Origin of the sequence: Arboricoccus pini, from assembly GCF_900187945.1 — a bacterium.
In the GTDB taxonomy this organism is placed as follows: Bacteria; Pseudomonadota; Alphaproteobacteria; order Geminicoccales; family Geminicoccaceae; genus Arboricoccus; species Arboricoccus pini.
Map to the genome: position 1 here is coordinate 57,672 of NZ_FYEH01000010.1, position 94,170 is coordinate 151,841.

The following is a 94,170-nucleotide window of genomic DNA, read 5'->3' on the forward strand; positions in this document are numbered from 1 at the left end:
CGCTCCTCGGTGGAGACGCCGTGAAGGGACAGGCCAAAGGTAACGTTCTGCCAGACCGACAGCCAGGGGAGGAGGGCGGCCTCCTGGAAGATAAGGCTGCGCTCCGGTGCCGGGCCGTTCACCGTCTGGCCATGCGCCAGGATCGCGCCGGAGGTCAGTTTCTCGAGACCGGCGATCAGATAGAGCAGCGTGCTCTTGCCGCAGCCCGACGGTCCCAGCAGGCAGACGAACTCGCCCGGCGCCACGTCGAGGTCAACACCGCGCAGCGCCTCGTGCGCCCGTGGCGAGCCTGCGGCCCAGGTCTTGCCGACGTCCCGGCAGGAAACGGCGGACGAAGTCATTGCAATACCCATTTCAGCCGCCCCCCATGCTGGCCTGCCCCTTGGGCACCCAATAAAGGACGCGTGCCTGAACGGCGCGCAGAGTGAAATCGAACACCGAGCCAATGACCCCGATAATGACGATGGTGAAAAAGACCAGACCCGGATTGAAGGTGTTGCGCGCCATCATGATGACTTGGCCCAGGCCGTAGCCGACTCCGGTTGCCTCGGCGATCAGGACAACCATCCAGGCGCCGAACAGGTTTAGCCGAAGGACGACGAGGAGCCCCGGCAAGATTGCCGGCAGAATCACCCGCAGGAAGATCTGCCGGCGTGTGGCACCCATGATGCGGCCCACATTGATGTAATTGCGATTGACCGAATCGATCTGGCTGATCGTCGCCAGCACCATGGTGAAAAAGAGGGCAACGAACACCATAAACACGGCCGGCTTGTTGCCGATGCCGAATAGGAAGATGGCAACGGGCAGCCACGCCACCGGCGAGACCGGTGCCAGGAGGGTGACCGTCGGCAGAACCAGCTTTTCCACCGGCGCCCAGTAGCGAATGGCGATGCCCAGCATCAAGCTCGCCACCGTCGCCAGCAGGAGGCCAGCTAGGACGCGCAGGATCGTGGCCATGATCGTCAAGAGCACCGCCATGGTCGGCGACGGCCCAGCACTGGCATCGACGCCAATGGTCCATCGCTCGGCTGTGTTGAAGAACTGAGCCTGCTCGGCAAAGTTTCCGAGAAAGATGTGTGGTGGCGGCAGAAGTCTGGGGTCAGCCCAGCCAATATACCACAAGAATTCCCATATTCCGGCAAAGAATGCAATCGACAGGCATGTCCAGAACAATTTTGGCAATGCCCCGAGGATCGCGGCCCATAGCCGAAACATGCGCGACGGCGCATGTTTCGGCGCATTCGTTCGGCCAGCGCGCGGAGACGCCGTCGCCGTCGTGCCCATACGTTGTTTCCTCAGGCCGATTTGTATTTCAGTTTACCATAGACCTCCGACGATTCCTTGATCGCCGCTTCCAGAAGGCTCCAATCGATCGCGTCCTTCCCGGGCTTCTTCTTCAGATATCCCATCTCCATCACCGATTCGACGCGGGTCAAGATGAAGTCTTCCTGAGCGCGCTGATCGACCTTGGGTGGCTGCTTGCTGGCGCCGATCCGGGCATTCTCGAGCGAGAGCTTGTAGTAAGGCCCGACCAGTTGCTTGAGCGTCTCCTCGCGCTCGCTCTCGAAGAGATACTGTCCTTGCAGCATGCCTTTGATCAGGGCCTTGATGCCGTCGGGGTTCTTCTCAATCACCTCCGTGCGGGCGGCCAGCACACAGTCGGAATATTCGGGGCCGTATACGTCGATGCCATCGGACAGCAGCACGGCTCCCTTGACATCCTGCAAAAGAGCGGAGGCGTAGGGCTCGATGACACCGGCAATGTCGATGGCGCCCGCCTTGAAGGCCTCGACTTGCTCCGGTGTCGAGCCCAGATAGCGGACATTGATGTCAGAAAAGGACAGGCCGTTCTTCTTCAGCCAGTCGTAGGGCAACACTTCCAGCGTATCGAGCTGGAAGGTGCCGAGGGTCTTGCCCTTGAGCTTGGCAGGCGTGTCGAGGCCGGGCTGGGCGACGACCGAGCATCCTTGAATGCCGCCGCCGCCGACGATCCGCACCGGCGCGCCGCCATCATAGAGTGCCAAGAAGCTCGTATAGGGCAGCACGCTCACATCGACCTGGCCAGTGGCGAAGAAGGTCACCTGATCGGCGTTGGTCGGCGTGTTGACGAACTGCAGGGTAACGCCTTCCTGCTTTGCCAGCTGGCGCGCATGGGTCATGAAAAAGGCGCTGTTGCAAAAGCCGGTGCCATGGGTGCCCTTGAACACCGTATCCTCCGCCGCCTGGGCCGAAGGAACGAAAGGCAGCCCAATGGTCAGCGCCCCGGCTGCGGTGGTCTTGAGGAAAGACCGCCGGCCGAGACGCATATGGCTCGGATTCGGAAATCCGCGATCGCAGAATTGGCACATGACGCGCGTCTCCTTCGTCTCGATTGAATGTTTCGGGCTGCGACCCCGCGGCCGCCGTCGAGACAGCGGCCATAAAGCAATCCGCATGCCATTATTTAAAGTGCAGGTTTTACAGGTAGTTAGATGCTTTCGATCAAAATATTGTAGACAATTTTTGCAGATTGGCGACAAAAAGCACATATTGTATGCAATCTAGCCAGTTGCCGGCCGATTCATAGGCTGATGGCTGGGCATCAAGCGTGGGGCCTGCTATCCGACAGGCATCAAAACATTCTAATCATGGGGAATTATAGCGTTGCGGCCAGGTGCTCAGCGCAAACGCACCGGCCGGAAGGGAGCCTGCCAATTGCCTCCGAGCCGGCTGGCAAGCAACGAGACCGGGTTTTGGGCAGCGGCCCAGAACGACCCGATCGTCCGAGCTATCGTCGATGCCATTTCCGCCGGACGGCTACGCGCGGGGACCAAGCTCGGCGAGGAGGAACTGGGCGCCTTGTTTGGCCTCGGGCGGACGCGTGTGCGCCAAGCCCTGCGTGCGCTCAGCTTCGCCGGGCTTGTCCGGCTGGAACCCAATCGCGGTGCCTTCGTCACCTCCCCTTCGTTTGAGGAGGCCGAGGCGGTCTATGCGGCCAGACGCCTGATCGAGAGCGAGACGGTGCGCGAGGCAACGCGGCACTGCACGGCCAACGATATCCGCCGCCTGCGCACCCATTGCCAGGCCCAGGAGGCGGCGAGGGCGGACCAGCCACGCTACATCCGGCTCCTGGCCGAATTTCATCTCCTCATCGCCGAAATCGGCGGCAACGTCGTCCTTAGTGAATTGCTGGCTCAACTCCTCCCGCGTACCGCCCTTATGCAGGCGCTCTATCAGCCGGCGGGCGAGGGCGGCGGCGCCTGCCCGACGGACCACCACATGGAGATTGTCGGGCTGATGGCACAGGGCGACGAGGTCGGCGCTGCCTCCAGCATGACCACGCATCTGACGCGCAACCTGCGCGCCCTGGCTATCACGGAGGAGCCATCGCCGCCATCGGATCTGACGAGCGCCCTTCTCCTCTAGCGACCGCGCGCGCCGAGCCTGTCCAACCACCCTGGTCAATGCCTCTAGCCGGATGGATCACGACGTTCGCACAGGCCATACCCTGCGCCGAGACCCCGGCCAAGGCCGGCTTGGCATAGGCGAACTCTACGCGAATTTGCCCGGAAAGCTCGTCGAGAATGTTGATTTTGTTGACGCCTGGACCATGCAGGAGATCCTGGCGGATCACCCTGGCCTGTCGTGCCGGCCAGTGCTTCGGCAATCCCTTGGCCGCCACGCATAAGGACCAAAACTTACATCGGAATATTCGCCGTCGACGAGCGGTTTAAGGACACCCGGCGGCTGATTCCGCGCCTCGTCTCCAAGCTTCTTGCGCCCCGATCAATTCTTCTTCAACGAGCGATAGAGGGTGCTGTCCTTCAACTTCACCGTCAGAAAGGCGTAGCCGGAGCACGAGGTCATCGCTACACGGTCGCACCGTCTTAGTTGCTGAAACCGCTTCTCAACCAGCTCGTCCACAAGGCCATGCATCGCACGCCCGGCGCCTTCCCCGCGATGCCGGGCGGCGAAAAAGATCAATCTGGTCGGCGGTCCATCAAAGGATTGGTCTAGGCGCGCAGCCTCCGCTTCTCGCTCATCAAGTCCCGCGGGGTGACGCCGCCGAAATACCGCTTGCGGCGTCGTGGACAGCCCGTCCCTGGGAGGACCCGGCTTTCTTGTGATGTTCTTTCTGCTCGGCCAGCAACCGCCTTGCCCCGGCTTTCCCGTGGTCACGCCCGCCGTCTTAGCGGCGAGGATAGCTCGCTGCCGCTATACTTCGCCTGAACCGTGTAGTAGGTCGCGCACGACATTCCATGCTGATGTCAGCCCTTGTCGCCAACACACTCGTTTTGCCTTTGGCATGACACGTTCTTTTGAAACTTGATCGCGGCTTCGTCACCCCTCGTTTTAATGGATCTGATCCCGGCTCCGAGCAGACAGAAATCCAACGACGTCATGGGCAACGGGATCGACGCTTCAATAGACAATTTTCAGCGCCGCCTGAAGAACAGGACTTATATCTTTGCGCGATGGACTATCGAAAACCATGCGTCGGCACAGGTGTTCCGCTTGGGAGGTGTTTGTTGAGGAGGGTGGATGTCAAGCGCGGCCAAGCACTTGGGCGATCTGTTCTGTCGCCTGCCCCGGAGCAACGGGTCCGACTGGCCCGTCGACCCTGACCATCCGGCCGGTCATTGGCGCGCTCCCCGTCGAGGTAGCACTCGATGAATGACCACGACATGGCGGTGAAGCTCAGAGGCAAGCACCCGATCGAGGATGTCATCTATGAGCGGCTTGTCGACGCCATCATCGACAAGCATCTACGCGCCGGTGCGCATCTGAATGAGGTCAGGCTGGCGGAAGCCTACCAAGTACCACGCTCGCGCGTGCGTCGCGTCCTGGAGCGGCTGCGTGATGAGGATGTTGTCGTTTTCGAGCTCCACCGCGGAGCATTCATCAGCCGACCGACGATCGAAGATGCGTACCAAGTATACGAAGCGCGCCGGGAGCTCGAGTGCGTCGCCGTAAGGCTGGCATGCCAGCGAGCCACATCTGAGGATATAGCCCGACTGAGCGAGCATCTAGATATAGAGCACGCCGCCTTCGACAAGCAGGATCCCAGCGTCAACCGTGTTGCGAGCAACTTCCATACATTGATCGCCGATATTGCCGGCAACCCCGTCCTGTCCCGAATGCTTTCAGGTCTCATCCGGCGCTGCGTGCTCATTCAATCGGTCTATGAGCGTAAGAGCGGCATTCTATGCTTAACGCACGAGCATAAGGCACTTGTCGCGCATATCGCCGCTAATCGCCCGGACGATGCGGCGCGCGAGATGGCAGATCATTTCAACAATATTCTCTCGAGCCTCGACCTGACCGAAGCCCGACGTCAGGAAGCCGACGTCTACGAGTTCCTCCGAAGCTAGCCAACAATCAAACTCTTGAAGAGGCAGAAAGATTTTCGGCACGTCTTTTGCTTGATGTGGTTGCACGCAATCGTGCATACATTTTTGCCGGAAATCTGCATGCCGCCTTCTCCGCACCTGCGACCCGAGCGCAATCTCGTCGGCTACGGCAGACAGACACCGACCGGCGCCTGGCCGAACGGCGCTCGGCTGGCGATCAACGTCGTAGTCAATTATGAGGAAGGCTCGGAGCGCTCTTTCGCCATGGGCGATGCAGATCAGGAGCCGATGACCGAATGGGGGAGCTATGCCTTCCCCAAGGACATCCGCAATCTGGCCATGGAGTCCATGTATGAGTATGGCTCGCGCGTCGGCGTGTGGCGTATTCTCGATTCGCTGGCCGATGCACGAATCCCAGCGACCTTCTTCGCCTGTGCCGTGGCATTCGAGCAGAATCCGGCCGTGGCACAAGAAGTCGTGGCGGCCGGCCACGAAGTCTGCAGCCACGGTTATCGTTGGGAGGAAGTGTTCCGTCTCTCCGAGGAAGAGGAGCGCGAGCATATTCGGCTGGCCGTAAGCTCCTTTGAAAAGACGTGCGGCAAGCGACCTGTCGGCTGGTATTGCCGCTATGGGCCTAGCATCCGCACGCGGCGACTGGTTACCGAAGAGGGGGGATTTCTCTACGATTCCGACGCCTATAACGACGACGTGCCCTATTTCGTCACGGTGGACGGCGTACGCCGCCTCGTTGTGCCCTACACGTGCGACGTCAACGACATACGCTTCTGGAATTCACCAGGCCTCTCCCAAGCCGACGATTTTTTCCGCTACATGCGCGAGACGTTCGACGTGCTTTACGCCGAGGCCGCGCGTGGCCCGCGCATGATGTCGATCGGGCTCCATCCGCGAATGATCGGCAGGCCCGGACGCATTGGCGCCCTGAAGCGCTTCTTCGACTATGCCCGCGGGTTCGGCAATGTCTGGTTTGCGACGCGCGAAGACATTGCGCGGAGTTGGCTCGCCCGCGAGGATGACAATGACTAAAATCGCCGCGCGCGCCATCACCGCCCAGGCCTTTGCACCTTTTGGCACGTTGTTGGACGGGCCAGGTGCGACCGCCTGCCCTTATAGCGGACGCCCGGAGGCTCTACCGATCTTCGAACTGGTCGCAGCGCCAGGGCCATCGGGCGCGGACGCGCATGTCGTGAAGGTGATGGAGCGACACCCCCATTCCACTCAAGCCTTCTTCTCGCTGGATGCAACCGATTATCTCGTCGTCGTGGCTCCCGATGCAGAAGACGGCGGTCCTGCCCTCGACCGCGTAAACGCCTTCGTCGTCCCCGGCGGCAGTGCCATCCAGTATCGCGTCGCCGTCTGGCATACGCCGATGACCTCACTCCGTCCGCCCGGACGCTTTGTTCTTCACGTCCACAAGGACGGCTCGAGCGCAGACTGCGAGTTCGTTGACGTGTCCCCGATCTGCGTACGGCTGGAAGAAAAGCAGCCTCGCTGAACAAACTCTGCCCGCCAAAGCCCTTATCGAACAAGTTACGCCTAGAGGAATTGTTGCAATGCGGATGACATGGGGGCTTCCGAAAGCCTCACTCCTTGCGCTCGCTCTCGTAATCGCCGGCGGCCCAGCCTTTGCACAGAGTGCCAGCGAGACGCTGCTCGTCGCCGGGCCGCGCACGCCTGAATCGCTCGACCAGGAATATCCGCCGACGGAAGCCGGCCATGAGGCGCGGCGCAACATTTTCGAGCGGCTGCTCGTCTATGCTATGAAGACGGATCCGAATGGTGCGAGGGTCGAGGACTTCACCAAGATCGAAGGCGGACTTGCGGAAAGCTACGAGATAGCCCCCGATAACAAGTCGATCACCTTCCACCTGCGCCACGGCGTCAAGAGCGCCGCTGGCAACGAGATGACAGCGGACGACGTCATGTGGACCTTCCAGCGCGGCTGGAACATGAAGGCCACATTTCACTGGTACATGACGCAGATCCTAAAGATCGAGAGCTTCGATGCCTTCCAGCGGATCGATGATTATACGGTCAAGGTGTCCGTTCCGAACCCTTCATTGCTGCTCGCTCGACTTTGGGTCAATAACGACCTGGGTATCATCGACTCGGTCGAGGCCAAGAAACATATTACCGTCGACGATCCCTGGGCCACGCGCTTTCTCTCGACCGGGTCCGCATCGTTCGCGCCCTATTACATCTCCAAGTTCTCGCCGGGCCAGGAAGTCATCTACGATGCCAATCCTTATTATTATCGCGGCCCGGCAAAGCTGAAGAAGATCATCTTCCGCGAGATGCCGACCTCCTCCAATCGTCTGGCTGCCTTGCAGGCCGGCTCGATCGATGTGGCTGAATGGCTGACACCACGTGAAATCGCCCTCGCCAAGCAGATTCCCACCATCAAGGTCTGGGAAGTCTTCGGCAACTACACGCACCGGCTCGAAATGAACAACAACATGGCGCCTTTCGACAAGGTCGAAGTACGTCAGGCCCTGAACTATCTCGTGCCGCGGCCGCAGATCGCGCAGAGCGTTTACATGAACACGGCGCGTCCGACAAAGAGTCCTGTGTCCGAGATCTATCCGGCTTATACCGACGATAGCTTTCCTTATAAGGAAGATGTCGCCAAGGCCAAGGAACTGCTGGCGAAGGCCGGTTACAAGGACGGCTTTAAGACCGAGTTGGGCTATCGGACGGGCGAGCCTCTCGAAGAGCAGATGGCGGTGATCCTCAAGACGGCGTTTGCTCGTGCCGGCGTTACCGTCGATCTCGTGCAACTGCCGGCATCCAGCCTCGTGGAGCGCTACACCAAGGGCACGATGCCGATGTTCTTCATCCGCGACATGGCGATCGTGCCCGATGCCGCCTATGTCGCCAACCTTTTCATCAACAGCCAGTCGATGGTCAATTTCTCGCACTATAAGAACGCGGAAGTCGATGCGCTTATCAACAAGGCGCTCATCTCGACGGATGAAAAAGAGCGCGAGGAAGACATGAAGAAGGTCCAGCGCGTCGTCGTTGACGAGGCACCTTGGGTGTTCCTCTTCAATCCTGGATACCAGCTGGCAACCAGCGCTAAAGTAAAGGGATTCTCCTGGTACACACCCAACAGCAATAGCTGGTACGATTTCAGCAAGTAAGCGCTCGAGATCGGCTTTGTTCTAACGACCTCTTTTACCAGGATTGCCGTTGGCCCGGTCGCCCAGGCGGCCGGGCCCGAGCTTATCGCCGGACTAGAGAGACTCTCGCATCTCACAAGATGGACGCGCGTATGCTTACCGGATTGCGACGGTTCCAGCAGATGCTCCCACGCAGCCTGCAGATCATCCTTCCACGCCTCTTGCTGCTCGCTCCGCAGATGTTCGGCGTGCTGTTCGTCACATTCTTTCTCATAAGGTTGCTGCCGGGAGATCCGGCCGTACTGCTGCTCGGCAACATGGCGACACCGGAGGCGGTCGCTCAACTGCGAGAACGACTGGGCCTCAACGACAGCATATGGGTGCAATTCATTGCCTATTGCCGGAACGTGCTGCACGGCGACCTCGGAATCTCCATCTTTACTTCTCACCCTGTGCTTACCGATCTGATGGAGCGCGCGCCGGCAACATTAGAGCTCATTTTTTACGCGATGATCCTTACCGTCGCCATCGGCTTGTTGCTCGCGGTGGTCTCGGTCGTCCGCCCGGGGGGCTTCACCGACGTCGCAACGCGCATCTATGGTCTGGCCGCCGGCGCCATTCCCGATTTCTGGATCGGCCTGATCCTCATCTTCGTCTTTTTCTCGAAGCTGGGCTGGGCCGCCGCTCCTTTTGGGCGCATCGATGCCATGCTCTCAGAACCACCCTACGTTACCGGCTTTTATACGATTGACGCGCTCGTGGCTGGCGACTTCGGTGTCCTGCATTCCGCAGCCGGACGTCTGCTGCTTCCCGTGATCACGCTGGCTGTCGTCAATGCCGGTGCCCTGATGAAAATGACGCAAAGCGTCTTCGGCAAGGTATGGGCCAGCCCGTTCGTCCGTCATGCACGGGCCTCAGGCGTGCCCGAGCGCGTCATCATACGGGCAGCACTGCGTAACAGCCTGCCGCCAATCATAACCATCGTCGGCTTCCTCGTCGGCTTCCTCCTGGGCGCTGCAGTCTTGGTGGAGACGATATTTTCATGGGGAGGGCTTGGTCAGTACGCCGTACAGGCCGTCATGAACAGCGACTATCCCGCATTGCAAGGCTTCATCCTGGTCGCGGCCGCGTTCATCCTCGTAGTCTATCTGATCGTCGACATTCTCTACGAACTTGTCGATCCAAGGATCCGGGTATGAGCCGCATTCCACACAGTTTGCGGAGCCCGGCAGCCGTGATCGGTTTCGCCCTTCTGTTCCTGCAGATCCTGCTGATCCTGTTTGCCCCGCTACTCAGCCCCTACAGCCCGGTGGAGGCCGACGCCTTGGCCTCCCTCCAGCCCCCTTCTGCCGCCCATTGGTTCGGCACCGACATTACCGGCATGGATGTTTTCTCGCGGGTGATCTACGCAACGCGCATCAATCTGCTCATCAGTGTCGTCTCGGTCGCGGTGGCGTTTTTGATTGGTGTGCCTCTCGGCCTGTTCATCGGTTACTATAAAGGCATCGTATCCAGCCTGGTCATGCGCCTATTCGATTTCATCCAGGCCTTTCCGATCTTCGTCTTGGGCATGGCACTCGTTGCCGTCATGGGGCAGGAGATCTGGAACGTGGCGATCGTCCTTGCCATTCTGTTCACGCCGGTCTTCGCCCGCCTCATCCGTGCCGAGGTTCTCTCGCTGCGGGAGCGCCCCTTCGTGGCCGCCGCCAGGTGCAGCGGTGCCAGCGACCTGCACATCATGTTCGGCCATCTGCTGCTCAACGCGCTGTTGCCCGCCATGGTGCAGGTGTCGATCTCCATCGGCATGGCGATCCTTTTGACAGCCGGCCTCTCCTTCATCGGGGCGGGCGTGCGTATGCCTGTGCCTGAGTGGGGATTGATGGTCTCATCGGGTGCCCAGCAGATGATCCTCGGGGTGTGGTGGGTCTCCCTTTTTCCGGGCCTTGCCATCGTCTTTTCCGTTCTGTGCTTTGCGCTCTTGGGAGACGTGATCCGCGATCTGCTCGATCCGACCAAGACGCGCCGAGCGGTCAGCACGAGCACCGACATCATACCCGGCATCGGAGGTCCGCTTTGATGCAAGAAGTGCCTTCCGTGCCGCTCCTAAGGATCGACTCCCTGCGCGTCGAATCGATCACCCCTACAAGTGCGCCGCCGTTCCTACAGGGCATCAACCTTCGTCTCATGCCCAACGAGATTCTGGGCGTGGTCGGCGAGACCGGAGCCGGAAAGTCGCTGCTGGCAAGAGCCATCCTCGATCTTTTGCCTGAAGACCTCCGCGTGACCGAGGGCGAGATCTTCTCGCGCGAAAGGCCTCTAAGCCGTCTCAGCCCAGCCGAGCGACGGGCGTTTCGCGGTGGCGAGGTCGCGCTCATTGGCACCAATGCCAAGGAATTGCTCGACCCCGTGGTGACGGTCGGCAGCCAACTGGTGCGCGTTTTGCGCAGCCACCATCGTGTCTCGCGGCGGGAAGCGTGGGCGCGGGCCGTCAGCCTCCTTGCCGAAGTCGGGATCGTCAACGCCAAGGAGAGGGCGCACGCCTACCCGCACGAGCTTTCGGGCGGGATGGCGCAGCGCGTCGTGATCGCGATGTCGCTGATCAGCGAGCCCAAAGTGGTGCTGGCCGACGATGCCACTCTCGGCCTCGATGCCACCGTCTCGGTGCAAGTGCTGGACATGCTCGTCGAGCGGACCCGCAAGATGGGCGTCTCGGTGATCCTCATCACCCACGATCTCGGCATCGTCGCGCATTACTGTAATCGGGTGGCGGTCATGCGCAGCGGCCGAATCGAAGAGATCCGTGACACGGTAGACTTTCTGGCACGTCCCGACCATCGCTACAGTCAAGATCTCCTGGAGGCGGCCAAGGCCCGGCCGATCCCCTGGGTGCGGTCGATAGGCAAGGCCGACACACCGCTCCTCGAAGTCTCCAACCTCGTTAAAATCTTTCCCGGCAAGCGGCCCGGCGAGGAGGTGAGGGCTGTGGATGGCGTGTCCTTCCTCATCCCGCCAAGCGAAACCCTGGCTTTGGTTGGCGAGAGCGGTTCGGGCAAGACGACGATCGGGCAATGCCTCGTCCGTCTGTTGCAAAGCGATTCCGGCCGGGTGCTCTTCGACGGCCAGGAGATCACGACGTTGTCCGAGGCGCGATTTCGGCCTTTGCGTCGACGGATCCAGATGGTCTTTCAAGAGCCCTACGTCGCATTGAACCCGCGTTGGCGCGTGCGCCACCTTGTGGATGAGCCACTCCGCATGCTCGACAAGCTCACCTCGGCCGAGCGGCTGAAGAGGGTGCACGGCATGCTGGAGTTAGTACGGCTGCCCGCGCGATACGCCGAGCTCTATCCCTACGAGTTGACGGCCGGCGAGCAAAAGCGCGTCGGCATGGCCCGTGCTCTGATCTCTCGGCCGGATTTCGTCATCTTCGACGAACCAACGACAGCACTCGACATTCGCGTGCGCGCCCAGATCATCGACCTCGTGCGGCAGTTGCAGAGCGACATGCAGCTTTCCGCCCTGTTCATTACCCATGACCTGAATTCGGTGCGCTCGCTTGCGCACAATGTGGCTGTGATGAACCGCGGGCGCATCGTCGAGATGGGTTCCATGGAAGAGGTCTTCGCGCGCCCGAAAGATCCCTACACGCAAAAGCTTCTGGCGGCCGAGCTCGGGATCGAAGGCATCCACGGCCCGCAAGGCAGTGCCGCGGCGAAGAAGAAGGGAACAGTCGATTGAGCAACGACACGACGCTCATCACCGGCGCCTCCGGGCTTATCGGCCAGGCCGTGCTCGCCCGTCTTCTCAAGGAGGGCCGCAAGGCGGTCGGTATCGATCTTCGTCTAAAGCCGGGGCAGCTTCCCGTCCAGATCGTCGATCTTGGCGACATCCACCAGTTGCACGCCTTGGCCGAGCGCGAGGCCGTCGGTTCAATCATCCATTGCGGCGCGGTCTCGGGTCCGATGGTGATGGTGGACAATCCCTACGGCATCATCCAGACGAACGTCGTCGGCACCGCCAACATGCTGGAGCTGGCGCGCCTCCGACGCATGCGCAGGCTGGTCTTCTGTTCCTCGACAAGCGCTTACGGGCCGACGGAACCGCCGGCGTCAGACTCCAAGGGGATTCCCGAGAAAGCCCTGCTGGCGCCAGACAGTGTGTATGCTTCGACCAAAGTGGCCTGCGAGGCATTGCTCGCCGGCTACCGCCAGCAGCACGGTCTCGATGCCGTCTCGGTGCGACTTTGCTGGGTATACGGGCCCGGGCGCACGACGGAATGCGTCATCCGCACCATGATCGAGAGTGCGCTTTCAGGGAAGAAGGCTCTTATTCCATATGGCGCGGACTTCCCGCGCCAGTTCATCTATGTGGACGATGCCGTGGAGGCCCTCTTGCGGGCCCGCGACGCATCGACATGCCCGCAGCCGGTCTATACGGCCACGGGCGGAAGCTTCCTCACCATCGGGGAAGTACGCGACCTGGTCGTCGAAATCTGGCCCAAGGCCCAGATCGAGGTGGCACCTGGGGCGGATCCACATGATTCCTACCAGCATCGCTTCGATAGCACCGCCATCGCCCGGGACCTCGGCTTCGAACCGCGGATGACCCTGGAGCAGGGAATTAAGGCCTACGCCACCTGGCTTTCTTGTCACTGAGTCGAATGATTGGAGACGCTTTTGGATCTCTTTAGCCTTGCGGGCCGGACCGCTCTCGTTACCGGCGGGAGCCGGGGTATCGGTGCTGCCATCGTTGGATTATTCGCCGAGCATGGTGCCAAGGTCGGCTATTGCCAAGTTGACGACCAAGACAATGCAGAAGCCCTGGCTTCGCGATTGAAGGAAAAGGGCTATACCGTTCATCATACCGTCTGCGACGTCGCGAAGGTGGATGACGTCGACGCACTGGCCGCATGGAGCGCCTCCACGCTCGGCCACGTCGATATCCTGGTGAACTGTGCCGGGATCGGCGGCGATCTTCGCTTCGAGGACATCACCGTCGAAGCGTTCGACAGGATGATCGGCGTGCATCTCCGCGGCACTTTTCTGGTGACACGGAAATTCTATCCGGCCATGGCCGAACGTGGCTGGGGCCGCATCATCAACGTCTCCTCACAACTGGCTTACAAGGGCGCCCCCGGTCTGGCGCACTACTGTGCTGCCAAGAGCGGCATTGTCGGCTTCACGCGTGCACTTGCCTACGAGGCGGCGCCGCGCGGCGTGACCGTCAATTCCGTGGCGCCCGGCGCCACCGAAACCCACATGCTGATGGGCCTGACCGACGATTGGCGTGCGATGAAACAGGCGGAAATCCCGCTCGGCCGCTTCGGCAATCCGCAGGAGATCGCACCCACGGCCCTCATGCTCGCCTCGGATGCGGGCTCATTCTACGTCGGCCAGACGCTCTCGCCCAATGGCGGCGATATTCTCCTTTAACTGAATTTTGCCCTACAGGTCTCCGCCTCATGTTCGATCTTGTGATCCGCAACGGCACCGTCGCTACGGCCGCCGACGTTTTCAAAGCCGATATCGGCATCCGCGCCGGACGCATCGTTCAGCTCGGTGAAGGGCTGGAAAAAGGCGTTGAGGAGATCGACGCCACAGGCCGCTTCGTGTTGCCGGGTGGCATCGACAGCCACGTGCATCTCTCGCAGCCCTCGGGCGACAATATCGCCATGGCCGACGACTTTGCCAGCGGAACACTCTCGGCCTTGTTCGGCGGTAATACGTGCGTCTTGCCCTTCTGCCTGCAACAAAAGGGCCAGTCGCTTCGGAAGGCGGTCCAGCTTTACCACGAAGAGGCCGCGGGCAAATGCTACACGGACGTGTCATTCCACCTGATCATTTCCGATCCGACACCATCCGTGCTTGGTCAGGAGTTGCCGGCACTCGTCGCCGATGGCTATACGTCGTTCAAGATCTTCATGACTTATGAAAATCTCCGCCTGAATGACGCGGAGATCCTGGCCACGATGGACGCCGCACGCCGGACTGGCGCTCTCGTCATGGTCCATTGCGAAAACGAAGACGCCATCCGCTATCTCATCGGCCGTCACGAGGAGGCCGGGGATGTCAAGCCAAAGGCGCACGCAATGACCCGCCCGGTCGCTGTTGAGCGTGAGGCTACCCACCGCGCCCTTTCCTTGGCCGAGATCGTCGACGTGCCAGTCGTCATCGTCCATGTGTCCAACGGTCAGGCCATCAACGAGATAAGGGCTGCACGGATGCGCGGCCAGCGTGTGGTCGGCGAGACCTGCCCGCAATATCTGATGCTGACCGCCGATGACCTGGACGGCATGAACTGGGAGGGGGCAAAATTCGTCTGCTCGCCTCCACCGCGCGACAAGGACGAGCAGGCTGCGTGCTGGCTAGGGCTGCAGGAAGGCGTGTTCGACCTATACTCCTCCGACCATTGCCCATTTCGCTACAATGACCCCAAAGGCAAACTCAACCCGCGCGGGCGGTCCAGCTTTCGTCACATACCCAACGGCATTCCCGGGGTGGAAACGCGGCTACCCATCCTGTTTTCGGAGGGGGTCATGAAAGGACGGATAACGCTGCCGCGTTTCGTGGCGCTGACCGCCACCAACCATGCCCGCACCTATGGATTGGAGCGCAAGGGTGGGATCGCCATTGGCATGGACGCCGACCTTGCGATCTGGGATCCAGAAGAACGCCGCACGATCCGCCATGCCGATCTCCACGACGGCGCCGACTACAGCCCCTATGAGGGTCTCGAGGTCCAAGGATGGCCTACGACGGTCATTCTTGGCGGCCACACGATGGTGAACGAAGGGCAGTTGGTCGGCACGCCGGGAACAGGCCGTCACGTCGCGCGTACGCGCTCACAAGTTCTGCCTTGACCCATATAACCGCGCCTAGGCGACGCTATCCTGGTTGTTCCTGCTCCATTATGCGTCGATCTATCTGTTGCGGGACAGGGCGTTCCTCGCGATCCGGAAGATTGTACAGGCCATGGCCCCCGTCTTCTCGGCGGGCCTGATCCTATGCGCCTTCGCGCTCTTCCGCGGCGAGGATTGGCCGACCAAGCGAAAGACCGAAATTCTTTCCGTCATAGGGGGCTGATCGTCGGTATCAACTATCCTTGAATATATTGGACGGAAGGGCGCCTCGTCTCGAGCGTGGCGGCGATTATGACCGCAACCGTTCAGAACTGGATATGTCTGGCCGAGGCGCTTGTCCTGAAGACGTGGCGGCTTAGCTCGACGAGCGTCGGTACGGTGTTACTGGCGCTGGCCGTGGTAGCACTGATCACGGGTGCAAGCGGATATGGGGAAGGGATGATGATCGGAACCGCGGTCCCTGCTCGCCGGAAGCGTATCCTTCGCGGTCGGAACCTTGCCCAGTCGCAAGCTGCCGCCTCCCAAGGATCAAGCCATGTGGCCGGGTTCGCAACTTAATTTCAGCGGCGCGATCATCTTCGCTGCGCCGGCATTCTTCTCATCGTCGCTGGGTTTATTTCATTCCGCGCATCAAGCGCAAACTCGCGCTGCATGCCGATCTCGGTCCCGACTGATCCATGGAGCGCAGGGCAGGCGTGGACGTCGGACTGACAGAACGGATTGAACTCGATAAGCAGCCGATGAGAACATCATACGCGCTTGGCGCATCCTCGGATGCGGCTAGCCTGTCGACCACCGCCATCCAGCAGTCCTCATTCGAGCCGACCGAGTCCCTTTCGTTGGACACAAAGACAGCTAGCCAAGCGGCACTTACGCCTTAGCGGCAACGATGGAGCCGACTTGGAGAGCTAAAGGCACAAAAGCCAACCATGAAGGCTGGCTTTTGTTTGACTTGCGTACGCCCACCTTAAGCGCGTCCGGTCCGACCATTTGGGCTAACCGTTAGCTCGGCGGTCTTCGAGGATCAGATCGGCTGCCTTCTCAGCGATGGCAATCGTCGAGATGTTCGTGTTGGCCGCGACGATCGACGGCATGATCGATGCATCCACGACGCGAAGACCTTGCATCCCGCGCACGCGACAACGCTCGTCGAGGACGGCCATCGGGTCGCCCCCCGAACCCATCTTGCAAGTGCCTGAGACATGCCAGCCCGACCAGACGGTGTCCTTGACCCACTCGGCGATGACCTCGTCATCCTTGCTCATTTCCTGCGCCCGACCATAGGGTGGGAACTTCATGCGCGTGACGAGATTGCGCGTGAGAGGCGACAGATCGAGCATGAAGGCAGCTGCCGCCGTCTTCACCCAGGTCGAGAAACGCGGCACGCTCAATGCACGCACTTCATCTGTGTAGCCTGCAAGAAACCAGGTGTTGACGAACGGCTTGACCTCGGGGCTGTCCATGAGGCGGACCATGCGTTTGAACCCGTCAACCAGACGGGCAAGGTCGCGATAGTCCGAGGCCAAATTGAGATCGACGATCGGCTCGACTCCAGGATCGGAACTAGCCAGCCGCACCGTGCCTTGTGAATAAGACTTGTTCACACAGACATTAAGGGCACCCATCGTCATGCCCAAGCGATGCCAGCCAGCCCGATTGACCGGCATCAGGAGCATGTCACCGCGATGGCAGTCAGCAACGCCGGAGGAGTAGCGAACACCCATATAGATGTGGCGCCGCTGGGTTCTTCCAATCCGCGCATTGGGCTTGAGATGGGCGCCGAACGCCAGATGGGGATGGTCGGTCAGGTTCTCGCCTACACCCGGCAGATCGTTGACCACTTCGATGCCGCGTTCGCGGAGATGGGCAGCTGGACCGATGCCGGCTCGAAGCAGGATGGCCGGCGAGTGCAGAGCACCCGAGGAGACGATGACCTCCTTTCCCTGGACCTTCTGCAGTTTACCCTCGAGGCGCACCTCGATCCCAGTCACCCGCAGGCCATCTAAGATCAGCTGCTTGACCTCGGCATTTGCAAAGATTCTAAGATTGCCGCGCGAGCGTGTCGTACGGTCCAGATAGCCGAGCGCTGTCGAGACCCGCTTGTCGTTCTCATTTGAGAGCGGCATCGGATAGGCCGCATCCTCGAAGGAGCCGTTATAGTCGTAGCCGTAGCCGTAGCCCTGAGCGTTGGTTGCGGCCAACATGGCCTGGGTGAAGGGAGCCCAGTCCTTTGGAAAGACGCGACGGATCGGAATCCGCCCGTCTTGTCCGTGCAATTCCCCGCTAAAATCCTGGTCCCGCTCGAGCTTGCGGAAATAGGGCAGCATGCCCTCCCAGCCCCACCCCTTGAGGCCCATGGCCTCCCAATCGTCGTAGTCCGCGGGAAGACCGCGTACGGCAAATTGGCCATTGATGCTGGAGCCGCCACCCATCACCCGGGCCTGCTCCAGCTTGGAGGGCTTGGCTCGACCGTCGTTCCATTTGGGCGAGCGGGTGTAGACCCGCAGATTGGTCCAGTGGAAACGAGGATCAAAGTAAGATCGGCCCGGATAGCTGTCCTGGATGACGTCTGGGACGTCCTCCGGTGGCGTGTCGGGGCCGGCCTCAAACAGCGCCACAGTAGCGCTGCCTGCTGAAAGCCGGTTGGCAAGAACGGCGCCAGCCGACCCACCGCCCACAATTACATAATCATAAGTCATCGGATGCGCCAAAGCTCTAGGGTCAGGCCGCGTAATTGATCCAGACAGCCTTTTGGCGCGTGTATGTCTCGATGCCGACTCGACCCATGTCCTTGCCGAAACCCGACCCCTTGAAACCGCCAGCCGGGAAGGTGAATTCAGGTCCGCGGCCATTCTGATTGACCCAGACCATCCCGGATTCGATCTGCTCGGCCGCAAGGAGCGCCTTTTTGATATCGGTCGTGAAGATGCTGGCGGCGAGCCCATAGGTTGGATGGTCCGCCATCGCGATACCTTCCTCCACCTCGTCGAAGCGGTGAATGGAGGCAATCGGGCCGAAGAACTCCTCCTGATAACCCGTCATCTCTGGCGTCACGCCCTCAAGGAGCGTCGGAGCGTAGAAGCTGCCCTCGTTGCGGGTCTCGAGCCGCGAGCCACCGACACGTGCGGTTGCGCCTTCGGCCAGAGTCTTTTGCACGAGACTGTCAATCCGAGCCAATTGCTTCTCATTGATGATCGGGGGGAAATCGCTTGCCTCTCTCCAGGTCGGGCCAGGAGTGATGGCCCGGCAGCGTGCCTCGATTTTCTCCACCAACTCGTCCGCGATTTTCCGCTGGATGATGAGCCTGGAGCCGGCCGTGCAGACCTGACCGCCATTGCCCATGAAGCCTGCGGCAACCTTGGCGGCCAGGGCATCCAGGTCCTCGTTGTCTGCGAAGATCAATTGCGGGCTCTTGCCACCCAGCTCCAGCGTCACCGGCTTGGTGCCGTGACTGGCCGCCAAGGTCATGATGGCGACGCCAGTGGCGGTCGATCCTGTGAAGGAGATTTTGCCGATCGACCGATGTCGAACGAGAGCGGCACCCGTCGTCTGGCCATAACCATTGACGACGTTAAAAAGCCCCTTAGGCAGACCCGCCTCAGTCGCGATCTCAGCCAAGAGGAGGAGTGTGTAGGGCGTGAGTTCCGAGGTTTTTATCAAGATGGCATTGCCTGCCGCCAGGGCCGGAGCAAATTTCCAGGCAGCCGTGATCATCGGAAAATTCCAGGGCACGATCGCCGCAACGATGCCATAGGGCTCGGGGCGAACCATGCTGAGAATGCCCGACTGGGTCTGGGTCGTCTGACCCTCCAGCTTGTCGCAATATTCAGCAAAGAAACGGATCGTACCTGCCGTACGCGCGGCATCGCGAACAGTGGTCTCGGCGATCAGCCTCGTCGAATTAGCGGCCTCCAGCCTGGCAAGATCGAGACTGCGTTGCTCGACCAGTTCAGCGAACCGCGTGAGCACCCGGGCCCGCTCGATCGGTGCGATCTTGGACCAATTGCTGGCTTTCAGGGCCTGGCGTGCCGCTTGCACGGCTGCTTCGACTGCTTCTTCGCCACCATCTTCGAGCGTACCCATCACCTGAAGGTCCGAGGGACGGCGAACTTCGATCGGCTCACCACCGAAATCGATGTAGCGACCGCCAATATGGTGGCCCTTGGGGATGCTGAGCGAAGAGGGGTCGAAATCCAGAGACATTATCGGCAGTCCTTAAATCATGCGTCCGCAATGCGGCCATGCGGTCGGCGAGCCGACGCCTGGGCCGGCCACTTGTCGAAAAGGGGACGGTCAGCGTGCGTCCAGGAAGGGCCGGAGCATTTCGGCACTTTCGTGGAAGCGGGTGACAAACCCCTTGAGGCGAGGATGTTCGGGATGCAGCAGGACCTCGGCCGGTGGGCCGTCGGCAATGATGCGTCCCGCGTCGAGGAAAACGACCCGGTCTGCGATCTCGAAAGCGAACCCCAGTTCGTGGGTCACGACAACCATGGTCATGCCGCTTTTGGCTAACGCCACCATCGCCTTCAGCACTTCACCCACTAGCTCGGGGTCGAGTGCCGAAGTCGGCTCATCGAACAGCATGACTTTTGGATTCATGGCCATGCCGCGAGCTATGGCGACACGCTGTTGTTGACCACCAGAGAGCTGGGCTGGCCGTTTGTCTACATGCTGCTCCAGGCCCATGCTGGCCAGGAGTTCCATTGCCCGGGCACGTGCCTCGGCTTTGGACTTCATCTGGACGATCACTGGCCCTTCCATGACATTCTCAAGAGCCGTCATGTGGGGAAAAAGGTTGAACTGCTGGAAGACCATACCGGTATGCGAGCGGATCTTGTTGATCTCACGCATCGGCAGACGGATTCGATCGCGACCGTGATTGTCGTGATCGAAGATTCGTTCGCCGTCGATATCGATCCGCCCTGCATAGGGCTGGTTCAGCAGGTTGATGCAGCGGAGCAGGGAGGTCTTACCCGAGCCGCTCGCGCCGATCAGGACGACGACTTGGCCGGCCTCAACTTTAAGATCGACGCCTTTGAGGACTTCGTGATTGCCAAACCGGAGCCTGATGCCGGCTAGATCAAGGATTTGTGCGGATGACCGTGGGCTGCTGGCTGCCATCTCAGTGGCCTCCGACATGGCCGCGTTCGACCTTGCGTAGAATCAAGGTGAGCGGAACCAGGATGATGAGGAAGATGGCGCCGATGGCCGTGTAAATCTCCATCGGCTTGTAGGTGAAACTGCTGATATAGCTGCCCTGGTAGAGCAGATCGGGAACCGTGATCGCCGAAAGCAGCGTCGTATTTTTCATCTGGATAATCGATTGGCCGGCTAGGGGCGGGATCATCCGCCGGATTGCCTGGGGCAGGATGATCCGGCGCATCCTTTGGACATAGGACATGCCGAGCGCCACTGAGGCATCAGTCTGGCCGCGGTCCACAGATTGCACACCGCCTCGAAGGATCTCGGCGTAGAACGAGCCAATATAGAGGCTTAGACCTGCAAAACCCGCCCATCCCTTAGTAATGTTAACGCCCAAGAAAATCGGGAGCGCGTAATAGATCCAAAGAAGAGTGACAAGAAGCGGAATGTTTCTAAAGAATTCGACATAAATACGACCGATATAGGTCAGAATTTTGAATGGGCTGAGCTGAATCAGGCCCATGACAAGGCCAATGGCCAGCCCAACAGCGATGCTACCGACCGTGTAATAGAGCGTGACCCACAAGCCCTGGAGAATAAGCTGCCAGTTACTCGTGATCACCGTATAGTCAAACATAGCTGACCTCGGCGTTGGACAAAACGGAAATGGGCCGGTTCTTGCCGGCCCCTAACACTTAGAAGCTGAAGTTCGGCGGCAGGATGGAGAGATCGAAGCCGTGCGCTTCAAACGACCGCGCCAGGCGGCCTTGGGCGATGCCCAGCGAACGCTCTTGAAGTATCCAGTTGGTCAGGAAGTTGATGAAGCCCTCGTTCCCAGGCTTGCGGGCAACGGCCAGCGTGGCTGGATTGCGCAGCATAGGTTCAGGAACGGAGAGTTCGCCAATGCCTTGCTTGGACACCTGGAGCGCGTCGAAAACAGCCAGGATCACCGCGTCGGCCCGGTTCGAGCGGAGCTCGAGTAGCGCGAGATTACGGTCTTCGACCGTCGTGATCTTGGCCTTGGGCAAAAGCTGCTCTGCCACGACCTGCATCGTGCTGCCTTTTTGGACAACGATCCGCTTGGACGGGTCGTTAAGCTCCGCCCAGGTCTTGACCGGCTTGCCAGGCGGAGTGGCCACGGCCCAGGCATCGGTGAATAGGGGTTCCCAGAGATAATCGACGACGAGCCCTCGTTTTGGGTTGGGGTTCACACCGATCGCCACATCGATCTTGTTCGACTGGAAATCGGCAGCAAGATTGCCCCACGTCGTCTCGACAGGCTGCAGCTTGACGCCCAGGTCGTCAGCGATCTCTTTGAGGAAATCGACGTAGAACCCACTCCACTCGCCGGTCTTCGGATCCTTGATGTAGCCGGGCTCCTCGCCAATCATGACCGGCGCGCGCAGCTCGCCGCTAGACTGGATCTGCTTAAGGACGGCGGATGGGTCGTCATCGGCGCGAGCAGGCGCCGGCGCCGTCAGGAGGAGGCCTATAAAGAGCGCTGCGGTGCCAGCGAAAAATTGGCGTTTGGTTGTAGACATCGATGGGTATCCCGGCGGAATTGATGCATTGATTGGTTCTATCCCGAGGCCGCGGTGCTCAACGGCAGAGAAACCCCCCATGCAAGGGGTCATTCTTTTCTTTGAAAATCGTGCCCATCGTCGTGATGAAAGCTTGGCCGCTGATCTCCGCGATGACGGCTGGCTTGTCCCCTATGCAGGTGCGCTCGGCTATCTTGGCCTCGAACGGCACGCCCAGCACGTTGAGCGCTCGATAAGACTGGCCATCACCAATCCGACCCTGGTGGACCAGTTGAGCCAGCCTCGCTGACGTTCCGGTCCCGCAGGGACTGCGGTCGAACTTATTGGCTTCGAGAACGAGGATGTGACGAGCGCTCAGGGTTTCGCTCTGGCGAGCCTCATCCGCATAAAAAAGAACGCTGGCTGACGCATCCGTACCGACCGCAGCGCTATGCGCGCGTAGAGCATCCTTGATGCTGGCTTTGATGGCCGCTCCCTTGGCCAGCGCCTGACCGACTGTTCCGTCGTGCAGGTCGAGACCCAAGGCTCGCGCATCGACGAGCGCATACCACATCCCGCCATAGACGATATCGGCCTTGACCGTGCCGATGTCGGGAACTTCGACGATCAACCCGTCGATAGCCACGTATGAGGGAACATTCTTCACCCGGACACTGGCGAGCGTGCCGTCGTCACTCCAGTCCAGCCCGACCGTGACGATGCCAGCCGGGGTTTCGAGCGTGAAAGAAGAGCCGTCGGCTGCCGTGATCTGGCCGTTGGCAGCCAGCGTCTTTGCGTAGCCGATCGTTCCATGGCCACACATGTCGAGATAGACATAACTGGAGATGAAGAAGGCCCCGTAATCGGCGACGCGGCTTGGAACCGGAATAAGGCCTACCATGGCCGCGTGACCGGCCGGCTCGTGCAGGAGTGCAGGACGGAGATGGTCAAAACGCGCCTTGAAGTCGTCACGCATCGCCAGGACGCTCTCGCCACGCAAGGGCGATATGCCGCTTAGAATGACACGCGTTGGATGGCCTGCCGTGTGCGAATCGATAAATGCGTAGCTCGCCGAGCTTGCCAGCATCGTTCAAGCCTCTCCGTAGCGTTCGGCGATGACGTCGCGCATGATCTGCCAGATGTGGTGGATCAGTTCCTCGGTCAGGGCCTTGGAACGGGCGACATCGCCTTGGACGATGTGGCGCCAGATCACCTGCGTCCCGGGCGCGGTAATGGCCAGGATGCGCGGTTCGCGGACATAGGCGAAATAGCGGTAGCGCAGTGCCTGTTTGCCAAGGCTGTTGATCAGCCGGGTCAATGTCTGGTTGGCGGCCAGGCTGTAGATGAGCCTTGAGCCTTTCACGTCGCCTTGGAAGAAGGCCTGGGCGTCATTGTCGTTAAAGGCCCGCTCCAGTTCGGGAAGCAGAGACAAAAGCTGGGCCTTTTCAGGACCGTCGTTGCCGGCAGCGGCCCCAGCAGCCAGCCCTTCGAGCGGAATGCGGCAGGAATAGATCTCGTCGAAATCCTTGAGCGAGAGCGGCGCGACCCAGATGCCGCGTCGGGCCGCGCGGTTGACCAGGCCGTCGCGCTCGAGGAGCCGCAAGGCTTCACGCACCGGCGAGCGGCTGACTCCATAATGGGCGGCCACTTCTTCCTCTGTCAGGCGGGCGCGGGGCTCAAGTCGGCCAAAGATGATATCATCTTCCAGACGGCTCGCGAGAGCCTCTGGAATGGCCTGGGTGAGATCCCCTGTTCCTTCATACTGCATGTATCCTGTATACAATATCCAAAATGCAATTCAAGCAATCTGAAGCCTTCAGGGCGAAGAAAGAATGGCGCGCATGGACCCTATGACGTGATCCCACGATCAGGCGATTGGGGATCGCCCTGAAGACCTAGCCTACCTTACAAGCTTGCTTTGTCTCGTCGTTAAGCGAAGCGGTTCAAGCGGGCCTAGAACGGCTCGTTTGGTCTGCGATACCCTACGACCGCCGACGCTAGGCCCTTGGAGCAACAGCAGCTGCCGCACTGATCGTCCGAGCGTGACGCGGCGAGGACCCGCGCCGGTCCTTTCGGCCTGCAGGCAAAGCAGCCTCAATTCCGCTCACGGCCCGTAGGGCACGCCTCAATAGGTGGCGTGGAATTGTTGGATGGCGATCGCTTCAATCGAAGCGAGTTTGCCGCATAGGCCTTATACTAGTCATAACTCACATTATGGATTTTACCAGGCGACATCCTGGTCTCACACATCGTCAACCACGCCACGCTGTCGCAGCGTTTTCTAGACGTCGTCGCCGACTCAATCATCGAACGTTTTGATAACGAAAAAGGTCACGAGCGGCGCCGGGCTGTATCAAGGCCGAGCGGAGATCGAGTGGAGCCGCACAAAGGTCGGCCACGACTGGACCCGCAAAGCCACGGCGAACCTGAGTGGAAAGATTTCCCGCCTCTCGCACCTGTCATGGTCGGTCCGCGCGGCCATCGGGCAAATCACAGTTGAACAACGTCATAAGCTCCCGCCGGGCAGCGTCGCTGTCCGATACACCGACGAAGGCAACCATTTGCGACGTCTGTTTTGGCCGTGGCGTCGCTAGCTCTCTCCCGCCCACACGATGCCCCCGCATTGATGCGGGCATAGGGACCGACCCGATGGCGTATTACCGCCTCGTTCTCGCTCTGGTTTCGCTTGACGTGCCTACCGATCGCCTGGAAGGGTCGTGTTTCCACAAACTATGTTGTGGTTCCCGGGTAAAGGCGTCCAATGACGGGCGCCTTTACTCGTTGATGGCGGCTGGCGCCGCGCTAAGCACTGAGCCGCGCGGTGTCGCGGACGGCCCATTGCGATAAGCATGTCCGCATGCCGGATCAAAGCTGCCACCAAGTGCGACCGATGTTTTTTAGCCGACCTCGTCGACGAGGATACTTGCGCCAACGAGGTCGGGCGACGATCAGACCCGATCGAAATTCGTCGGCAGCACGAGCATGTCGCGGATTGTCACATTGCGCGGACGGGTAAGGATATAAAGAACGGCATCGGCCACGACGCTGGGCTCGATCAGGCTACCCGACTCCTTTGCCTTGCGGAGGTTTTCCTCAGGCCAGTCCGCCAGAAGCGCCGAGACGACCGGGCCGGGCGAGACCTGAGAAACCCGTATCCCATGCGGGATCAGCTGCCGGCGCATGGTTTGAACAAAGCAGGTGACCGCCCATTTCGACCCGGCATAGACTGGCTCCCAATAGGTCGGGAAATGGCCGGCGATCGACGATGTCACAACGATGTCTCCGGATCCGCGCTCAGACATATGCGGGATCACGTCGTGCACGTTCTTCATCACCGCATTGACGTTGAGTGTCAGCATCCGATCGATCGTGGCATTATCCGTCTGGATGAGATCACCGCCGATATAGGTACCGGCGTTGCAATAAAGAATATCGATGTGATCGACCTTGCCCAGGATCTCGGGCACCATCTTTCCACAGCTGTCAGCGTCGATCAGATTGGTGACCTGGGGGATGGCCCGGTCACCCAGCCGCGTCGCCAGTTTGCTCAGCTCTGCCTCGTTCCAGTCCACCATGACGACGAGAGCACCCGCCGCGAGCAGAGCCTCGGTCGTCGCCAAGCCTATGCCTGAAGCGGCACCCGTGATGACGGCGATCTTGCCAGCCAGTGATATGCCCATCTTCCTGCTCCCTATTTAACTTATCGTTTTGTGCCGCGTTAGCGCCAAACAGCGGATATCGATCACTCTACTTCCGGCTTGCAAGGCAGGATAGCTCAGCCGATCAATTCTGGCCTCACCCCGTCACCATGGCCAGTGTCCGCATCCTTGATGGCATGAGGTGCGCGGCATGGGCGATGCTAGCTTGACAGGATCGCTTCAAATCACCGGACGCGCGCGTTCCCCTGGTCAAGGTCAGACAGGCCAACTGGGTTTGCGTTATGCTTGTCACTTTTGACCAAAGATCAGGCCTACAAAGACGTTCCAGGCATGTGAATCGAGTGAATTTACAGACAAAAATAGTATTATATATCGCGATAATAGTTTTCTATTATAATAGCCGGTTTTTTATGAACAGCACAATACAAACTACCAATAATTATACAGGACTATAGATTTATAGCCGATTTAATTGGTCAATAGCGATATCATGCGTCACGCTACCTTCACGCCGACCATGAGCCGCCGATATTACTTACGCCACTGCCGTTATACGGCATTATTACTCGTTAATATTAATTACAATAACTTGGTCTACGTCAGTATTTATTAGGACTTACCTTTGTGTATTGCATTTACACAGACTAGGTCATGCTCTTGATTAACCGAAGAAAGTGAGTCTCCGGTCCATACGACGTCGATCCCACCCAGGCATCGGAGGCAAGGACATTTATCACTTCGATGACGACGATCCGCATTCACGGCTTTACGACGTTCGGTGCCTCCTGGTTCTCCTGAAAGACCGCCAGCCCTCTTTCGCCAGATCGTGCCATTGACAAGGAAAGACGAAGACGGATGGCGCTGCTTGGCAAAGCGGCGCCATCCGTCGGCCTTCGCGAGGCAGGGCTCCGCTATCGGTTCACGATCCGGGGTTGAAATCAACGGGGCGACGATCGCGGCTTTGGCGCTCGATCATCCAGCCCGGATATTCGGGCGGCAGTGCGCTGACCGCGTTCAAGCGTGATAGTTCGGCCTCGCTCAACCGCAGGCGCGTGGCCGCCAGATTGTCGTCGAGCTGCTCCACCGACTTGGCGCCGATGATGACCGTGGTTACCTGCTCTTGATGGAGGAGCCAGCTTAGCGCCACTTGGGCAATCGAGACGCCATGCGCCTCGGCAATCGGACGCATGGCGTCGATGCACTCGAAGGCGCGAGGGCGGTCGACGGGCGGGAAGTCGAAGTCGAGCCGCCGGGCACCTGTCGGGCCTTGCCCATCGCGATCATATTTGCCCGTGAGCAGGCCACCGGCCAGCGGACTCCATACCATCAACCCGACCTTCTGGTCGGCCAGGAGCAGCACGAGTTCGCGCTCAAGGTCGCGACCGGCGATGGTATAATAAGCCTGGAGTGACTGGAAACGCGACCAACCAAAGCGCTCGGCGATACCCAGCGCCTTCATAATCTGCCATGCTGGCCAGTTCGAGCAACCGACATAGCGGACCAGCCCCGCCCGGGTCAGATCCTCCAGCGCGCGCACGATCTCGTCCACGGGCGTGACCTTGTCCAACCCGTGGATCTGATAGAGGTCGATATAGTCGGTGCCGAGACGCTTCAAGCTGGCCTTGACGCCGTCCATGATGTGACCGCGCGAGGCGCCCCGGCCGTTGGGCCCTGGCCCGACCTTGCCATAGACCTTGGTCGCCAGCACGACCTGCGAGCGCTCGATGCCGAGATTGCGCAGGGCACGGCCCGTGATCTCTTCCGAGAGCCCCTCGGAATAGACGTCAGCCGTATCAACGAAGTTGATGCCGGCGTCGACGGCACGCCTAACCAAGCTATCGGCGACCCCCTGGTCGAGCTGGCCAATCGCGGTCCAATAGCCCCTGCCGCCAAATGTCATCGTCCCCAAGCAAAGCTCCGAGACGAACAGCCCCGTGCGTCCAAGCTCAAGATATCGCATCACACGCGTCCTTCGGCTAATCCTCGCGTCACGCAGCCGGTTTTTCACCAACGACCGTGCGACCACTCTCGCATTCGCGATATACAGTTTTATATAGCGAAATGGGCCCGTTTCGGACCCGGCTTTCCGCCGTCGCGTTAGTGTGGCGACGTCCACACTCGGCCGACGCCGGCGGTTATGCCTCCAATTTCAGTCATTCTCTTTGTGATCAAGGAACATGCCCATGTTCTCCTGCGTCGGCTACGGCACAAAGGCGAGCGAGCAGCCACTCGGACCGTTCTCGTTCGAACGGCGCGACTGCGGACCGCGCGACGTGCAGATAGATATACTCTATTGTGGCGTTTGCCATTCAGATTTGCATCAGGCCCGCAACGAGTGGGGCAATACCATCTATCCTTGCGTGCCCGGACACGAAATCGTCGGCCGGGTGGCCAGAGTCGGGGCGGAGGTTACCCGCTTTAAGGAAGGCGACCTTGCCGGCGTCGGCTGCATGGTCGATTCCTGCCGGACATGCGCGGCTTGCAAGGAAGGCCTGGAGCAGTATTGCGAGCAGGGCTTCACCCCAACCTATAACGGCAACGATCCCTCGGGCGGTCCGACCTTCGGCGGATACGCCAAGGCCGTCGTCGTGGACCAGGACTTCGTCTTGAAGGTACCGGCCAATCTCGATCTGGCCGGCGTGGCCCCCCTGCTCTGTGCCGGGATCACAACCTACTCGCCTTTGCGCCATTGGCAGGTGGGACCAGGCCAGAAAGTCGGCATCGTCGGACTGGGCGGCCTTGGTCACATGGGGGTCAAACTGGCCCACGCCATGGGTGCCAGCGTCGTACTGTTCACGACCTCACCCGGCAAGTCGGAGGATGCCAGACGCCTGGGCGCGGACGAGGTCGTCATCTCGAAGGACGAGGCACAGATGGCGGCGCATGCCAACAGCTTCGATCTCATCGTCGACACCGTTGCAGCGCCCCATGACATCAACAGCTATCTGGCGCTTCTCAAGCGCGACAAGACGCTGGTTCAGGTCGGGGCACCCGGTGAGCCTTTGGCCGTGCAGGTATTCAATCTGATCATGAAGCGCCGCAGCTTTGCGGGCTCTCTCATCGGCGGCATCGCCGAGACCCAGGAGATGCTCGATTTTTGCGCCGAGCATGGCATTACCGCGGACATCGAGATGATCGCCATTCAGGACATCGAGGCCGCTTACAGCCGCATGCTCAAGAGCGATGTGAAGTATCGCTTCGTCATCGACATGCAGACTCTGCAATAGAGCGTCGCATCCCGGGCAGCCACGGCTGCCCGGGATGAAGCCCGTTCGAGCTATTTCTTGACGCTATAGGAATGAGCGCCGGTACCGGCAAGCTTGCCGCTGTCGACGATGAGATACTCATCGCGGATCGGCTTGCCGGCGAAATAATCCTCGAGGATCTCGCGTGTGCCAGCCGCGTATCGCGCCTGGGCCGAGAGGGTCGTCCCCGAGATATGCGGCGTCATGCCCTGATGCGGCATGGTGCGCCAGGGATGGTCGGCCGGCGCTGGCTGTGGAAACCAGACATCGCCCGCATAACCGGCAAGTTGGCCGCTTTCCAGCGCCCGGACGATGGCATCACGATCGCAGATTTTAGCCCGCGCTGTGTTCACCAGATAGGCGCCGCGCTTCATCTTGCCGAGCAGCGCGTCGTTGAACAGACCTTCCGTTTCCGGATGCAGTGGGGCGTTGATCGTCACGACGTCGCAATGCGGCGCCATGTCGGCCGCCGTTGGGTGGAAAGTGAGGTTCAGCTCCTTCTCCACTTCTGCCGGCAGACGGTGACGATCGGTGTAATGCAGGTGCACGTCGAAAGGCTTGAGACGACGCAGGACCGCAAGGCCGATACGTCCGGCCGCGACCGTGCCCACATGCATTGCCTCGAGATCGTAGGCGCGCGCCACGCAATCGGCGATGTTCCAGCCGCCTTTCCTCACCCACTCATGCGACGGCAGATAATTGCGCACGAGTCCCAGGATCATCATGACCACATGTTCGGCCACGCTGATGCTGTTGCAGTAGGTGACCTCGGCGACGGTCACCTTGTGCTTGATGGCCGCGTCGAGATCGACATGGTCCGAACCGATGCCAGCTGTCAGTGCCAGCTTCAGCTTCTTGGCCTTGGCGATTCGCTCGGCCGTCAGGTAGGCCGGCCAGAACGGTTGCGAGATCACGACCTCCGCGTCGACGAGTTCCTTCTCGAAGACCGAATTCGGGCCTTCCTTGTCGGAGGTGACGACGAGCTCATGGCCTGCTTTCTCGAGGAAGCTGCGCAGGCCTAGCTCACCTGAGACGCTTCCGAGCAGCGCGCCGGGCTGAAAGTCGATTGCCTTCGGGGTCGGCAGCGTCTGGCCGCCGGGGTAGTGATCGATCTTAGGCAAATCGTCGCGCGCATAGGTCTTTGGTTGACCATCGACAGGATCAGCATAAAGGACACATAGTACTTTTGCCATGTCCAGCCTCCTTTTTATTTAAAAGAAAATTGCAGACGCACATGACGTTCTCTTTAGAGAACTCCGCGTCTGACCCCTTCTTCTAGGGCTTCAGCAAAATGATCTGATCGCTATCTTATTCAAATAAAAGTTTTGGATCACCTCATTCAAATTTATGATGACCGTTCAAGATGACGTGACGCGTGGATGCGGCGAGACGGTCGGCCATGACATGGCCGAGCTGTTCCTGATCGATCGCCTTGAGGAAGGCCTGGACGGCCGTCGATGGCATCCGGTCGGTAAAGACGACGCCGATCGTGAATCCGACCGCCTCGTCATGCAGTTCCAGGGCCGCTATGCCCTCGGGCAGGTCGAAGGTCAAAAGGAAGCTCTCGGGCACGATGGTGGAGAGCCAGCCGACCCTTAGATGGCCGGCAAGAGCCGTTAGGGAATCGACTTCGATCCGCGGGCGCACCGCCACGCCCGCTTTGTCGAGATTGAGATCGATGATGCGACGGTTCTGCATCCTCTGCGTCAGCAGGCAAAGCGGCAACTGGCCAAGATCGGCCCAGTGAACCGGACCTTGCAGCCCACCAGCCTGCAAGGCCGGCGTCAGCAACAAATAGCGTTCGCGATAAAGGGGCACATGCTGGACATGGGCGATCGGCTCGTTGTCGATATAGGTGATGCCCGCGTCGAGATCGAAGGTTCTAAGGTCGCGCTCGATCTCCAGCGAGGATGCTGAGACCAGGTTCACGCGCGCGTGCGGATGGGCGGCGCAGAACGGTCCCGTCAGCCAAGGCAGGATCGGCATCGCCACCGGGATGGCCCCCAGCCGTAACGCGCCGGTGAAGCCATCCGCCTGCTTCAGGTCGTCTCGCATCGCCTGGTAGTCGTTCAAGATGCCGCGCGCCCACCGCAGCACGCGCTCGCCCTCAGGCGTGAAGCCGCGAAAACGCTGCCCCCGCTCGACGATCAGGACCCCCAGTTGCTCCTCGAGCTGCTTGATGCCGGTCGACAAGGTAGGTTGCGCCACATGGCACGATGCTGCCGCGCGGGCGAAATGCCGTTCACTGGCAAGAGCGATAAGATAGCCAAGCTGGCGGATGAACATGATCTAAGCTTGTTGATACCAGCCGCATGAAGGGGTCGGCCTGCCGGCCTGCACGTACCGTGTCGCTCGCTATATACGACTGAATATATCGTGATGAAAAGCTCACCCCCGGGCTCGATCAGCGCGGCGCGCCGCGGCGAAGCCCTCTTCTTTCACCCGGCATCGGAACCGCCGTCACGCCCGACCCTGGTGCGATCGCCGCCGGCATCGGATCGACAGCCGCGATGGCCGAGCTGACGTGCATCGGTCTTGCCATCTTGATGCAAGGCCCAGCCTGGCCGGGGGCCCATGAGCGTCGCCAGCCACGCTTGCGACCTGGCAGGCGGTTTGCTCGAGTGCATGCCGCGCCTGCGATCGCAAGGATGGGGAAGAAGCGGCAGGCTGACTTGACGACGATAAATGAATTCGCCGGCATGCGCGAATAAACGTGTTGGAATCCTTGTCTCTCATCCATGAACCATGGGAGGCTCAAGCGTGCCGGACTCTCGTAAGATGACCTCGTCTTCGAGGCGGGGGCTGCTTAGATGCATGGCATGGGCCGGCTGCGGCGTCCGCTGGACCGTGATAGGCGGCGTGCCCACGGCTCGCATGCTGGATGGGGACGCCGCCATGGCGACTAAACCTGCTGGCCTGAGCTTCATGCAGATCAGCGACAGCCATATCGGCTTTGCCAGCCAGCCAAACATGGATGCGAGCCAGACCCTAGCCGAGGCAATGGCACTGGTGCGGGCGCAAAAGGCCGACGCCGCCTTCATGATCCATACCGGGGACGTCAGCCAGCTCTCGAAGCCGGAGCAGTTCGACAAGGCAGCGGCACTGGTCGAGGCAGCCGGCCTCGAGACGCACTATGTGCCGGGCGAACATGATGTCTTGGTGGATGACGGCAAGGCGTTCTTCGCCCGTTTCACGCCCGCGGGCTCGCGTGGATGGTATGCCTTCGATCAGGCGGGCGTGCATTTCATCGCCCTTAACAATGTCCAGGACCTCAAGCCAGGAGGCCTTGGCAATCTCGGCGCCGCGCAACTGGCCTGGCTCAAGGACGATCTGAGCAGGCGAGCCGACAGCCAGCCCATCGTTGTCTGCGCGCACGTGCCGCTCTGGACCGTCAGCCAGGAATGGGGCTGGGGGACCGACGATGGCCTGCAGGCGCTGGCACTCCTGCGGCGCTTCGGCTCGGTCACGGTCCTGAACGGGCATATTCATCAGGTCATGCAAAAGGTCGAGGGCAATGTCGCCTTCCATACCGCCCGCTCGACCGCCTTTCCGCAGCCCGCTCCCGGCACCGCCGCATACCCTGGTCCGATCAAGGATCTGCCGCCCGGGCGGCTCAGATCGACACTTGGCATCACGCGCATCCAGGCGGTTCGGACGTCGAGTCCGTTGGCAATCATCGATACGCCGCTTGGCGCCTGAATCCTCCGACCTGGAGACGAATTTGCGACATTCCTATCCCGTGATCGCGTCAACCTGCCTTTTTCTCGTCGTCATGGCGCTGCCAGCTCATGCCGACGACGTAGCTGTCGACATTAAACATTTTACATTTTATCCAGCCTCGATCACGGTGCCTGCCGGCACCCGCGTGGTCTGGACCAACCATGACGATACTCCGCACACCGTTGTCGACGCCGCCGAGCCCAAGGTCATCCGATCGCCGCCGCTCGACACCGGCGATTCCTATGCTCGCCTGTTCGCGGCACCCGGGATCTATGACTATTTCTGTTCCTTGCATCCCCACATGCAAGGCACGATCGTCGTCGAATAGAAAGTGGCTCATGATCGTGAGCGAAGGTCTCGATGAGGCGCGCGCGTGAAATGGCCATTCGGTGTCCGGACCAGCCCCGCGACCGAAACTTCGGAGCGAAGTTTTCGCGATGTCGTCATGCCGCACCTGGACAGCGCCTATGCACTCGCTCGCTGGCTGGTCCGCGATCCGCATCTAGCAGAAGACGTCGTGCAGGACGCGATTTTACGCGGGCTTAGCTACTTCGCCTCTTTTCGTGGCGGCGACGAACGCGCTTGGCTGATGCGTATCGTGCGTAATACCGCGTATTCGGCTCTTGCCGCCCGAGCCCGCTCCAAGGGCCGGCCGGTCTCGTCTTATGAATCCCTGGACGACGCGGCGGCATTGGAGGTGGTGGATCCCGGCGACGATCCCGAGCTGGCTCTTATCCGCCAGGCCGAGCGGGCAGCACTCGAACAGGCTATCCTGGCCCTCCCCGTCGAGCTGCGCGAATGCCTGGTGCTCAAGGAATTCGAGGAATTGTCCTATAAGGAGATCGCCACGATTACGGGCGTGCCGATCGGTACCGTCATGTCGCGCCTCTGGCGCGCCCGCCGTACACTGCAAGACCGGATGTTGGAAGGCGCGTCCCATGACGCCTGAACAGTGCAGCGAACTGGCGCTTTTGATCCAGGCCGACATCGATGGCGAACTGCCGGCCGCCGAAGCTGCGAACGTAGCCAAGCATGTCGAGGCTTGCCCATCTTGCGCCACCTTACAACAAGATCTGCTTGAACTCTCAGGGCGCATCCGCGAAATCCGCTCGCCAACGGCGCCGCCCGCCCTGAAGGCCGCCATTGCCGAGAGGCTGGGCGCCCCAGCGCCGAGACGACCGGCTGCGGGACGACGCGCATGGTTCGCGGGCGGCCTCTCGCTTGGGGTGGCTCTGGCAGCCAGCCTTCTCGTCTTCGCTTGGCTGCCTAAGGCTGACATGGCACCGGACGTGGTCGTGGCCGCCCATATCCGCGCCCTCCAGCCCAGCCATCTCATGGACGTCGTTTCGACAGACCAGCATACGGTCAAGCCCTGGTTTGCCGGTCGCCTCCCCTTCTCGCCACCGGTCAAGGACCTGACCGCCCAGGATTTCAAGCTGGTCGGCGGCCGCCTCGACTATCTGCCCGGCCAGACCGCGGCCACGCTCATCTATCAACGTCGCCAGCATCTGATCGACCTCTTCGTCTGGCCCACGCCACCGACGCCGGACAAGGCCCCGGCCAATGGCAGCCGCGAGGGCTACAATTTTTTTCGCTGGCAGGCGGGCGGCATGACCTTCTGGGCGGTCTCCGATCTGAACAGTCAGGAACTCGCCCAGTTCGCCAACGCCTGGCGCTAGCGGCTCGCAAGCTGCCGGCAGGGGGCGGTCGGCGTCTCAAGACACTGTTCTTGAAGTGCGATCGCAATGGCGCCGCCGCTCGCGGGCCAGGGGTAAGCGATCGTTCGCCTTGCTAGAAAATCATGGTCACTATAGGGCCTGAGCTTGATGAGGGAGAGGCCCGCGAGCTCTCAGGGCGCGCCAGCGCCGAGCGCGCTCGGCCCGACGACGCTCATCTTGGCGCCATTGCCAGATGCAAAAGATGTGAAGCCCGCAGAGCATGAGGCCGGACGACTGAGCCCGGGTCACGGCACTTCCTCCGCCGGCCCGGGGCGATCCACGTCCAGCCCGGCCGGGCACCCTTGTGCGCGGAAATATGCGCGAGCCTGCCTCAGACCGGCCAATGCGGCCAACGCACAGCTGCCCCAGAAACGTGCAGCGGTCCGGCGCTCGTACCAGATCGTCATACTCCTTGGAGATGTCCTGGTTGGTGAAGCCCTCAGGGTTCTTTTTAATTACTGTGGCGAGGGGCGCCGTTCCACGCGCCGCTCCTCGACGAGCCAACGGAACGTCGGGTTCTCGTGGATGCCAAGGCGGATAAAGAGAACGATGCTGCGCAGGAAGGGAATGCGCCAGCTCTAAACCAGGAACTGAACGCCGCAGACGGAGCCACAGGCCAGCAGGGCTAGGTTGGCCATGAAGAGGTCGGTCGGGACGCCTAGTTGCGGCCAGGCGGCGACGAAGTCTCGATTATCGTCGCTCTTGGTCCATTCCAGGGCGAGGAGGACCGATCCGCCCTACTCGCCACCTACGCCTTGAACGAAGCGCAGCAAGGTTAAGAATACGGCGCCTGAGATGCCGATGGGCATAGATGGGCAGGAGCGCCACGAGAGAGGTCGCGATGGCCAGGAGAGTCAAAGTGGCGATCAGCGCCGCCTTGCGGCCGATGCGATTGCCATAATGGCCCAAAAAACGGCACCGATATGTCTTGCGACAAAGTCTAGCACATAGACAAGAAAAGCCCGCAGCGTTCCGACCAGCGGTCAACCCGGGGGAAATAGAGTAGAGCGAAGACGAGACCAGTCACCGTGCTGTAGAGGAAGAAATCATACCATTCAATCGGTCGTGGCGGCAATGACGGCGCGACGTCGCTGGAGGCGCACTTCGGGGTGGCGACCGCCGGATCCTCGCCCACAGGCGCTCTGATTGCCGATATTCTTGTTGTTCCCTGATCATTGTTTTTCTGTCAGCTCGATCGCGACCGCTTGCGATGGAGCCTTTTGCTACAGTCAACGTGAACATCATGGCCGAGTGTCCGTGGCATTCAACATATGCGTCCACGCAGGCAGACTCCGCATGGTGCAACAAGAGATGCGGCTGGATCCGGCAACAGGAAGGCTTGACCTAGGCGGCAATGCGCTCTCGCATGCGCGAAGCCGTTCGGTCGCTCCGCCATTTTAGCGCGAGGCTCTGCCGAGCCACGGCTGATCGCGGCCAGTGGATGGTCTCGGGCAAGCGCATGAATGCACTACGTTCCCTCGTGCCGAAAATAGTCGATGAAGGCCCGTAAGGCCGGCCGCATTTGATGCCGAGAGGGATAGTAAAGGTGAAAGCCACTAAAGGAAGGCGACCAATCCTCCATCGCTGTGCTCAAACGCCCCGCGCTAATATCTTCGGCTACCGTCGCCTCGAAGAGCAAGGCCAGACCCAGACCGTCCAAGGCTGCCTGCCTTATCAGTTCCTGCTGCGGCAGGACGAGATTGCCCTTGACCTCGACGCTGATGGCGTGCCCGTCGCGCTCTAATTCCCAACGGTAGATGCGTCCGCTTTCAAACCGGCGCCGGATGCAGTTATGCGCGCTGAGATCGCGGGGATGCAGGGGTGCTGGATATTTCTCGAAATAACTGGGTGCGGCGACGACGAGAGCGCGCCGCGAGCCCTCCACGGGCACGGCGATCATGTCGGCCTGCAGGCTTTCGCCCAGCCTGATCCCGGCGTCGCAACCGCTCTGGACGATATCCTCGAAAATGTCCGAAGCGCGGATATCGAGCTCGATCGCCGGATAGAGCGCGGCGAAGCCCGGCAAGCGCGGCATGATAAGTTCCTCGGCGGCGAGGAAGGGCATGGTAACCTTCAAGGGGCCACGGGGCGTGGCCCCGCCCTCCACCGCATCCGTCAGGCCCATCTCGATCTCGGCAAGCGGGCCGACGACCCGCGCGAGCAGCCGCGCCCCCTCCTCCGTCGGACGTGTGAAGCGCGTGGTCCGCGCCAGAAGCCGAAGCCCAAGACTACGCTCCAAGGCCGAGACGGCATGACTGACCGCCGAGGGAGCGATCCCGAGCTGATCGGCCGCAGCGCGAAAACCACCCGCCCTGACGACAGTGGCGAAGATAGCGAGTTGCGAAAGCTGCCTTCGATCCATTGATCGACTAATTAGATCAGCCTGATCTGGATTGCACGGATAATCATCTCTATCCGCTGAACCTATGCTCCTGGGGGTCGCCAAGCCCATCACGCAAGGAGCATCCAATGCAGCGTCGCAAACTCGGTAAAGAAAAGGTCTCGGCCATAGGGTTGGGCTGCATGGGCCTGAGCCAGGCCTACGGGTTCCAGGACGAGGCCGCCTCGACCCATTCGCTGCACCGGGCGGTGGATCTTGGCGTGACCTTCTTCGACACGGCCGAGGTCTATGGCCCGTATCGCAACGAAATTCTCCTGGGCAACGCGCTCAAGCCCTATCGCCAGCGGGTCGTCATCGCGACGAAGTTCGGCTTTATCTATAATCGCAAGCGAACCGATTTTGGCGAGATCACCGGGACCGATGGTCGACCCGAGAATGCCAGAGCCGTGGCGGAGGCCTCACTGAAGCGCTTACAGACCGACGTGATCGATTTGTATTATCTACACCGGGCGGACCCGGCGGTGCCGATCGAGGATAGTGTCGGTGCGATGGCCGATCTGGTAGCCGAAGGCAAAGTCCGCATGATCGGCCTTTCGGAGGTTTCGGCCGCGACGCTGCGTCGGGCGCATGCCGTTCATCCTATCGCCGCCCTGCAGAGCGAATATTCGCTTTGGACCCGCGATGTTGAAACAAACGGCGTTCTTGCGACATGTCGGGAGCTTAAGATCACCGTCGTCCCGTTCAGCCCCCTGGGGCGCGGATTCCTGACGGGAAAGGTTCGAGATACAACCGAGCTCGAAGCTGGCGATTTTCGCCGCAACCTGCCCCGTTTCCAGGCGGGAAACATCGAGGCGAACCGCCAACTGGTGTCGGTCATCGAGAAAATCGCATCGGCCAGAGGCGTCGCCGCTGCTCAAATCGCTCTGGCATGGGTGCTGGCCCAGGGCGATGACGTCGTGCCAATCCCAGGAGCAAAAAAACTCGCGCATCTGGAACAGAATGTCACTGCCACCGACATCGTCCTGAGCCTGGAAGAGTGCCGCGAATTGGAAGTAACGTTCACGGCTGACAACGTCTCAGGCGGGCGCTACCCCGCCCTCTTCGCGGCGATGGCAGAACGATAACCCGGTTTTTCGAGACACCGGATTTAGTGCATGTGCCGGCTTGCCGTTCCGCCGCCGCATGCCGGAGGAGAGAAGGGATGACGCGCAGGCTGCCACCGAGTCCCACGGTCAAGGCCTTCTACGACGAACGCACCTCGAGCTTGCAATATGTCGTGAGCGATCCCGCCACGAATGTCTGCGCTATCATCGACCCGGTTCTCGATTTCGACGAAAAATCCGGCTCCATTGCCACGCGGAGCGCCGATGCGATCCTGGCCCACGTGACCGACAGCAGGCTTAAGGTCGCGTGGATCTTGGACACGCATCCACATGCCGATCATCTCTCCGCCACCCATTATCTCAAGGAGCGGACCGGGGCACTGACGGGTATCGGAGCGCGGGTCGTCGACGTCCAAAAGCTCTGGCAGGTAATCTATGGCTGGCCAGAACTCGCCACCGATGGCTCGCAGTGGGATCGACTTTTCGCACCCGGTAACCACTTCCTGATCGGCTCTATCGAGGCAAGCGTGATGTTCTCGCCCGGCCATACGCTGGCCTCGGTAACCTATCGCGTGGGCGACGCCGCCTTCATCCACGACACGCTCTTCATGCCGGACGGCGGCACAGCACGGGCCGATTTTCCCGGCGGCAGCGCCAAGGCCCTGTGGGCCTCGATCCAGGCCATTTTGGCCCTGCCGGACGAGACCAGGCTGTTCACGGGCCACGACTATCAGCCGGGCGGTCGCGAGGTCCGATGGGAGAGTAGCGTCAGCCTGCAAAAACGAACGAATGCGCATGTAACGGGCAAGGACGAGGCCGCCTTCATCGCCGCGCGGGAAGCCCGCGACCGCCTTTTGCCGATGCCCAAGCTCATCTTGCACGCCCTGCAGGTCAATCTGCAGGCCGGTCGCCTCCCGGCACCGGCGGCAAATGGCCGTCGCTATCTGCGCTTCCCGCTTAACGCGCTGCCGGACGCCGCGTGGTAGAAATCTTTGGTGTCTTCCGCAGATGAATTGTCGAGTTACTGCGAATAAATCGCCCACGGGGCTTGTTCATCCTTCGAACCAGACAGGATGAACAGGCAAGGGCGGATGCTTGCGTGGCAGTGGATGACATCGATCCCGACGACCTGTCCCGGCTGATCGGGCAGATTTACGATACGGTCGCCAATCCCGAGACCTGGCCCGTGGTCCTGGAGCGCTGCGCTGAGTTCGTGGGCGGCGTAATGCCCAGTATCTTTTGGCAGGACGCCATCGTCAGATGGGCGTCGGTTTTCTATTTTCACGGTGAAGATCCCCACTGTCGCGATCGCTATTTTCAGACCTACGCCGGCACGAACCCGCTATTTCCGGCCAGGTCGTTTGTCGAGTCCGGCATCGTCATGGGCGGCGGCGACGTCGTTCCGCACGCGGAATTTCGCGAAACGCGCTTCTTCAAGGAGTGGGTTCAGTCCGAAGGGATCTTCGACGCCGTCGGCGCCAATCTGCAGTGTCATCCGACCAGTTCCGCCTGCCTCGCCGTTCAGCGGAGCGTCGAACAGCGCGTGGTCGACCAAAGCTCCCGCGCACGGATGGACATGATCGTGCCCCATCTCCGGCGGGCCGTCCTGACCGGCCGCGAGCTCGATCATCAAAAGGCACGGTCGGACGGGCTTGAAAAGGCGCTGGGGAGCCTTTCTACGGGTATCTTTCTGGTCGACAAGGAAGGCAGGCTAAGCCTTGCCAATGAGAAGGGCCGCCAACTCCTCGAGGAGGGTAGCTTCCTTCGCCTGCGCGGCGAGACGCTATCGGTGGCTCATCCCAAGATCGATCACGCCCTGCGTTGCGCGCTCCGTTCTGCCGCCACCGGCAAGCCCGCCATAGACGGTGAGGCAGCGCTGGCCCTTACGCCGGTGACGGTCAAACCGCGATGGCTGGCAACGTTTCTTCCGCTCTCTACCGGGGCCCGGCTGAAGGCCAGACTTGGCTTTAATGCCGACGTCGCGATCATCGTGCGCAGGGCCGAGATCCATGTCGCCTCCGGGATCGAGACGATCGCCAGGATCTACGGCCTCACGGCTGCCGAGATGCGCGTTCTGCGCTCGGTGGCAGTATATGCTAGCGTCGAGGATATAGCGCGGGCACTGGGCATCTCGGCCGGCACGGTCAAGACCCATCTGACAGCGCTGTTCGGCAAGACCGGCACTCATCGGCGCGCCGATCTCGTGCGCGAGATCGCCGCTCATGGCAATCCCCTGACATGACCGGCCAGCACTGAAAGGGAGCTCATCCGAGCGGCCGATTCGACGCCACCATGTTCTTGAGGGCTTGCCATGTCGACTATCGGCAGATCGAGCGCGACCAGCGCAGCCGGGACGTTTGCGACACGACGCCAGCAGCAACATGACCTGGGTAGCGATGGCGGGATTATACTTGGGGGCGCACACCAGCAATCCTTTCCCCGACGGCATCGCCGCCGGCTCCAGGGACTACGATCGGGCCGATTGCCCTGCGACACCTCCGGAACCAACGCTGGCCGCCTCTTTTTCGACAAGAATGGCAAGGAGATAGCCACCGCTACCCATTTCGCCGACCTCGACAATACGGTTCATCTTGCAACCAGGAATTTTCACCTCATCGAATGATGCTGAGCCGACATCTCTTGTGAGGAACGGAGGGAGGCCTATCTCAGGATGGCGACAGCGAGCGATTCGCCTTGCTATCGCCGATAGGCCCGCCTTGCCCGTTCCTCGTGCGAACCCTGGAAAGGCAGCCGGGCTACCCTCCAAAACGAGACAATCAGCGCATGCCAACCATCAACGCGAGCCTGTCTGGACAGTTCAAGATTGGTGGCGACCTCGAGGTTAACCGCCTCGGGTTCGGCGCCATGCGAATTACCGGTCCTGGCATCTGGGGCGAGCCCGCCGACGAGGCCGAGGCTATCCGGACCTTGCAGCGCCTCCCGGAACTCGGGATCAATTTCATCGACACGGCCGATTCCTATGGCCCCGATGTATCGGAGCGCCTGATCAAACAGGCCCTTCATCCCTACAAGGGCATAACCGTCGCGACCAAAGGTGGTCTCGTACGAACCGGCCCCAATCTCTGGCACCCGGTCGGGCGCCCGGAGTATCTGCTCCAGGAAGTTCATATGAGCCTCCGGCTGCTCGGCGTCGAGCAGATCGATCTGTGGCAACTCCACCGCATCGATCCAGCGGTGCCGCGCGACGAGCAATTCGGCGCTATTGCCTCCATGCTGGACGCCGGCCTGATACGTCATGCGGGCCTCAGCGAGGTCACGGCCGAGGAAATCGAGGCGGCCAAGCGGTTCTTCCCCGTGGCCACCGTGCAAAATCGCTTCAACCTGATCGACCGCGCCCATGAGGACGTGCTGAACTATGCCGAACAGCAGGGCATCGGCTTCATCCCCTGGTTCCCGCTGGCCGCAGGCGACCTGGCGCGGCCGGGGACAGTACTGGACAAGATTGCCAAGCAAAAGAATGCCAGTCCCTCACAGGTAGCGCTGGCCTGGGTCTTGAAGCGCAGCCCCGTCATGCTGCCCATTCCCGGCACGTCCAAGGTGGCGCATCTGGAAGACAATGTCCGGGCCGTTGCCATCGAGCTGAGTGACGACGAGTTCGCGGCCCTGGACAAAGAAGGACATGACGCCTTTGCCGCGAGCGGTCCCCGGCTACCGCCTAGCGACTGAGGTACCGGTATCGAGGATGGTTATGGCATCCCCATGACCATCCGCCGACCGGAAGCACGCTGAGATTAAACGGCCAGATGCGAACATCGCCTGGTCGCTGAACGCGAAGAAGCGTCCCTCCCCGTCCTCGCGCGGCATTATGAGGAGCGTCTTCCCGCCCCGCCTTGAATGTCGGCATGCCAGACGCCCCTTTGGCGGCGCAAACGATCAGCGCTGCGGCTCAGTCATGGGCCCGCCACATGTCGCCGAGCGTGAAACCCGTCGGGAACGGGTCGCTTGGGTCCAGGACATATTGATGGAACGCCGTGATCCAGGCGGTTCCCGTGATGGCGGGGCGGATCGCCGGCAGACCACCGACCTCGGTTTTCCCCAGCACCTCGCCGATGAATTCCGTGCCGATAATCGATTCATGGACGAAGCGCTCGCCGACATCGAGGAGGCCGCGTGCGTGCATGACCGCCAGCCTCGCGCAGGTGCCCGTGCCACAGGGCGAGCGGTCCAGGCGTCCCGGCGAGACAATGACGCCGTTGCGGGCGCGCTTTTGCCCGCCTTCATCGCGCAACGGCCCGGCAAAGAGCGTCTGATTGATGGTGTGGATGTCGCGGTTCTCGGGATGGACGACCGGGAGCTGTTGTGCCGCGGCAGCCTTGATGCGCTCGCCCATCTCGACCATGTGGGCGGCCTCGTCCGGCGTGACCGCAAAACCGGCGTCCGCCGCCTGCACGAGAACGTAGATCATCCCGCCATAAGCGACATCGACCTTGAGGCTGCCCAACCCCTCGACCTCGATCATCTGGTCGAGGGCGAAGACGAAGGCCGGAAGATTCTCGAAAGTGACGCTCTTGACCTTGCCGCCCTCGCAGATCGCCCTGATCCGCACCAGTCCGGCCGGTGCTTCAAGGAGGAATTCGCTGACCGGCTCCTGCATCGCAATCATCCCGGTCTCGAGGAGCACGGTCGCGGTGCAGATCGTGTTTGAGCCCGACATGGGAACGTAATATTCCGATTCCATGATGACAAAGCCGGCCTTGGCCTCGGGCAATGTCGGCGGCAGAATCAGGTTGACGCATTGCGACACCCGGCCACGCGGCTCATGCAGGAGAAACTGGCGCAGGTCGTCCGCATGCCGCTCAAGATGCTGCATCTTGGCGAACATGGTGGCGCCCGGCACGTCGAGGACGCCGCCGGTGATCACCTCGTTGAGCTCGCCGGCGGCGTGTGCGCCCACGACGTTGACCATCCGGCTAAAGCGCATGGACCGTATCTCCTTTGAGAGCCTGAAGGGACAATCGCTCAGCGCAGCTGAACGCCATGGCAGAGAGTGCAAAACCTTCGCCCGGCACCAGATTGCCAGCATTGATCGCGACCGCCTCGCCGACGATCATCTCGCCACCGCACCGGATGATGTCCAGCCACAGGCCGTGGACGAGTTGCTTGGGATCGTCGAAATGCGACGATGTCGGGATCCTGACGTGGCGTGTCGAGGAGCCCGGGGCGGGCTCGACCTGCCGTGCCGCATCACCGCTAATTGTCTGAACGGCCACACCATGCCGACGCTCCAACACCCGGCTGGTCTGCTCGCGCGCCAGGCCGGAATCAGTCTCGTGAACGGTCAGGGCACCCGATGAAGGGCCTATTCGAGGTCGAGCCTGGCGAGCAGCGGGAGATGGTCGTCTGTCGCACGCTCGACCAGGGCTGCCGGGGCCACGGTGATAGGATGGATCTCGGCCGTCCGACCGGCCCGCGGGAAGCGGGCGGGCCAGGCAGCATGGCCGGAAAATGAGCGGGCCCGAGCGAGACCGGGCCAGTGGATCCGGCAGCCAGCCCGGGATGCGCCAGAAGAGGCCAGGCGAGGACGCCGGTGCGATCTCGGAAGCGCCACGGCCGCTCGCTTTGCCAAAGAAAACCTTCTCGCCCACAGGATCGCAATCGACGATGGTGACCGTCCAGCCGTCGGCCAGCAGCGCGTCGGCGCAGGCCAGCCCCGCGATGCAGGCACCGAAGATGAAAACATGGCGCCCCCATGCAGAGGGCCTAGACGGGGCTAGCGGCGCGAAGCAGCGCCGGCCGCTGGCGGCCCGGCTGGAACCGGCGACGACCAAGATTTTTGGATTGTGCGGGTTGCCTCGGTTGCCAATGCGTCGAAAGGCATCGCCCGCAGCGCACGTCAACCCGATCTCGGGCGTGTTCAGGCTGACGGCCGGATCCGCCCCCATGCGGGTCTTCCCCATGCCAGCCGCGAGCACCACCGTAAGGTTGATGTTCAGATTCCTGAGGTAGCACACCGCTGCCTCCATCGCCCCGCATTCACCCCATAGGACGATGGGCGGCTTATTGAAGGTATAGAGAACGCACGCAGCGGCAAGGCCGCTGACTACTGCCGGGTAATCGAAACCGCCGAACCCGGGCGCTTCCATCTGGCCGTCGATCGGCAGATCGTCCTAGCCGCCGATGTAGACGAGAACTCGCCACGCTCACAAAGACGCGCAGCGTCGAGCGCTCGCCGCGCTGCGTCGCCAATCGGCTTGCGCTGATCGAGACTGGCAGGCTCATCGTCCACGGCCGGACTTGATTTGCGCCGTAAATTATGTCCGCTCCTTGGCGCATGTCCGCTCCCATCAGTAATGAGGAAAGAATGACGAGCGTTGGCGCCTTCGAGTTCATATTGCTGCTCGTCGTCCTGGTCATGGCGCTCGAACTGGCGGCACGACGGCTGCGTCTGCCACCGGCAGCCGCCCTTATCATCGGCGGACTCGCGATCGCCCTCGTACCTGGACTGCCAGTGATTGATCTCGACCCCGACCTTATCCTCGTGGCCTTTCTTCCGCCGCTGCTGCTGGCCGGCGCCTATACGACCTCCTGGCGGGCCTTTAGAGCTAATCTTCTGCCCATCCTTTCCCTGGCTGTGGGTGCCGTCTTTTTTACCACGCTCCTGGTAGGCCTCGTGGTCCATTGGATCGTGCCGGGCCTACCGCTTGCCGCCTGCTTTGCGATCGGCGCCATCGTGGCGCCGCCCGATGCGGTGGCGGCCAAGGCGGTCCTCGACAGCACACCACTGCCAGAACGGATCAAGGTGCTGCTCGAGGGCGAGAGCCTCCTTAACGATGCAGCCAGTCTGGTTCTGGTGCGCTTCGCGGTTGCGGCAGCGCTCACCACCAGCTTCGATGCCAAGGAAGCCGCCCTCGACTTCGCGATGCTGGCCATAGGCGGAGTCATCGTCGGCGCCGCCCTCGGCTGGCTTTGCCTCCAGCTCCTCAAGCGCCTACACGGCCGGCTCCTGGTGATCACCACGACCCTCCTTCTTCCCTGGGCGGCGTATATCGGCGGCGAGCGGCTCGATGTCTCTGGCGTCATCGCCACGGTCGTGGCGGGGCTCGTCCTCGGCTGGCATCAGCACGTGATCTTCACCTCCGACATCAGGCTGCGCGCCGAGGCAGTCTGGGAGGTCATGGTCTTCTTGATGGAGTCGCTGATCTTTGTCCTGATCGGCCTGTCGCTCAAAGGCGTCATCGAGCATGTGGGCTATGGTGCGCTGGATGGCCCGCTCTTCCTTCTGCCTACACTGGCCATCGTCGCGGCGACGCTCCTGTCGCGCTTCATCTGGGTCTTTTGCATCGATGGTCCGCTCACCAATCTGCTGGTCCGGCGCCGGCCCACTTTCGTCAGCTATCTTAAGACATCCGTCGTCCTCAGCTGGGCCGGCATGCGGGGCGTCGTCAGCTTGGCTATCGCCTTGTCACTGCCGGCCGACTTGCCGGGGCGCGATCTGGCCCTGGTCGCCACCTTCGCTGTCATCCTGGTGACCGTGCTCGGTCAGGGAACGACCATGGGCATGATCATTCGCTGGACCGGCCTGACGAACGGCGATGCCCATGACGGTCGACATCTTAGCCTCTCCAGCGCCAGGGCCCGCATGGCGGCAGCCCAACTCCATCTCGTGCAGGAGCGCGCCTTCGATGCCGCGGGCAAGCTTGTCCATCCGCGGCTCTTGGACCAGGCCAAGTACCGTGCCGAGGCGGCCGCGCGTTTCGAGGCGGCACCGGAACGCTTCAGCGCCGACCGCCAGGCGCACTACAAGATCGTGCGTGATTCGATCGCGGCCGGGCGCGACGAACTTTTGCGGTTGCACCGAAACGATCGGATCGACGATGACGTGCTGGCCAGTCTTGAGCGCGAGCTCGACCATCAGGAAATGGCCGCGCAAGGCCGCGACTGATACGCGCGCCGCGCGATGCGCGTCTCCTGGCGGAACCGGGGTCATCATCTCCCTCGCGAGGTCGCGAGGAATTTTGCCGTTCGGGCAAGAAGTTGGGCCCATGACCGTGCGGCGTGAGCCATGCCGCCGCCAGGCTCTCGAAGTCGGCAGAGCGCACGCCTCGTCGATCCCGACGCAGGGCTGACCTCGCTGAGCCGAGCAAGTCCAGGACACCTGCGGATAAATTGCAATCCTTGCTTTGCGCACCTGATCCCGGCGGCCAGCTCGGCGTCTTCCCGGAGCGCCATCCCTGGCCTCCATGCCCTGATCGTCCGGAACCGCCTGGGCGGGAGGGCCGCCCAGGCGGTTCGATGGGGCCATCCGTTTCGGCGAGCCGGAAGCCCACGACCTCGTAGCCCAGCAAGCTACAGGAACCCCGCATCCGCCTGTCCCGAGCCCTCCTGCACCAACCGGCTGGTCGGACTCTTTTCACATTCGGACAAGGAGCGTACTCCCCATCTGTCGCTCCCGCCATCGGCCGCCGGTCCTGGGGCGTAGCTTCATCGACTTCGTGCGCGAAACCACGTGCCATGAGCGGGATGTCGACGGTTCCGAGGCGGCCATTGCCAGCCTGGTTTAATCCTGCCTACCCGTTCCGGCATCCCTCGCCGGGAAGTAAGACCTATACGCGACGCCGGGAGGAGTTCGCCGTCCTCCCTCGATACGCGGCGGGGTGACAGGGACATCTCCCTCGGCCATCGCCAAGCGCGGGCCCGCTATGTGGCAGCACGGTCCGGGAGCCAGGCCCTGCACGAGTAGACGCTGGCGGTCATGCAGGGCGGCCTCTTCTTCCTCGACATGCTCGAGACCGGCATCTACCTCGCAAGGCGTGGCATGGTGGCGCTCAGCCTGCCAGTCGACGCAGCCGACATTGAGCGCTTCACGGGCGCGGTTGCGGAGTTCGCGCTGGCAAGGGCGCCCTTGCTCCGTCAGACCGGTCGCTGAATGCCAACTGGCGGGTGCCGAATTCTCCAGCGCGACATCTTGACCTTACCATGATGGTAATCCCCACATCCGAAATCGAAGCTTGATGACGAACAGCGACGAGGGAGCAGTCATGGGTGACGATCACGCGCCTCACGGCCATGCGCCTAAGAGCCACCATGATTGTTGTCATGCCGCCCCGCAGAACGCCTTGACGGTGAAGGATCCGGTCTGCGGCATGAGCGTCGATGCGCGGACCGCCAAGCATCGCTCGACACATGCCGGCCAGGATTATTTCTTCTGCTGCGCCGGCTGCAAGGCGAAGTTCGAAGCCGATCCCGAGCACTATCTTGCGCCGGCTCCGCCTCCCCCGCCGGCACATGCCGGCGCGATCTACACCTGCCCGATGCATCCGGAGGTTCGCAAGGAGGGGCCTGGCAGCTGTCCGATCTGCGGCATGGCGCTGGAGCCCCTGCACGTGACGGCCGACGCCGTTCCCAACGAAGAACTTGCGTCCATGACGCGGCGCTTTTGGGCAGGCCTCCTCCTGGTACTCCCGGTCTTCGTCCTGGAGATGGGCGGTCATATTGTCCCCTCGCTCCACGAGATCGTTCATCCGAACCTCTCGGCCTGGATCCAGCTCGTCCTCGCAACGCCGGTCGTCCTTTGGGCCGGCTGGCCTTTCCTCGTGCGCGGCTTCCAGTCGCTCCAGACGCGACACCTCAACATGTTCACCCTGATCGCGATGGGCACGAGCGTCGCTTGGATTTACAGCCTGGTGGCGACCCTGGCCCCTGCCCTGTTTCCAATCTCCCTTCGGGCGGCCGACGGTACAGTACCTGTCTATTTCGAGGCCGCCGCCGTCATCACCGTTCTGGCTCTCCTGGGCCAGGTCCTGGAGCTGCGCGCGCGCGAGGAGACGTCTGGCGCGATCAGGGCGCTCATCGACCTCGCACCACGAACGGCACGGCGCCTGACAGCGGACGGCAAGGATGAGGAGATCGCACTCGACGCCATCGGTGCTGGCGATAGACTGCGCGTGCGGCCGGGCGAGAAGGTGCCCGTCGACGGCGTGCTGATCGAGGGTCGCTCAACGCTGGACGAGGCGATAGTCACTGGCGAATCGATGCCGGTGACGCGCGGCGTTGACGACAAGGTGATCGGCGGCACGCTGAACCAGACCGGCAGCTTCGTCATGCGGGCCGAGAAGGTCGGCAACGAGACAATGCTGGCCCGAATCGTACAAATGGTGGCCGACGCGCAGCGCTCGCGCGCGCCGATCCAGAAATTGGCAGACCGGGTAGCTGGCTGGTTCGTGCCGGCCGTGATCGCCGTGGCCATCCTTGCCTTTGCCGGCTGGGCACTGTTCGGGCCGGAACCGCGGCTGACGCACGGCCTCGTCACCATGGTCGCCGTCCTCATCATCGCCTGCCCCTGCGCCCTTGGGTTGGCCACACCCATGTCGATCATGGTGGGCGTCGGCAAGGGCGCTCATTCAGGTGTGCTCATCAAGAACGCCGAGGCGCTCGAACGGCTGGCCAAGGTCGACACGATCGTCCTCGACAAGACCGGCACCCTGACGGAAGGCCGGCCGGCACTCAAGGAAATCCGCCCGGTCGGCAGCCTGACCGAAGACGAGATCCTGCGGCTTTCGGCCTCACTTGAGCGGGGCTCTGCCCATCCCTTGGCGCGAGCCATCGTCGCTGCGGCGGAAGCAAGGGGAGTCGAGCTGGCGGCGGTCGCGGATTTCGACGAGCCCGCCGGCAAAGGCGTGGTCGGCCGGGTGGACGGTCGCGCGATCCAGCTCGGCAACGCCGCCTTCATGCGCGATAACGGCGTGAGGCTGGGCCAGGCCGAGGCGGTGGCGGAAGGGCTGCGCGAGAATGGCGCCACGGCGATCTTCGTGGCGGCCGATGCGCGGCCGGTCGGCATCCTGGCAATCGCCGATCCGATCAAAGAAAATGCCAAGGCCGCCCTCGAGGCGCTGCATGGCCAGGGGATCCGCATCGCCATGCTGACCGGCGACAACCGGACGACCGCCGAGGCCGTGGCGCGCGCCCTCGGCATCGACACGCTGGAGGCGGACGTCCTGCCAGAGAAGAAGAGCGCCTTTGTCATGAGGTTGCGCGCGGAGGGCCGCGTGGTCGCCATGGCGGGTGATGGCGTGAACGACGCGCCGGCCCTGGCCGCGGCCGATGTCGGCATCGCCATGGGCGGGGGAACCGATGTCGCGATCGAGAGCGCCGGCATCACCCTCCTCAAAGGAGACCTCATGGGCATCGTGCGCGCGCGGCGCCTCGCCAGGGTGACGATGGCCAATATCCGCCAGAATCTGCTCTTTGCCTTCGTCTATAACGCGGCCGGCATCCCCATCGCGGCCGGGTTGCTCTACCCTCTCTTCGGCATCCTTCTCTCGCCCGTCATCGCCGCCGCCGCCATGGCTCTCTCCTCAGTGAGCGTCATCGCCAACGCGTTGCGGCTGCGCGCGCTCCAGCTCTAGCCGGCATGCCGCGCCCTAGACCGTGGGCCATGCCAACTCGGGCACGATGCGATAGGGATAGTCGGGCTGCTGGTACCCGTTCGGATCCTGACGCCTGGGGAGCTTGACCTTTTCCCGGGGCAGCTCCTCGTAGGGTATATGGCGCAGCAGATGGGAGATGACGTTCAGCCGCGTCTTGCGCTTGTCGTCGGAGAAGGCCACGAACCAGGGTGCCCATGACGTATCGGTGGCCATGAACATCTCGTCGCGGGCGCGGGAATAATCGTACCAGCGATTATAGGATTTGAGGTCCATCGGCGAAAGTTTCCAGATCTTGCGGCCATCGTCGATCCGCGCCTTGAGCCGGCGAGTCTGCTCCTCCTGGCTCACTTCCAGCCAGTATTTGAGCAGGATGATGCCGGAGTCCGTCATCGCGCGCTCATTGTCGGGCGTGGCGATGAGGAACTTCTTGACGTCCTCTTCGCTGCAAAAGCCCATGACCCGCTCGACGCCGGCGCGATTGTACCAGCTGCGATCGAAGATGACGATTTCGCCGGCCGCCGGCAGATGCGGAATGTAGCGCTGGAAATAGAGCTGCGATTTCTCCCGCTCGGTTGGTGCCGGAAGGGCCACGACCTTGAAGACGCGAGGACTAACCCGATCGGTGATCGCCTTGATGGTCCCTCCCTTGCCGGCGCCGTCGCGGCCCTCGAAAACCAGGCAGACCTTAAGGCCCTTGGCCACGACCCAGAGCTGAAGCTTGACCAACTCGACCTGCAGCCTTGCCAGCTCGCGCTCATAGGCCTTGCGCCCGAGTTTGTTTTTGCCCTCTGCCAGCGCCTCCTTGGCCAGGTCAATTTCTTCCTGCTGCTTCTCTTTTTTCGCCATGCCGTTTGCGCTCCAGAATTCCGGGATTGCGGATCCAAACCTGATGCGGATCGTGGGCGACGGCAAGGCACAGGTGCCTATCCTCCCTCGACGGCGGCGCCTGAGATGGCCTAAGAGCGCGAAGCACCCTCGACGCCGCTCCTTATGATCGCAAGGCTGTTGCATGTCCGATCCAGCGCCACGACGCCTTCGCCTGGCTCTCCATCAGCGGCCATTGGGCATGCTGCCGCCCGTAGCGTTCCTCACAGCCTTGCGGGCTCAGGCCCAGCAAGCGGCGCGGCTGGGTGCAGACCTCTTGATGCTGCCGGAAATGGTCGTCTCGGGCTATAATATCGGCGCGGAGGCCATCGAGCGTGCTGCCTTCCCGGTCGACGGCGAACTAATGGCCGAGGTCGCCACGATCGCCAGGACCGCGAATCTGGGATTGCTGTTGGGCTACCCGGAGCGGGCGGCAGACGGCATCTATAGCACGGCCGTGCTCATCGACCGCGCGGGCCAGATCCGGCTGAATTACCGCAAGCAGCATCTCTTCGGCGATGTCGACCGGGCGGTATTCGCTGCCGGCGACAAGCCGTCGATCGCCCTCCTGGATGGCATCAAGGTTGGTCTGCTGATCTGCTATGACGTCGAATTTCCCGAGGCGGTCCGAGCCCTGGCTCTGGCCGGAGCGGAATTAATCCTCGTGCCAACCGCCTTGATGCGACCCTTCGAGATCGTGCCGCGAGCGATGATCTCGTGTCGCGCCTACGAGAACGGCGTCTTCATGGCCTATTGCAACTGCACAGGGGCCGAGGGTGACTTCGTCTATCTGGGCGAGAGTTGCATCGTCGGCCCCGATGGCCGCTTCCTCGCCAAGGCCGACGCGCTGCCGACGATGATCATGGCCGAGCTCGAGATCGACGCCGCCATCGCCCGTGCCCGCAGCGTCTCGCCCTATCTGCAAGACCGGCGCCCGGAACTCTATCGTAACCTCGTCGCGTGAGCCTCCTCCACCAGGACCACCCAGCGCCGGTCACGGCATTCGCCCCCGACTTCCCGTTCGCCTTCGATCGCTGGATTGCCCACCCGGCAGGGTTGGGCCGGCTTCCGAGTTCGGCACCGAAGTAGCCGTGGTCGCTGCCGGCATGGCCGGGATGGTGGCCGCCTATGAGCGGATGCTTCCGGGATCAGCGTCAGCATATCCTCGCGTTGCTCTCGAATCCGCAAGGCATTCCGCTCGCGGTTCGTCCGGTCCGCCCACAGCTTCTCATGCGAACTCGGCGGCCCCAGAGCCAGCGTTTTGTTCTTCAGCTTGATATCCGACCAGGCCCCCCAGACCTAGTCGGCCGACCTTGTGTGGCGTCAGCTGAAGATGTGCATGGTGGTTAAGGGAATCCGTATTCCCGTCGGACTGTAAACTGCCACATCCACCATCACACCATACGCCCCGGCCAGGCCTTGAACGAAGGACAGTACCGGGGCCTGGCCGAATCTCATGCGGCAGGCCACTCAGATCTCCCGGGCAACCCGTGCGTCCTCACGGCTCTCCGCGGCTTCCGCCACGTTCCGCAACGTTGATCAGTCAAGATCCTGGCCACGCCGGTGGCATCCGGCAGCACGATTCCCGTCATGCAGCAGTCGATCACGTTCATTCTGCAGGTTTTCGCCGGCCAGATTGGCCACGGCTGCAACAGCACTGCGGCCAGATGACCGCGCCAATGGCTTCATACTGAGATGATAGACCGCCATATCGCAAAGTCATATGAGGCACGGCGTTGCATCTCTACTCGTAAGTGCGCCATGAAAAATTCACCAGGTCTCTGTCTTGTCCGGTATTGATTGATAGACGAGCGGGCTCTCCATCGCAATTCATCTATAATTATTTCGAGAATCCGGTGGCGGCCGGGTTGACCTCCATCTTGATCAGCTGGTTGGGCTCGGCACCAATACTGCCCCGCGAGTAGGTCGGCTGGCCCTCACCCTTATCAAAAGCCTCCGTGCGATACGAATCTCCACCGAAGGAGAACGGGATGAAGGCCTTGCCGGTCACATAACCAGTCTCGTCATCGGGCTGCCCGATCAGGCTGTCGACCTGCCGGCGGCTCATGTTGAGCTGGATCTTCGAAAATTTGCTGCCGGGCAAAGCGGACAATGAAACGCACCCTCCATTTAGGCGGACGATGAGGTCACGGACCAGTCGACGCTGCCGAAAGCGGGCAACGTCGGATGTGTTGAGGGAAATGGTTCCTTGCGTCAGGCGAACATGACCAATCTGTCAGGCCACCTGTTCCGGGAGCCTAAATACCCTAATTGATTTATCCGGGACATCAGGCTTCGGGGGGAGGCGACATGGCGATCGACACTAGGAAAGGATCGGTGCTCGTCATCCTGACGGGTATCATCGTAGCCCTGCTCGGCGTGGCGGTGGGCGGCCTAGGCGCCTGGCTCTACGAGCTGGGCGGCTCACCCTATTATCTCGTGACCGGCATCCTCATGCTTCTCAGCGGACTTTTGGTGGTCCGCGGCTACCGGGCCGGAGCCTGGCTCTATGGCCTGATCCTCCTTGGCACACTGATCTGGGCCGTGCGCGAGGTGGGGCTTGATGGCTGGGCGCTCATTCCACGTCTGGTCGCCCCTGCAGTCCTGGGCCTTCTGGTCTTCGCCCCCTTCGTGTCCGGCCGGTTGGGCCGCGGCGGCCGCGGGCTTGCCTATGGCGGCATGGCCTTCTGCCTCGCCTGCCTGATATTCGTCTTTGCCTCTGGCTACGCCACGACCGCGGCGCGCTTCATCCACCCTAACGAGCCCACACGCTGGGACGCCGCGACGACGGAGCCCGCCGATCAACCGGCTGATGACGGCGACTGGCGTTTTTACGGACATACGCCTTCAGGCGACCGCTTCTCCTCGCTCGGACAAATCACCCCCGCGAATGTCGGCCAACTCCAGGAAGCCTGGTCCTTCTCCACCGGCGACCTGCCGAGACCGGGTGAAAATAGCGACGGCCGCGAATTCAGCTTCGAGGCGACCCCGATCAAGGTCGGCGATTCGCTCTATTTCTGCACACCGCATCGCGACGTCGTGGCACTCGATGCCACGACCGGGCAGCAGCGCTGGCGCTTCTCGCCGGGCGGCGACATGAGCCAAAATGTCTATCAAGCCTGTCGCGGCGTGGCCTATGCGGAGGCGCCGGCCGGAGCTCCCTGCCCGCACCGCATCATCTCGACCGCATCGGATCTGCCGCGCCTCTTCGCACTCGACGCCGATACCGGCAAGCTCTGTCCTTCGTTTGGCGACAACGGGATGGTCGACCTCAGGCAGGACATGGGGATTGTCCCCCCGGGTTTTCACTTCATCTCCTCGCCGCCGCTCGTCCTCGACAACAAGATCATGCTGAGCGGATGGGTCTACGACAACCAGACGGAGGGCGAACCCTCGGGCGTCATCCGTGCCTTCGATGCCACGACGGGGACGCTCGCCTGGTCCTGGGACATCGGCCGAGCTAATCCCAATTCCAAGCCCGCCGCCGGCGAGACGTTTACCAGGGGCACGCCCAATGGCTGGGGCGTCTATACAGCCGATCCCGAGCTGGGCCTGGTCTACGTGCCACTGGGCAATCCGACGCCCGATTATTTCGGTGGTGAAAGGCGTCCCTTCGACGAGACCTACAGCTCGGCACTGGTCGCCCTCGACATCGCCACGGGCAAGGAGCGCTGGCATTTCCAGGCGGTCCATCACGACCTTTGGGACTTCGACCTGCCGATCGGGCCATCCCTGGTCGACCTCCCGGGGCCGGATGGCAAGAGCATTCCGGGCCTAGTGCAGACCAACAAGCAGGGTGAGCTTTTCGTGCTCGACCGACGCGATGGTCATCCACTGGCCGATGTGGAGGAGCGGCCCGTGCCGGCCGGCAACGTGCCGGGCGAGCATTACGCGCCGACCCAGCCATTCTCGGTCGGGATGCCGAATCTGCGCCAGCCGGATCTGACGGAAACCGACATGTGGGGTGCCACGCCGGTCGATCAGCTTCTTTGCCGGATCGCCTTCAAGCGGATGAAGGGCGGGCTCTATGTGCCGCCCTCGCTCGACTACAAGACCATCGGCTTTCCAGCTTTCGACGGGGTCATGGATTGGTATGGCGGGACGATCGATCCGGAACGCAAGATCCTCTACACCAACACGACCTATATCCCGTTCATCTTCGAGTTGATGCCGCATCAGGAGGCGCTGGATCGAGGGCTCATTCAGCCCTGGCAGGGCTGGTCGCAGCCTTACCCGCAACCATCCTTCGACAATAATCCGCAATATGGCACACCCTATGCCATTCGCGTCACGGCTTGGCTGAACGCGCTGGGCATTCCCTGCAACCAGCCGCCCTGGGGCCAGATGTCGGCGATCGACCTCGTCAGTCGCACGGTGATCTGGCAGCGGCCGATCGGCACGACCCGCGACATGGGTCCCTATGGCTTGCGCATGCCCTTCGGCCTGCCGGTCGGCGCCTTCGGCATGGGTGGCAGCGTGGCGACGCGCAGCGGCCTCATGTTCATCGCCGCCACCTCGGATCAGGCCTTCCGGGCGATCGATGGTCGCACCGGCAATATCCTCTGGGAGACGCATCTGCCAGCCGGCGGCAATGCCACGCCGCTTACCTATATGGGCAAAGACGGCCGGCAATACGTGGTGCTGGCGGCTGGCGGCCATGGCGGACTGCAGACCAGGAATGGCGATCAGGTCATAGCCTACGCACTGCCTCGCTCTTAAAGCCAGGAATTCGCGGCAAACGGCGCCGCAGTGCGCGCCCCCGTCCTTGTCTTATTCAGGTGTGGCCATAAGCCATCCCTGGCTGCCGCGGCCCGCCGCCTGGACCATATTCCACGGCGCTGGATCAGATGACGTGTAAAAGGGCGATGTTAATCCGGCATGCGTCCTTCCCCACGGTTGCGTCCTCCAGCGGCTAACCCGGACCGCTACGATGACGCCCTTGGGCACGCTCGACGCCATTATTGCTGCACGACTGTGCTTCCGGTCACCCGCCATCAACGACAAGCTTGCAGGCAGCCAGATGGCAGGCGCCATCTTGTTCGCGACTACGCGGTCTATGTCTGAACGCGGCACAGACGAGGCAAAGGGTCTCGAATAAAACCGATAATAGGCGAGCTTTGAAGGCGTCGCCAAGGAGACTCGTGTCTTTCCTCGCGGCAGACGGGACGACCGGTCAGAGCGGATCGTCGAACATACGGTCCTCCGTCGTTCAGCAATGCGCCGTCTTCTCGGTCGGCTTCGACAGCAAACCGGCCTTTGTCGCTAAGTCCCTGCTCCATGATTGCAGATCGACGGCGCAAGGCTAGGCAGCTACCAGAACTAGCTTCAGGCCCTCGACCAACAGCTCCATCCAGGGCCATCAGGCGCCGGTCAGCGCAGCCAACTAAGACCTCCGCCAGCCTCGATCTGGCCTGCCGGTACGCGTTGGACGGTCACGCGCTTGTTCGGCTTGTTCGGCTTGTTCGGCTTGTTCGGCTTGTTCGGCTTGTTCGGCTATGATGTCGGCGGCTTGGCCAGCGTCAACTATCCGCGAACACTTATCCCCGACCGCTAAACAGGCGCCAGTCTGCAATACTTTGTGCGAACGACGCCTGTCCGCGCACGCGGGAACGCTCCGGCCGACGTGGGCGTTCCATCATGCCTGCCCTGCCCTGCCCTGCCCTGCCCTGCCCTGCCCTGCCCTGCCCTGCCCTGCCCTGCCCTGCCCTGCCAAATGTCTGTCGGACGAGACCGCTGGCGCCAAACGGTTTCATGGAACGGCCGCAGATCTGGATTGGCTGTAGCTGGTTGGCGCATGAGGTGATGCTCGCCATGCCTACCTGGTTCATACCAATCGCCCCAGCACCGTTCAGGTCACAGAACCCCGGGCGCCTTGTGGCGCCCATGACGTCGGCGTCGGCATGCCTGCTTTCACGAGTTACAGCGTGTTCCTGATCCTCTGCGCGACAGAATAAGGCGAGATTTGCATTGCCGGTTGCTTCGGCGGGCTTTCCCGACCTCTCACCTCCAGCCGGATCGCCATTTCCAGGGCAAACTCGGGTGATGGGTGACTTGAAGCGTCGTTAACTCAGCGCCCCTGGCCCCGTCCTTGTTGGCTCTGTCTCTCGGTCAAAAATTATTCGTCTGTTTATCCGGTTTCTGTATTCATTCGGTCTGTATGATGATCCGGTTATGATACGCCGTGTCACGATGACCCATGGTGGCGCTGTAAGCCTCTGAGTTCCGTTGAGGATCCCACCGCCGACCACTCTGGTGAGAGACCTCGAATAAAGCCGCGCTCACCAAGCCTATATATTATCCGGTTTGTCTTATTATCCGGTCTTATGCCGACCGAACGAGCGATATCATGCTATCTTTATCTGGTTTTCGTTATTATCGTATAATACGCCTAACCCAGTTATCAGGTTGCGATGGGAATACTGGTGAGCATCCTTCAAGCAGACATGCGACATGCCCTGCTCTGCGGAGGGCGTGGATTTGACCACAGAGACAACTGTCACCAGATCAGACGACACCGATTCATTATCTGATATTCCACATTATCCGGTCAAACCGGATAATTGGGGTAATCCGATAATGATATAGAGCCAATGAAAAAATGAATGAGTACACACGCGAGGTGTGCAGGCGGCCCTATCCGACTCAAGCATCTCGAAATTCCAGGCGGATTTCTTCCAGGGCCGATCGGACCGCGTACACAGGGGTTTCTCGCCACAACCGCTTTATGACCGGATGATTAGGAAAATCCGGTTATAGAAATAAATTGCAACTCTAGATAAGCGATGATATCCGGTTATCCGTATGACCAGGTAAGAGAAAAGTAGAGAATGCCCGTGATCGTGGTGGCCTCGCCCAAGGGCGGGGCAGGGAAGTCGACAACGGCGGTCGTCCTAGGCACCGAAATGGCGCATGCTGGGGCGGAGGTCGTGCTGCTCGACTGCGACCCAAACCGTTCCATTTCACTTTGGGCCGAGAGACGGCCGCCGCCCCCTCGAATCACGGTCCAGTCCGATGTCAGCGAAGCCGAGATCGTGCGCACGATCAAGCGCTACGACGCCGATGGACGGGTGGTGATCGTCGATCTCGAGGGCGTCGCCTCGCGGCTGGTCTCGCGCGCCATCTCGCAGGCCGATCTCGTCCTCACGCCGATGCGGGCAACGACTCTCGATGCCACGATCGGAATCCGGGCACTCTCGCTGGTAGCGGAAGAGGAGGAGGCGCTGGGCCGACCCATTCGCCAAGCGGTGGTCTTCACCATGACGCGTGCCGTCAAATCCAAGCAGCATACCGCCATCGAGGCGTCGTTGCTGGGGCAGGGGGTCGACGTCGTCCAGCCACCCTTGATGGAGCGCTCCGCCTTCTCAGCGCTGTTCGAATTCGGCGGCGACCTGCGCAGCATCCCCGCCCAAGGGCGCATGGAAGCGGCGATCGGTAATGCCGCCTTGTTTGCCGCTGAAATCTACAAGCGACTGGTCGAGAAAGCCGCATGAGCAACGAAGACAAACCCTTCACGATCGATCTGCGGCAACTCAAGAGCCGCAACAAAGACGGCTCGCCGCAAGTGGTGCAGCGCGTCGACGCCGCCGGCGAGGGTTTGGGTTTCGTCGATCGCAGCGCCAAGAAGCAGCGCGGTCGTCGGCCGAGCCCGCGCACCGGCCAGGTGCATGCCAAGGTCCTCCCGCACGTGGCCGAGGAGATCGGCAACGAGGCCCGTCGCCGCGGCGTCCAACAGGGCGTCGTCATCGAGGACGCCTGGGCGCTCTACGTCAAAGCCAACAACCCGGACTAATCGCTCCCGGGCCCGCTGCCGCAGACCCGCCGGTGCGCGACGAGGCGAGGGTCGACATCGAACTCACCTGGACCGGTGTTATCCGCAACCCTCGAACGGCAGTGCCACGCGCGTACCGGTGAGGACGCTCACACCGTTCCGCCCATCATCCATCGCCAAACGGGATGAAGTCGGGCTTTTCGGCTGTCCTATCTCGCTGTCTTACGCACCGCGCGGTGCGTAAGACAGCGAGATAGGACGCCTCCGCCAGCAGAACCGCGGGCAGGGGGGTCAGGCGGCGGTGATCATGCCCGACGTGCGCTTGGCTACGGCCGGAGCCGACGGCCAGAGCCTGGCGCCATTGTCATCAAGCTCCACGCGCGCATCCGGATAGACCTGCAGTGCCAGTTCCAGATCGCGACGGAAGCGCGGCTTGAAATGATAGAGCTCCTTGGTGGCCGCCCCGAACTGCGCATGCAGAGCCTGCCAGGAGACCATCGTCGGCCGTTTTAACGCGTGCAGCCGGTAGGCCAGCCAGAGATAGATGTCGAGCGGCATGCAGGTATCCGCCAGATGTCGGATCGCTGCTTCGGCGACCGGCACTGGATGCTCGTTCAGCGCCCGGTAGAAACCCTCGCTAAGTTCCACGCTGCCATCGCCCTCATAAGGGTCGAATGAGCCGCGAATGATCGAATCCTGCCACCGGCCATTGCCGTCCTCGGTCGCATAGGAAAAGCGGATCAAACAATTCTCGATCCGCCGTGCCTGCTCCAGCACCGTCTTGTAGTTCGGCCCGCAAAGCGCCACGCCCATGGCCTGCAGCCAGCCGCGCATGCTCTTGCCCAGGCTCACCTGCCGCGATCCCGTCTTGATCGCCTCGGCCTGTAGGTAGAGAAGGATCAGGCGCGCCTTTGGTCCGTAAGGTACGCCCATGTAGCTGCCATCCTTCTGGCGCACGGGCACCACCTCGAGAGAGGCGAACGATCCCTGGCGGCTCCAGATCTCGTCCTGCGGCGTCGCCCGGTGCGGCAGAGTCGTCAGACACATGGAAGGATGAACGAACCCGGCATCCAGATTTTCATCCGCCAGGAAGTTCATGGCCAGCTGCAGCGCCTTCTTCTCGGCTTTGCTGCTGGCACTAGCTAGCACCGCGCGACCGTGCAAGCGCACTTTCTCGTGTAGATCGCTCATTATGTTCTCCACCCAACAGGAGAACCGATAACCGATCGGATGGGAATTTGAAACGTGTAGCTTAGCGAGGCTTTCTCCTAGTTGCAGATTATTAGATTCTATTAGATTCCTTAGTAGGGCACGCCAACTTACACGCTGGCCTCGCCAAGCTACGCATCCACCTCGCCAAGTTACAGCGGACAACGCATTCATCCACAGCTTTGCCGCTCGCTAAGTTACAGACCTCGACTCTCACGCGAGTAAGATCCTTCAACTCACTGATCAACAAACGCTATATCCCTTTTCGTCGCGAATCCATGCTTCACGCTTTCTCCGAGCCTCGCTAACTTACACACCTCTGTCAGCGCCTGATCTCGCTAACCTACATGCCGTCAGCGCCTGATTTTTTCCCGTCGCCCTTAACGTCAGCTCCCCGGACGACACGCGACCACACCCGCCCATCTCCCGACAATGCGTAACTTAGCGAGCCACCCCGCAAATCATGTAGCTTAGCGAGACCCGCCAAGGAGAATGTCAGAGGAAACGGCCTCCGCCGGCCCCCGGCGATCTGATGATCGCCGCCTCGCTGCGAGAAAGCAGGGATGCCTCCGGCGGCCAGGGGGCACCGCCCCCTGGACCCGGGTTGGGGTGGGGTTGCCAGTGCGGGTGAGGATCGAGTCTTCCCCGGCCAGGATCACGAGGGCGGGCCGGTCCCGTAGCGGCCGATCCTGCGGGCACCCTGCAAGCGTATCGCCGCCTGCATGCTCTCCGCCGGCCGCTCGTGCCAGTACCGCGCCACACCTCGCGCCACCGCCTCAAGGCGCAACGCCGGCAAGGCGTTCGGCCCGAGACCCGTACCCATCCGCTCGGCCTCGGACGCCAGCTTGTCCGCCAGCCGGTTCAGCTCAGCCCGGTTGTCCCGCGCCACCCGGCGCAGATCGGCCAGGGCCAGCGCTTCCGCCTCCTCCTGGTGCTCGGGTATCGCCGCGCAATGGCTCCAGTCGCCCGGCGGCTGGCGCGGCCCGGCCGGCGGTGCGGCCTCGCGACGCTCGGGCCTGGGCTGCGTCTCCCGTGCGGCGGCCTCGGCCCGGGCGACGAAGCGCTGGGCCATGCTCCGGGCCGGATCGCGGCCCCGGTTCTGCTCATGGAGGACGAACATGGCGACCCGCATGTCGCCCGTCTCCAGACCCATCTCCAGGATGGAGAGCGCCAGGGGTGCCAGCCGGGCGATGCGCTCCTCATAAGGGAGCGATGCCACCGCGCTGTAATGCCGAAGCAGCTCCTGGAACTCCTCGTCCCGCAGCAGCTTCTCGACTTCCATGACCGGGACGCGATTGACGAGCGCCATCTCCTGGGCGCTACGTCCGGCCGCCATGGCCTGGGCCGTGCGCCTGCGGTCGCGTCTTGCCCAGAAGGGGTAGCGGCGCCGTGGCGGCTTGGGGGCGAGGCGATCGGTCCAGTCCATGGGGCCTACCGTACAAGGAATATAGTCCTTATAAAATAGATCTCATACGCCACCCGCTGTCCGACCCACCCATCGCCCCCCAGGTCCAGGAGGCGGTGCCTCCTGGTCGCCGAAGGCTTCCTCCGCTCATTTATCCTATTCTATTTCATGTATTCTTCGTACGTTTACATACTGCGAACGGATAGGCCGAGGGCGCCATGGGTTTCGATGATTTGCGGGTTTGGGTGTTGGCGGGGCTGATCCTGCTCGCGGGTTTGTCCGGGGCCGGGGCGCAGGAGAAGTCGACGGCGGAGCAGACCGTCGATGTGATGAACAAGCTTTGGGGGTCGCATGCGGGGATGCGGGCCAACCATGCGAAGGGGCTGGTGACGGAGGGGGAGTTCACGCCGTCCGAGGTCGGCAAGAGCTTGTCGATGGCTGGGATTTTCGCCGGCGGGACCATTCCGGTGACGGTGAGGTTTTCGAATTCAACGGGGCTACCTACCTTGCCCGACGGCGATCGGAACGCCAATCCGCATGGGATGGCCATTCGCTTTCACCAGGCGGACGGGACGGATGTGGATGCGGTTACCAATTCGTTGCCGTTCTTTCCGGTGAAGAATGGAGATGAGTTTCGCGATCTGCTGACGGCCGTATCGCAGAGCGGGCCGGATGCGCCGCATCCGACACCGCTCGAGACGTTCATCGCCGGGCATCCGAGGGTGGCCGCGGCGGGGGCCGGGGTAAGCACGCCCTCCAGCTTTGCGCGCGAGACATATAATGGGGTGGATGCGTTCATTTTCGTCGACGCGGCGGGCAAGCGGCAGCCTTTCCGTTTCAAGATCGAGCCCTTTGAGGGCGACGATCATCTGTCCCCCGACGCGGCCAAGGTGAAGTCGCCGAATTTCCTCAGCGAGGAGCTGCGCGCGCGGCTGGCCAAGGCCCCGGCCTCGTTCCATCTGCGCGCCCAGCTGGCCAATCCGGGCGACCAGACGGCCGATCCCACGCAACCCTGGCCGGCGGACCGCAAGGTCGTGGACCTTGGCACGATCACGATCACGAAAGTGGTGACGAACAGCGCGGCGGCGGAGAAGGAGCTTATGTATCTGCCGGCGAACCTGGAAGAGGGCATCGAGCAGTCGGACGATCCGCTGATCGACGCCCGGAATGATGCTTATGCGGTGTCGTTCGGGCGGCGGCAGTAGGAGCGAGCCCCGTAGTGGAAGGGCCCAAATTCGTCTGACCGGAAAGCGTAATTCAAGGAGAATCCTACCTTCACGCGCTGGAATGACGGGCAAGATCGACGTGTGCGGTCCAAGGACATGACCCGCTGGTACAAATACCGATATGCCTAGGCGGTGCGGACCGATCGACTTGAATGGCAATTTTTCAATAGTTAAGCAGAATCCCGCTCATCTCATCGGTATCCGACTGGATGGAAGGTAGGGATCGATGTCGACGTCTCGGCAGCGGGCACGGAGGGGCAACACGCGGAGGCGCTAGGACGCTCGCGTGGTGGGTTCAAGACCAAGATACACGCAAAGGCGAACAGTTCCGGCGATATGATTGCTCTCGATCGCACCGGCGGCTGAGCCTCGGGCTCGCTCGTTTTGCGACCTTGCTAGACATCGAACCTGACATAGCGCCGCGTGCCGCCCTCAAGGATAAGGGACAGGCCAGTAAATCCAAATGCGTCGCCGCCGGGGCTAGGAGCATTGCTTCCGTGATCCCCAACAAGGCCAACGAGAAAATACACCGACCTATTCACGAAGATATTCTATAAAGCGCGCGCCCGCATCGAGCAGCGCTTTGGACGGCTCAAGCGAGTCAAATGAGTCGCCCTTCAACGCGAGAAATCAGCGCGAAACGTTCGCTTCGTCGTCAGCTTCGCCGCAGGGCTACGCTTGACCAAATTCGTCTACGCGGCTTAGAGGTAAGCAACCGCAATCCCCGCAAAGGATTCTGGCATTCGCACATGTAAGAACAGTACAACAATTACGCATCGCAAAAAACCCACATGTAAATAACAGAATAAATATACATATAAATATTATAAGGAAAAAATGTCTATGAACTTTCTATATACTTTTGGATCTAATGTTCTTTTTAATAACTTTGCTATGCGCCAAATCGAAGCATTCCATGCATTTATTGATTCCAATAAAGTTCCAGTTAACAAGATAGATGATCTTTATAAGCAAACCATCGCTCTTGATAGGCTTGCCGGAACCGGAGGATTCGAGCGTTGCTTTCGCAGATATTCAATAACGAGAAAAATACTAATCATTCTGGCAATTGTTATTATCATTCCCGCCTTGAGTATTTTTCTTATATCTAAGATCCAATCATTAGAAGCAATTACAAATAGCTTAAAAGAATTTATGATATCTAACTTTATGGAAGTTGCCTATACTTTAGGTATAGGCGGAGCGTTGCTTCTGGCGTTTTTGATCGGAGGATATTTTTATGCGCAATCTCAATTAGATAGGCTCGTCGGGCCGGAGCTTGGTCAAGTATGGCATTCAATCATTGAGAAATGGGCTCCTGAAATTAAAGAACAAACCGAGCTTACTGATGATCCAAGCGAAATCGCCGATCTGATCGTTGGGAAATAGCGTTTTCCGATCACGTACGGTCGCCGGCCGGTTTGGGCGATGCAAAACAGGCCGGTGGCGGGGCTAATCCGGATCGCTTAGGTCGCGCGGATTGAGGTGCAGAGGGTGCTGCGAGGCTGAGTCCGGAAGGTCGCAGCGATCGGTCTGCGCCGTCTGGGGACCGCATGCGGTAAGATTCGTACGAGCAAGCCGTGTGGACCAATTTGGGGTTGAGCAGGTTGGCCGGTTCCTAGGTTCAATCTGTTCGGATTCATCGGCTTTTGCCTGTCATGAGGGCTATTCCAGCAAGGCCAACCAGGCTGCCGCAAGGGCGCGGGGCGTTGCCCCGGTCGAGTCCGCAGGAGGCCGGCGAAAGGAACGACCACGCCTTCTTCGCCCGGACGCTCGTCAGGGCGAAGAAGGCGTATCGCGCAAGGCTTCGTCCGCGCCTAACGTCTCAAGCGCGTCGCCCTGGGATGTGAGAAAATCGCCAAAAATTAAAGGCCGATCGTGAGCATCGCAGGCAGTCTATGCTTGGTGAAATTCGTCCATACGGCCTAGGACAGCGCTTCATGAAACAAGGCGTCGAATGTTTCCTTCAGGTTCGGGTCCATTGGCGCCATATGCCCCCAGGTCGATTCCACCGTTGCGCAGCGACCATTGGGAATGTGCGAGGCCGCGAATTCCGCATCCTCAGGCGGAAAATAGCGATCCTTGTCGATGGGCACCGTGATCAGCTTTGCCGTTATCGCAGCCAGTGCCTTGGTATAGTCGCCGTCATAGGCCGGGCTGTCGGAAATATCGCCGAGTTCCCAGGTCTTTAGCTGGGTGAGCAGATTATTGGCGTCGTGCCCGAGGTAGAAGGGCTCCCAGAAATATTCGAGGAATTCCGCGTGGTTCTTGGCGCCGAATCGCTCATAATGCCCAAGGCGGAAGAATGGCTCGGAGGTGCCCCAACCGGCATAGATCGCGGCAAACGCCTTCAGGCCGCGGATAGGCGGGCTTGCATAAAAGCCGTCCGCATAGACCGGATCGAGGGTCAAGGCGCGCCGTAGCGCCAGGAGGAAGATCTTGTTGTAGGAGGCGGTCCTGGCCGAGCCCGCGATGGGCACGGCGGATCGCACCATGCCTGGATATTGCGCCGCCCATTGATAGGCCTGACAGGCCCCCATCGACCAGCCCGTCACCAGGCGAAGGTGCTCTACGCCCAATCGTTGCGTCAGGAGGGCGTGCTGCAATCGCACATTGTCGTAATATGTGACGGTCGGAAAGCGGCCTTGCTCGCTGGGCGCGGGGGAATTGGATGGCGAGGATGAACGTCCGCCGCCCAGAAGGTTGGTGAAGATGAGAAAATATTTTTCCGGGTCCAGTGCCCGGCCTGTGCCTGTCAGGTAGGTCTCGCTGGCCTCGTCATTGCCGGAAAACCAGGATGGGATGAGGACCGCATTGTCGCCGGTGGGCGACAAGGTCCCGGAGGTTCGATAGGCCAGGCGGGCAACAGGTAACGAGCCGCCCTTCTGCAAGAAGAAGTTATGTGCCTCGAAGTATTCGACAGCCATCCGGCGGGTCCCTTGTCCTACAGGTCGATGTTTCTGCAAAGCAACATCCATGCCAGATACATGATCCATACTAGGACTTGAACGATTGCGCCCTGGAGGTGACGACGTCGACGGCTGAGGGCAAGCGCGTGGCTAAGACGCCGGCCCCGTTCTATCCGCGCGCCCGGCTAGCCAATCCCTGCGACCAGACCCTGGCCCGCAGACCGCAAGTCGTGGAGTTCGGCGCAATCGGGAGCAAGCCCGTGATGGGGAACAGCGCTGGCGCGGCGAAGGAGGAAGTTGGATGCGCCGCTGATCGATGCGCGGCGTGATGCTTCCGCGGTCTCGTTCTGCCGGCGGCAAAACTGATCTGAGCCGCTTTGAGGATTACGGACGGAGCCAGCTTGGATGGGACGAGCGGCGACATGGTAACGATGGGATCTGCACCAGCGGGAGGAGTGGCGCGGCGAAGCCGCCAATTTAGGATGCCGAACGCCAGTTCATAATGAATCTTGCGCTCCACAATGATTTGTTGCGGCGCCCGACCCGGTTCGCCGCAATGCTCCCCCTGAGTCCAGGGAAGGCATCTCCTGGCAGCCGGAGACTTTTCCTGTCTCGCGCGTCCAACCCAAGTATTGAGGCGATCTCATTTCGTTCTTCGATGGAATGAGATGGTATTCGTTGGACGAATATCGGATTTCGTGTTTTGCATTATCATTGAGGGACGAGGCCTATTAACTAGGATCCGGTCATTCGCTGCGCTTTTCAGTTCGTCAACCGAGCGTCCGCAGTCGATCCGGGATGGCGATTGGCTTTTCTTTTCACGCGCTATCGGATGCGGCGACCGAGGAGTTTTCACCATGTCCGAGCAGAGCCCGCGACCGCCCGCTGGACTTGACGAAGGTCCGGCTGTGATAGCCGCGATGAGCGATGCCGCCTTGCCGCCGGCCGTCCTGGAGCCTGAGGTTGATCCGGGCGATGTCGAGGACGGGCGGGGAGGCCTGCCCGCGGGGTTCGCGGCCTGGCTGGCACAGGTCAACGGCATCGATGCCGCTTTGCTGAGCGCCTATATGCGCGATCCGCGCGGTCTGATCGAGCGAGCAAGGGCGGAAGCGGCGGCGGCGATCGTGCCGCCGGATCGGCCCGCCAGCCGGGCGGGCCGCTTCTGGCAAGGGACGACGCTTTATACGGATCTGATCGCGTCCAAGGATTTTCGCGCGCAGCTGCAGCGCCTCGAGATCGATCTGGGAACGGCGGAGAATCCGGAACCGCGCAATCTCCTCGCCACCATGAGGGATGCCTTGCAGCAATTGCAGGACCTAGTGACGGGCGTCTTGGAGAGCGACGATCCGGATGTGCTCTTTGCCAAGGAGCAGATAAAGGCGCAGGCCCAGCAGACGATCAGCGACCTTGGCAGCATCGCCTATGACCGGCCGCTCAAGGAGCGGGTTTTGCCGATCATGGGCAACGTTGCGAGCCTCGCCACCGCCGCCATGCCCTTTGCCTATGCGAGCTACACAAAGCCCGCCAGCTGGTTCTACACAGGTGCCTTGGCGGGCGCGTATGCGCGGACCCTGGCGCAAATGGGCGGCCTCGTCTTCAACCCGGCCTTGAGCATACGGCTGGTGAAGAACAATTTCCGCGATCGTCATCTGATCTGGTTCCTGCCGGCCGTCTTTTACGCCGCGCAGACCTTCCTCAAGGCGGCCTCGGACGACCGGCCGGACAATGCGCCGCTGCAGGGTCATGCCGACCAGGCCATCGCGGTCAATGAAAGCGTCTGGTGGCCGGCCGTTGTCGGCGTCGCCGAGTTCGGCCTCTTCCTCTACGCCAATTTTCCCGATGAATACCAGAAATTCAAGGATTGGACGGCGCTTAAGTTCGCCGGGGCGACTGGCAGAAGCGATCCGGCGACTCTGGGCGACATTCGTCGCTGGCTGACGGAGAAAGCCATCCGGCGGGACAGGCTACATGGTGGCACTGTTCAACTGCCGGACGGGCAAGTCGATGACGGGCGGCAGCGGTATGATCTGGCCGAGCTCATCCAAAACGACTTCAAGCTCGCAAGCGGGCTTTGGAGCGTCGTCAGGGCGGCACGCGAGACTTATGAAATGGGCGGGCGGATCGGCGATGCGGAGAGCCAGCTTCTGGACGAGGTCGGCAGCGGCCTGCAGCGGATGGGCCAGATGTTGGAACCCCTGGTCGAAAACATACTGGGCCATGTCAAGCTCATCGATGACGACGAGAAGCGGGTCAAGAAGATAACAGGGATCGGCCTGCTCGTGACGTCGGCCACGGTGGGCGCGGTCAATTCGCTGGGGGCCATCCGGATTCCCGCGCTACTGTCCGACTATATTCCCTATTACCTAACCGCGTTCCTCGTCATCCTCGGCAAGCTGCACGACAATTCGCAAGGTGTCGATTCCGTCATCCGCACCTTCGGCCTCTATAATGGCGGCTCTTTGCTGGGCGTGCCGCCGTCCGTGGTCAATCTCGCCTTCGAGTTCGCCTTCAACGAGGGAGCCTTCGATCTGGTGGCGAGCGAGCTGCCGGTGGGCCTGCCGGCCAATGCGACGCATACGACGACGGTGCCCAGCCGCCAGATCACGCGGCATCCGGAGCTGCATCCAGGCGACGGGGCGGTGGGTTTCGGACTGCTTGCCGCCTATCAGATACTAACGGTGATGCTGGCTAGCGGTCGGATGGGCGAGGTCGTGGCGCTGAGCACGACCAGGTTGCTGCATCTCCTGGGCAAAAATCCGAGGGCCCTGACAGCGGCGCCCGGCAACGAGGCCGAGGATGGCGCAGCGCCGCTCTCGCCCCAGGACATCGCGCGGCTGGAGGCGGCGTTGATCCGTTTCAAGCAGGCCTTCGACGGCAGGCTGGCCGAGGAGCGTCCCGGTGCCGGCATCGAGGAATTGCCTGCCGACGTGGAGGAGCAGGACCTGGCGGCGCCGGACCCTACCCAATCACTTGGGCTGCGGCCGGTGGGCCACCCCGTCGAGGAAGCCCAGGGTCTGTCGGTGGCGGAGGACGAGCCGGCAATGGCGCCGCGGCCTTCGCCGGCCTGAGAGCTACGGCTAGAGCGGGGTTTGCACTCATGTTGCAATTGTTCTTAGGTGCCCCCTGCCGGTGACGGAGCGCGCCGGACTGAGCGAGGGAGGTGCGAAGAATGACGGGCAAGCCAAGTGGCCTCAGCCATGGGCTCACCAATTATGGCGATCCGGATTTCTCGCTTTATCTCAGGCGGTCCTTCGCCCGCTCGATGGGGCTGTCGGTCGATCTGTTGAAGCGACCGGTGGTGGGCATCACCAACACGGCGAGCGGCTTCAATAATTGCCATCGGCATTTTCCCGAGCTGCTGGAGGCCGTGAAGCGGGGTGTGCTGGCGGCGGGCGGATTGCCGCTCGACTTCCCCACGACATCGCTGGGGGAGGGGTTTCTCTCGCCCACCAGCCTGCGCTTCAGGAATCTCATGGCGATGGACACGGAGGAGTTGATCCGCGCCCAGCCCATGGATTCGGTGGTGCTGATGGGCGGTTGCGACAAGACGGTGCCAGCCCAGCTGATGGGCGCCCTCTCGGCCGACCGGCCGGCCGTGCAGTTGATCGGCGGGCCGATGATGACCGGCCGCTACAAAGGCGAGCGGCTGGGTGCCTGCACCGATTGCCGGCGCTTTTGGGCGCGTTATCGGGCGGGCGAGATCGACCAGCCCGAGATCGAGGCGATCGAGGGCAATCTTGCCACCACGGCTGGGACCTGCGCCGTGATGGGGACGGCCTCGACCATGGCCTGTCTGGCCGAGGCGCTGGGCATGATCCTGCCGGGCACCGCCGCCATTCCGGCCGTCCATGCCGACCGGCTGCGGGCGGCCGAGGCCACCGGGCGCCTCGCAGTGGCGCTCATAGGCAGCGGCCGTACCCCAAGGCGGATCATCACGGCAAAGTCGGTCGAGAACGCGCTGCGCGTGCTTCTGGCGCTCGGCGGCTCGACGAATGCCATCATCCATCTGACGGCGATCGCAGGCCGTGCCGGGATCGAGGTGACGCTGGATCGGCTGAACGAGCTCAGCGACACAACCCCCGTGCTCGTCAATCTGAAGCCGGTCGGCCGGCATTACATGGAGGATTTCCACGCCGGCGGCGGCATGGGGGCGGTCCTGCGCGAGCTGCGCCCGCTCCTCCATCTGGACTGCCTGACGGTGACGGGCGAGACGCTGGGCGAGCGGCTGGACGCCGAGGGTGCGCCCTGGGTCGACCGCGAGATCATTGCCAGTGCGGCGGCGCCCTTGGAGCCGGTGGGCGGGCTCGTGGCGCTGTTCGGCTCGCTGGCGCCGGCCGGAGCGATCCTGAAGCGCTCGGCTGCCGACAGCAGCCTCTTCGAGCGGGAGGGCAGGGCGGTGGTCTTCACCTCGCTTGCGGACCTCTCCGCCCGGATCGACGATCCGGCGCTTGACGTCAGGGCGGAGGATTTCCTCGTCCTGCAGCAGGCGGGACCGCACAGCCAGTCCGGCATGCCGGAGGCAGGCTACCTGCCGATCCCCAAAAAGCTGGCGGCCAAAGGGGTCAAGGACATGGTGCGGATCTCGGACGCGCGCATGAGCGGCACGGCGTTCGGCACGATCGTCCTGCACGTCACGCCGGATGCGGCCTCGGGCGGGCCTTTGGCCCTGGTGCGAGATGGCGACCGGATCCGCCTCTCCGTTGCCGCCCGGCGGATCGACCTTCTCGTCGAGCCGGACGAGATGGCGAAGCGGCGGGCGGCCGTGACCGTGCCGCCGTCCCCTCGGCGGCGCGGCTATGACCGACTCTATGCCGATCATGTCACCGGCGCCGATCAGGGTTGCGACTTCGACTTCATGCGTGATGTCCAGGGCTAGGCGCCGCGCAGCTCCGGCTCAACCGCCAGCACAGATCGCCGGGCGGCGGTTCGTCCACGGGCGGGCCGCCTCGATCTGGGCCGCGAGGTTCAAGAGGGTCGCCTCGTCGCCAAAACGGCCGACGAACTGGGTGCCGATCGGGATATCGTCGTCGGTCCAGGCGGTCGGCACGGAGACCGCCGGCAAGCCTGAGATGTTGAAGGCGAACATATAGGCCGCATCGGTCCAAAGGGCATTGTAGCGCTCGTAATCGGCGATCTTCATGTCCCAATAGCCGACCGGGCGCGGCAATTGCGTCAAGGTCGGCGTGAGGAACGCGTCGAAGGGATCAAGATCCATGGCGATCACCTTGGCGGTGTCGCGCATCACGTGCACGCTGGTCGCATAGTGCAGCGCGTCCAGGGAGCGGCCGCGCTCGAGCTGCGCCCAGTTATAGGGCAGGAGGTCGTCCTGCCTGACCGGCCGTCCCACCTCCTTGGCCAGTTCCTCAAAGCCCAGCACCGTCTCGACGGCGATGACATCGTTATAATGCGACCAGGCACCCTCGAGGTCGCCCGCCATGTCGTGGGGTACGAGCTCGTGACCGAGCTCCTTTAAGAGCGTTATCATCGCTTCCATGGCGGCCATCACCTCGGGTGCCAATGGCGGGCCCCAGGGTGCCTTTGTGGTGTAGCCGATGCGTAGTCTCTTCTTGGGCGTGGCGATGCTGGCCAGCCAGGTGCCGTCGGGCACGGGGGGCGTATAGGGATCGCCCGGCAGGTTGATCGCCGTGGCATCGAGGAAGGCCGCCGTGTCGCGCACGCTGCGTGTCACCGCCAGGGAATAGACGCTGCCATGCCAGAAATCGGCATAAGGTGCGTAGCTGATCCGCCCCCGCGAGGGCTTCAGTCCCAGAATGCCGCAGCAGGATGCCGGCACGCGGATCGAGCCGCCGCCGTCGGTGGCCTCGCCCAGCGGTACCAGGCGGGCAGCCACCGCCGCCGCCGAGCCGCCGCTCGACCCGCCCGGCGTCACGGCCGGGTTCCAGGGATTGAGAGTCGGGCCGTAGGCTGGCGGCTCGGTGGCGATGCACCAGCCATTCTCCGGCACGTTGCTGCGCCCGAGCGGCACCAGCCCCGCCTCCTTCATCCGCGTCACCATCGCCGTATCGATCTGGCAGACATAGTCGCGCCGATAGGCCAGGCCGGCCGTGAGCGGTGTGCCCTTCCAGAGCGAGCCTATGTCCTTCAAGAGAAAGGGTACGCCCGCGAACAAGCCATCGCCCGGAGCCACTGCCCGCTCGCGGGCGAGCTCGAAGAGCTTGAGCGGCACGGCGTTCAGTTGGGGGTCGATCGCCTCGATCAGGCCGATCGCCACCTCGGCGAGTTCGGTTGCCTTGACCTCTTTGCGCTTGACCTTCTCCGCCAGCCCCAGGGCGTCGCTCGCGGTGTAGAGCCCGATCAGGTCGGCGGTCATGCATCTTCCTCCAGTGCATAGGGGCCGCGGGCAGCGTTTCACAGCTTCCGGTAAGCCACAAGCCTGCCAGCGGCGAATGCCGCATCCAATCGCAAAGGACGATCATATAATTCGAAACGTTTCATTGGATCGATGAGATGCGCGGGAGCATTTTCCACTTCGTCAAGCTTGGAAGGGGACCATGGCAAGCCGCGCCATACATGTGCGGAGCAGCATTCAGGGCCGAGCGCTCGGACGGCAGGGCGCCCGAGTGCTTCGTCGCTTTGTCCCGGGCATGCTGCTTTGCCTCGTCGTCGCCGCCGTCGCCTGGCTGGCGGCCCTGGGTGAGTCGGCCCTTCTTGGCCGGGCGTGGCTCGAATGGCTGGTGCTGGCCATCATTCTGGGCGCTGGCCTGCGCACGGCCTGGCGGCCGCCTCGCGCCTTCGATCCGGGGATCGCCTTCGCCGCCAAGCGGCTCCTGGAGATTGCCGTGGTCCTTTTGGGCGCCTCCTTGGACGCGGCGAGCCTGAGGCAAAGCGGACTCGCTCTGCTGCTCGGCATCGCGCTGGTCGTCTTCCTGGCGCTGGCCCTGGGCTACGGCCTGGGCCGGCTCCTAGGCCTGCCGCATCGACTGGCGGTACTGGTGGCCGCCGGCAATGCCATCTGCGGCAACTCGGCGATTGCCGCCATCGCGCCCGTGCTGGGCGCCGACGGCGAGGAGGTGACGGCCTCGATTGCGTTCACGGCCGTCCTGGGCGTGCTCGTCGTCCTCGTCCTGCCGCCCTTGATGGCGCTCCTTCAGCTGAGCCAGCTGCAATATGGCGTTCTGGCCGGGTTGACCGTCTATGCCGTGCCGCAGGTCCTGGCGGCGACCGCACCCATCTCGGCCCTGAGCGTCCAGATCGGCACTCTCGTCAAGCTCGTCCGCGTCCTCATGCTGGGACCGGTCATACTGATGATCGCCTGCCTGGCCGGGTCAGGGAAGGGTATGGGCGCCGCCCGACGGCGGCCCGCCGGTGCCAAGCTCCTCCCCTGGTTCATCCTGGGCTTTCTTGGCATGGCGGCGCTGCGCTCGCTGGGGCTCCTTCCCGAGCTCGCGCGATCGGGCATGGCGCTGACCGCCACCTTCTTGACCATCCTCTCGATGGCGGCCCTGGGCCTGGGCGTCGATATGCGCACGGTGGTGCGCTCCAGCCCCCGCGTGTGCCTGGCGGCCGGCGGTTCGCTCCTGCTCCTAGGCGCGATCAGCCTCGGGCTCATCGCCGCGCTCGGCCTTGCCTGAGATGCCGTCGGCGCCCATGCGCAGGATGGCAAGGAAGTTTTCGCCTGCCCGGCTCCGATAGCGCTCCTTGTGCCAGAGGCAGTCGAAGCGGCGGCGCGGCAGCGGAAAAGGGAGGCGCTGCAACCGGCCAGCCGCGATACCGCCCGCCGCCGCCAGCTCGGAGATGGCGGCGGCCCCGAGGCCCGCTTCGACCGCGCCCAGGACCCCCTCGTTGGAGGGCATCTCCAAAACAATGCGCAGGGCTTGCGGATCCAGGCCGGCCATGGCGATCGCCAGCTCGAACTCGGTACGCGTGCCGGACCCGCGCTCGCGCGAGACCCAGGGCAGCTCGAGCAGCCGCTGCCGGGTGTCAATCCTCTGGCCGCCCGGCAGGCCATCCCGGCCAAGGACGACGACCAGCCGGTCGGCGCCGACCGGCTCCGCCTGCAGGGCGGTCTCGTCGACGCCGCCCTCGACGAGGCCGATCTCGGCCGTCCCCTCGAGGACCGCCGAGGCGACCTTGGCCGTGTTGCCGATCGCGACCTCGAGACCAACGCCCGGATGCCGTGCCCGGAAAGTCGCCAGGCGTGCCGGCAGCCAGTAGCTGGCGATCGTCTGGCTGGCCGCGACCCGCAGCGTGCCGCCTTCCGTCAGCGCAAAATCCTGGAGCAGGCATCTTGCGGCCTCCGCGCGCGCGAGCACTGCCGCCGCCTCGGGAACGAACGCACGCCCGGCCTCGGTCAACTCGATCCGCCGGCCGATGCGATTGAAGAGATGAGTGTCGTAGCGCGTCTCGAGTGCCTTGATGGCGGCGCTGACCGTCGACTGGGTGAGATTGAGTGCTGCCGCCGCCAGCGTCACGTGCTGCCGCTCGGCTACCGCCAGGAAGATGCGCAACTGGTCGAGCGTCATGATCCTGGCGCCAAGCACGGTTCCATCGACGCCGCGGAGGAGAATGAGCGGATGGTCATGGCGTGATCCGCCGCGACGTCGACATCAGATCAGGCGGATCGGGGCTGGATACGCCGCCAGCCGCGAATCCGCGGTCAAAAGCGTGATCCCCTCGACCATGGTCTGGGCGACAAGGATGCGATCAAAGGGGTCCTTATGGATGGGCGGCAGGCTCTCTATCGCCACCGCATGCTCGCCCGTGATGGGCAGTTCGCGATAGCCATGGTCGAGCAGGCCACGCCGCAGCAGCCGCGCATCGACCTGGAAATCCGCCCGACCGAGGCTGTGCTTGATGGCGATCTCCCAAAGGCTGGCCGAGCTGAAGAGCAGCGTGTTCGCCAGATCGTCCATGAGTCCCTGGGCCGCCGGGGAGAGCCGTTCCGGCCGGCCCGCAGCCCAGAGAAGGACATGCGTGTCGAGAAGGAGCTTCATGCCTCCTCGTCAAAAAGCGCCTCGATGGCGGCCTCGCCCAGGCGATCGAAATCGTCCGGCACCCGGATGCCTGGCATGAACCCCAGCCGTCCAGCGGCATCGGCGACCGGCGGGTCGACCGGCGTGACCTTGACCAGCGGTCGCCCGGCCCGGGCGATGACGAAGGGCTGGCCGTTCACCGCCTGCTCGATCAGCTTCGAGAGATGGGTCTTGGCTTCGTGAATATTGACCGTCAGCATAAGGCCGTTCCATATGAACTAAGTCTACTTAGTTTAGTCTTTCCCAGTTGTCTATCAAGTCCGCCGACCGTTGTATCGTCACCATTTCCGCATGCTGGAACGCTATCGGGGCCGCTGGCATGGCAATGCGTGGCACCTTGGTCGAAAACTTTCTGCACCTCGGTCGGGTGGGCCGGCCGAATCGCTTGGAGATGATGATGACGACGCGAGCCAGCCGAAAACTCACCCATTCGGCCGTTGCGACCATGCTGGCGGCGGCAGTGGCCAAGGCCGAGTCGATGGGCGTGCCGCAGAATGTCTGGATCGTCGACGATGGCGGTAATCCCCTCGGCTTCACGCGCATGGACGGGGCCAAGCTGCTCTCCATCGAGACCTCCAAATCGAAGGCGATCACCGCCGCCTCGCATCGCCAGCCGACCGGTCGCCTCGACCCGGCTGTGGAGGTGAAGTTCGCCCTCGCTTCCGGCGGCAGGCTGACCAATCTCGAGGGCGGCCTGCCGATCCTGATCGAGGATGAGTATGTGGGCGGCATCGGCGTCGGGTCAGGCAAGGGTGCCGAGGACGTCGAGGTGGCAAAGGCGGCCTTGGCGGCGATCGGCGCGCGCGTCGACTTCTAGCTCGGCGTCCGCCGGGCATGCCAACCACCGCCGCGCGGCGCTCGCGAGGCGTTCCAATCGCGGGCCGGCGCACGACGTCGGTCCGGCAAAGGGGCGCGAGAGCGGCGGTGCCAACGTTATCCGCAGGCGTCCGCGCCCGTTCCGGTCGCGAGCTAGGATGTGCGTTTTGCCAACTGTGGGCAACGGCCCCTGTATGCGGCGGGCCCGTCGGTTTGGCGTGCCAAGCAGGGTAAGCGGGGCCCGTTCCTCTTCATCGCCCCCTTCGTGGGCGCGCATCTCCAGGCCTGGCCGCAGATACCGCCGTCGCGCAAACGCCGATGCAGAGTCGAGTTTTATCATCATCCGTCGCACGAATGTCTGAGCGGCGAGGTGGATGGCTACCAGACGCTGTTGCACTGGCATCATTCCGCGTGCTGCATGAGATCGCCCATGGCGTTCTTCCCTGTGGTGGAGGAGGCGGGGCCGATCGTCGCCGGGCCTTGCCCTACATGAGTCCGCAGGGCCATCTGCCGCTGCCGGGCGAATCGTCTTTGGCATCGGTCCGGCCAAGCCACTCAACGCGATCCCTTTCGATAAAAGGACCTCAGGCCATGACGCAGCTTCGCATCCTCGGTATCAACGGCAGTCTGCGAAAACCGTCGCGCACCGGCGCTCTCACCCGTCGTGCCGTCGATGCCTTGGCGCTCGCGCTGAACGGCGAGGGCCGCGTCCTCGAAATCGCCGAAGTCTGGAGCTCGCTTGCCGCCGCCACCGAGCGCGAGGAACTCCATGGCCCGGGCAAGGACGCCGTCCAGGCCGTCGAAACAGCCGACTTTCTCGTCGTCGCCTCGCCCGTCTATCGCGCCTCCTATCGCGGCTCCCTCAAGCACCTCTTCGATCTCGTCCATCGTCCGGCCCTCTCCGAGCGACCCGTCCTCCTGCTTGCCACCGGCGGCAGCCCCGGCCACGGCCTCGTCCTCGAACACCAACTCCGACCCCTCATGGCCTTCTTCAACGCCCTCACTTTGCCAACCGCCATCTACGCCACCGAAACCGACTTCGCCGGCACCGAAATCACCAACCCCGCCATCGCCGAACGCCTGGAACGTGCCGTCGCGGAAGCGAAACGCATCGTCGGTCCGCGAAACTGATCCGATGCCCACGTTAGCGAGAAAGCAGGGATGCCTCCGGCGGCCAGGGGGCACCGCCCCCTGGACCCGGGTTGGGGTGGGGTTGTCGGTCGCGGGTGAGGATTGAGTCTTAGCCTCCCACCATCACGAGGGCGGGCCGGTTCCGTAGCGGCCGATCTTCCTCGCACCCTGCAAGCGTATCGCCGCCTGCATGCTCTCCGCCGGCCGCTCGTGCCAGTACCGCGCCACACCACGCGCCACCGCCTCCAGGCGAAGCGAGGGCAGCGCGCTGGGCCCAAGGCCCGTACCCATCCGCTCGGCCTCGGACGCCAGCTTGTCCGCCAGCCGGTTCAACTCAGCCCGGTTGTCCCGCTCAACCCGGCGCAGATCGGCCAGGGCCAGCGCTTCCGCCTCCTCCTGGTGCTCGGGTATCGCCGCGCAATGGCTCCAGTCGCCCGGCGGCTGGCGCGGTTCGGCCGGCGGTGCGGCCTCGCGACGCTCGGGCCTGGGCTGCGTCTCACGCGCGGCGGCCTCGGCCCGGGCGACGAAGCGCTCGGCCATGCTCCGGGCCGGATCGCGGCCCCGGTGCTGCTCATGGAGGACGAACATGGCGACCCGCATGTCGCCCGTCTCCAGACCCATCTCCAGGATGGAGAGCGCCAGGGGTGCCAGCCGGGCGATGCGCTCCTCATAAGGGAGCGATGCCACCGCGCTGTAATGCCGAAGCAGCTCCTGGAACTCCTCATCCCGCAGCAGCTTCTCGACTTCCATGACGGGAACGCGGTTGACGAGCGCCATCTCCTGGGCGGTACGTCCGGCCGCCATGGCCTGGGCCGTGCGCCTGCGGTCGCGCCTGGCCCAGAAGGGGTAGCGGCGCCGTGGCGGCTTGGGGGCGAGGCTATCGGTCCAGTCCATGGGGCCCACTGTATAAGGAATATAGTCCTTATACAATAGATCTCATGCGCCACCCGCTGTCCGCCCCACCCATCGTCCCCAGGTCCAGGAGGCGGTGCCTCCTGGTCGCCGAAGGCTTCTTCCTCGTCCAGGCTTGGCGCGATCGGCCTAGCTGTTCTTGCCCGTTTCGGGCCCGATGATGGCAGCGACTTCGGTAATCTTGTCCGCTGGCAGGCCGCAGGTGGTGGCATGGCGACGGATCGTCTCGGCATCCTTGGCTTCGTGGACGCAATAGACCGTGTCGCCGGCCACGTAGCTGGTAATCCAGGTATAGGGCTCGCCCAGGCCGGCCACGACCTCGTTGGACCTGGCCGAGACGTCACGAAGCTCGTCGCTCGTGAGCTTGGCGGCTCCTGGAATGTGACGCTCGATAATGAAGACTGGCATGGGTCATCTCCCTTGTTGAACCACGAGGCCTTGTTGCCTGGCATCGCCTCAATGCGATGCGCCGCCTCTTGGGCAGGGGGCCATTATGCGTTCAACGGGGCGCCTTGAGGTAGCCCTTGCCCGTATTTACGCTCTGCCGGCTCCTGGGAAAGGTCATGGCAGGCCATGGTGAGCATCGGCCGGTCCATGAGCGAGAAGGCGGCAGACACCTTCCGGCAGGGGTGGCGTCGGGTGGCATGGTGGCCGGGAAGGAGGGAAGGGCGGCCCGGGTCTCAATTCAGCAGCTTGCGACGCAGGAGAGCCTCCAGCCAGTCGGCGAAGACCCGCAGCCGCTGCGAGAGATGGCGACGATGCAGATAGAGCAGGGTCATTTCCAGGGGCCTGGCCCGGTAGGCGGGCATGATCTCGACGAGATGGCCGGTTTGCAGGTGTTCGGCCACGTCATAGGTCGGGATCTGGATCAGTCCCAGGCCGGACAGGCAGCAGGCGATGTAGGCTTCAGCGCTATTGACGGTGACACGCCCACGGACAGGTATCGTGCATGGCCTGCCGTTCTCGACCCATTCCCAGTCCTCGACGCGACCACTGGAGGGAGAGGCGTATCGCACCGCGAAGTGGCTTTTAAGGTCGGCCGGATTTTCTGGGCTGCCATGCCTGGCGAGGTAGGCGGGGCTGGCGACGTTGACGAGCGACAACTCACCCAGCCGGTGCGCGATGAGGCTGGAGTCGTTGAGAGGGCCGACGCGGAGCGCGCAATCGACGCGATCCTCGACCAGATCGACAACCCGGTCGGTGACGCCGAGGTCGATCGTGAGATGCGGGTATTGATCCAGGAATTCGGGCAGGGCCGGGGCTATGACGAGCCGTCCAATGCGGGCGGGAACATTGACGCGGAGCTCGCCGACTGGGCCAGCATCGTCGCGACGGAACAGGCGCTCGGTTTCCTCGACATCGGCCAGCAGCCGCAGGCAGCGCTCATAGAAGGCCTGGCCGTCCTGGGTAGGTGAGACCTTCCGTGTCGTTCGATTGAGGAGGCGCGCCCCCAGGCGTCCCTCAAGATTGAGGACGCCGGCGGAGACCGTTGATCTTGGCAGTCCCAGGGAATCTGCGGCGCGGGTGAAGCTGGCGCATTCCACGACTCGCGCGAACATGCGGAAGAGATCGATGCGGTCCAAGGAAGCTTTCCCGCCGATTGTCCGTCAATCCTGACAAGTGATGTCAGAATGACCATCTTTGCCCGAAAATTCCAGACGGTAAGCTCGTGCCAATGAAAAGAGTCGTCATTGATGGCTCGGCCGGGACTGAGGAGAGAAGCATGAGCGATCACGGCATCAAGGGCAAAACCGCGATCATCGCCGGAGGGGCGAAAAATCTGGGTGGATTGCTGGCGCGTGATCTGGCGGCGCAGGGGGCACGCGCCGTGGCCATCCACTATAACAGCGCCGCGACGAAAGGCGCTGCGGAGGAGACGCTGGCAGCCGTTAGGGCGATGGGTGCCGAGGCCCTGGCCTTCCAGGCCGATCTGACGACGGCCGATGCCATGGCGAAGCTCTTTGCCGATGCCGTTGCCGCTTTTGGCAAGCCGGACATCGCCATCAACACGGTTGGCAAGGTCTTAAAAAAGCCGCTGACCCAGATCAGCGAAGCCGAATTCGACGAGATGAGTGCCGTCAACTCCAAGACGGCCTTCTTCTTCATCCAGGAGGCCGGACGTCAACTCAATGACAGCGGCAAGATCTGCACTCTGGTGACATCGCTGCTGGGCGCGTTCACGCCCTTCTATGCCGCCTATGCCGGCACCAAGGCGCCGGTCGAGCATTATACCCGCGCGGCGTCCAAGGAACTGGGTGAGCGCGGCATTTCGGTAACGGCGATCGGGCCCGGTCCGATGGACACCCCCTTCTTCTATCCTGCGGAGGGGGCCGACGCGGTCGCCTATCACCAGACAGCGGCAGCGCTGTCGCCATTCTCCAAGACCGGCCTTACCGACATCGAGGACATCGTGCCCTGGATCAGGTTCCTCGTCTCGGACGGCTGGTGGATGACCGGCCAGACCATCTTGGTGAATGGCGGCTACACAACGAAATAGCAGGTGGCTCGCGCTACGGTTTGGCGATCGCAAGGGGCGTCGCCGAGCCGATCTCGCCGGGCCGTGAACGCCCAGGGAGATGACGGCTGAAAAGAACCATGCCCGGCCTTTGCGGTATCGGAATGCAGGTGCCCAGCGAACAAGGCAGCAATGGCCGTTCGATATAGGAAACTTAGTCAGTATTCAGCATGAGCGTTCGCTCTTACATGGCTTCGACATGCGATTTACATTATCTAGAATAAAATAAGCTGGAATGGTTATTTTGCTTAGCGTCCGGCATCCGAAGAATGCGGCGCCGTTCGCGGCAAAGCTTTCTTTGGCGCCGGAGGCTCGGGGGGTGAGAACGAACGGGGCTGCTCCCTTCCGGCTGGGGTGCGATGAAGCGCGCCGCTGGATCGCCGTTTTTGCTCGACATGCGGCGGCGAGCGGCTTTGCCCCGTCGGGATCGAACCGGCAGGGTCGTGGTACTCCGGCGACGGAACAGGGCCTGAGGCCGAGCCGTGGGTCTAGCTGCGCAGCGCGATCAGGAGAGGGCGGGCGATGCGGCGAAAGCCCAGTCTGGCATAAAGCCTCTCCACATGACCACCCGGCAGGCATTGAAGGAAGAGCGTGGCGCAACCGAGGCTGACGGCGGTGGCGATCGCAGCCCGGGTGACGGCCTGCCCGAGGCCACGCCGTTGCAGGTCGGCCGCGACGCCCACGTTGTAGAGGCCGGCAACGCCGTCGGCCGCGTGCACCGAGGCGCAGGCCGCCGGTCGCCCGTCCGCGCGCAGCAGCAGATGGCGGACGGCGACGCCGGGCCCGCTCGTCGCCGCGGCCAGCGTCGGACCATAGGCATCGGCGGTCGCCCGGTTGAGCGCCTCGTTGTCGGAGAGCTGCCGCATCACCGCGAGAAAATCCGCCCCGGGTGCGGGCTCCCTGCTGGTCTCGACCGACGCTGACCCCAGGTCGGCATCGACCTGCTCGACAGAGCGGACCATCCACGCCACGGCGGCGGTCGGCGCCCCATCGAACCGCAGGCACAGATCGCGCGCCTCGGCCATGTCGGCGGCCAGGAGGACGGGTGCCCGATTGCGTCGGGCCGCCGCCTCGCGGACCCAGGCCGCATCGCTGGCGCCAAGCACGTAGTTCAGGCCGAAATCGGCGATTGTCTCGGACCAGACCAAACGGGATCCGTCCGGGCCAGGATCGACGCCGGAGACGTAGCAGCCGCTTTGCAGACGTACGTGGATATCGATCCACGCAGCCATCCTCTGGTCGGCCGGGGTATCGCGCAGCATGGCGGTGCCTCTTTATTATATCAAATATAGAATACCTATAATATAATAGTTATCGTAACCGTAAAACTATTACATTTCCTATTTCGTGCGGTCTTATTGTAACTCCGTAATGCATTTGCTACGGCGCTTTCCTGAATTGATTCGTATTGCCCAGTCATCACTATTGATGGCGTGAAGTCCAGCAAGATTAAGTTCTGGTGAGAGCGGATCTTTTTCTTGTTGGTCGTCGCGCGGGGGCGAGGGGAGTTCCATGCGGGAACGATTGGACGACACGAGGCGACGCGAACTTCTCGAGGTGTTCCTGGTCAGTCGGGGTCAACTCGTTGCGACCGCCCGTTCGGTGCTTCGCTGCGCCGTCCGCGCCGACGACATCGTGCAGGATGTCGTAATCAAGATCTGCCAGAACGAAATTGGCACCGATGTCCGTGATCCGCGCATCTATCTGAAGCGCATGGTTCGCAATCTCGCGGTGGATTTCCTGCGGCGATCTCAGCGCGAGTACCGCCAAACGGCGCCGGAAGCCGACGCTTACGAATTGGCCGCGCCGGCGACCGACCCGCAGGACCGACTGGAGGCGCGCGAGGCGCTGAGGACGGTCGTGACGACGCTGCGCTCGGCTCCTGAGCGGACCCGTAACGTGTTTATCGCCAACCGCCTGCGGGGCGTGCCGCAAAAGGTGATCGCGGCCCAGGCGGGTGTCTCGCCTACTCTGGTCAACTTCATCATCCGTGACGCGACCGCCCTTTGCCGCAAGGCGGTGGAGCCCTCCGGCACGCTCGAGGTCAAGCGCTACCCGAAACCTCATTCGGGGATCGCTGCCAATGATCGTTGCCGCCTGACCTCGACGACGGCGCCGTTTTCGAGCTTCACGCATCGGTCGGCGACGTCGAAATAGCGGTCATCGTGCGAGATCGCGAGCACTGCCTTGCCGCGCGACCTGAGCTCGGGCAGGAGGCTGTTATAGAAGATCTCGCGAAAAGCCGGGTCCTGGTCGGCCGCCCACTCGTCGAAGAGATAAAACGGCCGGTCCTCCAGATAGGCCACCACCAGGGCCAGCCTCTTGCGCTGTCCCTGCGACAGCTCCCGCGTTGAGAGCACGCCCTCCCTGACGGTGACCTTACGGGACAATTGCAGCTTCTCGATCAACGCATTGGCGCGCGCATCGAGCTGCTCGCTGCTGGCGGCAACGCCCGCCAGTGTGGGGAACAGATAGAAATCGGAGAACACCGCTGAGAACAACGACCGCTGGCGGTCGCGATCGCCGTCGCCGACCTCACGTCCGTCGATCGAGATCGAGCCCGCTTCCGGCGGGTAGAGACCGGTGATGATCTTGGCCAGCGTCGTCTTGCCGCTGCCATTACCGCCGATCAACATCACGATCTCGCCGGGCCGCAAGACGAGGTCGATCGGACCAAGCTCGAAGGTGCCCTCCTCGGAGTCACGGTAATAGCGATGACGCACGCCTTTAAGGACCAGCTCGCTGAAGCCCTTGGCTGGGGCGGCGCTGGCGCGCGGCTCGGATGAGGTCGAGGCCTCGAGGACGAAATCGATCCGGCCCATCGAGAGCCGTGCCTGCTGGGCATTGGGCAGGTTGTTGAGGAGAGCCTCCAGGGGCATCATCAGATAAAGAAAGATGATGGTCGAGCCGGCGGCGGCCGTGCCGGTCCAGAAGGTGAGCACGCCGATCAGCGCATAGACCAGGAACAACGCGCTGCTGCTGGAGAGCACGTAGATCCGCAGCCCGCGCAGCCGATGCACGCGCGTCTCGCTCACGCTCTGCTCGAGCGAGAGGGCAAGAAAGGCCTCCGCCCGCGCCCGGTTCAGCTTCAGTTCCTTGGCTCCGGCAAAGAGGCCGTCGAAATGGCCGAACAGCTCGTCTTGCGCCTGCCCGGCTCGTTTTAGGTTACCGATCGCGCGCGCGTTGCCTAACAGAAATATGGCCGATCCCATGAGCGTCACGACGATCGAGAGGAGAAAGGCCTGGAGCGAGAACCAGGCCAGATAGCCAAGACAGCCAACGACGATCGCGGCGTTCATCACGATGTTGGGAAACGCCATGAGGAAATCGGAGACGCGCCTTGCATCGTCCGTCATGACGGACTGGACCTTGGCAGCACCAAGGCGCTCGACGCTGCGAAACTCGGCGGCGGCGATCCGCCGCGCGATCAGGCGCCTAAGATCGAGCAGCGCGCCCTCGCCCAACTGCGCGAACAGCATGCCGCTGGCGATCCTGGCGCCGATCGCTACGATGGCGCAGGTGGTGAAGGCCAGGGCCAATAGCTGCAGATGCTGGCCACTCTGCAGCGCCTGGTTGACCGCGGCCACCATCCCGACCGCGCCCGTGGCGCCAAGCAGGCTGGCGGCTAGCGCGATGCCCAGTCGCCGTCGCGGGCATTGCGCCAGAATGCGCAAGAGGGGGCGCCGCCTGGCCCTCAGGGTTTGCTCATCGCTCATCTTGAATAGGCCCCCTTCGCCTGTCCCTAAAAGGACGCTCGAAAGACGCATCGATTTAGTCGAATGCGCGATTTGCCCGGGCGAGCGGCAGATCGCGGCCAGACGTCGCCTAAATTTCGGACAGGCTCGGACGTCTCGTTGATGAGTAGCGCCTTTGCGCCGCATCAAGGAAAACGAGGTCCGTCCTATGAGCAGCTTGCAGCAAGACTGTGTTGCCGATCGTGATGCTCTTGGGATGGGTTGTGTTTGGTCATCGGGCTTATTTGTTGGCTTGGCGGATCGTGTTTCGTCCGTGGCGTCGGCGTTTCCGTCGCGGGTAGCGATCGACGATGGCGGTGTTGAGGTTAGCTATGGCGCGCTGGAGTCGCGTTCGGACGCTCTGGCGCATCGCCTGAGGCTGCTGGGTGTTGGTCCCGATCGGGTCGTGGGCGTGGTTTTGCGCCGTCGGCCGGAGATGGTGGCGGTCTTGCTGGCGATCTGGAAGGCGGGTGGTGCCTATGCGCCGCTCGATCCGGAAGCGCCGGCGGAGCGTCTGGCCGGGATGGTGGCGGATTGCGGCGCGGTGCTCGTGGTGAGCGAGCGGGAGCTTGCGTCGCGGTTGCCGGCGGATGTCGATCTTCTGCTGATCGACGGCGGGGAGGACGTGTTCGCGGCCCCGGTGCAGGCGGCGCGGCCGGCCCCGGGGCCGGTGCACGCGGACCAGCTGGCCTATGTGATCTTCACCTCTGGCACGACGGGCCGGCCCAAGGGTGTGGGTGTGACGCATGGCGCGCTGTCGATGCATATCGAGGCGATCGGCGCGCTCTACGGCATGGGTGAGGCGGACCGGGTGCTGCATGTGATCGCCTGGTCGTTCGACGGGGCGACGGAGTGCTGGGCGGCGGCGCTGGCGCATGGCGGCCGGCTGGTTCTGGGCGATCCGAAGGCGTGGACGGCTGAGGACGCGCTGGCGGAGATCCGCCGTTCGGGGACGACGATCGTCGGCATGTCGCCGGCGCTGCTGGAGACGCTGGCGGAGGCGCATTCGCGCTCGGGTTCGGGTCCCTTGCCGGTGCGCTCATGGACGGCCGGCGGCGAGGCGTTCGGGATCGAGGCATTCGCGCGGGTGCGGCAGGCATTCTGGCCGGCGCGTATCATCAACGGCTACGGGCCGACGGAGACGGTGATCACGCCGCTCCTGCTGGCGGTGACGTCCTCGACGCCGGCCTCGGCGTGGGAAGGTGCCTCGTGGCTGCCGATCGGCCGGCCGGTGGGCGCGCGGACGGCTCATGTCCTGGACGAATCGCTTGGCGAGGTCGGGATCGGGGTCGAGGGCGAACTCCATATTGGCGGCCTGGGCCTGGCGCGGGGCTATGTGGGCCTGCCTGGACTGACGGCGGAGCGCTTCGTCCCTGACCCGTTCGGTCCGCCTGGCGGCAGGCTCTACCGGACGGGCGACCGGGTTCGGCGCCGCGCGGACGGGTCGCTCGACTATCTGGGCCGGCTCGACCAGCAGCTGAAGATCCGGGGCTTTCGGATCGAGGCCGGCGAGGTGGAGGCGCATCTTCTGGCGCATCCGCGCTGCCGGGAGGCGGCCGTGGTGGCGGCCTCGCGCGAGGGCCAGGCGCATCTGGTGGCCTATGTGGCGGGCGAGGCCAAGCCTGAGGAGCTCTCGGCACATCTGGCGGGCCGGCTGCCCGAGCCCATGCGCCCTTCCTTGATCGTCCAGCTGCCGTCCCTGCCGCGGCTGGCCAGCGGCAAGCTCGACCGGCGCGCCCTGCCGGCCCCGACCTGGACGGCCAGGGCCTACGCGGCGCCCGAGACAAAGACCGAGCAGAGGCTGGCAGCCCTCATGGGCGAACTCCTGGGCCATGCCAGGGTCGGCCGCCATGACGGCTTCTTCCAACTGGGCGGCCACTCCCTCCTCGCCGCCAAACTCGTCGCCCAGATCCGCAAAGAATGGGGATCGCCCATAGGGCTGGCGGAACTTTATAGCGTGGCGACGCTGGCCGAGCTTGGCGCCTTGATCGACCGCCACGACGAGAGCGGTACCACCGCCGACATTGATGCACTTCTTGCGCAGTGGGAAGAGTCATGAGCGCCGCCCGGTCGATCCGCGAGCCGAACAGCGACTGGCAGCGGCTGGCCCAGCGTTTCGTCGCCCTGTCGCCTGAGCAGCGGCCAGCTTTCCTCGCAGCTCTCGAAGAGCGTGGCATCCCCTTCGACCGACTGCCGATAACGCCTTTTGCCGATGGCGCGCCGGACCGGCTGGCCCCCGCACAGCGCCGCTTGTGGTTCCTCTGGCGGCTGGACCCCGAGAGCCATGCCTATAACCTGGGGGGCGCCCTGCGCCTGGAGGGCACGCTCGACGAGGCCGCGCTCGAGCGCGCCCTGACCTGGCTGATCGCCCGCCACGACACGCTCAGGACCAGCTTCGCGTCCACGGACGATGGCGGCGCCCGACCGGTCGTGCATCCGCCTTCTCCGGTCTTCCTCCAACGGGCCGACATCGCCGACCGCGATCCGACCCTGGCGGCGACCGCCGCCCGCGAGCTGGCGGAAGAAGGCATCCGTCGGCCCTTCGACCTCGTGGCGGGGCCGCTCGTACGTGTCGGGCTGGTCCGCGTCGGCACGACACGACATCTCCTCTGGCTGGCCCTTCATCATATCGTCGCCGATGGCTGGTCGATGGAGATCCTCATCGACGAGTTGCTGAGTGCCTACGGCGCCTTCCGCTCGGGCCAGACACCCTCCATCCCGGCACCGCCGATCCGTTATGCCGACTATGCGGCCTGGCAGCAGGTCCGCATGGAAGCGGGCGAATTGCAGCGTCAACTGGCCTGGTGGACGGCCGAGCTCGGCTCAGACCATGCGCCGCTGGCCTTGCCGACAGATCGCCCGCGGCCATCGGCGCAGAGCTTTCGTGGCGCGCGGCTCGACTTTTCGCTCGACGACGAAACGAGCCGAGCCTTGCGGGCCCTTGCCCGCGCCGAGGGCGCTACCTTGTTCATGGTCCTCCTGGCGGCATTGCACGCGTTTCTTGGCCGGCTGACGGGTCAGGACGACATTCGGATTGGCGTGTCGAGCGCCAATCGCGTGCGGCCGGAGACGGAGCGACTGCCCGGCTTCTTCGTCACGACCCAGGTCGTGCGTGCCCGTCCTGCCGCCCATGTGACCTTCCGCGAACTGCTGGCTACGGTGCGGGAGAAGGCGCTGGCGGCCCAGGCACGACCGGACGTGCCGTTCGATACGCTGGTCGAGGCCCTGCAGCCCGCGCGTTCGCTCAGCCACAATCCCTTGTTCCAGGTGAAGTTCACGCAGCAGCTTGCCCAACGCAGCCTGCGGGTGGCCGGGCTCGAGATCAGCCCCGTGGCCCTCGTCGAGAACGCGACCCATTTCGATCTGAGCCTGGATGTGACCGACACCGCCGATGGCGTGGCGGCCTCGCTCACCTATGCGACCGATCTGTTCGATAAGGCATCCGCCCAGCGCTTCGTCCGGCACTATGCCGATCTCGTCGGCCATCTGGTGCGCCATCCAGGGCGACCGCTCGGCGACTGGCGGCCGGCCGAGCCCGCCCGTCTCTCGGGAGGAACGCTAGAGTGCCCCGCATCCGACATACTCTCGGCCTTCGCGGCCCAGGTTGACGCCCGGCCGGACGCCTCGGCGATTCAGGCCGGCGCGGCGGCCATGAGCTTTGCCGCGCTTGATGCCGCCTCCGACCGGCTGGCGCATGTGCTGGTCGCGCGGGGCATCAAGCGCGAGGACGTCGTCCTCGTTCTTTGCGGCCGCAGCCAGGATCTCGTCGTGGCCCTGCTTGGCATCATGAAGGCGGGCGGGGTCTATGCGCCGCTCGACCCGGGCTATCCGATCGAGCGCCTGCGCCGCCTGACCAAGGACAGCAAGGCGGTGCTTGGCTTGTTCGACGCCGAGGGCGCCAAGGCCGCGGCGGGACTCGATCTGCCTGGCCTCGCCATCGCCGAAGGAGCGGCCAGGCCGCTGCCGCAGGGCAGGGTACCTTTTGCAGCGCCCCTGCCGGAGCAGGCCGCCTATCTTATCTATACCTCAGGCTCGACGGGGGCGCCCAAGGGTGTCGTCGTGCCGCATCGGGCCATTGCCAGCTACGTCCAGTCGGCTTTGGCGCGCCTTGCGATTGATCCTCAGGCAAGCTTCGGCCTGCTCTCGACGCCAGCTGCCGATCTTGGCCACACCATGCTCTTTGGCGCGCTGGTCTCGGGCCGTACCCTCCATCTGATCGAGGCCGATGCCGCCTTCGACGCCGATCGCCTAGCCGACATCGTGCAAGCCCGGCGGATCGGCGTGCTCAAGCTGGTACCCGGCCATCTCGAGGGCCTGCTGGCGACACCGCGCGGCGCCGATCTGCTGCCCGAGACGGCGGTGATCCTGGGCGGCGAGGCGCTCTCCACGGCCCTGGTCGAGACGGTTCGCCGCCTGAAGCCCGGCTGCCGCGTCATCAATCATTACGGTCCGACCGAGACCAGCGTCGGGGTACTGGCGCATGAGCCAGCCACGCTTGAAGGCGGCGGCGTGCCGATCGGCAGGCCCTTTGCGCATGTCGAGGCGGTGATCCTGGATGGCGACCTCAACCCGGCGCTGCCAGGCGCGCTAGGCGAGCTTTATATCGGTGGCCCGCAGGTGGCACGCGGCTATCTTGGCCGGCCGGCCGCCACGGCCGAGCGCTTCGTGCCCGACCCGGAGCGGCCGGGGGAGCGCCTTTATCGCACCGGCGATGTCGTCCGGCTCGATGCGCAAGGTGCCATCACTTTCATTGGCCGCCGCGACGACCAGATCAAGATAAGGGGGCATCGCGTCGAGCTGCGGGAGGTGGCCCAGGCGCTCCGTGCGCTGGAAGGCGTGAGCTCCGCCCAGGCGGTGGTGGCCAAGGGCGAGGCCGGCAATGACCGGCTGGTCGCCTACATCGTCGCCAGCCAGGCCGTGGCGGCAGGCGCGCCCGCAGCCCTTGCCACGATCTTGCCGGACCACATGGTCCCGGCCGAGGTAATTGCCCTCGAGCACATGCCGCTGACGCCGAACGGCAAGCTGGACCGTGCGGCATTGCCCGCCGCCAGGGTCACAGCGGCGCGCCCGGCCGCCGTCCGTTCGGAGGCCGAGCGGGTGCTGCTTTCGATCTGCGGCGAAGTACTGCGGCGGACCGACGTCACGCCTGGCGATAATTTCTTCGCGCTCGGCGGCGATTCGATCTTGAGCCTGCAGGTGATCGCGCGGGCCAAGCGGCAGGGCTTCCGGCTGACGCCAAGGCAGGTCTTCGAGTGCAAGACGATCGCGGGCCTGGCCGAGGTCGCCCAGCGGCTGGCTGCGACGGCGCCGAAGCCGGCGGCAGTCGAAAGCCGCCCGGATGCCGAGCGGGTACTGCTTTCGGTCTGCGGCGAGGTGCTGCGGCGGACCGACGTCGGGCCTGGCGACAATTTCTTCGCGCTCGGTGGTGATTCGATCTTGAGCCTGCAGGTGATCGCGCGGGCCAAGCGGCAGGGCTTTCGACTGACGCCAAGGCAGGTCTTCGAGTGCAAGACGATCGCGGGCCTGGCCGAGGTCGCCCAGCCGCTGGCCGCGATAGCGCCGAAGCCGGCGGCGGCCGATGGCGGTCGCGAAGTGCCGCTGACGCCGATCCAGGCGGCGTTCTTCGCGCGCCCCGTGCCCAATCGCGCGCATTGGTGCCAGTCCGTCCTTCTGACGCCGCCTTCATCCCTCGATCCGGACGCGCTGGCGGCGGCGCTAGGCGCACTCGTCGCGCGCCATGAGGCGCTGCGTCTACGCTTCAGCGAGCGGGACGGGCGCTGGACGCAGCGTCTGGCAGCGGACTCGGCAGCGTCCGATCTCCTCTGGCGCCGCAGCTTCACCGACGCGGCCGGCCTTTGTGCCGCCTGCGACGAGGTCCAGCGCAGCCTCGACATCACGAAAGGGCCGCTCTTGCGGGCCCTCCTGGCCGAGGCACCGGACGGGAGCCGCCGGGTTCTGATCGCCATCCACCATCTGGCCGTTGATGGCGTTTCCTGGCGGGTCCTCCTCGACGACCTTGCCCTGGCGCTGGCCCAGCGCGCGGACGGCCAGGCGATCACGCTGGCCCCGCCCGAGACGACGTTCTCCAGCCTGGCACAGCGTCTCTTCCTTCATGCCCATGGCGAGGATCTGCGCCAGGAGCTGGATTATTGGCGCGCCAGCGCCGGACCTGCCACGGCACCCTCCTCGACCAGGCTGGCGGATGCATACGCGCGCACCCAGCGGATCGATGATCAGACGACGCGCCGCCTGACGAATGCCGTCGACGGCGCGCGACTGCACGGGCTCATGATCGCGGCCCTCGTTCGCGCCCTGGGAGAGGGATCTGGAGATGTGCGGCTCTGGCTTGAAGGCCATGGCCGCGAGACGCCCTTCGGGTTCGATCTCAGCCGCACGGTTGGCTGGCTCACCAGCATTTATCCCGTCCGCATCGGCGTCGGCACCGATGCGGAGACGACCTTGAGGGGCGTGCGCGAGGTGCTGGCGGCCGTGCCGCATGGCGGGATCGGCCATGGCCTGCTTTGCCATCTAGGCGCTCCTGAGTTGCGTGCGGCCGTGGCGGCCCCGCCCGGACCGGTGTTCAATTATCTGGGCCGCTTCGATTCGAGCTTTGCCGATCCGTCCGGTTTCGCGCTGGCGGTTGAGGACAAGGGGGCGGAGCGCGATCCCGAAGCGCCGATGCTCGATCCGTTGCGGATCGATGCGCGCGTTCAGGATGGCGCGCTTCGGATCGACTGGCTGTTCGACCCGGCACGTTATGACGAGGCAGCGGCGCGGCATCTGACGGCGGCCTTCGAGCGCGAGCTGCGCTCATTCCTGGTCGAGCCTGCCAAAGCCGGCATCGAGGCCAGTGTGGCCGCTCTCGAAACCTACCCCTTGAGCCCGATGCAGCAGGGGCTCTTGTTCCATCGGCTGGTCAGCCCCGAGGATACCGCCTACGTCAATCTCCTGGCCGTCACCCTCAAGCATCTCGATGTCGAGCGCTTCAAGCAGGCCTGGCGCGCCGCCTTTGCCCGGCATGACATCCTGCGCACGACGTTCCAGTGGCAAGACGGGGCAGCGCCGCGCCAGATCGTGTGGCCAGTCGCGGAGCCGGCCTTCGCGGAGCATGATTGGCGTGGTGCCAGCGATCTTGAGGATCGCCTCGCCCGCCTGGGTGCCGACGAGCGCCGGCGCAGCTTCGACCTCGCCCTGGCACCGCCCATGCGCTTCGTGCTCGTGCGCATCGGCGACGATGCCTGGCGCTTTTTCTGGGTGCGGCACCATATCCTGCTCGATGGCTGGAGCTCGGCCAGGCTGCTGGCCGAGGTGGCGGCATTGTATCGCGGCCAGCAGCCGGCGCGACCAGCACCGCGCTTTCGCACCTATATCGACTGGCTGGACACGCGTGACGCCAGCCTGGACAAGGCATTCTGGCGCGAGGCCCTAAAGAGCGTCGACGAGCCCTTCCGCCTGGCCGGCGAGGGGGTCGGAGAGGCCGGCCATGCCCGCCATGTCGTGCTTATCGACGAGGACCGTGCGGCGGCGATCCGTGCCGCGGCGCGCACGTTGCGTGTCACCGTCAACACGCTGGTCCAGGCCGCCTGGGCGCTCACCCTGGCGCGGCGTGCCGGCCGAGCGGCGTTGTTCGGCGTCACCGTGGCCGGCCGGCCCGAGGACCTGCCCGAAGCCGAGGAAGCCTTGGGCCTCTTCATCAACACGCTGCCCGTCTTGAGCGAACCCCGCCCGGACATCATCGTCGCCGATTATCTGGCAGGGCTGCAGACCCAGAACATTGCGCTTCGCGAGCATCAATACACACCCCTGTTCGACATCCAGGCATCGGCGGCCGCCGGCCGCGAGGAACTGTTCGATTCGGTCATCATCTTCGAGAACTACCCGATCGACGAGGAGTTGGCGGCACCAGCGCCGGGTGCCCTTGCCTTCAGCGATCCCTTGGTCGACGAGGATACGCATTACGCCCTGACGCTGATGGTCGAGGCCGGCGCGCGCGCCAGGCTGACATTCGGCTACGCGACCGATCGGCTGACGGCCATCGAGGTTGCGGCCCTGGCAGCACAATTCGAGCGGGCGCTCTCTGGCATGATCGAGGACCCGACGCGGCCTCTGGGGAGCATTTGCCTGGCCGCGCCCGACGACGTTCTGGCGGCGCGGGGGGCTGAGCGGCAAAGCTTCCGATCGGTTCTTGCGCGACTGGGCGATCTCGTCGGCGACGCTGCGGACAGGACCGCGCTGTCGGGCCCGGACGGCCAGCTCTCCTATGCCGGGCTCGTGCTTCAGGCGGACAGGGTCGCCGCCAGGCTGGCGACGTCCGGCGTCGGGCGCGGCGATCGCGTGGGCCTTTTCGTGCCGCGTGGCGTTGCCATGGTCGTGGGCCTGCTGGGCATTCTCAAGGCCGGCGCCGGCTACGTGCCGCTCGATCCGGACTATCCAGCCGACCGCCTGGCTTTCATGGCAGCCGACGTCGGGCTGAAGGCGCTCCTCCTTACTGCGGAACTGCACCGGCAGGCGCCGACCGGAGACTGGGCGGCCATCGACCTCGCCCAGGCGCGCCTGACGGAGGGCCAGGCACCGGACCCGGTTGCGCTGACCGAGAATGACCTCGCCTATGTCATTTATACCTCCGGCTCCACCGGCCGGCCGAAAGGGGTCATGATCGGCCATGGCGCGCTCGCCAACCTTCTCCAGGCCTTTCGCGAGATCACCGGCTTTACCGCCAGCGATCGTCTGGTCGCGGTCACCTCGCTTTCCTTCGACATTGCCGGGCTCGAATTGCTCCTGCCGCTGGTCGTGGGGGCGACGCTGACGATCGCCTCGCGGGAGCAGGCGGCCGATGCCCGCCAACTGGCGGGTCTGCTCGAGCGGGCCGAGGCGACGATCCTGCAGGCGACGCCATCCACCTGGCGCCAGCTCAAGGCGATCGACTGGCCCGGCCGCTTCGGGCTCAAGGCGCTTTGCGGCGGCGAGGCGATGCCGCCCGACCTTGCGACCTGGCTCCGCCCGCGCGTGGGCGAACTCTGGAACGTCTATGGCCCGACCGAGACCACCATCTGGTCGACGGCCGGCCGCGTCGATGCTGTCGAAGGTGCGGTGCCGATCGGCAGGCCGATCGTCGCCACCAGTCTCCATATCCTCGACGACGCGCTGCAGCCCGTCCCCCTCGGCAGCCCCGGGGAGCTCTTCATCGGCGGGGCGGGGCTAGCCCGAGGCTATTATGGCCGCCCGGGCCTCACCGCCGAGCGCTTCGTGCCCGATCCCTTCGGCGAGGCTGGGGCCAGGCTCTACCGGACGGGCGATCTGGCACGCTGGCTGCCGGATGGCCGTATCGAGTGCCTGGCGCGCATCGATCAGCAAGTGAAGATCCGAGGGCACCGCGTCGAGTCCGGCGAGGTCGAGGCTGCCCTCCTGTCGCATCCGGCCATTGCCGCGGCAGCCGTTGCCGCCTTCGGCGGGTCAGCGCTGCATGCCTATGTCGTTACGGCCGATGAAGTAAGCGATGCGGCAATAGAGGCGCATCTCGAGAGCCGGCTGCCCGGCTACATGATGCCGTCGGCGATCATCCGCCTCGACCGCCTGCCGATGACGCCGAACGGCAAGGTGGATCGCGGCGCACTGCCGGCGCCCGAACGCGTTGCCGCCGATCATGAGGAGCCAAAAGGTGAGATCGAGACCGCCATCGCGGCGATCTGGGCTGACCTTCTGAGCGTCCCCCGGGTCGGACGGGCTGACGATTTCTTCCGTCTGGGCGGCCACTCTCTGACGGCGACCCGGATGATCGCACGGCTCGAAAGCGAACAGGGCGTCGTCGTGCCGCTGCGCACCTTGTTCGAGGCGCCGACGCTCAAGGCGTTCGCGGCCGCGGTCGGTACCACGCAGGGCAGTGACGCCAAGCTGGCGCGCCTCGATGATCTCCTGGCCGAGTTCGACGCATGAGCGCCTTCGCCGATCGCCTGGCGGCCCTGGCCGAGCGTTATGCCGCCGCCACCACCTTGCAGCGGCGCCACCTGCTGACCCGCTTCGAGCAGGCGGAGGTCGCGTTCGACGACCTTCCGATTCCGCGCGCCGACCGATCCCGGCCGCTGCCGGCATCCGATGCGCAAAGACGCCTCTGGTTCCTCTGGCGGCTCGATCCTACGAGCCCGGCCTACACGGTGAGCGGCGGCCTTCGCCTCGAAGGCAGGCTCGACACGGCAGCACTTGAAGGCGCCTTCGCCGGCGCCCTGCGCCGTCATGAAGTGCTGCGAACTCGATTTCGCGAAGACCAGGACGGATCCCTCCTGCAGATCGTCGATGCCGCCGCCGGTCTCGATTTCGTCGTCCACGATCTAGCGGGCAGGCCCAAGGACGAAGCCCAGGGTGAGCTCACCCTTTTGACCCGCGCCATGGTCGAGCAGCCGTTCGACCTCGAGGCGGGGCCGCTTTTGCGGCTGGCGCTCATTCGCCTCGGCCCGGAGGAGCATGTCCTTCTGATGGCGCTGCACCACATTGTCTGCGACGCCTGGTCGCTCGACGTGCTGACGCGCGACGTCTCGGCCGGTTATGCGGCGCTTGCCTCGGGCCGGGCTGACGACCAGCCGGCACCGCCCTTGCAGTTTGCCGATTGGGCCAGCTGGCAGTCCCTCCGGACCGAGGCCGGCATCGATGATGCCGCCATCGAATCCATCCGCGCCGAGCTGCGGCAGGCCCCAAGCTCGATCAACCTTCCAAGCGACATTGCGAGGCCGGCATCGGGCAACGCCTTGGCGGTACGGCTGGGCCTGGATTTCCCCGCCACGCTGGGCGTGCGGGTCCGCGAGGTCGCGAGCGAGCGGGGGCTGACCGCGCATGCGGTCCTGCTGGCGGCCTTCGCCGTCTTTCTCAGCCGCAGCTCCGGGCAGGCGGATATCCGAATCGGCCTGCCGGTCGCCAATCGGGGCCGGGCCGTCGTGCAGGGCGTGGTCGGCCCGTTCGTCAATACGGTGGCCCTGCGTTTCCACATCGATCTACGCACCAGCTTTGCCGATCTTCTGGAGGTCGCGGCCTCGACCTCGCGCGCCGCACTGGCCCGCCAGGATCTGCCCTTCGAGCGCATCGCCGAGGGGCTGGCCAGTGCCGGCGAGGCGCCGTTCGAGGCGATGTTCGGCCATCAGCGCACGCCGCTGGCTCCATCCTTTCCGGGTCTGGTCGTCAGGCCGCTGGCCAATCCGCCGGAGACCGCCAAGTTCGACGTCGTGCTCGGCATCGAAGAGAGCGAGGACGGTACCCTGGAAGGGGCACTCATCCTCTCGGCGGCGCGCTTCAGCCCCGAGGCCGGCCAGCGTCTGGCGGACCGCTTCACCAGCCTGTTGACGACCTTGCTTGCCTCACCGGGCGCTGCGATCGGCGACGCCTCGATGCTCAGTGTTGCCGATCGTGATGCTCTTGGGATGGGTTGTGTTTGGTTATCGGGCTTGTTTGTTGGCTTGGCGGATCGTGTTTCGTCCGTGGCGTCGGCGTTTCCGTCGCGGGTAGCGATCGACGATGGCGGTGTTGAGGTTAGCTATGGCGC

At 63.1% G+C, this 94,170-nt stretch carries 71 protein-coding genes and 2 pseudogenes (1 of these 73 cut by a window edge); 40 read left to right on the plus strand and 33 right to left on the minus strand.

Translation table 11 applies throughout. The annotated features are described in order from the left end of the window. From CFB17_RS13700 to CFB17_RS13710, 3 genes are all read right to left on the minus strand, one after another. Positions 1-341 carry the 5' portion of an ABC transporter ATP-binding protein gene (locus tag CFB17_RS13700; protein WP_088562201.1) on the minus strand. Its footprint begins 460 nt before the window's first position, so 341 of the gene's 801 nt are visible here — the first part of the coding sequence; its start codon is at positions 339-341; the stop codon falls past the left edge of the window. Between the two features lie 13 nt (positions 342-354). Further along, positions 355-1,176 carry an ABC transporter permease gene (locus CFB17_RS13705; RefSeq protein ID WP_207762097.1) on the minus strand — a complete coding sequence of 274 codons (822 nt, stop codon included), beginning with the start codon at positions 1,174-1,176 and terminating at the stop codon, positions 355-357. A 122-nt stretch (positions 1,177-1,298) separates the two neighbouring features. Next, positions 1,299-2,351 (minus strand): ABC transporter substrate-binding protein, encoded by a 1,053-nt coding sequence (locus CFB17_RS13710; RefSeq protein ID WP_088562133.1) that lies wholly within the window; start codon positions 2,349-2,351, stop codon positions 1,299-1,301. A 346-nt stretch (positions 2,352-2,697) separates the two neighbouring features. Here CFB17_RS13710 and CFB17_RS13715 point away from each other — a divergent pair, with 346 nt between their 5' ends. Next, entirely contained in the window at positions 2,698-3,408 is a 711-nt protein-coding gene (locus CFB17_RS13715; RefSeq protein WP_133063910.1) for a GntR family transcriptional regulator, read from the plus strand. A 360-nt stretch (positions 3,409-3,768) separates the two neighbouring features. Here the strand turns inward: CFB17_RS13715 and CFB17_RS19250 are convergent, their stop codons facing one another. Continuing rightward, positions 3,769-3,966, minus strand: coding sequence for a hypothetical protein (locus CFB17_RS19250; RefSeq protein WP_088562136.1), 198 nt, complete (start codon positions 3,964-3,966; stop codon positions 3,769-3,771). Between the two features lie 686 nt (positions 3,967-4,652). Here CFB17_RS19250 and CFB17_RS13730 point away from each other — a divergent pair. From CFB17_RS13730 to hydA, 10 genes are all read left to right on the plus strand, one after another. Then, on the plus strand, positions 4,653-5,354 hold the full coding sequence (locus CFB17_RS13730; RefSeq protein WP_088562137.1) for a GntR family transcriptional regulator: 702 nt from the start codon (positions 4,653-4,655) through the stop codon (positions 5,352-5,354). A 99-nt stretch (positions 5,355-5,453) separates the two neighbouring features. Further along, on the plus strand, positions 5,454-6,377 hold the full coding sequence (locus CFB17_RS13735; protein WP_088562203.1) for an allantoinase PuuE: 924 nt from the start codon (positions 5,454-5,456) through the stop codon (positions 6,375-6,377). Continuing rightward, a complete protein-coding gene (locus tag CFB17_RS13740) occupies positions 6,370-6,846 on the plus strand; it encodes an ureidoglycolate lyase (protein WP_165769618.1) in 477 nt (158 codons plus the stop codon). Before CFB17_RS13735 ends, CFB17_RS13740 begins: the two co-directional genes overlap by 8 nt. A gap of 58 nt (positions 6,847-6,904) precedes the next feature. Then, positions 6,905-8,491 (plus strand): ABC transporter substrate-binding protein, encoded by a 1,587-nt coding sequence (locus CFB17_RS13745; RefSeq protein ID WP_088562138.1) that lies wholly within the window; start codon positions 6,905-6,907, stop codon positions 8,489-8,491. A 161-nt stretch (positions 8,492-8,652) separates the two neighbouring features. Beyond that, positions 8,653-9,669, plus strand: a complete 1,017-nt coding sequence (locus CFB17_RS13750) for an ABC transporter permease (protein ID WP_207762098.1) — start codon at positions 8,653-8,655, stop codon at positions 9,667-9,669. Beyond that, entirely contained in the window at positions 9,666-10,547 is an 882-nt protein-coding gene (locus CFB17_RS13755; RefSeq protein ID WP_088562139.1) for an ABC transporter permease, read from the plus strand. Before CFB17_RS13750 ends, CFB17_RS13755 begins: the two co-directional genes overlap by 4 nt. Then, positions 10,547-12,205: an ATP-binding cassette domain-containing protein gene (locus CFB17_RS13760; protein WP_088562140.1), complete on the plus strand. Its 1,659-nt coding sequence runs from the start codon at positions 10,547-10,549 to the stop codon at positions 12,203-12,205. The genes CFB17_RS13755 and CFB17_RS13760 overlap by 1 nt, the downstream gene beginning before the upstream one ends. Continuing rightward, positions 12,202-13,122: an NAD-dependent epimerase/dehydratase family protein gene (locus CFB17_RS13765; RefSeq protein ID WP_088562141.1), complete on the plus strand. Its 921-nt coding sequence runs from the start codon at positions 12,202-12,204 to the stop codon at positions 13,120-13,122. Before CFB17_RS13760 ends, CFB17_RS13765 begins: the two co-directional genes overlap by 4 nt. A 21-nt stretch (positions 13,123-13,143) precedes the next feature. Next, positions 13,144-13,899 (plus strand): SDR family NAD(P)-dependent oxidoreductase, encoded by a 756-nt coding sequence (locus CFB17_RS13770; RefSeq protein ID WP_088562142.1) that lies wholly within the window; start codon positions 13,144-13,146, stop codon positions 13,897-13,899. Positions 13,900-13,928: 29 nt separating this feature from the next. Next, complete coding sequence (gene hydA, locus CFB17_RS13775; protein ID WP_088562143.1) at positions 13,929-15,326, plus strand: dihydropyrimidinase; 1,398 nt, start codon at positions 13,929-13,931, stop codon at positions 15,324-15,326. Between the two features lie 995 nt (positions 15,327-16,321). Here hydA and CFB17_RS13790 read toward each other — a convergent pair. The 9 genes from CFB17_RS13790 to CFB17_RS13830 form a co-directional block, all read right to left on the minus strand. Continuing rightward, positions 16,322-18,025, minus strand: a complete 1,704-nt coding sequence (locus CFB17_RS13790) for a GMC family oxidoreductase (protein WP_133063911.1) — start codon at positions 18,023-18,025, stop codon at positions 16,322-16,324. A gap of 22 nt (positions 18,026-18,047) precedes the next feature. Continuing rightward, the gene (locus CFB17_RS13795; RefSeq protein ID WP_088562147.1) at positions 18,048-19,529 is read right to left on the minus strand and encodes an aldehyde dehydrogenase family protein; all 1,482 of its coding nucleotides are present in this window, start codon (positions 19,527-19,529) and stop codon (positions 18,048-18,050) included. 90 nt (positions 19,530-19,619) lie between these two features. Beyond that, on the minus strand, positions 19,620-20,465 hold the full coding sequence (locus CFB17_RS13800; RefSeq protein WP_322112142.1) for an amino acid ABC transporter ATP-binding protein: 846 nt from the start codon (positions 20,463-20,465) through the stop codon (positions 19,620-19,622). Then, complete coding sequence (locus CFB17_RS13805) at positions 20,449-21,105, minus strand: amino acid ABC transporter permease (protein WP_088562148.1); 657 nt, start codon at positions 21,103-21,105, stop codon at positions 20,449-20,451. The genes CFB17_RS13800 and CFB17_RS13805 overlap by 17 nt, the downstream gene beginning before the upstream one ends. 58 nt (positions 21,106-21,163) lie before the next feature. Next, positions 21,164-22,009 carry a transporter substrate-binding domain-containing protein gene (locus tag CFB17_RS13810; RefSeq protein WP_088562149.1) on the minus strand — a complete coding sequence of 282 codons (846 nt, stop codon included), beginning with the start codon at positions 22,007-22,009 and terminating at the stop codon, positions 21,164-21,166. 58 nt (positions 22,010-22,067) lie between these two features. After that, positions 22,068-23,075 carry a proline racemase family protein gene (locus tag CFB17_RS13815; protein WP_088562150.1) on the minus strand — a complete coding sequence of 336 codons (1,008 nt, stop codon included), beginning with the start codon at positions 23,073-23,075 and terminating at the stop codon, positions 22,068-22,070. A gap of 3 nt (positions 23,076-23,078) precedes the next feature. Beyond that, a complete protein-coding gene (locus CFB17_RS13820) occupies positions 23,079-23,756 on the minus strand; it encodes a GntR family transcriptional regulator (protein WP_088562151.1) in 678 nt (225 codons plus the stop codon). A 1,180-nt stretch (positions 23,757-24,936) separates the two neighbouring features. Further along, positions 24,937-25,668 (minus strand): SDR family oxidoreductase, encoded by a 732-nt coding sequence (locus CFB17_RS13825; protein ID WP_088562152.1) that lies wholly within the window; start codon positions 25,666-25,668, stop codon positions 24,937-24,939. Between the two features lie 898 nt (positions 25,669-26,566). Continuing rightward, positions 26,567-27,607, minus strand: a complete 1,041-nt coding sequence (locus CFB17_RS13830; protein ID WP_088562153.1) for an aldo/keto reductase — start codon at positions 27,605-27,607, stop codon at positions 26,567-26,569. 223 nt (positions 27,608-27,830) lie between these two features. On the opposite strand from CFB17_RS13830, the gene CFB17_RS13835 reads away from it, so the two are divergent. Continuing rightward, a complete protein-coding gene (locus tag CFB17_RS13835; RefSeq protein WP_088562154.1) occupies positions 27,831-28,874 on the plus strand; it encodes an NAD(P)-dependent alcohol dehydrogenase in 1,044 nt (347 codons plus the stop codon). Between the two features lie 50 nt (positions 28,875-28,924). On the opposite strand, the gene CFB17_RS13840 is transcribed toward CFB17_RS13835, so the two are convergent. Then, complete coding sequence (locus CFB17_RS13840) at positions 28,925-30,085, minus strand: NAD-dependent formate dehydrogenase (protein WP_088562155.1); 1,161 nt, start codon at positions 30,083-30,085, stop codon at positions 28,925-28,927. A 142-nt stretch (positions 30,086-30,227) separates the two neighbouring features. Continuing rightward, positions 30,228-31,178 (minus strand): LysR family transcriptional regulator, encoded by a 951-nt coding sequence (locus CFB17_RS13845; protein WP_088562156.1) that lies wholly within the window; start codon positions 31,176-31,178, stop codon positions 30,228-30,230. A 609-nt stretch (positions 31,179-31,787) separates the two neighbouring features. Here CFB17_RS13845 and CFB17_RS13855 point away from each other — a divergent pair. Genes CFB17_RS13855 through CFB17_RS13870 form a run of 4 tightly spaced genes read left to right on the plus strand, consistent with a single transcriptional unit; the run spans position 31,788 to position 34,291 of the window. Beyond that, positions 31,788-32,591, plus strand: a complete 804-nt coding sequence (locus CFB17_RS13855) for a metallophosphoesterase family protein (protein ID WP_207762099.1) — start codon at positions 31,788-31,790, stop codon at positions 32,589-32,591. Continuing rightward, a complete protein-coding gene (locus tag CFB17_RS13860) occupies positions 32,581-32,940 on the plus strand; it encodes a cupredoxin domain-containing protein (protein WP_207762100.1) in 360 nt (119 codons plus the stop codon). The genes CFB17_RS13855 and CFB17_RS13860 overlap by 11 nt, the downstream gene beginning before the upstream one ends. A gap of 45 nt (positions 32,941-32,985) precedes the next feature. After that, the gene (locus CFB17_RS13865; protein ID WP_207762101.1) at positions 32,986-33,561 is read left to right on the plus strand and encodes a sigma-70 family RNA polymerase sigma factor; all 576 of its coding nucleotides are present in this window, start codon (positions 32,986-32,988) and stop codon (positions 33,559-33,561) included. Beyond that, the gene (locus tag CFB17_RS13870; protein WP_088562159.1) at positions 33,551-34,291 is read left to right on the plus strand and encodes an anti-sigma factor family protein; all 741 of its coding nucleotides are present in this window, start codon (positions 33,551-33,553) and stop codon (positions 34,289-34,291) included. Before CFB17_RS13865 ends, CFB17_RS13870 begins: the two co-directional genes overlap by 11 nt. Positions 34,292-34,797: 506 nt before the next feature. On the opposite strand, the pseudogene CFB17_RS19965 reads toward CFB17_RS13870, so the two are convergent. Together CFB17_RS19965 and CFB17_RS13875 are read right to left on the minus strand one after the other, a co-directional pair. After that, a pseudogene (locus CFB17_RS19965) lies at positions 34,798-35,433 on the minus strand (MFS transporter); the annotation flags it as partial. A 365-nt stretch (positions 35,434-35,798) separates the two neighbouring features. After that, positions 35,799-36,692 carry a LysR substrate-binding domain-containing protein gene (locus CFB17_RS13875; RefSeq protein ID WP_088562160.1) on the minus strand — a complete coding sequence of 298 codons (894 nt, stop codon included), beginning with the start codon at positions 36,690-36,692 and terminating at the stop codon, positions 35,799-35,801. 107 nt (positions 36,693-36,799) lie between these two features. On the opposite strand from CFB17_RS13875, the gene CFB17_RS13880 reads away from it, so the two are divergent. From CFB17_RS13880 to CFB17_RS13895, 5 genes and pseudogenes are all read left to right on the plus strand, one after another. Then, positions 36,800-37,795 carry an aldo/keto reductase gene (locus CFB17_RS13880; protein ID WP_088562161.1) on the plus strand — a complete coding sequence of 332 codons (996 nt, stop codon included), beginning with the start codon at positions 36,800-36,802 and terminating at the stop codon, positions 37,793-37,795. Between the two features lie 47 nt (positions 37,796-37,842). Beyond that, a pseudogene (locus CFB17_RS13885) lies at positions 37,843-38,760 on the plus strand (MBL fold metallo-hydrolase); the annotation flags it as partial. A 113-nt stretch (positions 38,761-38,873) separates the two neighbouring features. Continuing rightward, positions 38,874-40,016 (plus strand): helix-turn-helix transcriptional regulator, encoded by a 1,143-nt coding sequence (locus CFB17_RS13890; RefSeq protein ID WP_133063912.1) that lies wholly within the window; start codon positions 38,874-38,876, stop codon positions 40,014-40,016. Positions 40,017-40,256: 240 nt separating this feature from the next. Next, a complete protein-coding gene (locus CFB17_RS19255; protein WP_165769619.1) occupies positions 40,257-40,397 on the plus strand; it encodes a hypothetical protein in 141 nt (46 codons plus the stop codon). Positions 40,398-40,558: 161 nt separating this feature from the next. Then, positions 40,559-41,461 carry an aldo/keto reductase gene (locus tag CFB17_RS13895; protein WP_088562164.1) on the plus strand — a complete coding sequence of 301 codons (903 nt, stop codon included), beginning with the start codon at positions 40,559-40,561 and terminating at the stop codon, positions 41,459-41,461. 220 nt (positions 41,462-41,681) lie between these two features. On the opposite strand, the gene CFB17_RS13900 is transcribed toward CFB17_RS13895, so the two are convergent. Together CFB17_RS13900 and CFB17_RS13905 are read right to left on the minus strand one after the other, a co-directional pair. Further along, positions 41,682-42,716 carry a proline racemase family protein gene (locus CFB17_RS13900; RefSeq protein ID WP_088562165.1) on the minus strand — a complete coding sequence of 345 codons (1,035 nt, stop codon included), beginning with the start codon at positions 42,714-42,716 and terminating at the stop codon, positions 41,682-41,684. After that, positions 42,706-43,878 carry an FAD-dependent oxidoreductase gene (locus CFB17_RS13905; RefSeq protein WP_088562166.1) on the minus strand — a complete coding sequence of 391 codons (1,173 nt, stop codon included), beginning with the start codon at positions 43,876-43,878 and terminating at the stop codon, positions 42,706-42,708. The genes CFB17_RS13900 and CFB17_RS13905 overlap by 11 nt, the downstream gene beginning before the upstream one ends. 218 nt (positions 43,879-44,096) lie before the next feature. On the opposite strand from CFB17_RS13905, the gene CFB17_RS13910 reads away from it, so the two are divergent. The 3 genes from CFB17_RS13910 to CFB17_RS13915 all read left to right on the plus strand — a co-directional run bounded on the left by CFB17_RS13910 (position 44,097) and on the right by CFB17_RS13915 (position 49,140). Further along, positions 44,097-45,677, plus strand: coding sequence for a Na+/H+ antiporter (locus tag CFB17_RS13910; RefSeq protein WP_088562167.1), 1,581 nt, complete (start codon positions 44,097-44,099; stop codon positions 45,675-45,677). An 810-nt stretch (positions 45,678-46,487) separates the two neighbouring features. Beyond that, the gene (locus CFB17_RS19260; RefSeq protein WP_165769620.1) at positions 46,488-46,661 is read left to right on the plus strand and encodes a hypothetical protein; all 174 of its coding nucleotides are present in this window, start codon (positions 46,488-46,490) and stop codon (positions 46,659-46,661) included. Between the two features lie 112 nt (positions 46,662-46,773). Next, positions 46,774-49,140 (plus strand): heavy metal translocating P-type ATPase, encoded by a 2,367-nt coding sequence (locus CFB17_RS13915; protein WP_207762105.1) that lies wholly within the window; start codon positions 46,774-46,776, stop codon positions 49,138-49,140. 15 nt (positions 49,141-49,155) lie between these two features. Here CFB17_RS13915 and ppk2 read toward each other — a convergent pair whose 3' ends face one another. Then, positions 49,156-50,007, minus strand: coding sequence for a polyphosphate kinase 2 (gene ppk2, locus CFB17_RS13920; protein WP_088562209.1), 852 nt, complete (start codon positions 50,005-50,007; stop codon positions 49,156-49,158). Positions 50,008-50,170: 163 nt separating this feature from the next. On the opposite strand from ppk2, the gene CFB17_RS13925 reads away from it, so the two are divergent. Next, positions 50,171-50,989, plus strand: a complete 819-nt coding sequence (locus CFB17_RS13925) for a carbon-nitrogen hydrolase family protein (RefSeq protein ID WP_088562169.1) — start codon at positions 50,171-50,173, stop codon at positions 50,987-50,989. Positions 50,990-51,865: 876 nt separating this feature from the next. On the opposite strand, the gene CFB17_RS13930 is transcribed toward CFB17_RS13925, so the two are convergent. Continuing rightward, positions 51,866-52,093: a hypothetical protein gene (locus CFB17_RS13930; RefSeq protein WP_133063913.1), complete on the minus strand. Its 228-nt coding sequence runs from the start codon at positions 52,091-52,093 to the stop codon at positions 51,866-51,868. 242 nt (positions 52,094-52,335) lie between these two features. Between CFB17_RS13930 and CFB17_RS13935 the strand changes: the two genes are divergently transcribed. The 3 genes from CFB17_RS13935 to CFB17_RS13945 all read left to right on the plus strand — a co-directional run bounded on the left by CFB17_RS13935 (position 52,336) and on the right by CFB17_RS13945 (position 57,814). Beyond that, complete coding sequence (locus tag CFB17_RS13935; protein ID WP_088562171.1) at positions 52,336-54,744, plus strand: membrane-bound PQQ-dependent dehydrogenase, glucose/quinate/shikimate family; 2,409 nt, start codon at positions 52,336-52,338, stop codon at positions 54,742-54,744. Between the two features lie 2,108 nt (positions 54,745-56,852). Further along, positions 56,853-57,515, plus strand: a complete 663-nt coding sequence (locus tag CFB17_RS13940; RefSeq protein WP_088562172.1) for a ParA family protein — start codon at positions 56,853-56,855, stop codon at positions 57,513-57,515. After that, positions 57,512-57,814 (plus strand): chromosome partitioning protein ParB, encoded by a 303-nt coding sequence (locus CFB17_RS13945; RefSeq protein ID WP_088562173.1) that lies wholly within the window; start codon positions 57,512-57,514, stop codon positions 57,812-57,814. The genes CFB17_RS13940 and CFB17_RS13945 overlap by 4 nt, the downstream gene beginning before the upstream one ends. A gap of 270 nt (positions 57,815-58,084) precedes the next feature. Here the strand turns inward: CFB17_RS13945 and CFB17_RS13950 are convergent, their stop codons facing one another. Then, on the minus strand, positions 58,085-58,984 hold the full coding sequence (locus tag CFB17_RS13950; RefSeq protein ID WP_165769621.1) for a replication protein RepA: 900 nt from the start codon (positions 58,982-58,984) through the stop codon (positions 58,085-58,087). 673 nt (positions 58,985-59,657) lie between these two features. After that, positions 59,658-60,428, minus strand: coding sequence for a hypothetical protein (locus CFB17_RS13955; protein WP_088562175.1), 771 nt, complete (start codon positions 60,426-60,428; stop codon positions 59,658-59,660). Positions 60,429-60,625: 197 nt separating this feature from the next. Here CFB17_RS13955 and CFB17_RS13960 point away from each other — a divergent pair, with 197 nt between their 5' ends. After that, entirely contained in the window at positions 60,626-61,612 is a 987-nt protein-coding gene (locus tag CFB17_RS13960) for a catalase family peroxidase (protein ID WP_088562176.1), read from the plus strand. A gap of 864 nt (positions 61,613-62,476) precedes the next feature. Continuing rightward, positions 62,477-63,022: a DUF6097 family protein gene (locus CFB17_RS13965; RefSeq protein WP_088562177.1), complete on the plus strand. Its 546-nt coding sequence runs from the start codon at positions 62,477-62,479 to the stop codon at positions 63,020-63,022. A 536-nt stretch (positions 63,023-63,558) separates the two neighbouring features. On the opposite strand, the gene CFB17_RS13970 is transcribed toward CFB17_RS13965, so the two are convergent. After that, on the minus strand, positions 63,559-64,560 hold the full coding sequence (locus CFB17_RS13970; RefSeq protein ID WP_165769622.1) for an alpha/beta fold hydrolase: 1,002 nt from the start codon (positions 64,558-64,560) through the stop codon (positions 63,559-63,561). Between the two features lie 839 nt (positions 64,561-65,399). Here CFB17_RS13970 and CFB17_RS13980 point away from each other — a divergent pair. After that, positions 65,400-67,610: a hypothetical protein gene (locus CFB17_RS13980; protein ID WP_133063914.1), complete on the plus strand. Its 2,211-nt coding sequence runs from the start codon at positions 65,400-65,402 to the stop codon at positions 67,608-67,610. A gap of 101 nt (positions 67,611-67,711) precedes the next feature. Beyond that, a complete protein-coding gene (locus tag CFB17_RS13985) occupies positions 67,712-69,418 on the plus strand; it encodes an IlvD/Edd family dehydratase (RefSeq protein WP_088562181.1) in 1,707 nt (568 codons plus the stop codon). Between the two features lie 18 nt (positions 69,419-69,436). On the opposite strand, the gene CFB17_RS13990 is transcribed toward CFB17_RS13985, so the two are convergent. Further along, positions 69,437-70,873 carry an amidase gene (locus CFB17_RS13990; protein ID WP_088562182.1) on the minus strand — a complete coding sequence of 479 codons (1,437 nt, stop codon included), beginning with the start codon at positions 70,871-70,873 and terminating at the stop codon, positions 69,437-69,439. 181 nt (positions 70,874-71,054) lie between these two features. Here CFB17_RS13990 and CFB17_RS13995 point away from each other — a divergent pair, with 181 nt between their 5' ends. Then, positions 71,055-72,134 carry a YeiH family protein gene (locus CFB17_RS13995; protein ID WP_088562183.1) on the plus strand — a complete coding sequence of 360 codons (1,080 nt, stop codon included), beginning with the start codon at positions 71,055-71,057 and terminating at the stop codon, positions 72,132-72,134. Here the strand turns inward: CFB17_RS13995 and CFB17_RS14000 are convergent. The 3 genes from CFB17_RS14000 to CFB17_RS14010 all read right to left on the minus strand — a co-directional run bounded on the left by CFB17_RS14000 (position 72,087) and on the right by CFB17_RS14010 (position 73,735). Then, a complete protein-coding gene (locus CFB17_RS14000) occupies positions 72,087-73,025 on the minus strand; it encodes a LysR family transcriptional regulator (RefSeq protein WP_088562184.1) in 939 nt (312 codons plus the stop codon). The two genes, CFB17_RS13995 and CFB17_RS14000, sit on opposite strands and share 48 nt — an antisense overlap. 84 nt (positions 73,026-73,109) lie before the next feature. Beyond that, a complete protein-coding gene (locus CFB17_RS14005) occupies positions 73,110-73,496 on the minus strand; it encodes a type II toxin-antitoxin system VapC family toxin (protein WP_088562185.1) in 387 nt (128 codons plus the stop codon). Next, entirely contained in the window at positions 73,493-73,735 is a 243-nt protein-coding gene (locus CFB17_RS14010) for a type II toxin-antitoxin system Phd/YefM family antitoxin (protein ID WP_088562186.1), read from the minus strand. Before CFB17_RS14010 ends, CFB17_RS14005 begins: the two co-directional genes overlap by 4 nt. A 194-nt stretch (positions 73,736-73,929) precedes the next feature. Here CFB17_RS14010 and CFB17_RS14015 point away from each other — a divergent pair, with 194 nt between their 5' ends. Then, positions 73,930-74,352 (plus strand): GlcG/HbpS family heme-binding protein, encoded by a 423-nt coding sequence (locus CFB17_RS14015; protein WP_088562210.1) that lies wholly within the window; start codon positions 73,930-73,932, stop codon positions 74,350-74,352. 590 nt (positions 74,353-74,942) lie between these two features. Continuing rightward, positions 74,943-75,482, plus strand: coding sequence for an NAD(P)H-dependent oxidoreductase (locus CFB17_RS14020; protein WP_088562187.1), 540 nt, complete (start codon positions 74,943-74,945; stop codon positions 75,480-75,482). Between the two features lie 123 nt (positions 75,483-75,605). On the opposite strand, the gene CFB17_RS14025 is transcribed toward CFB17_RS14020, so the two are convergent. From CFB17_RS14025 to CFB17_RS14035, 3 genes are all read right to left on the minus strand, one after another. Next, positions 75,606-76,376, minus strand: a complete 771-nt coding sequence (locus CFB17_RS14025) for a hypothetical protein (protein ID WP_088562188.1) — start codon at positions 76,374-76,376, stop codon at positions 75,606-75,608. Positions 76,377-76,523: 147 nt separating this feature from the next. Continuing rightward, on the minus strand, positions 76,524-76,802 hold the full coding sequence (locus CFB17_RS14030; RefSeq protein ID WP_088562189.1) for a DUF4242 domain-containing protein: 279 nt from the start codon (positions 76,800-76,802) through the stop codon (positions 76,524-76,526). Between the two features lie 272 nt (positions 76,803-77,074). Then, entirely contained in the window at positions 77,075-77,977 is a 903-nt protein-coding gene (locus CFB17_RS14035; protein ID WP_088562190.1) for a LysR substrate-binding domain-containing protein, read from the minus strand. A 140-nt stretch (positions 77,978-78,117) separates the two neighbouring features. On the opposite strand from CFB17_RS14035, the gene CFB17_RS14040 reads away from it, so the two are divergent. Next, positions 78,118-78,891 (plus strand): SDR family oxidoreductase, encoded by a 774-nt coding sequence (locus tag CFB17_RS14040; RefSeq protein WP_088562191.1) that lies wholly within the window; start codon positions 78,118-78,120, stop codon positions 78,889-78,891. A gap of 506 nt (positions 78,892-79,397) precedes the next feature. Here CFB17_RS14040 and CFB17_RS14045 read toward each other — a convergent pair. Beyond that, positions 79,398-80,171, minus strand: a complete 774-nt coding sequence (locus CFB17_RS14045) for a GNAT family N-acetyltransferase (RefSeq protein WP_088562192.1) — start codon at positions 80,169-80,171, stop codon at positions 79,398-79,400. A gap of 250 nt (positions 80,172-80,421) precedes the next feature. Here CFB17_RS14045 and CFB17_RS14050 point away from each other — a divergent pair, with 250 nt between their 5' ends. Beyond that, the gene (locus CFB17_RS14050) at positions 80,422-81,066 is read left to right on the plus strand and encodes a sigma-70 family RNA polymerase sigma factor (RefSeq protein WP_088562193.1); all 645 of its coding nucleotides are present in this window, start codon (positions 80,422-80,424) and stop codon (positions 81,064-81,066) included. On the opposite strand, the gene CFB17_RS14055 is transcribed toward CFB17_RS14050, so the two are convergent. Then, complete coding sequence (locus CFB17_RS14055; RefSeq protein ID WP_088562194.1) at positions 80,973-82,625, minus strand: cyclic peptide export ABC transporter; 1,653 nt, start codon at positions 82,623-82,625, stop codon at positions 80,973-80,975. The genes CFB17_RS14050 and CFB17_RS14055 overlap by 94 nt on opposite strands. Before the next feature lie 292 nt (positions 82,626-82,917). On the opposite strand from CFB17_RS14055, the gene CFB17_RS14060 reads away from it, so the two are divergent. From CFB17_RS14060 to CFB17_RS14070, 3 genes are all read left to right on the plus strand, one after another. Then, positions 82,918-84,702, plus strand: a complete 1,785-nt coding sequence (locus CFB17_RS14060) for an amino acid adenylation domain-containing protein (protein WP_165769623.1) — start codon at positions 82,918-82,920, stop codon at positions 84,700-84,702. Beyond that, entirely contained in the window at positions 84,699-92,576 is a 7,878-nt protein-coding gene (locus CFB17_RS14065; RefSeq protein ID WP_088562196.1) for a non-ribosomal peptide synthetase, read from the plus strand. Before CFB17_RS14060 ends, CFB17_RS14065 begins: the two co-directional genes overlap by 4 nt. After that, positions 92,573-94,170: condensation domain-containing protein (locus CFB17_RS14070; protein WP_243389889.1), on the plus strand; the 1,598-nt coding region annotated here is incomplete at its 3' end. The genes CFB17_RS14065 and CFB17_RS14070, both read left to right, overlap by 4 nt.

Excerpts from the sequence above, each read along its gene's own strand:
- CFB17_RS13710 (WP_088562133.1), bottom strand. The coding sequence starts at position 2,351 with ATGTGCCAATTCTGCGATCGCGGATTTCCGAATCCGAGCCATATGCGT.
- CFB17_RS13930 (WP_133063913.1), bottom strand. The coding sequence starts at position 52,093 with ATGAGCCGCCGGCAGGTCGACAGCCTGATCGGGCAGCCCGATGACGAG.
- CFB17_RS13760 (WP_088562140.1), top strand. The coding sequence starts at position 10,547 with ATGCAAGAAGTGCCTTCCGTGCCGCTCCTAAGGATCGACTCCCTGCGC.
- hydA (WP_088562143.1), top strand. The coding sequence starts at position 13,929 with ATGTTCGATCTTGTGATCCGCAACGGCACCGTCGCTACGGCCGCCGAC.
- ppk2 (WP_088562209.1), bottom strand. The coding sequence starts at position 50,007 with ATGGCGAAAAAAGAGAAGCAGCAGGAAGAAATTGACCTGGCCAAGGAG.
- CFB17_RS13950 (WP_165769621.1), bottom strand. The coding sequence starts at position 58,984 with ATGAGCGATCTACACGAGAAAGTGCGCTTGCACGGTCGCGCGGTGCTA.
- CFB17_RS14000 (WP_088562184.1), bottom strand. The coding sequence starts at position 73,025 with ATGACGCTCGACCAGTTGCGCATCTTCCTGGCGGTAGCCGAGCGGCAG.
- CFB17_RS13755 (WP_088562139.1), top strand. The coding sequence starts at position 9,666 with ATGAGCCGCATTCCACACAGTTTGCGGAGCCCGGCAGCCGTGATCGGT.
- CFB17_RS13955 (WP_088562175.1), bottom strand. The coding sequence starts at position 60,428 with ATGGACTGGACCGATCGCCTCGCCCCCAAGCCGCCACGGCGCCGCTAC.
- CFB17_RS13940 (WP_088562172.1), top strand. The coding sequence starts at position 56,853 with ATGCCCGTGATCGTGGTGGCCTCGCCCAAGGGCGGGGCAGGGAAGTCG.
- CFB17_RS13815 (WP_088562150.1), bottom strand. The coding sequence starts at position 23,075 with ATGCTGGCAAGCTCGGCGAGCTACGCATTTATCGATTCGCACACGGCA.
- CFB17_RS13960 (WP_088562176.1), top strand. The coding sequence starts at position 60,626 with ATGGGTTTCGATGATTTGCGGGTTTGGGTGTTGGCGGGGCTGATCCTG.
- CFB17_RS19260 (WP_165769620.1), top strand. The coding sequence starts at position 46,488 with ATGCAGGGCGGCCTCTTCTTCCTCGACATGCTCGAGACCGGCATCTAC.
- CFB17_RS14040 (WP_088562191.1), top strand. The coding sequence starts at position 78,118 with ATGAGCGATCACGGCATCAAGGGCAAAACCGCGATCATCGCCGGAGGG.
- CFB17_RS13745 (WP_088562138.1), top strand. The coding sequence starts at position 6,905 with ATGCGGATGACATGGGGGCTTCCGAAAGCCTCACTCCTTGCGCTCGCT.
- CFB17_RS14010 (WP_088562186.1), bottom strand. The coding sequence starts at position 73,735 with ATGCTGACGGTCAATATTCACGAAGCCAAGACCCATCTCTCGAAGCTG.
- CFB17_RS13750 (WP_207762098.1), top strand. The coding sequence starts at position 8,653 with ATGCTCCCACGCAGCCTGCAGATCATCCTTCCACGCCTCTTGCTGCTC.
- CFB17_RS13980 (WP_133063914.1), top strand. The coding sequence starts at position 65,400 with ATGTCCGAGCAGAGCCCGCGACCGCCCGCTGGACTTGACGAAGGTCCG.
- CFB17_RS13970 (WP_165769622.1), bottom strand. The coding sequence starts at position 64,560 with ATGGCTGTCGAATACTTCGAGGCACATAACTTCTTCTTGCAGAAGGGC.
- CFB17_RS13845 (WP_088562156.1), bottom strand. The coding sequence starts at position 31,178 with ATGTTCATCCGCCAGCTTGGCTATCTTATCGCTCTTGCCAGTGAACGG.
- CFB17_RS14015 (WP_088562210.1), top strand. The coding sequence starts at position 73,930 with ATGATGACGACGCGAGCCAGCCGAAAACTCACCCATTCGGCCGTTGCG.
- CFB17_RS13870 (WP_088562159.1), top strand. The coding sequence starts at position 33,551 with ATGACGCCTGAACAGTGCAGCGAACTGGCGCTTTTGATCCAGGCCGAC.
- CFB17_RS13945 (WP_088562173.1), top strand. The coding sequence starts at position 57,512 with ATGAGCAACGAAGACAAACCCTTCACGATCGATCTGCGGCAACTCAAG.
- CFB17_RS13790 (WP_133063911.1), bottom strand. The coding sequence starts at position 18,025 with ATGACTTATGATTATGTAATTGTGGGCGGTGGGTCGGCTGGCGCCGTT.
- CFB17_RS13990 (WP_088562182.1), bottom strand. The coding sequence starts at position 70,873 with ATGACCGCCGACCTGATCGGGCTCTACACCGCGAGCGACGCCCTGGGG.
- CFB17_RS13910 (WP_088562167.1), top strand. The coding sequence starts at position 44,097 with ATGACGAGCGTTGGCGCCTTCGAGTTCATATTGCTGCTCGTCGTCCTG.
- CFB17_RS14065 (WP_088562196.1), top strand. The coding sequence starts at position 84,699 with ATGAGCGCCGCCCGGTCGATCCGCGAGCCGAACAGCGACTGGCAGCGG.
- CFB17_RS13895 (WP_088562164.1), top strand. The coding sequence starts at position 40,559 with ATGCCAACCATCAACGCGAGCCTGTCTGGACAGTTCAAGATTGGTGGC.
- CFB17_RS13730 (WP_088562137.1), top strand. The coding sequence starts at position 4,653 with ATGAATGACCACGACATGGCGGTGAAGCTCAGAGGCAAGCACCCGATC.
- CFB17_RS14045 (WP_088562192.1), bottom strand. The coding sequence starts at position 80,171 with ATGCTGCGCGATACCCCGGCCGACCAGAGGATGGCTGCGTGGATCGAT.
- CFB17_RS13875 (WP_088562160.1), bottom strand. The coding sequence starts at position 36,692 with ATGGATCGAAGGCAGCTTTCGCAACTCGCTATCTTCGCCACTGTCGTC.
- CFB17_RS14025 (WP_088562188.1), bottom strand. The coding sequence starts at position 76,376 with ATGGACTGGACCGATAGCCTCGCCCCCAAGCCGCCACGGCGCCGCTAC.
- CFB17_RS14050 (WP_088562193.1), top strand. The coding sequence starts at position 80,422 with ATGCGGGAACGATTGGACGACACGAGGCGACGCGAACTTCTCGAGGTG.
- CFB17_RS13965 (WP_088562177.1), top strand. The coding sequence starts at position 62,477 with ATGAACTTTCTATATACTTTTGGATCTAATGTTCTTTTTAATAACTTT.
- CFB17_RS13810 (WP_088562149.1), bottom strand. The coding sequence starts at position 22,009 with ATGTCTACAACCAAACGCCAATTTTTCGCTGGCACCGCAGCGCTCTTT.
- CFB17_RS13830 (WP_088562153.1), bottom strand. The coding sequence starts at position 27,607 with ATGCGATATCTTGAGCTTGGACGCACGGGGCTGTTCGTCTCGGAGCTT.
- CFB17_RS13880 (WP_088562161.1), top strand. The coding sequence starts at position 36,800 with ATGCAGCGTCGCAAACTCGGTAAAGAAAAGGTCTCGGCCATAGGGTTG.
- CFB17_RS13835 (WP_088562154.1), top strand. The coding sequence starts at position 27,831 with ATGTTCTCCTGCGTCGGCTACGGCACAAAGGCGAGCGAGCAGCCACTC.
- CFB17_RS13735 (WP_088562203.1), top strand. The coding sequence starts at position 5,454 with ATGCCGCCTTCTCCGCACCTGCGACCCGAGCGCAATCTCGTCGGCTAC.
- CFB17_RS14055 (WP_088562194.1), bottom strand. The coding sequence starts at position 82,625 with ATGAGCGATGAGCAAACCCTGAGGGCCAGGCGGCGCCCCCTCTTGCGC.
- CFB17_RS14030 (WP_088562189.1), bottom strand. The coding sequence starts at position 76,802 with ATGCCAGTCTTCATTATCGAGCGTCACATTCCAGGAGCCGCCAAGCTC.
- CFB17_RS13820 (WP_088562151.1), bottom strand. The coding sequence starts at position 23,756 with ATGCAGTATGAAGGAACAGGGGATCTCACCCAGGCCATTCCAGAGGCT.
- CFB17_RS13935 (WP_088562171.1), top strand. The coding sequence starts at position 52,336 with ATGGCGATCGACACTAGGAAAGGATCGGTGCTCGTCATCCTGACGGGT.
- CFB17_RS13800 (WP_322112142.1), bottom strand. The coding sequence starts at position 20,465 with ATGTCGGAGGCCACTGAGATGGCAGCCAGCAGCCCACGGTCATCCGCA.
- CFB17_RS13925 (WP_088562169.1), top strand. The coding sequence starts at position 50,171 with ATGTCCGATCCAGCGCCACGACGCCTTCGCCTGGCTCTCCATCAGCGG.
- CFB17_RS14020 (WP_088562187.1), top strand. The coding sequence starts at position 74,943 with ATGACGCAGCTTCGCATCCTCGGTATCAACGGCAGTCTGCGAAAACCG.
- CFB17_RS13900 (WP_088562165.1), bottom strand. The coding sequence starts at position 42,716 with ATGCGCTTTAGCCGGATGGTCAACGTCGTGGGCGCACACGCCGCCGGC.
- CFB17_RS13995 (WP_088562183.1), top strand. The coding sequence starts at position 71,055 with ATGGCAAGCCGCGCCATACATGTGCGGAGCAGCATTCAGGGCCGAGCG.
- CFB17_RS13740 (WP_165769618.1), top strand. The coding sequence starts at position 6,370 with ATGACTAAAATCGCCGCGCGCGCCATCACCGCCCAGGCCTTTGCACCT.
- CFB17_RS13905 (WP_088562166.1), bottom strand. The coding sequence starts at position 43,878 with ATGGAAGCGCCCGGGTTCGGCGGTTTCGATTACCCGGCAGTAGTCAGC.
- CFB17_RS13805 (WP_088562148.1), bottom strand. The coding sequence starts at position 21,105 with ATGTTTGACTATACGGTGATCACGAGTAACTGGCAGCTTATTCTCCAG.
- CFB17_RS13795 (WP_088562147.1), bottom strand. The coding sequence starts at position 19,529 with ATGTCTCTGGATTTCGACCCCTCTTCGCTCAGCATCCCCAAGGGCCAC.
- CFB17_RS13985 (WP_088562181.1), top strand. The coding sequence starts at position 67,712 with ATGACGGGCAAGCCAAGTGGCCTCAGCCATGGGCTCACCAATTATGGC.
- CFB17_RS13825 (WP_088562152.1), bottom strand. The coding sequence starts at position 25,668 with ATGGGCATATCACTGGCTGGCAAGATCGCCGTCATCACGGGTGCCGCT.
- CFB17_RS14005 (WP_088562185.1), bottom strand. The coding sequence starts at position 73,496 with ATGAAGCTCCTTCTCGACACGCATGTCCTTCTCTGGGCTGCGGGCCGG.
- CFB17_RS13855 (WP_207762099.1), top strand. The coding sequence starts at position 31,788 with ATGGCGACTAAACCTGCTGGCCTGAGCTTCATGCAGATCAGCGACAGC.
- CFB17_RS13915 (WP_207762105.1), top strand. The coding sequence starts at position 46,774 with ATGGGTGACGATCACGCGCCTCACGGCCATGCGCCTAAGAGCCACCAT.
- CFB17_RS13840 (WP_088562155.1), bottom strand. The coding sequence starts at position 30,085 with ATGGCAAAAGTACTATGTGTCCTTTATGCTGATCCTGTCGATGGTCAA.